86 protein-coding genes and 1 riboswitch (1 of these 87 running past the window's edge) are annotated in these 107778 nt (G+C 46.4%); of the genes, 63 read left to right on the forward strand and 23 right to left on the reverse strand.

The genetic code is table 11. The features are described 5' to 3' along the window. On the reverse strand, positions 1 to 610 hold the 5' end (the start) of the coding sequence (locus AC58PV_RS18075) for an MFS transporter (RefSeq protein ID WP_497433631.1). Its footprint begins 806 nt before the window's first position; only the first 610 of its 1416 coding nucleotides appear in the window; its start codon is at positions 608 to 610; its stop codon lies off the left edge, out of view. A 114-nt stretch (positions 611 to 724) separates the two neighbouring features. On the opposite strand from AC58PV_RS18075, the gene AC58PV_RS18080 reads away from it, so the two are divergent. From AC58PV_RS18080 to AC58PV_RS18115, 8 genes are all read left to right on the forward strand, one after another. Continuing rightward, positions 725 to 1969 carry a helix-turn-helix domain-containing protein gene (locus AC58PV_RS18080; RefSeq protein ID WP_497433632.1) on the forward strand — a complete coding sequence of 415 codons (1245 nt, stop codon included), beginning with the start codon at positions 725 to 727 and terminating at the stop codon, positions 1967 to 1969. 134 nt (positions 1970 to 2103) lie between these two features. Then, positions 2104 to 3942 carry a sensor histidine kinase gene (locus AC58PV_RS18085; RefSeq protein ID WP_497433633.1) on the forward strand — a complete coding sequence of 613 codons (1839 nt, stop codon included), beginning with the start codon at positions 2104 to 2106 and terminating at the stop codon, positions 3940 to 3942. Next, a complete protein-coding gene (locus AC58PV_RS18090) occupies positions 3920 to 5488 on the forward strand; it encodes a response regulator transcription factor (protein WP_497433635.1) in 1569 nt (522 codons plus the stop codon). Before AC58PV_RS18085 ends, AC58PV_RS18090 begins: the two co-directional genes overlap by 23 nt. A 671-nt stretch (positions 5489 to 6159) precedes the next feature. Further along, entirely contained in the window at positions 6160 to 7854 is a 1695-nt protein-coding gene (locus AC58PV_RS18095; protein WP_497433636.1) for an extracellular solute-binding protein, read from the forward strand. 40 nt (positions 7855 to 7894) lie between these two features. Then, on the forward strand, positions 7895 to 8827 hold the full coding sequence (locus AC58PV_RS18100; RefSeq protein WP_497433637.1) for an ABC transporter permease: 933 nt from the start codon (positions 7895 to 7897) through the stop codon (positions 8825 to 8827). 15 nt (positions 8828 to 8842) lie between these two features. Further along, a complete protein-coding gene (locus AC58PV_RS18105; protein ID WP_068666295.1) occupies positions 8843 to 9715 on the forward strand; it encodes a carbohydrate ABC transporter permease in 873 nt (290 codons plus the stop codon). 84 nt (positions 9716 to 9799) lie between these two features. Beyond that, on the forward strand, positions 9800 to 11395 hold the full coding sequence (locus tag AC58PV_RS18110; RefSeq protein ID WP_497433639.1) for an extracellular solute-binding protein: 1596 nt from the start codon (positions 9800 to 9802) through the stop codon (positions 11393 to 11395). Positions 11396 to 11495: 100 nt separating this feature from the next. Beyond that, positions 11496 to 12032 (forward strand): DinB family protein, encoded by a 537-nt coding sequence (locus tag AC58PV_RS18115; RefSeq protein WP_497433640.1) that lies wholly within the window; start codon positions 11496 to 11498, stop codon positions 12030 to 12032. A gap of 298 nt (positions 12033 to 12330) precedes the next feature. Here AC58PV_RS18115 and AC58PV_RS18120 read toward each other — a convergent pair whose 3' ends face one another. Next, complete coding sequence (locus AC58PV_RS18120) at positions 12331 to 12762, reverse strand: VOC family protein (protein ID WP_497433641.1); 432 nt, start codon at positions 12760 to 12762, stop codon at positions 12331 to 12333. A 229-nt stretch (positions 12763 to 12991) separates the two neighbouring features. Here AC58PV_RS18120 and AC58PV_RS18125 point away from each other — a divergent pair, with 229 nt between their 5' ends. From AC58PV_RS18125 to AC58PV_RS18160, 8 genes are all read left to right on the forward strand, one after another. Then, complete coding sequence (locus tag AC58PV_RS18125) at positions 12992 to 14815, forward strand: cache domain-containing sensor histidine kinase (protein WP_497433643.1); 1824 nt, start codon at positions 12992 to 12994, stop codon at positions 14813 to 14815. Then, positions 14799 to 16421 carry a response regulator gene (locus AC58PV_RS18130; RefSeq protein ID WP_497433644.1) on the forward strand — a complete coding sequence of 541 codons (1623 nt, stop codon included), beginning with the start codon at positions 14799 to 14801 and terminating at the stop codon, positions 16419 to 16421. Before AC58PV_RS18125 ends, AC58PV_RS18130 begins: the two co-directional genes overlap by 17 nt. Before the next feature lie 139 nt (positions 16422 to 16560). After that, positions 16561 to 17955: an ABC transporter substrate-binding protein gene (locus AC58PV_RS18135; RefSeq protein WP_497433645.1), complete on the forward strand. Its 1395-nt coding sequence runs from the start codon at positions 16561 to 16563 to the stop codon at positions 17953 to 17955. Positions 17956 to 18039: 84 nt separating this feature from the next. Next, the gene (locus AC58PV_RS18140; RefSeq protein ID WP_497433646.1) at positions 18040 to 18936 is read left to right on the forward strand and encodes a carbohydrate ABC transporter permease; all 897 of its coding nucleotides are present in this window, start codon (positions 18040 to 18042) and stop codon (positions 18934 to 18936) included. A gap of 18 nt (positions 18937 to 18954) precedes the next feature. Further along, entirely contained in the window at positions 18955 to 19845 is an 891-nt protein-coding gene (locus tag AC58PV_RS18145) for a carbohydrate ABC transporter permease (protein ID WP_497433648.1), read from the forward strand. Between the two features lie 14 nt (positions 19846 to 19859). Then, positions 19860 to 21959, forward strand: a complete 2100-nt coding sequence (locus AC58PV_RS18150) for a heparinase II/III domain-containing protein (RefSeq protein ID WP_497433649.1) — start codon at positions 19860 to 19862, stop codon at positions 21957 to 21959. A gap of 66 nt (positions 21960 to 22025) precedes the next feature. Then, entirely contained in the window at positions 22026 to 24431 is a 2406-nt protein-coding gene (locus AC58PV_RS18155; protein WP_497433650.1) for a hypothetical protein, read from the forward strand. Between the two features lie 143 nt (positions 24432 to 24574). After that, entirely contained in the window at positions 24575 to 27025 is a 2451-nt protein-coding gene (locus AC58PV_RS18160; RefSeq protein ID WP_497433743.1) for a discoidin domain-containing protein, read from the forward strand. Between the two features lie 89 nt (positions 27026 to 27114). On the opposite strand, the gene AC58PV_RS18165 is transcribed toward AC58PV_RS18160, so the two are convergent. Beyond that, positions 27115 to 27945, reverse strand: a complete 831-nt coding sequence (locus AC58PV_RS18165; protein ID WP_497433651.1) for an AraC family transcriptional regulator — start codon at positions 27943 to 27945, stop codon at positions 27115 to 27117. 143 nt (positions 27946 to 28088) lie between these two features. Between AC58PV_RS18165 and AC58PV_RS18170 the strand changes: the two genes are divergently transcribed. The 6 genes from AC58PV_RS18170 (at position 28089) to sdaAA (ending at position 33956) form a co-directional block, all read left to right on the forward strand. Next, a complete protein-coding gene (locus tag AC58PV_RS18170) occupies positions 28089 to 29072 on the forward strand; it encodes a hypothetical protein (protein ID WP_497433653.1) in 984 nt (327 codons plus the stop codon). A 34-nt stretch (positions 29073 to 29106) separates the two neighbouring features. Continuing rightward, on the forward strand, positions 29107 to 30090 hold the full coding sequence (locus AC58PV_RS18175; protein ID WP_497433654.1) for an aldo/keto reductase: 984 nt from the start codon (positions 29107 to 29109) through the stop codon (positions 30088 to 30090). A 34-nt stretch (positions 30091 to 30124) separates the two neighbouring features. Further along, complete coding sequence (locus tag AC58PV_RS18180; RefSeq protein ID WP_497433655.1) at positions 30125 to 30856, forward strand: SDR family NAD(P)-dependent oxidoreductase; 732 nt, start codon at positions 30125 to 30127, stop codon at positions 30854 to 30856. Positions 30857 to 30892: 36 nt separating this feature from the next. Next, positions 30893 to 31534 (forward strand): ThuA domain-containing protein, encoded by a 642-nt coding sequence (locus tag AC58PV_RS18185; protein ID WP_497433657.1) that lies wholly within the window; start codon positions 30893 to 30895, stop codon positions 31532 to 31534. Positions 31535 to 32394: 860 nt separating this feature from the next. Beyond that, a complete protein-coding gene (sdaAB, locus tag AC58PV_RS18190; RefSeq protein ID WP_497433658.1) occupies positions 32395 to 33075 on the forward strand; it encodes an L-serine ammonia-lyase, iron-sulfur-dependent subunit beta in 681 nt (226 codons plus the stop codon). Further along, the gene (sdaAA, locus tag AC58PV_RS18195; RefSeq protein ID WP_497433659.1) at positions 33072 to 33956 is read left to right on the forward strand and encodes an L-serine ammonia-lyase, iron-sulfur-dependent, subunit alpha; all 885 of its coding nucleotides are present in this window, start codon (positions 33072 to 33074) and stop codon (positions 33954 to 33956) included. The genes sdaAB and sdaAA overlap by 4 nt, the downstream gene beginning before the upstream one ends. Before the next feature lie 65 nt (positions 33957 to 34021). Here the strand turns inward: sdaAA and AC58PV_RS18200 are convergent, their stop codons facing one another. Genes AC58PV_RS18200 through AC58PV_RS18220 form a run of 5 tightly spaced genes read right to left on the reverse strand, consistent with a single transcriptional unit; the run spans position 34022 to position 39129 of the window. Next, on the reverse strand, positions 34022 to 34936 hold the full coding sequence (locus AC58PV_RS18200) for a TauD/TfdA dioxygenase family protein (RefSeq protein ID WP_497433660.1): 915 nt from the start codon (positions 34934 to 34936) through the stop codon (positions 34022 to 34024). 27 nt (positions 34937 to 34963) lie between these two features. After that, positions 34964 to 36307, reverse strand: coding sequence for an LLM class flavin-dependent oxidoreductase (locus tag AC58PV_RS18205; RefSeq protein WP_497433744.1), 1344 nt, complete (start codon positions 36305 to 36307; stop codon positions 34964 to 34966). A 23-nt stretch (positions 36308 to 36330) separates the two neighbouring features. Beyond that, positions 36331 to 37167 (reverse strand): ABC transporter permease, encoded by an 837-nt coding sequence (locus AC58PV_RS18210; protein ID WP_497433662.1) that lies wholly within the window; start codon positions 37165 to 37167, stop codon positions 36331 to 36333. Continuing rightward, entirely contained in the window at positions 37160 to 38038 is an 879-nt protein-coding gene (locus tag AC58PV_RS18215; RefSeq protein WP_497433663.1) for an ABC transporter ATP-binding protein, read from the reverse strand. Before AC58PV_RS18215 ends, AC58PV_RS18210 begins: the two co-directional genes overlap by 8 nt. Before the next feature lie 50 nt (positions 38039 to 38088). After that, positions 38089 to 39129: an ABC transporter substrate-binding protein gene (locus AC58PV_RS18220; protein WP_497433664.1), complete on the reverse strand. Its 1041-nt coding sequence runs from the start codon at positions 39127 to 39129 to the stop codon at positions 38089 to 38091. 145 nt (positions 39130 to 39274) lie between these two features. Here AC58PV_RS18220 and AC58PV_RS18225 point away from each other — a divergent pair, with 145 nt between their 5' ends. The 4 genes from AC58PV_RS18225 (at position 39275) to AC58PV_RS18240 (ending at position 47145) form a co-directional block, all read left to right on the forward strand. Next, positions 39275 to 40525: a helix-turn-helix domain-containing protein gene (locus AC58PV_RS18225; protein ID WP_497433665.1), complete on the forward strand. Its 1251-nt coding sequence runs from the start codon at positions 39275 to 39277 to the stop codon at positions 40523 to 40525. A gap of 80 nt (positions 40526 to 40605) precedes the next feature. Beyond that, positions 40606 to 42663 carry a molybdopterin oxidoreductase family protein gene (locus tag AC58PV_RS18230; protein ID WP_497433666.1) on the forward strand — a complete coding sequence of 686 codons (2058 nt, stop codon included), beginning with the start codon at positions 40606 to 40608 and terminating at the stop codon, positions 42661 to 42663. A gap of 53 nt (positions 42664 to 42716) precedes the next feature. Then, the gene (locus tag AC58PV_RS18235; protein ID WP_497433668.1) at positions 42717 to 42953 is read left to right on the forward strand and encodes a hypothetical protein; all 237 of its coding nucleotides are present in this window, start codon (positions 42717 to 42719) and stop codon (positions 42951 to 42953) included. A 190-nt stretch (positions 42954 to 43143) separates the two neighbouring features. Beyond that, entirely contained in the window at positions 43144 to 47145 is a 4002-nt protein-coding gene (locus AC58PV_RS18240; protein ID WP_497433669.1) for an S-layer homology domain-containing protein, read from the forward strand. 72 nt (positions 47146 to 47217) lie between these two features. Here AC58PV_RS18240 and queF read toward each other — a convergent pair whose 3' ends face one another. The 3 genes from queF to AC58PV_RS18255 all read right to left on the reverse strand — a co-directional run bounded on the left by queF (position 47218) and on the right by AC58PV_RS18255 (position 49847). Beyond that, positions 47218 to 47715, reverse strand: coding sequence for a preQ(1) synthase (gene queF, locus AC58PV_RS18245; protein ID WP_497433670.1), 498 nt, complete (start codon positions 47713 to 47715; stop codon positions 47218 to 47220). A gap of 10 nt (positions 47716 to 47725) precedes the next feature. Then, a riboswitch (PreQ1 riboswitch) is annotated at positions 47726 to 47769 on the reverse strand. 84 nt (positions 47770 to 47853) lie between these two features. Further along, positions 47854 to 48840 carry a Gfo/Idh/MocA family protein gene (locus tag AC58PV_RS18250; protein ID WP_497433671.1) on the reverse strand — a complete coding sequence of 329 codons (987 nt, stop codon included), beginning with the start codon at positions 48838 to 48840 and terminating at the stop codon, positions 47854 to 47856. Further along, a complete protein-coding gene (locus tag AC58PV_RS18255) occupies positions 48837 to 49847 on the reverse strand; it encodes a Gfo/Idh/MocA family protein (RefSeq protein WP_497433673.1) in 1011 nt (336 codons plus the stop codon). The genes AC58PV_RS18250 and AC58PV_RS18255 overlap by 4 nt, the downstream gene beginning before the upstream one ends. A 141-nt stretch (positions 49848 to 49988) precedes the next feature. On the opposite strand from AC58PV_RS18255, the gene AC58PV_RS18260 reads away from it, so the two are divergent. The 14 genes from AC58PV_RS18260 (at position 49989) to AC58PV_RS18325 (ending at position 68320) form a co-directional block, all read left to right on the forward strand. Further along, a complete protein-coding gene (locus AC58PV_RS18260; protein WP_497433674.1) occupies positions 49989 to 50906 on the forward strand; it encodes a helix-turn-helix domain-containing protein in 918 nt (305 codons plus the stop codon). Between the two features lie 162 nt (positions 50907 to 51068). Continuing rightward, a complete protein-coding gene (locus AC58PV_RS18265) occupies positions 51069 to 53189 on the forward strand; it encodes a putative phage tail protein (RefSeq protein WP_497433675.1) in 2121 nt (706 codons plus the stop codon). Between the two features lie 238 nt (positions 53190 to 53427). Further along, positions 53428 to 54453, forward strand: a complete 1026-nt coding sequence (locus tag AC58PV_RS18270) for a zinc-dependent alcohol dehydrogenase (RefSeq protein WP_497433676.1) — start codon at positions 53428 to 53430, stop codon at positions 54451 to 54453. Between the two features lie 18 nt (positions 54454 to 54471). Then, positions 54472 to 55431: an ABC transporter permease gene (locus tag AC58PV_RS18275; protein ID WP_497433678.1), complete on the forward strand. Its 960-nt coding sequence runs from the start codon at positions 54472 to 54474 to the stop codon at positions 55429 to 55431. Positions 55432 to 55444: 13 nt separating this feature from the next. Beyond that, positions 55445 to 56332 (forward strand): carbohydrate ABC transporter permease, encoded by an 888-nt coding sequence (locus tag AC58PV_RS18280; protein ID WP_497433679.1) that lies wholly within the window; start codon positions 55445 to 55447, stop codon positions 56330 to 56332. 195 nt (positions 56333 to 56527) lie between these two features. Further along, the gene (locus AC58PV_RS18285; protein WP_497433680.1) at positions 56528 to 58129 is read left to right on the forward strand and encodes a type 2 periplasmic-binding domain-containing protein; all 1602 of its coding nucleotides are present in this window, start codon (positions 56528 to 56530) and stop codon (positions 58127 to 58129) included. Positions 58130 to 58239: 110 nt separating this feature from the next. Then, positions 58240 to 59022, forward strand: coding sequence for an SDR family NAD(P)-dependent oxidoreductase (locus AC58PV_RS18290; RefSeq protein ID WP_497433681.1), 783 nt, complete (start codon positions 58240 to 58242; stop codon positions 59020 to 59022). A gap of 48 nt (positions 59023 to 59070) precedes the next feature. Continuing rightward, on the forward strand, positions 59071 to 60798 hold the full coding sequence (locus AC58PV_RS18295) for an IlvD/Edd family dehydratase (RefSeq protein WP_497433683.1): 1728 nt from the start codon (positions 59071 to 59073) through the stop codon (positions 60796 to 60798). 53 nt (positions 60799 to 60851) lie between these two features. Beyond that, a complete protein-coding gene (locus tag AC58PV_RS18300; RefSeq protein WP_497433684.1) occupies positions 60852 to 63287 on the forward strand; it encodes a putative phage tail protein in 2436 nt (811 codons plus the stop codon). Between the two features lie 139 nt (positions 63288 to 63426). Beyond that, positions 63427 to 64806, forward strand: a complete 1380-nt coding sequence (locus AC58PV_RS18305) for an ABC transporter substrate-binding protein (RefSeq protein WP_497433685.1) — start codon at positions 63427 to 63429, stop codon at positions 64804 to 64806. A gap of 68 nt (positions 64807 to 64874) precedes the next feature. Next, positions 64875 to 65087: a twin-arginine translocase TatA/TatE family subunit gene (locus tag AC58PV_RS18310; protein ID WP_275667914.1), complete on the forward strand. Its 213-nt coding sequence runs from the start codon at positions 64875 to 64877 to the stop codon at positions 65085 to 65087. A 143-nt stretch (positions 65088 to 65230) separates the two neighbouring features. Further along, on the forward strand, positions 65231 to 66079 hold the full coding sequence (locus AC58PV_RS18315) for an amidohydrolase family protein (protein WP_497433687.1): 849 nt from the start codon (positions 65231 to 65233) through the stop codon (positions 66077 to 66079). 24 nt (positions 66080 to 66103) lie between these two features. After that, a complete protein-coding gene (locus tag AC58PV_RS18320) occupies positions 66104 to 67393 on the forward strand; it encodes an aspartate aminotransferase family protein (RefSeq protein WP_497433688.1) in 1290 nt (429 codons plus the stop codon). A gap of 24 nt (positions 67394 to 67417) precedes the next feature. Then, positions 67418 to 68320 (forward strand): fumarylacetoacetate hydrolase family protein, encoded by a 903-nt coding sequence (locus tag AC58PV_RS18325; RefSeq protein WP_497433689.1) that lies wholly within the window; start codon positions 67418 to 67420, stop codon positions 68318 to 68320. 42 nt (positions 68321 to 68362) lie between these two features. Here AC58PV_RS18325 and AC58PV_RS18330 read toward each other — a convergent pair whose 3' ends face one another. Next, entirely contained in the window at positions 68363 to 69961 is a 1599-nt protein-coding gene (locus AC58PV_RS18330) for an AraC family transcriptional regulator (RefSeq protein WP_497433690.1), read from the reverse strand. A gap of 178 nt (positions 69962 to 70139) precedes the next feature. On the opposite strand from AC58PV_RS18330, the gene AC58PV_RS18335 reads away from it, so the two are divergent. The 4 genes from AC58PV_RS18335 to AC58PV_RS18350 all read left to right on the forward strand — a co-directional run bounded on the left by AC58PV_RS18335 (position 70140) and on the right by AC58PV_RS18350 (position 73844). Continuing rightward, on the forward strand, positions 70140 to 71150 hold the full coding sequence (locus AC58PV_RS18335) for an ABC transporter substrate-binding protein (protein WP_497433691.1): 1011 nt from the start codon (positions 70140 to 70142) through the stop codon (positions 71148 to 71150). 4 nt (positions 71151 to 71154) lie between these two features. Next, positions 71155 to 72159 carry a FecCD family ABC transporter permease gene (locus tag AC58PV_RS18340; protein WP_497433693.1) on the forward strand — a complete coding sequence of 335 codons (1005 nt, stop codon included), beginning with the start codon at positions 71155 to 71157 and terminating at the stop codon, positions 72157 to 72159. Then, entirely contained in the window at positions 72146 to 73189 is a 1044-nt protein-coding gene (locus AC58PV_RS18345; RefSeq protein WP_497433694.1) for a FecCD family ABC transporter permease, read from the forward strand. The genes AC58PV_RS18340 and AC58PV_RS18345 overlap by 14 nt, the downstream gene beginning before the upstream one ends. Before the next feature lie 91 nt (positions 73190 to 73280). Next, entirely contained in the window at positions 73281 to 73844 is a 564-nt protein-coding gene (locus AC58PV_RS18350; protein ID WP_497433695.1) for a nitroreductase family protein, read from the forward strand. 128 nt (positions 73845 to 73972) lie between these two features. Here AC58PV_RS18350 and AC58PV_RS18355 read toward each other — a convergent pair whose 3' ends face one another. Further along, a complete protein-coding gene (locus AC58PV_RS18355; protein ID WP_497433696.1) occupies positions 73973 to 74530 on the reverse strand; it encodes a DJ-1/PfpI family protein in 558 nt (185 codons plus the stop codon). Between the two features lie 309 nt (positions 74531 to 74839). On the opposite strand from AC58PV_RS18355, the gene AC58PV_RS18360 reads away from it, so the two are divergent. Then, a complete protein-coding gene (locus AC58PV_RS18360) occupies positions 74840 to 79474 on the forward strand; it encodes a glycoside hydrolase family 9 protein (protein ID WP_497433697.1) in 4635 nt (1544 codons plus the stop codon). Positions 79475 to 79596: 122 nt separating this feature from the next. On the opposite strand, the gene AC58PV_RS18365 is transcribed toward AC58PV_RS18360, so the two are convergent. Continuing rightward, positions 79597 to 81204, reverse strand: a complete 1608-nt coding sequence (locus tag AC58PV_RS18365) for a response regulator (protein ID WP_497433699.1) — start codon at positions 81202 to 81204, stop codon at positions 79597 to 79599. Then, complete coding sequence (locus AC58PV_RS18370) at positions 81179 to 83023, reverse strand: cache domain-containing sensor histidine kinase (RefSeq protein WP_497433700.1); 1845 nt, start codon at positions 83021 to 83023, stop codon at positions 81179 to 81181. Before AC58PV_RS18370 ends, AC58PV_RS18365 begins: the two co-directional genes overlap by 26 nt. Between AC58PV_RS18370 and AC58PV_RS18375 the strand changes: the two genes are divergently transcribed. The 9 genes from AC58PV_RS18375 to AC58PV_RS18415 all read left to right on the forward strand — a co-directional run bounded on the left by AC58PV_RS18375 (position 83008) and on the right by AC58PV_RS18415 (position 92753). Next, entirely contained in the window at positions 83008 to 84552 is a 1545-nt protein-coding gene (locus AC58PV_RS18375; RefSeq protein WP_497433701.1) for an ABC transporter substrate-binding protein, read from the forward strand. The two genes, AC58PV_RS18370 and AC58PV_RS18375, sit on opposite strands and share 16 nt — an antisense overlap. Before the next feature lie 219 nt (positions 84553 to 84771). Then, positions 84772 to 85656: an ABC transporter permease gene (locus tag AC58PV_RS18380; protein ID WP_497433746.1), complete on the forward strand. Its 885-nt coding sequence runs from the start codon at positions 84772 to 84774 to the stop codon at positions 85654 to 85656. Between the two features lie 12 nt (positions 85657 to 85668). Then, positions 85669 to 86583 (forward strand): carbohydrate ABC transporter permease, encoded by a 915-nt coding sequence (locus AC58PV_RS18385; RefSeq protein ID WP_497433702.1) that lies wholly within the window; start codon positions 85669 to 85671, stop codon positions 86581 to 86583. 72 nt (positions 86584 to 86655) lie between these two features. After that, on the forward strand, positions 86656 to 88206 hold the full coding sequence (locus AC58PV_RS18390; RefSeq protein WP_497433703.1) for an ABC transporter substrate-binding protein: 1551 nt from the start codon (positions 86656 to 86658) through the stop codon (positions 88204 to 88206). Positions 88207 to 88307: 101 nt separating this feature from the next. Beyond that, positions 88308 to 89042, forward strand: a complete 735-nt coding sequence (locus tag AC58PV_RS18395) for a ThuA domain-containing protein (protein WP_497433705.1) — start codon at positions 88308 to 88310, stop codon at positions 89040 to 89042. A 20-nt stretch (positions 89043 to 89062) separates the two neighbouring features. Continuing rightward, the gene (locus tag AC58PV_RS18400) at positions 89063 to 90121 is read left to right on the forward strand and encodes a Gfo/Idh/MocA family protein (RefSeq protein WP_497433706.1); all 1059 of its coding nucleotides are present in this window, start codon (positions 89063 to 89065) and stop codon (positions 90119 to 90121) included. 249 nt (positions 90122 to 90370) lie between these two features. Next, a complete protein-coding gene (gene thyA / locus AC58PV_RS18405; RefSeq protein WP_497433707.1) occupies positions 90371 to 91165 on the forward strand; it encodes a thymidylate synthase in 795 nt (264 codons plus the stop codon). A 33-nt stretch (positions 91166 to 91198) separates the two neighbouring features. Further along, entirely contained in the window at positions 91199 to 91678 is a 480-nt protein-coding gene (locus tag AC58PV_RS18410; RefSeq protein WP_497433709.1) for a dihydrofolate reductase, read from the forward strand. A gap of 511 nt (positions 91679 to 92189) precedes the next feature. Beyond that, positions 92190 to 92753, forward strand: coding sequence for a guanylate kinase (locus tag AC58PV_RS18415; RefSeq protein ID WP_497433710.1), 564 nt, complete (start codon positions 92190 to 92192; stop codon positions 92751 to 92753). A gap of 164 nt (positions 92754 to 92917) precedes the next feature. Here the strand turns inward: AC58PV_RS18415 and AC58PV_RS18420 are convergent, their stop codons facing one another. The 3 genes from AC58PV_RS18420 to AC58PV_RS18430 all read right to left on the reverse strand — a co-directional run bounded on the left by AC58PV_RS18420 (position 92918) and on the right by AC58PV_RS18430 (position 95606). Next, complete coding sequence (locus AC58PV_RS18420; protein WP_497433712.1) at positions 92918 to 93547, reverse strand: YcnI family copper-binding membrane protein; 630 nt, start codon at positions 93545 to 93547, stop codon at positions 92918 to 92920. A gap of 584 nt (positions 93548 to 94131) precedes the next feature. After that, on the reverse strand, positions 94132 to 94794 hold the full coding sequence (locus tag AC58PV_RS18425) for a response regulator (protein WP_497433713.1): 663 nt from the start codon (positions 94792 to 94794) through the stop codon (positions 94132 to 94134). Then, on the reverse strand, positions 94794 to 95606 hold the full coding sequence (locus tag AC58PV_RS18430) for a sensor histidine kinase (protein WP_497433714.1): 813 nt from the start codon (positions 95604 to 95606) through the stop codon (positions 94794 to 94796). Before AC58PV_RS18430 ends, AC58PV_RS18425 begins: the two co-directional genes overlap by 1 nt. 205 nt (positions 95607 to 95811) lie before the next feature. On the opposite strand from AC58PV_RS18430, the gene AC58PV_RS18435 reads away from it, so the two are divergent. The 3 genes from AC58PV_RS18435 to phnE all read left to right on the forward strand — a co-directional run bounded on the left by AC58PV_RS18435 (position 95812) and on the right by phnE (position 99351). Then, complete coding sequence (locus AC58PV_RS18435; RefSeq protein ID WP_497433715.1) at positions 95812 to 96843, forward strand: HoxN/HupN/NixA family nickel/cobalt transporter; 1032 nt, start codon at positions 95812 to 95814, stop codon at positions 96841 to 96843. Between the two features lie 163 nt (positions 96844 to 97006). Continuing rightward, positions 97007 to 97780: a phosphonate ABC transporter ATP-binding protein gene (gene phnC / locus AC58PV_RS18440; RefSeq protein WP_057315479.1), complete on the forward strand. Its 774-nt coding sequence runs from the start codon at positions 97007 to 97009 to the stop codon at positions 97778 to 97780. Beyond that, positions 97777 to 99351 (forward strand): phosphonate ABC transporter, permease protein PhnE, encoded by a 1575-nt coding sequence (gene phnE / locus AC58PV_RS18445; RefSeq protein WP_497433716.1) that lies wholly within the window; start codon positions 97777 to 97779, stop codon positions 99349 to 99351. Before phnC ends, phnE begins: the two co-directional genes overlap by 4 nt. A gap of 75 nt (positions 99352 to 99426) precedes the next feature. Here the strand turns inward: phnE and AC58PV_RS18450 are convergent, their stop codons facing one another. Beyond that, complete coding sequence (locus AC58PV_RS18450; RefSeq protein ID WP_497433717.1) at positions 99427 to 99678, reverse strand: hypothetical protein; 252 nt, start codon at positions 99676 to 99678, stop codon at positions 99427 to 99429. 227 nt (positions 99679 to 99905) lie between these two features. Beyond that, positions 99906 to 100877 (reverse strand): phosphate/phosphite/phosphonate ABC transporter substrate-binding protein, encoded by a 972-nt coding sequence (locus AC58PV_RS18455; RefSeq protein WP_497433719.1) that lies wholly within the window; start codon positions 100875 to 100877, stop codon positions 99906 to 99908. A 130-nt stretch (positions 100878 to 101007) separates the two neighbouring features. Here AC58PV_RS18455 and AC58PV_RS18460 point away from each other — a divergent pair, with 130 nt between their 5' ends. After that, complete coding sequence (locus AC58PV_RS18460; protein ID WP_497433720.1) at positions 101008 to 102621, forward strand: bifunctional metallophosphatase/5'-nucleotidase; 1614 nt, start codon at positions 101008 to 101010, stop codon at positions 102619 to 102621. Between the two features lie 73 nt (positions 102622 to 102694). On the opposite strand, the gene AC58PV_RS18465 is transcribed toward AC58PV_RS18460, so the two are convergent. Continuing rightward, a complete protein-coding gene (locus AC58PV_RS18465; protein WP_497433721.1) occupies positions 102695 to 102940 on the reverse strand; it encodes an HD family phosphohydrolase in 246 nt (81 codons plus the stop codon). After that, positions 102937 to 103257: a heavy metal-binding domain-containing protein gene (locus AC58PV_RS18470; RefSeq protein WP_497433722.1), complete on the reverse strand. Its 321-nt coding sequence runs from the start codon at positions 103255 to 103257 to the stop codon at positions 102937 to 102939. Before AC58PV_RS18470 ends, AC58PV_RS18465 begins: the two co-directional genes overlap by 4 nt. A gap of 98 nt (positions 103258 to 103355) precedes the next feature. On the opposite strand from AC58PV_RS18470, the gene AC58PV_RS18475 reads away from it, so the two are divergent. The 5 genes from AC58PV_RS18475 to AC58PV_RS18495 all read left to right on the forward strand — a co-directional run bounded on the left by AC58PV_RS18475 (position 103356) and on the right by AC58PV_RS18495 (position 107497). Then, positions 103356 to 104159 carry an alpha/beta hydrolase gene (locus tag AC58PV_RS18475; RefSeq protein ID WP_497433723.1) on the forward strand — a complete coding sequence of 268 codons (804 nt, stop codon included), beginning with the start codon at positions 103356 to 103358 and terminating at the stop codon, positions 104157 to 104159. Next, positions 104156 to 104941, forward strand: a complete 786-nt coding sequence (gene pxpB / locus AC58PV_RS18480; protein WP_497433725.1) for a 5-oxoprolinase subunit PxpB — start codon at positions 104156 to 104158, stop codon at positions 104939 to 104941. Before AC58PV_RS18475 ends, pxpB begins: the two co-directional genes overlap by 4 nt. Next, positions 104931 to 105953 (forward strand): 5-oxoprolinase subunit C family protein, encoded by a 1023-nt coding sequence (locus tag AC58PV_RS18485; RefSeq protein ID WP_497433726.1) that lies wholly within the window; start codon positions 104931 to 104933, stop codon positions 105951 to 105953. The genes pxpB and AC58PV_RS18485 overlap by 11 nt, the downstream gene beginning before the upstream one ends. 325 nt (positions 105954 to 106278) lie before the next feature. Then, entirely contained in the window at positions 106279 to 107046 is a 768-nt protein-coding gene (locus AC58PV_RS18490) for a LamB/YcsF family protein (protein WP_497433727.1), read from the forward strand. Positions 107047 to 107332: 286 nt separating this feature from the next. Beyond that, positions 107333 to 107497: a hypothetical protein gene (locus tag AC58PV_RS18495; RefSeq protein WP_497433728.1), complete on the forward strand. Its 165-nt coding sequence runs from the start codon at positions 107333 to 107335 to the stop codon at positions 107495 to 107497. A 79-nt stretch (positions 107498 to 107576) separates the two neighbouring features. Here the strand turns inward: AC58PV_RS18495 and AC58PV_RS18500 are convergent. Continuing rightward, positions 107577 to 107778: hypothetical protein (locus AC58PV_RS18500; protein WP_497433730.1), on the reverse strand; the 202-nt coding region annotated here is incomplete at its 5' end.

A 107778-nucleotide genomic window follows, 5' to 3' on the forward strand; every position in this document is an offset into this window, starting at 1 on the left:
CAGCAGCTGCCATAAACAGCGAGAAACCTCTAGCATCATTCCCGCCACCTAAAGCTTTGTAGATAGGCACTGTGCCTATTTGAACGATCAAAGCTCCTATGAGAATAAATAGGAAACTTAACTGTCCTATGGATATTCTTTCGTCCATTCGTTTGGTAACAGCGGGTACCGCTGCATTGCCTGGAATCGTGATAATCGAGGAGAAAATACTGTAAAACGTATAAGTGACAACGGCATAAACTAACTTACCTGTAGAGCTTAAATCAGGAACTGTGAAGGTTAGCCAGCCGAGTATGCCAAATGGGACGCCTAAGATGACGAACCAGGGTGTGTATTTCCCCCAAGGTGTCTTAACCTTATCCATCAAAGCTCCGAAGAATGGCGCAGCGAAAGCATCAATAATACGGACAACTAAAAATAATCCTGCGATGAACCCCGGACTTATCTTCATAAAGTCTGTGTAGAAAAACAACAGATAGACTTGAATGATTTGATAATGAAGCGTATTAGGCGCGTTTCCGATGACTAGGGCTAGCTTTTCACTTAATTTAAGCTTAGGATGTTCATTCTCTGTGGCGACCATCTGTGGGACCGCTGTTTTAGTTGCCATAATATCGCTCCAGCCAATCAAATTTTGTAAGCACTTACAAATGCATTATGACATACACTTAAAACTAATTATGGTATGATATTTAGAAAAATTGTATAGAATCGAGTTGTATGCATGTTTACCACGAGTGAATATCCTAATTTATCTTATTTATGTAAATTAGTTCATGAAAGTCTGCAGTTGCCGGTTTTCTGCAAAACGGGAGGGGATTCCCAAGAAGAATGGATCTGGAAAACAGGGCTGCCTGTGCACCCCAACATGTCCGATGCCTATGAGCTATTCCGTTCTGTGGTTAGTCAAGAAAAGGAAATAATGGGTCCTATTCTACAGGAGTCCAATTTCATGGAACAGTTTATCGTTGTGCCAGTGAGTCGAAATGGCCAGCGTCAAGCTGTCATTGTCATCGGTCCTGTTACTCGACAAAAGCTGAACGAGCAGTTGTGCACGGAACTCTTGAACGATTATAGAATCCAAGGCGAGGAACGGTTGAAATGGAAAGCGTACTGGGACAATTTACCTTATATCAACCATCTTCGGTTACTCCATATCTGTGTCTCGGCAAATTGGATGATTAATCAAGAGATTCTCGAGATAACAGAGGTGTTCGAATCTAGCTTGAAGTATGGACTGGCTAATCAACAAAAGGACAACGACCTTGCGCTTACTGAACGGCGAGAGTACGCCATCTTTCATGAAGGCATGGAGGATGCCAATCACATGCTTCTTTTAATCCGCAATGGAGATAAAACCGAGTTGATGAAAATGCTAACGAACGTTAGAGAACATAGCCAGGCTGAGGGGCAAACAAGAAAGAGTTACTTACGCGGCGTGAAAAATTTAGTTATCGGCGGAATTGCTTTAAGTAGTCATGTGGCCATAGAAGGTGGCTTAAATGAGGAAATAGCTACTACGTTGAGTGAGTTGCACATTCGACATATTGAAGAGTTGAACGAACTTACGATGATACAAGCTGCTGCATTTGGAGCTTTTGTGGATTTTGCCGATCGTGTCGACCAAGCCCGCAAGAACAGATCTTCCAAACCGATTCAAACGTGTAAGGAATTTATTTACCTTCATCTGTTTGAAGAAATTAAGCTGGAGCAGCTATCGGTGGTGGCTGGACTGAACACTAACTATCTATCCCAGTTGTTCAAAAAAGAGACAGGATTGGCTTTGGTGAACTATATCCAACGGGAACGTATTGAAGAGGCTAAGAAGCTGCTCGATCAATCCAATGACACCATATCTATGATCGGTGCGAGACTCACCTTCTACGACCAAGCTCATTTCGTTAAAGTATTCAAGAAACACGCAGGGGTAACGCCCAAGCAATATAGAAATCGTAGTCGATGGATATGATTTTGGTGACATACACCTAAAGATCGTATCCTTTTTTCGATAATAAATAGATGTCAGGGGGTAAGGGGATGTATTACACTAGTAGGTATTATTACAGAGAGAAGATATGGCACAATTCGGGAGGCCATCTGTAGATGAAGCATCGGCAAGTGCTGCAGTACATTAATCAGCATTTTAAAGTGAAGTTAATCATAACATTGTCGATTATCATTATTCTGTGTTCCCTCATTACAGGGTACATTTCGTATCGTATTTATTTGAATCTGTTCGAGAGCGAGATCAGTAAGCAATATCTTACAACCAGTGAGCAGACGATCGAGCAGATTGGTTTTAAAATCCAAGACATGTATCGGATTACCGATTTTATTATTTTTCACCCCCGTGTTGAGCAAATTGTACAAGGGATCCGTTCGGAGCCGCCAGCGGGTGAGACGAAGGCCTATCGCCGATTTATTCTGGAACGTGAATTATCGGAAATTTTGCTGCCATTGAAGAATGAAACGCCGCAAATTCGCGCCTTATACATTGTTGATCTGGAAGGAAATAATTACTACTACAGTCATACGAACCCGTCGATGCAGATTACGTTTCCGGATTTTTATTATAAGGTGAAAACGGGTGTGGACCAGACGTCAGCGGAAATCGTGTGGCGGCGAATGAACATTCCAGATGCATCCGATCCTTCCGGCCAGAAGAGCAATCTTGTCGCCACCCGCCTGCTCAAATCGACGAAGCAGCAAGCTGTCTACGGGACGCTGGTCATGATTATTGATGAGTCTTTTCTAACAAGTCCCCTAGACAAACTAATGGCTGGCAGGACGACCGGCGCGTATATCTTCGATCAATACAATCAATTGCTGTATAGTCGAGTGCCGCAAGACAGGATGGGGATTATCCCAGCATGGGAACATCAGGAACGGTCATTTACCGAGCGGAATGAAAATGAAGATTATTTGTTTGTGAAAAGCACCTACGAAGCTCGCTCTTTCAAGCTGGTTAGCGGTATTTCGTTAGCGGATATCGAGGAAAAGGGCAGGATGGTGTATCAGGTTGCCGTCATTTCAGGTCTCGTCAGTGTGTTGCTGATGGCGGTCTGTGTCTCGATTTTCAGCGGTAGGATGTTGAAGCCCCTACACGGATTAGTGTCCGCCATGCATCAATTGCGTAGAGGTAATTTGCAGGTTGAAATTCCTAGGACGTCCAATGATGAGTTTGCTTTTCTTGCGGAGAGTTTCAATCGAATGGTCGAGAACATCCAATCCTTGATTAAGGAAGTGTACGTCAGCAAGCTGAGCGAACAGGAAGCAGAGCTTAAAGCGCTGCAGGCGCAGCTTAATCCACATTTTCTATACAACTCACTCAATTCGATTTATTGGAAAATCATGCTCTTGTACGACGATGTGGAGACAGCTTCCTTGGTGACAAGTTTATCTGATCTCTTGCGATATTCCTTGGAATCAGTCTCTACGCCAAGTACGTTGCAAGATGAGCTTACGCAGATTCGTAATTATATGACGATTCAAGAGGCACGACACGGCGAAGGGCTGCATGTTTCCATTGAAGCAGAAGAAGCGTTGTTGGCCTGCGGCATGCAGAGGTTGATCCTGCAACCGTTAGTTGAGAATGTCTTCGTTCACGCGTTTCGCGATCAGCCAGACAACAAGCGGTTATGGATTCGAGCTTTTCGCAAAGAGGGAGATTTACAGATTGAGATCGAGGATAATGGAAGCGGCATTGATGGAGCAACGTTGGTACGTCTGACGGAAGAACAGTCGGTGTATGATCATCAGAGAGAACGGGAAAGTATAGGTGTTCGGAATGTTGTACGTCGTATTTACTTGGTCTATGGCGATCCCTATCGCTTAGAAATTGAACGATTGCCGCAAGGCACGTTAATGCGCTTGATTCTTCCATGTGATGGGATGATGTCTTTCGAAGGGGGAAAGGTGGATGCACCACATCTTATTAGTTGAGGATGAACCGTTATTTCGCAAAGGGCTTGCCAAAATGATTACGGGTTCTGAGACTAACTGGCATGTCTGTGGTGAGGCTGAGAACGGGCAAGAGGCAGAAATGCTCATTGCCGAGAGGCTGCCGGACCTTGTCATGACAGATATTCGCATGCCATTAATGGATGGCTTAGAGCTGCTGAAACGGAGTAAACTCAAGTTCCCTCATATCGAGTTCATCGTCATAACGGGATTCCAAGATTTCCAATATGCGCAAGCCGCATTGCGGTATGGAGCCATGGATTTGCTCATTAAACCTTGTGGGAAACAGGATATTTATGATGCGTTGGCTAAAGCTGAGATTCGGGTATTAGAGAAGCAAGCGAATTTGCGCAAAGCGGAAACCGAACATGCCTTGTTGCTGGAGAACACGCTGAGAGGACTCTTGATGCGCTTTCCCTACCGGGCGGAATTAGCAGCGGAGTTAGCGAAAAGCTTAGCTCCTTGCAAATTGATTCTATTCCAGATCACTGACTTCATGCCTTCACACAAACAGTATATGAAGCGGGACATGCCATTACTGCAGTTTGCCGTGTTGAATATGATTAGTGAATTGCTCGATATGTATGACATGGATGGCAGGTTAATCTTAATCGAAAATGGGCAGTTTGCTTTATTATGTCAGGATTCATGCGAGGAGAAGCTTGTTTGCGAAGCGGCGTGTGAAACGGTGGAACGGTTACTCGGCTTACAGATGTCCTCTTATTGTGCAGGGGTAGCAGCTAGTTTACAGGATCTTGCTGAACTATATGAGGCGGGGCGCAGCATGTTGGGGGCAACAGTAGTTACGGTACAGGACAAAACCGCTGCACAGGTCGATAAACCGTTATCGACGAATCGTGCGCAGCAGCAGCTCATTAGTACGCAGACGATTGCCTTTATTTTAGCAGGACAAATCGAGTCGATGAAGCTGTACCTAGCCCAATTGATGAAAGAGATCTATGGATTGTACCTGGAAGATGGGAAAGTGGAGGCATTGTCGTTCAGCTTTGCCTTGCAAGATACAGCGCGCAAGCAGTTCGAGATAGCGTATGACCCGCAGGTAAGGACAGAGCGCATCACGCGACTGAACGCCTGTTGCACGAATGACGAGATATCCCATTGGACAGGTGTGGAATTGGACTGTTTCATGAGCAGCTTTACGGCATGGCAAGAGAAATATAGCGAGAATGTCGTGTGGAAGGCAGCGCGATACATGGAGGAGCATTATGCGGAACAATTGCCGTTGCAATTGGTGGCTTCGCAGGTGCATTTGAATGCAACGTACTTCAGTCATTTGTTTAAAAAAGAGACAGGACGCAGCTTCGTTGATTATTTAATAGAACTGCGGATGGAGAAAGCGAAGGGCCTGCTGGCTAACACGGATATGAAAATCACCGAGGTATCGGGCGTTGTCGGATACGATTTGCCGAACTATTTTGCCAAACTATTCAAGCAAACAACGGGTCTATCCCCGAAGGATTACCGCAAGATGGTTCGCCCAGAGCCGGGCAGCGGCATGAGGAATTGATTATTATTTGACAGCGTTCGCAGTAATTTCCTTCGTGTACGAAGTGATGTTCCCACCAGCGTCCCCCATTGCCTAATTTAGGCGATGCGGGATTTTTCTTTGCGCGGAGGAGGATGATGGGATGGGGGAGCGGAGTAAGAGTTGAGTGAGAGGTGAGAGTGGAAAGTGGAAATTTAAAAAGTGATGGTGAATGGAGAAGTAGTTGGAGTAGGGTAGCTAGTATATATCTCGAACACCTATTGGAGTTTGGGTGAACAACTGCTTGTTTGGGATATAACTGGAAAATGTACAGTTATTTACAATGATAACTGAGGAAAAATGAGAATAACTGTATTTCCTGTAGCTAATTCAGTGAATTCTCTGCTGGGAGTAAGAGAATGGGTGATTTTAACTGTATATTTTCCAGTTACATGTGGATTTCATTTGATTTGTGAAAAAATAGATGGAGTTTTTCCAGTTAAAGTTGGGAGGGTGCCTACGATTTCCACCGGGAAGTCCTTATGTACTCCTACGCTTATCACGGACGATCTACTCCTCGCGGTATCTAGCGACACGTAACGACTCCAATTCTCAGCAACAATCTAAAAATCGTATCCGTTTTCCCATAAATCGTAGATGTTGCACCGACTTCATTTTCTTACAATTAACTACATAATGGTATGATAAACACAATGACAACGAGAGGGGGAAGTACGCTGCGTAATCCAATCCAACGAGCTGGCCTTCCAAAACTGATGACCACTGTGGTGATCATATCCATTATATCTGGCTGCTCTACCCATTCTGAGGACGCACAAGAAACCGATGCGCAGAAGTCTGCGAAACGGAGCAACATTACCGTCACCATCTATGATCGTGGGAACATCCCTTCCGGCCAGGGAACGATTGAAAACAATGTGATGACGAAGTGGATTAATCAAGCGGGTCCTGTCAACGTGACCTTCGTACCTGTGCCTCGGACACAGTCCGAGCAGAAGCTAAACACCTTATTTGCAGGTGGAGGCGCACCTGATCTCATTCTGGAGTATGCGCCGCAAATTAAGAATCCCTTGATCAATCAGGGGCAGCTTCGCCCCATCGACGATATGATTGAGAAGTACAGCACGACGTACAAGTCACTCTTGGCGAAATTTCCAGCATTGCGCAAAGCAGGAATGGGTACGGATGGCAAGCTGTATCAGTTTGGCCGCATTAACGAAACCATTCCGCAACGCGGTATTTTTATTCGTAAGGATTGGCTCGATAAGCTGCATCTGAACATTCCACAAACGACCGAGGAGATGTATCAGGTTGCCAAAGCATTTACCGAGCAGGATCCCGATGGAAACGGGATGAAAGATACCTACGGCCTCGCACTAGCCTATAACTCAGTCGCTATACTGAACGAAATGTTCGGTGTTACTTATCCGAATTTCGTAGTTCAAGGCAATGAGCTTATTCATGGTTGGGACAATATCCAAGCCGTAACAGCGTTCAAGAAAAGACTGTACAATGAGGGATTGGTTGACAAGGAGTTCTATATCGATAAGTACGGCGCTAAGGCTAAGCGAGACTTCTTGAGTGGGAAAATCGGCATATATATGGACCAGTTTAATGTCCCGATCACCTTCTATAATGACTTCTATTTGGGTCTCAAAAAAAGTGTACCCGAGGCGGAACTGGCTATAATGCCATACCCAACAACCCCAGTGGGACGCTTTAATCCGATTCTCGTTAACCCGGTCCAAATGACAGGTCTCGTCAATGCCGAAACGAAGGATCCTGAAGCGGTCATGAAATACGTGGATTTCGCAGCGTCAGAGACGTTCATGAAAACGATGTACTATGGGTTCGAGGGTGTCCACAGCAAGACACCGCCAGGTCAATGCCCACAGGTAACGGTCTTGAGTAAATGGCAAAAGGAATTCAACTATGCATCAGGCGATTTCGGGATGTTATCCTCACCAACGCTTGCCGGGAAATGTTACTTCGGTGTGGAGAAAATGGATACGAAAGACCCTTTGCAACAGGAAGTTAAGAAGATGTTCGAAGCGAACGCTTCCTTCATTGATTTTGATTTGCAGATGGCAGGACCTACCCATTCTGAGCAAATGCCGCAGCTGCCCAAAGATCTTCAGCAGATTCTCACAGACACGATGAAGCAAGTGGATGTAGGCGAGGGCGACATTTGGATGAAGGCCATTCTGACCCCGAATTATTCGTCAGAGCAGGCCAAGCAGGATGCCATTGCGGTTTGGGAGAAGGCGGGAGGCGCACAAGTGGACGCTTGGTATAAAGCCTTTTATGAGAAGGACAAGGATAAGATTATTTTGAGCAAAGATATTTATGATATTTTCAAGCAACAACGTGCGCTTCAGAACAAATGAGGAGCGTACGGGACACTCAGTTAGGTGGTGACGAATCGGTATGGCATCTGAGACGGTTAGGAGTAGGACGCAGCTTGCCCTGCGCTACATCAATAAGAAGAAATATTTGTACATCCTTTTGATTCCAGCTGTTGTCTACTTTCTTATTTTTAACTATGTGCCGATGTACGGCATTATCATTGCATTTAAGGATTTCAATTTCTCCAAGGGGATTGTCGGAAGTCCCTGGATTGGTTTCGAGAATTTCCAATACATGTTCGGGCTGAGTGATTTCTATACGGTGTTCTGGAACTCGTTGTACTTAAGTTTTCTGCGGCTTGTCTTTGGGTTTCCATTCCCGATCCTACTTGCGTTGCTGCTCAATGAGATGCGTAACCGTACGTATCAACGCATTACACAGACGATCATCTATCTGCCGCATTTTATATCTTGGGTTGTCATTGGGGGGATACTGGTCAACTTCCTGTCTCCGTCATGGGGCGTCGTGAATATTTTCCTGAAGCAGTTTGGCTTCGAGCCTGTGTTCTTCCTAGCCGATACGGATTACTTCCGACCTTTGGTGATTCTAAGCAGCATGTGGAAAGAATCGGGTTGGGAAAGCATTTTGTACCTAGCCGCGATGGTTGGCATTAATACGGAACTGTATGAGGCCGCCAGCATAGATGGGGCGAATCGCTTCCAAAGGATTCTATACGTCACGCTGCCAGGGATCAAATCGACGATTATTATTCTGCTGATCCTAAGGTTGGGGCATATTATGGGCAATGGCTTTGAACAGATTTTTGTCCTGCAAAATCCGTTGAATCTCAGTGTTTCTGAAGTGTTTGAGACCTATGTGTACCGCGTCGGTTTAATTGGCGGAAGATTTTCATTCGGTACAACCGTCGGGCTGTTCACCTCTGTGATCGGGTTAATATTCCTGCTAGCGAGCAATCAGATCGCCAAGTGGATGAAAGAAGATGGGATTTGGTAAGAGGAGGTTACAGTTGTGGGGATTCGATCGTTTGGTGATAAAGTTTTTGATGGTGTGAATTATGGGATTGTGACGCTGTTTGCAATTGCTTGCTTATTTCCATTCTTCTATGTGGCTGCGTTCTCAATTACACCTTACTCGGAGTATTTGGCAAATCCCTTGAAGCTCATCCCGTATCACATAGAGTTAGCGGCGTATAAACAGATTCTGCAGATGCCGCTCATGTGGACTGGGTATAAGAATACGCTGATTATCACGATTGTCGGGGTAGTACTGAATATATCCCTACTTCTCATATCGGCTTACCCGCTTTCGAAAACAGACTTGAAGGGTAGAAACACGATCATGGTTCTGATTACCTTCACGATGTTCTTCAATGGCGGCTTGATTCCTAACTTTTACTTAATCAAATCGTTGCATTTATACAACACTCTATGGGCAATGATTTTACCTGGCGTCTTAGGCGCCTACAATTTGATCTTAATGAAGAACTTTGTAAGCGCAATACCGGCGAGCTTGGAAGAATCGGCTTTTATCGATGGGGCCAATGAAATCAAGGTTTTATATAAAATTATCGTGCCACTTTCTAAGCCGGCCATTGCGACCTTCGTTATTTTCCATGCCGTAACCCAGTGGAACACGTTCTTCTCTGCGATTATTTACACCTCCAAGCGAGGTCTGTGGCCATTGATGTTGATCTTGCGAGAGATGGTTGTCGATGATGGAGGCGTTGCCAAAGATGCCATGGATATGAACAACAGTGGGATTACGGTATTTACGATTAAAATGGCGATCATCATCTTTGCGACACTGCCAATCCTGCTTGTGTACCCTTTTATGCAAAAGTATTTCATGAAGGGTGTACTGGTCGGCTCGATTAAAGGGTAATTCCGTAGTGCTTGTAGTGCCATACCTCGATTAAATCTGCCTTCTCGCAGTTTAATAATAGCGATCATAAAGGAGTTGTTGGTATTGAAAGGGTCAGTCAAAAGCATTGCAAGCAGTCTAATTTGCATCGGGTTATTGTCTTCCATCGTTATGGCTTGTAGTACTAACACAGATAAAGCAGCTAGCACAACTGCTGTATCGGCAGCACCGAGCACTAGTGCAGCGTCAGCCGCACCAGCCAAAGCATCGCCTGTCAGCATCAAAATGTTTAACCGGGTCAATGCGAACGTAGTCATTGAGAACAATCCCGTCATTGCTGAAGCTGAGAAGTTGGCGAATGTGAAGTTGTCTGTCGAAGCGCCGCCCATTAACAACTATGTCGAGAAACTCCAGGTGCTGATGGCATCTGGCGATTTGCCAGATCTCGTCTATAACTGGGGCGGAGCTGACGCGAATCTGGAGAAATGGTCCAAAGATGGTCTACTGACACCGCTTGATGACAAGATTGCGAAATATCCGAATCTAACGAAAAACATTACGAAAGAAATGTGGGATGCTGTTAAATCCATTAACGACGGCAAAACTTATCTTATCCCGAGAACGAACGTTGTGAATCATTGGGGATATATGGTCAACCAGCAATGGCTCAACAAGCTGAATTTGAAAGCGCCAACAACATTGGATGAGTTTACGAATGTGTGTAAAGCTTTTACGAATAATGATCCAGATGGCAACGGCAAGGCCGATACGTACTGTCTAAGCTTGTCCAATCCTAGCCTTGGCAGCAACACGGTGTGGAATTCAACATTCTTCCTAGCGTCTGCTTTTAACCTTCCGATTATCAATGGGGTTAAGGATACCGATGGTGCGTATAAAATTAGAGAGAAAATGTCTGGTTATATTCCTTTCTTAACGTATTTGAAAGAGCTGAATGATCAGAAGCTGATCGATCCTGAGTACCTGATTAACAAGATTTATGTGGATCAAGAGAAAATGAATCAGAATCGCGTCGGCATCATTTATTCCCACCAATATGCGGTGATGGCTAACTTGTCCAAGGATAAAGAGTCAGACAAGAAGTATTCCTATCAACCTGTGCTAAAAGATAGTAAGGGCGTGGCTACTGATCTTGTATTACCAGCAACATGGGGCGGCTGGATGATTCCGAAATCGTCCAAAAATGTGGATGGCGTACTAAAATTCCTAGATTGGGGGAATACAACGGAAGCAAACACCTTGTTCCAGTTAGGTATGAAAGGGTTAACCTTTGATAGCTATGACCCTGCGACGAAAAATATTTCCCGTACAGCCGATCAAGCAACTAAACTTGCGGCAACAACGAGCACGTACATGACGCTTGCGAATGCGATTGATGGCAACCCCGCTATAATCGAGGGAGCAGACACGATCGAGCGATTGAATACGTACAAAGCTCAATTGGATGCAGCGATGAAACAAGTGAAGGTCGTCAACGTGCCTGCTGTTCGCTCACCTAAAATTTTGAACTTGAATACAGCACTTCCTGATCTCGTGAAGAAAAAAGACGATCAAGAATTGAAATACTTGATGGGTACATTGTCGCTTCAACAGTTTAAGGACTTCTTAGAGAGGGAATGGTATCCAGCTACAGCAGATGCAGAGAAAGAATATGTGGACTACATGAACAAACTAGGAAAATAAAAAAAAATGTGAAGCACCCTGACAATATGTTGTCAGGGTTCTTCTTTTAAAATAAGGGCATAACTAAAAATAACGAATTGAATTGAAGGAGTGTATGGGAATGACACACACAGCAGTAGGCATGTATGATTATCACGCATGGGCGAATCAAACACTGATAAATCGGTTAAAGGAGCTTCCGCAAGAGGTGTTCAGACAAGAGATTACGAGTGTGTTTCCGACGGTTGCCAAAGTGATTGCGCATATTTACCTTGTGGATCGCACGTGGTTTGAGATACTTGGCGGCATGAGTATGAACGCGGCTATGGCGATCTTTAGAGACATTACTGAAGCAACGGAGAGCAAAAGCTTGGATGAGCTTGAGGCCATGTATACCGAGTTGTCGCAGCAGTTTAAGGCATTTCTGCGGGAACAGCCGGATCTGGAAAAGGTAATTAACCTCGACAATCCCTATGCAGGAATCCGAGATACAAGTATGGCGGAAATGGTGTTACAAGTCGTTAATCATGCTACGTATCACCGCGGAAATATAACGGCTATGCTGCGCCAAATGGGCCATCCCTCCGTCATGACAGAATACGCGTTGTTCTGGTATGCGGGTGAAGCGTCTGCAGACTTAACACCTGCGCAAACGTAATTAGATGGATTTTCTGATGTTAATTTGAACGAAATCAGCTGATAAAATGAATTAGATGGATTTTCTGTAGCTAATTTGGAGGATATGCCTCGAGTTGGCGAAAAGCGGAATGATTACCTGTAGAATTTCCATCTAATTGGTTTAATGACGATAAATGGGCTCGAATAGATGGATAATTTCCACTTAATTGCTTCGGCAGCGGTTGGTCAATCGGTCAATCGGTCGGTTGAGCAACAATCGCCCTCAAAAATTCAAACAAAGGCCCCGTCGTCTTATGCGACAGGGCCTTTACTATGTATTAATTCATCGACTCGCCTTCGGTGAATAGATGGAAGGTCACGCCATATTTATCCCTTACTTGTCCGTAGGCTGGGCTGAAAAATGCTTCGTGCAGGTCCATGATGACGGTACCGCCCTCTTTGAGCCCCTCGAAATACTTCTTCGATAGACTAGCATCCTTCGTTGTGATACAAATTGTCACCTGATTTCCCTGTGGAATGGGTTTTCCTTCGTCGGAGTCCGAGAACATCAGCTGGCTTTCGCCGACTTGCACCATAGCATGGGAAATAAGCCCTTTTTGTTCATCGACAAGCGGGTAATCAGGGTTGGCCGGCATCTCACCATAGGACTGTTTAAAAAGGACTTGAGCATCGAGCGCTTTCTCATAAAAGGCAATCGCTTCACCAGCAGTACCAGGGAATACTAAATACGGAGTTAGACGAACAGACATCAATGAACAGCTCCTTAGATTAAAGTAGTTAAAGAGGGAAAAAGTCTACCTCTTATTATTACCACATTTATCCGGAAAAATAAAGAACATACGTTCTAATTGTTTAATCGAATAAAGAAATACCTGCCCTCTATCTTGAATTTCCCCCATGCCTTCGGAAAGTGACCTATATTATAATAGAATAGATAAAGACTATCTTCATGCAGACAGGAAGGGTGCCAAGTCGCCTATGAATAAACATGCAATCTGGTCGTGGATGCCGCGCCTGTTCCATTCCTTTTCACTCAAACAACGCATTTGGTTTACCTTTGTCATACTCATCACAGCAGGTCTAGTAGCTACCGGGAGCATCGCCTACCTGATTGCATCCAAGGAAATCCAGCGCAATACGATGCAATCGAGCCAAGATACCGTGAATCAATCCGCGCAAATCGTGAATGAACGATTGAAAAATATCGGCACGGCGGTCCGTGCCTTAATGTTCAGCGATGCCTTCAAGCAGCTGATGAAGGATGTCCAGAATAAGGACAGCTCCAGCTACTTTAAGTCATTAACCTCTTTGCAATACGTGTTTTCGCAAGTGAAATTCAATGATTCTATGATTGAAAGTATCCTGATCGCAACCCCCATCGGGGATTTCTACCCGACCTCCAGTGTGCGGAATAACGTCAACTCCTTCTATCAATCCGATATGTTTAAGCAATTTCAGCTGTTGAAGCGGGGATTCTGGAGCAAGGGGCATGTGGATCCTTTCTTTACAGGGAATCAGCGGGTCATCTCGCTAGTTGCCGAAGGGGTGAGCGAAGATTCGTACATACGCAATGAGTCGACGAATGTGTATGTGGTCATCAATGTGAAGGAAGATGATATTCGCGATCTTTTTATGGAGAACTTAACGGATCCCAACAAGCACTATTATTTTGTTGATTCGCAAGGTGAAGATATTAATTATGCGGATCGTACCCAAGATAGAGCGTTCATGCAGCGTCCTGATTTCGTGGAACAATTAACTGACGATAGCAAGGGTTCCTTTTTCTACAGGGATTCCGATCGCAAGGACTATCTTGTGAACTATGCTCGACTAGATGTGAAAGATGACTGGATGATTGTCGGCGTTCAAGCCAAGGATAAACTATTAGCCAAACTGAATGGCATTAAGCAAGCCACGACGTATGTCACGATCGGCTTTATCCTCGTTTCCCTTTTTATCACGAATAATTTGACGTTATTGCTGCTTAAACCGTTGTTTCGACTGCAGAAACTGATGAAGCGTGTAGAGGAGAATGATCTGGAAGTACGTTTTGAAAGTGTGTATAAGGATGAAGTTTCACAGGTTGGATTTCGCTTCAATCGGATGCTGGACGAGATTAAACAGCTTATTGCGGATGTCACCAATCGGGAACGGGATAAACGAAAGGCAGAGATTAAGGCGTTGACAGCGCAGATGGATCCGCATTTTTTCTATAACACGCTCAATACGATTTATTGCAAATCGGTTCTTGGTGAGAACGATGATGTGAACGAAATGATTTTGGCGTTATCGAATATGTTCCAATTGAGCTTAAGCGGAGGCAGAGATGTGATTCCACTGGCAGATGAGCTCGATCATGTTCGTCAATATTTGGCGATTCAGCAAAGGTCCTATGAGAATTTATTCGTCTTTCAAATGGATGTTGAGCCTGATCTGCTAGCTTGCCTTGTACCTAAAATAATCATACAGCCTCTCATTGAAAATAGTATCCTGCATGGCTTCAAGGACATGAAGACCGGTGGTGAGATCGGGCTTACAGCACGGGCAGACGGAGATTGGCTGCATATCACAGTGGAGGATAATGGTCACGGACTCGTTCCTGAGCTGCTGCGCCAAAGCATGCTGCAGCAGGCGGCCTCGAAGCATGGCTACGCACTGCGCAATATTTATACGCGTCTTCAACTGTACTATGGGGCTGAGCAACGGATGGAGATTACGACGAACGAGTGGGACGGAGCCCGCATCGAATTGTGGTTACCACGGTATGAAAAAGAGGAGGATTTCCATGGATCAACGAGTTAAGCTATGTGTCGTGGACGACATTCGAAGTGTTGTGGATATGATTACGAAGAAAATACCATGGGAAGAACATGGCATCGAAATCGTGGGCAGCGCGACAGATGGCGAGGAGGGTTTTGCCGTAATTCGTGAGTCGAAGCCCGATCTGATTCTAACTGACATTCGTATGCCCAAAATGGATGGCTTGGAAATGACTCGCAATATTATGGAGATTCTGCCGACGAGTAAAGTCATTATTTTAAGTGCCTATACGGACTTTGATTATGCGCAGAAGGCGATCCAATATGGCGCACTCGATTATGTGAAGAAGCCTTTTTCCATTGATCAAATCGTAAAAGCAGTCGTCAAGGCGAAGGAAGTCTGGGAACAAGAGAACCTGAGCCGCAAGCAGCTGATCGGTCTTCAGCAGAAGATCAAGGAAAGCATGCCAGCGCTGCGGCAGGAGTACTTATCTCTGCTTGTTAATCATCAAACGAATGAATCCGAATTAGCGCGCCTATCGGACTTTCTGGATATTAATGAGCTGAAGCCGCCTTTTGCCGTGATGACGATTCAAATTGATCAATTTACTGATAAATATGGCGAAGTGCCTGTGAAAGAGCTGGAGCTAGTCCGTTTTTCCTTGCAAAATATCGTCGAAGAGACGATTGCCTTTCATGGGGCGGCCGTCGTGTTTCGCGAGGGGCTCAATCGTTATATTTGTATTCTCAACGTTGCGAATCCGGACATGCCGATGAATATCGCCGACCAATGCTGTGCGAACATTGCACGCCATACCAAATTCACCATATCCATTGGGATTGGCAATCGTGTAGAAACCGTGCAAGAGCTGCCGAAGAGCTATCAGCAGTCGCTTAGTGCGTTGTCTTATCATTTTTATACAGGTGGAAATGGCGCTTTCAGCTTCAATACGGATGGAGCGGCGCTCCCTGTGGAGTGGATTTATACGGAGGATAGCGAGAATGAGTTTCTATTCGCGTTCCGCTCTGGCAACAAGGAAGCTTGTGTAGAGTGGGCAATGAACATTTTCACCGAGATGGGAAAAGTAGAAGTTCTCCCGGAACCGGGTGTCGTGGACCGATTGCTGCAAGGTCTAGCCCTGCGCATGTTGCGCGTGCTGCTGGAGAAATTCCCTCGTCCCAGCCTCACAGAGTTTGAAGCCAAGACGATTGAAATTCGAGACAGCGGTGCCGCCATTCTGGAATATCGCGCATGGTTTATAGAGCTGTGCGAAATAGGCTGCCGCCTCATTCATCAGGAGCGAGCTAGCGAGTCACAGAAGATTATTCACCGCTCAGCCGATTACATTAAAGCGAATTTGAATCTCGATTTGACACTGGAGCACTGTGCGAAGCAGGTGAATTTGAGCTGGGGTTATTACTCGAACCTGTTCAAAAAAGTGACAGGGTCGACCTTTCAGCAATTTGTGACGCAAGCGAAAATGGAGCGGGCCAAGTCGATGTTGATCGAGGACTATCAAGTACAGGAAATCGCGCAGGAGCTAGGCTATGAGCATCGGCGTTATTTCAGCGAGGTATTCAAAAAGCAGACGGGACTCACACCGACCGAATTTAAAGAAATGTCCCTGGGCAAGCCCTCCAAGCCGTGAGGGCTTGCCTGTTTTATTACCATGGGCAGGGGAACATATAGAAATATCTGCCCTCATTCAAGAGTTGACCTCATTATCAGGGCATCGGAATTCTTTTAGTATTAGAAGTGTAAACAACAGATTTAAGGGAGGCTTATCGATGATAAAAAAATTAGGGACGGTCACATTAGCAGTAGCACTCGCGGGTAGCTTAGCAGCTTGCAGCTCCACCAAAACCGATACAGGGGCAAGCCCAGCGGCGTCCGCGAAAGCATCCGATCAACCGGCAAGTGCGGCTCCTGCCAAGGGAAAAACGAAGCTCGCTTATTGGACGAATGATCGTCACGATATGGACTACATTAAAAGTGTTGTGCAGAAATTCAATGAAACGAATGGCGAAAATATTGAAGTCGAAATTGTTGTCAAAACCGAGGATTTCAATCAAGCGATTGATCTGGCTTTCGCATCAGGGCAAGCACCGGACATTATCCGCGTGAAGGAGAATACCATCCAGCCTTTTGTAGCCAAAGGATACCTCAAACCGATCGATACCTATGTCGATGATACGATGAAGAAAAAATTCCCGATTATTGATGATTTCAACCGCATCGGCGGCAAATTGTACAGTCTTCCGAACTACGGCTCGACCCTGCGTCTTGTTTATAACAAAGACCTGTTCGCCAAAGCGGGTATTGCAGCGCCTCCGAAAACATTGAAAGAAATGGTCGAGGATGCGAAGAAAATTACTGCCGTTGGTAAGGCGAGTGGCTCCTATGGCTTTGCGCTGAACTTCAAGAGCCCAGACAGTGCACTTGGTCGTTCGGCAAGGGTAATCGCGGAAGCGAACGGTGTTGGTGGGTTTGGATTTGATTTCAAAACAGCGAAATACGATTTTACAGGGTTTAAAGATGTTATTCAATCCTTCAAGCAAATGGTAGATGATGGAAGCACATTGCCAGGAATGGAATCGCTTGATATTGATCCGCTTCGCGCTCAATTCGCAGAAGGCAAAATCGGGATGTACCTCTCGTATTCCTCGGAGCCAGGGGTATACGCTAATCAGTTCCCAGCTAAGATTGAATGGGCAGCAGCGCCTGTTCCAACCACGGACGGTACGATTAAAGGGGCAACTTCATTCGTCGGCGGCCAATGGTTAGCAATAAGCAACACAACCAAGAACGCGGATCAAGCTTGGAAATTTATGAAGTTCATGTATGCTGATGATGTGTTGAAAACGTATCATGAGAAAGGTTTCGGCCTATCCATGGTGCCAGCGATTTCTTCCACAGCGAAGAAGCCTGAGATTAAAGGCATTGATGGCTTCTTGCCAAGCGGCAATGATGGTACGTGGCCGTTACAACCAACCGTTACGGTTGAAGGTATGAAATACAATGACGCCTTCTTCAAATATATGATTAGCGGCGGCAACTTGGATCAAATTATTCAAGAATTGAACAAACGCTATAACGATGCGTTGGATAAAGCGGTTGCGAAAGGCGATGTCAAAGTAGCGCCAAATGCAAGCTTTGATCCAATGAAACTGATGATGAAATAGAATCTTCGTTAAGAAGTGAACAGTGAGAGTGGAGTCGAGGCTCCACTCTCGCTCTCTTCTTAGCGCTAAGGAGGAGGGAATGGGATGAACAGAACTCGCCAGATCGGGTTTTCCTACTTATTTTTATTTCCAAGCTATCTGCTGACCATCGTGCTCGGCGTCTATCCGATTGCTTGGGCGATTCGCTACATGTTCTATGAGTACAAGGGCTTCGGGGCACCGACATTTATTGGGATTGATAATTTCAGACGACTTTTCCGGGATACGGAGTATTGGCATTCTGTTATCAATACTTTTGTTTATGCAGGTGGCAAGCTCATCATAACACTTCCGTTATGCTTACTTCTTGCCGTGATCTTAAATTCAAAGCTGCGTGGACGCAACTTCTTAAGAGCTATCTATTTCATGCCAACGATTATTAGCTCGGCTGTTATGGCCGTCGTATTTTTTGTCATTTTCAACTCATACAACGGCATTCTGAATCAATATTTATTAAAGTTTCATATCATCTCTGAAAGAATTGATTGGCTTGGACCTAAGCATGCGATGTTGACAACGATTATCATTGCAGTCTGGGGAGCGGTAGGGAACTACATGCTGTTATTTCTAGCTGGTCTTCAAAATATCCCGAATGATGTGTACGAAAGCTCCTCCTTGGACGGCGCGAATAAATGGCAGCAGTTCTGGTATTTAACGATTCCAATGCTAGGCCCAGTACTTCAGATCGTCATCATGCTTGCGATTATTAATTCCCTCAAAGGGTATGAGAGCATCATGGTTCTCACCGAAGGTGGACCTGTAGGGAAGACGGAAGTTATGTATCTCTATGTGTATAAGCTCTTCTTCCCAACGCCATCGCACGCTTTAACTGAGCAGCAATTCGGCTACGGTAGTGCCGTAGGCTTCATGACCGCTGTCATTGTCGGCATCATCACGCTTGTCTATCATGGGATGTCGAAGCGCCTAAACAAACTTCAATAGGAAGGAGACTCGGGAATTATGGCAGTGACCAATTCAATACCTGCTGCTCAAATACAGAAACCAACACAGTCATTTTCAGTAGGGAGATGGGGTGGGAGAGCGCTTCTCTGGCTATTTTTACTGATAACCGCTTTGCTCATCGTTTTCCCTGTCATTGTGACGTTTTTAGGCTCCTTCATGTCCAATTTGGAGATTACCAAGGGGGGCAAGATATTCCCTTCATCCTGGCATTTTGAAAATTATAAGGAAGCCTGGGTGCAGGCTAACTTCGCGAGATTTACTTGGAACAGCTTGTTCTTGAGTGGAGCAACGACGATCGGCGTATTGACCGTAGCCTCTATGGCAGCTTATGTGGTTGACCGCATCAACTTTCCTGGGAAAGCGATCTATGTGGCAATTCAAGCGTCTACGATGTTTATTTCGATTGGGGCGGTTGTGATTAGACCGCAATTCGAATTGATGGTCAAGCTGCATCTGAATACGAATTTATGGGGCGTAGTCCTTATTCTTGTCAGCGGTCATGCATATATCTTCTTTATTTTACTTAGCTTCCTGAAAGGTATTTCCCGGGAATTAGATGAAGCGGCACGAATCGATGGCTGCTCTAACGCTGGTATTTTCTGGCGAATTATTTTGCCGCTGATGCGCCCAGGACTTGGCGTAGGCGCACTGTTTACCTTTTGCGGAGCGTGGAATGAATATCTACGGCCGTTAGTATTTACAATGACCAATCCGGATCTGCAAACGTTGACGGTTGGCTTATCTTACTTGCGGTACGGGGCATCCGCTGCGGTACAAACGCATTATATGATGGCTGGAGCTTGTCTATCGATTCTGCCGCTGTTACTTGTCTATATGATTGCCAATCGTCAGTTCATGCAAATGACGGCGGGTTCATTGAAAGGCTAGGAGGAACTACAACCATGGATATCAAGCGTTTAGAGCGACTGCGTGGAAACGCAGTTCACACAGAATTTCAATCAGCAATGGCGCTGTTACGACGGGATGCGGATGAAGCGGCGAAGATTACCTTCGCCGTCCGCGCCTATGAGCATGGCGAATGGACACACGATTATCATTGTGATGAAGATGGGACTCGGCTCACTTTCCAATGGGACGAGCCCTTTCTTCATCTCTGCTCGACCTGTGGCAAGGAACGGCGCAGTCAATTGCTTGATGGATGCTGGACATCGATCGCTCATAGCCGTATCGGTCAAGCCGTGTATCATGTAGCGTTACTCTATGCCCTAGAGCCAGATGAGAAACGGCTGCAATTCGTCAAATCATATCTCATGGCCTATGCCGATAACTACGAAACATACGCCATTCACGGCAACATTCCCTATAATGGGCCTGGCAAACTATTTGCCCAAACGCTGGATGAAGCGCATTGGATTACGGATTTGGCGCTTGCTCTCGATATGATTCAGGAGCATCTAAGCCCCGATGAGCTCGCTCATATTCGGGCAGGGCTGCTTGCGCCTTGTGCCCAGTTTCTCATTGCGCATAAAGAAAAGCAAATCCACAATCACTCGGTATTGATTACATCAGCTATTGCCGCGCTTGGGCTGCTATTACGTGATAGGACTGTGCTTGCTGCTGCTTTAGATGGTGAGTACGGTCTGCATGACCAGTTGGATCGAGGAATTATGGAGGACGGCTTATGGTACGAAGGGAATGTTCAGTATCATTTCTACGCGTTGAAATCGCTGCTGCACTACGCCCTTATTGCTGAAGGAACGACTTGGGATATATGGAAAAAGAAAGCGCTGAAGGCGATGTTCGATTATCCCTTGCAGTTGGTTATGCCTAACGGGATGATGCCTACGCTCAATGACGCAGGGCTTGGCCATCATATCGGCACCTATGTGCCGTATTATGAGATCGCCTATGATAGGTATTGGGATGACAAATATCGTTCGCTTTTGAATACGGCTTATGGCACGGCAGAAGCCGATCCACGCATCAAGATCGTGAAACCGGCGCAGCGAGATTCGATCTATGCGCTGATGTTTGGTCAGGACTTGGGCGGGGATATAGCGGAGCTGGACTCACTCGGAGCTGAGGTACAGCGGACACGCTCGTTGCCCGCCAGCGGCTTGACCAAGCTAGTGAACGAAGCAGGCTGGCATGTAATCGTGAAGCACAGCAGATTCGGAGGCGAGCACGATCACATGGATCGCCTGGGGTTATCCGTTATGCACAGCAGTATTCCGATGCTCGTGGATCCCGGCACGACGGCATACGGAGTTCCGGCTCATTACGGTTGGTTTAAGCATACGTACTCGCATAATACCGTGAATATCGACGGGGCAGACCAGCCGCCACGGGACGGGCGATTGATTCAAATGCACGAAGAGCCATGGGGCGCATGGCTGGAAACAGCCGTGGACTGGCTGGCTGAGGACTATGCGATGAAAGATCGCATCATCTTGCCTGCGGAGCTGAATCCATGGGATGTAGACGCCTACCAAGGTGTTCAAATGCGACGAATTAACCTTCTAGCAGAAGACCATCTGTTGGATATCATTCAAGTGAACGTCGCGGTGCCACGATTGGTTCATTGGACTAATCATTTTAGCGGGGAGCTGCTAGGCCGAGATGATACTGTCCAATGGTCTAACTCGGACGCTCCACTTGGCCGATTAGATCAGCGATGGTTGGAAGAGAAGCGGAAGCTGATAGCTGACGTATCCGCCTTCGGCTATCAGATGCGTGAAGGTACGTTGGAGCAGCATGTTTGGTGCTCGCTGCCAAAAATGAGATACACCGCGTTGACGCCGGATAATCCGCTGAGCGGGCAGCGAACATCCTTCATCACAACTGTTCCCGTGGAACAACAGGTGATATTCGTGCAGGCTCTGCATTTTGATCTCAATCAGAAGGAGAAGCCTCAAGGCCGCTTGGAAGTAGCTGCGCAATCTAGTGATACCCTTCATGTGTCGTGGAATCAGGCGGATTCCAAGAGCACTTATGTTGTGAAGCTATACGGCGAAAAAGTGTATATTGAGAAGTTGATCTGATGCCCCTATGATAACTAAGTAAACCAATATGAAATTTTTCAACATCTAGGGAGAAGGGTGTCATCCATGCAAAATAAATTGTCATTCCTCAGTTTTTGGTCAATCAACGACGAATTGATTCTGGAACAGCTGCAAGATCAGTTAGACGAACTCCGTTTAGCGGGGATGGATGGGGTCATTTTTCATCCACGTTTCTATCCAAACAAACCTGTCTATATGAGTGAAGCGTATCTGGCCGTTCTTTCAGATTTGATTTTATATGCCAAATCCACGGGAATGATCTTCTGGATTTACGATGAGAATGGCTGGCCCTCTGGCACAGCCGGCGGTGAAGTGTTCCGAAGGTTGCCCGAATCCACATGTAAGCATGTCAATTGGCTCTCGGATGAGGACGGTCGCAGTGGCAGGCTCGTATTCGGAGAAACGGCAGCCGTCTCCTCCCTAGACCCTGAGGCTACGCAACTATTTATCGAATTCACGCATGAGGGTTATCGCAATGGCTTGCACCCCGAAGCGTTCGATTATGTGACTGGTTTTTTCTCTGACGAAGTCGCGTTCCTGGATGGGCATGGGATTACGGTCAAAACAGGCGCGATCCCTTGGGATGATCGATTCCCAGCGCTGTATGAGAAGAAATATGGTGAAGATTTGCTTCCGCAATTGCCGCTGATGTTCACAACGGGGGACGGCGACGAGGACTTTCGTGTGCGTTACTGGGAAATGCTAACCGATGCCATCATTACGAGTTTCTATCAACCGGTCGCTGACTGGTGTGAAAAGCATGGCAAAAAATTCACAGCCCACGTGAAAGCAGAGGAAAGTCCGTTTTTCCAATTGTCGTATAGCGGTTCAGCCTTTCAAGTGTTAAAAACAGTTGAAACACCAGCGATTGATGCCTTGGAACGTTACCCGGGGAATAATTTTTACCCGCGTATTGCCCATTCCGTTGCGATGCAGCAGGGACGAGATGGGGCGCTGGTTGAAGCCATGGGGGGAAGCGGTTGGGGCGTCTCGCCGGAGTCCTTCACCAATTACGTGATGTGGCTGGCAAGTCATGGCGTGGAACATTTCGTGTTTCACTTGAACCAGCTCAAGCTCACCACCCAAGCGGTGCAAGATTGGCCGCCTTCCATGCCGAGTCATCTTACTTGGAAGGATGCTTTTCCTGCGCTGTTGGCATCACTGCAGGAGCAAGCTGTACAACTGCCTGATTTAAGGGTGAAGCCAGATGTGCTTATTGTAGTGCCAACCCGTGGAATCATGGCGCATTTCAATACGCATGATGCGATGCAAATGAATGAGCATGACGGGTTGAACATTCCTGCCAGTACGGCAGGCATTCTCAATGCGAAGCTGCTTGCGCTCGTAGAAGCTTGCTTCGAGGCCGGGGTTCATTATGAATTGACCGAGGAGCGGGAGATTGAGCAATCGGGTGCGATTAGGGATGGCAAGCTGTGGATTGGCCAGCGTGACTACACGCATGTACTTCTGGCAGATGGTTGCCGTTGGCAGGACCCAGCGATTGTAGAGCGAATGCGTGCAGTGGGGGTTATGCTTTGTGATTCGGAGGACTGGCAGCGTGTACTGCCGGTGAAGCGTGCTGCTCTACTAGCGACTCGGGAGATTTCAAACATTGAGCAGACTTCGTGGACCGCTGAAGTGCCGCAAGAGAATCAAATCTATGTAGAGCTGCAGCCTCAAGACAATGGCAAACTGACAGCACAAATCAACATGAATCAGGCGGAGTGCTATGGCGGAATGACACTCTTTTTACATGATGAGGTGCATGGAGTTCGGTTGAATGATGTGAAATTAGAAGTGCTGCCTACGGCAAGCGGTTTTGAGGCGGTTATTCCTGCATCGTTAACTGTGATGGTGTCGAAGCTGCATTTCGAGGTCACGCCGCTGCCAGGGGGAGAAGCATGCCCGATTGCTTTCCTGCGTGGTTCGTTCATTGTCACGAGTGAAGCTCCATGGATCGAAAAGGACGAGCATCAATGGCTGCTCGAAGGGTCACTAGAGCTAGCTCCTTTGCCTTCCATGATCCAGAGTGAAAACTTGATCTCAGCGGGCTTTCCTTTTGCAGGTTTGCCGATTGCTATGAGTAAAACCATCCAACTAGGAGCAGTAGATCAGGCTGCCCTTGGGCTTACCGATCTATGGGCAGATGCCGCCTTAGTGAAACTGAAGGGGCACGAGCTGGGCTGGTGCTGGGGACCGAATTGGTCTGTACCTCTTCCGCAAGTGATCGAGAAAGGCGCGTATGAGCTGGAGGTCCTGTTATATCCGAGTACTTTCAATGTGTACGGGCCTCATCGGCATATCGACGGCGACCGTTATTTAACGAGTCCAGATCAATATAAAGGTGTTAAAAACTTTGCCGACCGTCCAGATGCTCCTGAACAAACGAAGATGGATGGTGTCCATTTCGTCAAATGGGGTATTGCTGGGGAGGTACGGTTGATTCAATAACTAAAAACCAATAGAAATCTGCCCTTGATATGGAAGTTCCCGCATTCCTGGAACGAGGGCAGATTTTTTATACTTATTCATGTAAGCGCTTTACCAACTCGTCTTAGCGAGAACATCTGAAGGAGGGAATTTATTTGCGCAAAATGAAGGCTTGGCTGATCGGATTATTTTCATTTGTTTTTATCCTTGGGGGTTTAGGGGCTGTGCCTGTTCAGGTTCATGCGGCGACCATCTCTTCCTATGGATTGCCTTCGATCTACACCGCATCCACGGTGTATGGCCTTAAGGTAGATGCTACAACGATTCCAGTCGTTAGTTACACAGGCGATTATGATTATGCCCATTTCTCCATGTCAGGGGCCGCAACCATTGAGATTACGGCTATTGGGCAAGCGAGCATTACGTCCTACTCCATCTCTCCGAAGAAGCTGAATCTGACGGGAACAACGAGTGGCAACAAGCTGACGTTTACAGTCAGTGGCGACGAATATTTGATTGTCAAAATCAACGGACAACGCGCGCTCGTCATCGCAGCTGACCCAGCGGAGACCAACAAACCCGCATCATCGGGGACGGGGATTTATAATGTAAAGAACGCCCCGTACAACGCGGATAGTACAGGTTCGGGTATGGCGACAACCGCCATCCAGAATGCCATTAACGATGCAGCCAACTATACGGGTGGTCAAGGGATTGTCTATGTCCCTGCGGGGATCTACAAGGCGGGGAACCTGCAACTGAAAAGCGACGTCGCCTTATACTTGGAAGGCGGAGCTGTGCTTCGTTTTACAGGAGTGGCGAGTGATTACACGGTGAATTGGCACAAGGATTCACAGAATCGCGACGTCACTTGGTGGCTGTACACCCCGACTGGCGCAGACAATGTCAAAATCTACGGTCGAGGCACGATCGACGGCAACGGCAAATACGCGACCACGACGAACAATTTTGCCAGTAATATTATTGTGCCAATCGGGACGACCAACTTTACCTTCGATGGACCGTTAATTCGCGATTCGGGGTCGTGGGCTGTAACGCCAGCAAGATCGAATGATTTGACTTTCAAAAATCTGAAAATCCTTAACCGCTTCGATATGGGAGAGAACGACGGCATTGATGTGAATGAATCGCAGAACGTACTCGTTCAGCATGGCATCGGCATTGGTTTGGACGATCCTTACACCACGAAATCATGGGATCAGACGACAGATATTAGTCTAAACTGGCCTGGAAGTCCTGAGCCTGTCAGCAATGTTGTATTTGATGATCTGATTTCCTGGACCGTTTGCTTCGGGTATAAAGTTGGTCAAGGCATGAGACAGAATCAAAGCGATGTGACATTTAAAAATAGTGTAGTGTACGACGCATCTGTCGGTATCGGTGTCGATCATAAATATGGTGTTGGTGCGCTCACAAATGTTACCTTCGAAAATATCGATATTGAGCGAATAACTTACACAAATGATAGCATGCGGACATGGGCGTTCTTTATTATTCGTAATGCGGATAGTTTTGGCGGGGGTACGATTAATACGCTGACCGTTAAGGATATTCTAGTTCGCGATGCTGGAACGACGTTGGGTACCCTGAAGGGCTATAGCAGCACCAAAAATATCAGCAATATTACGTTTAACAACGTGGTGATGCCAGGAAGTGCAACGCCAGCTCAAAATTTAGCGCAAATGAACATCCTCAACCGTGCGAATCACACTCCTGTGACGATTCTGCCAACACAGATTGCTGAACCTGTGCAACGACCGAATCTTGCTCTGAATAAGCCAGCAACCGCCTCATCTTCCGCTGCAGCGCCGAGTCTTTCTTTTGACGGCAACTTGGGTACGAGGTGGGGGTCCAGCTATACGAATGCGGAATGGATCTATGTGGATCTAGGGTCATCTGTGTATGTCGATGGTGTGAAGCTTTATTGGGAAGCGGCTTATGGCAAGAACTATCAAATTCAGATTTCTAATGACGGCAGCACATGGACAAATGTATTTAGTACAACTACGGGCGATGGTGGTACTGATGATATTAGCTTCACGTCAACCCTGGCTAGATATGTGAAAATGAATGGAACTCTGCGAGGTTCGGTGTACGGCTACTCTTTATGGGAGTTTGAGGTATATGGATCTGTGAGGAACTTCGCAATGGGGGCAGGTGTGTCTGCGACCAGCTCGGTGGAGAATACGAATTTTGGGGCGGCCAAAATAAATGACGGACAACGCAACAGCGTGACGGGGTCCATGGGTTGGAGCTCTAACAACAGCTTAACCTCGAATCATACCGAATCGGTGACGCTGGATATGGGGGCAAGCAAGACGATCTCGAAGGTCGATCTGTATCCGCGTAATGACACAGGAAATGTTGGTCAAAACTTTCCGATCGATTTCACCATTAAGACCTCTGCCGATAATGTGAATTGGTCGACCGTTGTGACGCGTACGGGGTATGCGCAGCCGGGGAATGCCGTTCAGAGTTTTACGTTTTCTGCGGTATCTGCAAGATATGTAAAAATCGAAGGGACGAATCTGCGCCCGAACCCTACCGATGCGAATCGGTATCGGATGGCGTTTCCTGAGGTGGAAATTTACTAGCACCTAGACCTTCTATTCATGCTCCTGCCCAATCAGTTAACGTCCACAAATCGGATGTTAACTGATTTTTTTCATTGTTAGCTTGTTGGTCATCGGATGCCTTCGCGGTATTGGCTTGGTGAGATGCCATACAACTTCTTGAACATCCGACTAAGATGTAATTGATCCGTATATCCGACTGAGTAGGCGATCTCCTTTATGGAAAGTGACGTGCTCGTCAATAGTTCACATGCTTTGCTCAGCCGGATTTCGCCTAAATAATACTGCGGCGGTGTGCCGACGGCTGCTTTGAAAAGGCTCGTGATATATTTCCGACTTAGTCCCAATGTTTGTGCCATCTCCTCGATCGTAATCGGTTGGGCATAATTGTTTTTTATAAAAGAAATTGCTTGCGCCACATACAAGTCTTTTATGGTCTTCTGCTGCAAGACCGGGGACTCCTGTTGTGAGGATTCCAGTAGCAAGGCTAAGAAGGCATACAGCGCCGAGGTCAACTGCAAAGGCTTGCTGTAAAACTGCTGGTTCGCGTCAAACAGTTTATTGAAGCACTGCCGAATTTCCAACTCCCGATCGCAGGAAATGACAGGATTGTCGGGTGTAAAACCAGCTTGCCGCAAATAATCTTGGACGATGCCACCACCGAAAGCGACCCACGAGAAGTTCCACGGATCCACTTCGTCCGCAGCAAAATATGAAACAACATAGGGAGATATCAGAAAGACATGTCCCTGAGATAAGTGATACGTTTCATTGCCGACACGATAGATCCCCTTGCCACTGTGGATATAGAAAATTTTATAATTCTGTTTAATGGCAGGTCCCCAAGAATGGCCAGGCACGCATTGTTCTGTGCCCGTGTAATAGAATTGGATATCCTGCTGAGCTTCAATCGAGTACTGAGCAATTGTATGGTTAACCATTGGCAGCTGCCTCCTATAAGGTTTGAAAGCGGAATAGGTCATTATGCTATATAGTGCTTCCATTTTATTATAGCAGTGACTTCCAATATGGACTAGAATGAACTCAATTCACATTTACTTATTGCAAAGCGAGGCAAATTAACGTGACGAATATCGAACCTTTTCTGAAAAAAGTACGTCGTTCTCTTGATGCTCATCGAACAAGTTCTGGGGGAGGATACCGTCAAAAGAACTCGGAATCTCTCGAGGCAGATTTGTATGGAACTGCAGATGCCGTCATTTTGCTATACACAATTGGTGAACTACCGCCTGAAGGGAGCATCGAGCGTGCAAGCTTGGTGACAACTTTGCAAGGCTTTCAACAGCAGAAGGACGGGCTTTTTATGGCAGATAGTCACCACCCTGTTCATCGGACGGCGTATGCCGTGGCTGCTTTGGAATTGCTCGACAGTCAACCTTCCCACCCTTTGACTAGCTTGCATCACGTGCGAAGCCGCGAAGGCCTTCACAATTGGATGGAAAGTCTTGACTGGGCTCAACTACCTTGGAGAGAATCACATAAAGGCGCAGGTATTTATGCGGCGATGGTGCTGGCTGGGGAGGTTGACCAAGAGTGGGAGGAGTGGTACTTTGCATGGCTCGATCAAGAGGCAGATCCGGAAACTGGATTTTGGCGAAAGGGAGCTATTCACAACGGTGCTCCGCTGTTCCATCATTTGGCCAGCTCTTTTCATTACCTGTTTAATCTGAACTACCGTAAGCGTCCGATGCAATACCCAAATCAGTGGATTGATACATGCTTGGCTATGTACGATGATGGACAGATTCCACTGAAGCCAGACGTTTTAGGTTTTGTGGAGCTGGATGTCATGTACACATTGATCAGTGCTGCTGAACAAAGTCAACATCGGGCAAATGAACTCCATGCCATGATCAGAGCAATTGGCAGCCATCTTTTAGCCAGTATTACAGCACTTGAAGACGGGTCCGAAGATGACTTATTCGAAGATATGCATTCGTTATGCGGAACGGTTTGCGCATTAGCGCTCGTTCAGTCCGCGATGCCTGAACAGGTTGAGGCGAACCGTGTGCTGCAGAAGATTTTAGACCGACGTCCATTTATCTAATGGTGTAATCAATTGACCGAAAGAGGCGATCTATATGGAATACAATTATTTAGGCAGATCGGGGCTGCGAGTTAGTAAACTCTGTTTGGGCACGATGAATTTCGGTGTGGATACGGAGCAGGCAGAAGCTTTCCGCATTATGGATGCCGCGCTGGATGCGGGTATTCAGTTCTTTGATACCGCTGACATTTATGGCTGGGGAGAAAATTCTGGCGCCACGGAGACGATTATCGGCAACTGGTTCGCACAAGGCGGCAACCGCCGGGAACGTGTTGTGTTAGCGACCAAAGTGTATGAGAAACTTCATAAGCCGCTTTACGGCCCTAATGATGAGAGAGGCTTGTCCCTATACAAAATCCGTCGCCATTTCGAAGATTCGCTACGTCGTCTGCGAACGGATCATGTGGAGCTTTACCAGATGCATCACATTGACCGTCGTACGCCTTGGGAAGAGATCTGGGGAGCATTTGAAGGACTGGTTCAACAGGGGAAAATCGATTATATCGGCTCCAGCAATTTTGCAGGCTGGCATCTGGTGAAAGCGCAGGCGGCGGCCAAAGAACGCCATTTCCTGGGGCTTGTGAGCGAGCAGCATAAATATCATTTGCTGAACCGCCTGCCAGAGCTGGAAGTGTTGCCGGCTGCTCAGGATTTGGGCTTAGGGGTTGTCGTGTGGAGCCCGCTGGCAGGTGGACTGCTTGGCGGCAATGCGCTTTCAGCTGACCAAGGTACGCGCAGAAGCAGACAGAGCGAAGCGCTCGTAGCTAAGCACCGCAATCAGCTGGAAGCTTTCGCGAATTTGTGCAACGAGCTAGGCGAGAAACCCGCGCATGTCGCTTTAGCTTGGCTGCTCGCGAATCCAACCGTGACAGCGCCAATCATCGGGCCGCGTACCGTGGACCAACTGATAGATACGCTCCGAGCGGTGGAGCTTAAGCTGGATGAAGCGACGCTGAGGGAGCTGGATCGCATTTTCCCAGGTCCAGGCGGAGCAGCACCAGAGGCTTATGCTTGGTAAATGTTCATCCATTACATAGAGGGGAGCTGCAGCTATGAAAAACAATCGTTCGGCCTTGGTCACCGGAGCTGATCGTGGGCTTGGCCTCGCTTTGGCCAAAGGACTGTTGGCGCGAGGTTATAATGTATGGGCAGGGCAGTATGCAGAGGAATGTCAGGCATTGCAGGAGTTGGAGGCAGCTTACGGTAAGCGGCTGCGTCCTATTCGTCTGGACATCAGCGATGCGACGAGTGTAGCGGAAGCGCTGCGTATAGTGGCTGCCCAAACGGAGCAGCTTGATCTGCTCATCAATAATGGAGCCATCCTGGGGAATACGACCTCGACGATTCAGGATGAGTTGGATTTTGAAGACATCGAGCAGGTATTCCGGGTGAATACACTTGGTGCATTGCGTATGACGAATGGGCTGATTGATCTTATTTTAAAAAGCACCGACAAAATCATTGTGAATATTTCATCCGAAGCGGGCAGCGTTGGGGCATGTAAGCGAACCGCTTGGTATGCCTACTGCATGTCCAAGTCTGCGCTCAATATGCAATCACAACTCGTTCATAACCAAATTTCGCCGCAAGGCGGCAAAGTGTTGGTCGTGCATCCCGGTCATGTGCAGTCTTATATGAAAGGTGAGCTAGATGCGACCGCCAAGCTGTCGCCTGAGCAATCTGCTCAGCACATTCTCGGTCTTCTTGAGCAGCGACTCGGATCCGATTGGCCGGATCAGTCACTGGCACTGATTGACTATCAAGGCGGACAATGGCCGTGGTAAGTCATGGCGATATGAAGTACAAGGAGATGAATCCGAATGGCAAGTATTCCTACTTTGCTTCTAGGCAATAACGACGATGCACCGTACCATAAACTGCGGGCAGTGCAGCAGCTTATCATCGATAACTTAGGGGCTTCTTTTCAAGTCACATCCGTTGAAGGCGTTGCACATCTGAAGGTGGACGTCCTCCAGCCCTATCCAGTAGTCATTTCCTACTTAGATATATGGCGGAAAGTACCTGAGGCCGAAGAAACAGCCGGCCTCCTCCAATATGTCGCTGGCGGCGGGGGACTGCTCGTTATTCATAACGGCATCTCCATCCAAGGCAGTCCGGAGCTTAGCCAGCTGATCGGAGCAAGATTCACAGGTCATCCGGCTTACACGACACTCGCTTTCGAGAAGACGGAGAGCGATCATCCGTTAACGAACGGACTGGAGCCTTTCGAGATGGACGAAGAGCCGTATCGCTTCGATCTAGATCCCTTCGCGCCGATCGATCTCCTCTTGACGTACACACATGAAGGCAAACAATGGCCTGCAGCATGGACACGCACATATGGGTTGGGCAGAGTCATTTACTTAATGCCAGGCCATCATCCGCCATCCTTTCAGTCTGAGACATATGGAAAGTGGATCCGTTCTGCCGGTTTCTGGGCAGCAGGCTTGCCAGTCACATGAGCTGACAGGGGGCTCCAACCAGTAGGAGGATACAACCAGTTGACACGAACCAGTGCCTAGAGGCGCTGGTTTTTAATTGTTTTATTATTTGGGGGCGTTGGGTTTGAAGCAGGAGCAGCGGTAGAGCTATTGCTGGCGTGGACGAGAGTAGAGGGACGCTTTCACTTTCACCCATCACTTCATCTACTTTAATTCTTAAAACACCTCATCACTCCCAACACTTATCTACGCCAACTCACCTTTACCTTATTTACTCCAATTCACCGAACACTTAACTACTCTAATTCACTCAACACTTATCTAATCCAATTCACCGAACACTACATCTACTCAAACTCCACCCAGCACCTCATCTACTCCAATTCTCGCATCCCTCCCGTCTACTTAAGCTCTCCCATCACTCCATCTACCTCAACTCGTCCCTCACCCTTCCTCAAAAATGCAAAAATACAACCTTTTAGACTAATTTAGGGTCGAAATTAACAAATACGTGCAAAAAGGCATCAATTTTAATCTATTTCGAGAGAATGACCTGAAAATACCTGGAATTGATGCCTTTTTGCATCAATTTCCAAGAAACGGTGGGGAACCCCCTGTCAAAAGTGCCTTTTTGCACTTTTGACAGGTGTAGCGGATTGAAGACTGGAAGACTTGACGATTGAAGGACTGAAGGACTGAGGACTTGAGGAGTTAAGAGTTCTCAAAAAACCTTATTTACCGCCTACACTCCATTGAATAAGACCTCAAGTCGACCTAAAAAATATTTTATATAGTCAATTTAAAGACTTGTCTTTTATATGTCCCCTTTCATACAATAGGAGAAGATAGTAAGTAACACCTTAGGATAGGAGCGCTGTGTGATGCGTTTTAAAGATGTTTTTTCCATCATCGGCCCCTCGATGATCGGTCCCTCCTCCTCGCATACCGCGGGTGCGATTCGATTGGGACGCGTTGCCAGACAATTGCTAGGCGAGCAGCCGCTCCAAGCAGAGATCACGCTATACGGATCCTTCGCAGATACGTACCGAGGGCATGGCACGGATCTCGCGCTGATCGGTGGAATTATGGATTGGGAGACGGATGATCCACGTATTCCGGGGGCGGCAGATGAAGCGGAAGCGTTAGGCGTCGCTGTGGCTTTTCATATTAGTAAAGATAAGGCCGATCACCCGAACACAGTGGGTATTGTACTTACCTCAGAATCGCGGAAAGTCAGCATGAGAGGGGCCTCGATCGGCGGCGGCAACGTAGAGATTATCAATGTTGATCAATTTGATGTGAAATTCACAGCGAATTACCCTACATTGGTTATTTCCCATCATGATCGGCCAGGTATGATTGCAGATATTACAACGCTGCTAGGGGGCAACCAGATCAATATTGGATTTATGGATTTGGACCGAAAAGGGCGTAACCGCGAAGCGATGACGGTCATTGAGACGGACGCATCTATTTCAGCTACTTTAATCGAACAAATTCTGCATCTAAACATGATCACTGACGTTCGAAAAGTGGATCTGGCAGAAAGAGGCAACGAATGAGATTCCGGACATTAAAACAACTAGCCGATCTATGTGCGGCGGAAGGCTTGACGATAGCAGAAGTGATGCTGGCTGATCAAAGTCACGAATCTGGCAAATCGCCCGAGTATGTATTTGATAAAATGCGTGCCTATTATCAAATCATGAAAGAAGCGGTAACCAAGGGGCTTACCGAGGATACGACCTCGCGAAGCGGGTTAACGGGGAAGGATGCGCAGCGTGTGGCTACCTACCTCACGACAACGGAGGCTTCGCTGGGCGAAGAGGCTTGCAAAGCGATGGCCTACGCCTTAGCGGTATCCGAAGTTAATGCATCCATGGGCCGAATTATTGCGACACCAACGGCGGGCTCATGCGGAATTATTCCAGGGGTATTTATAAGTTCTCAGCAGCGTTTTGGCTGGGAAGATGATCACTTGGTCAAAGGGTTGCTATGTGCAGGTGCGATCGGCTATGTGATCGCCAATAATTCGTTCGTTTCTGGCGCAGAAGGCGGATGTCAGGCTGAAGTTGGTTCGGCAATCGGGATGGCAGCTGGCGCACTCGTTGAGCTGCGCGGCGGTACGCCAGAGCAAGCGATGCATGCGGTCGGTCTTGCGCTGAAGAATACGCTGGGACTAATTTGTGATCCCGTTGGTGGATTAGTAGAAATCCCTTGTATTGTTCGTAACGGTTTCGGTGCAGTTAACGCCATGGCGGCAGCCGACATGGCACTCGCCGGAGTCCGTTCGGTGATCCCTTCCGATGAAGTCGTCCAAGTGATGTATGAGGTAGGCACGGCCATGCCGGAGAAACATCGGGAAACGGCCAAAGGCGGTTTAGCACAGACACCGACAGGGCGCAAAATTATGAAGGAATTGAACCTTAGAAAGAAAGAATAGCAGGCGCACAAATAACCGCCTCTTCATGGTTTTCTTTACCATGAGGAGGCGGTTATTCTCATATGCTAAGAAGCATTTGGCTGCTTTTTGCGTGTAACGCTTTGTCGACCATCAATACTAACCGGAATGTCCCCGTCAACAGTAACGCGGCGAACAATGCGATGTTGTTCTCCATAATCGTTAATCGCATAATGCTGCGTTGCTCGATTATCCCAAATCACGACATCGCCTGGGGACCAGCGCCAACGCACGGTATTTTCCAGCTTCGTGATATGCGATTGAAGAAGTGCGATCAATTGGGCGGAGTCGGCAGAGGATAGACCGAGTATTTTCTTGGCAAAATGCCCAAGCACCAAGCTGCGCTCACCCGTTTCTGGATGCACACGAACGAGAGGATGTTCCGTTTCATATACGGTGGAGGCAAACACGTCCCGATGATGCTGCTTCGCAGAGTCGGATACTTGTGGACGATGGGCAGCATAGTCGTAATCGTTACTATGCAGCGCCCAGAGCTGATCGACCAGATTACGGAGCTCAGTTGGTAAGTGCTCATAAGCAGCAGCCGTATTAGCCCACACCGTATCGCCACCAGAATTAGGAACTACGACTGCTCGCAACACGGAGGCTTGCGGATACGCATCAACGAAAGTCACATCTGTATGCCAGGAGTCAGCTCTCCCCCCATGATTGGAGTCCAGCTCTAGCACATAATCGGTACCCTGTTTGATAGGAACCGTAGGATGAGCGACGGGAGCACCTAACAAGCGTGCGAAAGCTTCTTGTCCAGCGTCATCCAGTTGGTGCTGCCCACGAAAGAACAGCACTTTATGCTGCAATAGGGCTTCTCGAATCGCGGCAACTGACTGTGTATCCAGCCCAGCATGCAAGTCTACGCCCTTAACTTCTGCGCCAACTCTTCCAGCTACCGGCAATACTTCAATATCCCCAACTATTTGCTTAACTTGTTCATGAGTACTCATCGTCATAACCTCCATGGAATATAGTTTTTATGCGCCTTCTACGGCAACAGTCGCATACTGGTTAAGGGGTCTTGCAAGTCCCAAATGCCCGCGAAGTGTAGACCCGGCATATTCGGTGCGGAACAAGCCTCTGCGCTGCAGTTCTGGAATGACAAGCTCGGCGAATTCTTCGATGCCTGCGGGCAAATACGGCGGCATTACATTAAAGCCGTCACTGCCCCCATGCAGGAACCATTCTTCAAGTTGATCGGCGATTTGGATCGGAGTGCCAGCGAATGTGCGATGGCCACGACCGCCAGCAAGTCGGTGAAGCAGCGCGCGAATCGTTAAATTCTCGCGCCCAGCGAGGTCGACGACAAGCTGAAAGCGGCTTTTATTGCCGTTGATGTCGGACAAACTAGGAAGCTCCGGTAACGGTCCGTCCAACGGATACGAATGCAAATCGACGTTCAACATATTCGACAACTGATTGAGCCCATATTCAGGAATAGTTAATTCATTTAATTGTTGCTCTTTCTCTTTCGCCTCTGACTCGGTTCTACCAATAATGGGGCAGATGCCAGGCAATATTTTTAACTGCTCGGGAGAGCGGCCATACTTCACTAATCTAGCTTTGACATCCGAGTAGAATTGCTGGGCTTCAACCAGGGTTTGTTGTGCGGTAAATATCGCCTCGGCATACTGTGCTGCGAATTCTTTGCCATCCTCGGAAGAGCCGGCTTGAACGAGCACGGGATAGCCCTGTGGAGATCGAGGAATGTTCAAGGGACCGCGAACTTTGAATGTGTCGCCAACATGATTGATCTCTCGGACTTTACTCCGATCTGCGAAAGTACCAGACGCCCGATCGATGATGAGCGCTTCATCTTCCCAGCTATCCCATAAGCTGGTGGTGACTTCCAAGAATTCTTTGGCCCGCTCATAACGCTTGCTGTGCTCTAGATGGGAATCCCTGCTGAAGTTGCTAGCTTCAAAAGAACTGCCAGACGTTACAATATTCCAGCCGGCACGCCCTTTGCTAATATGATCCAGCGAAGCGAATTTACGCGCCACGTGAAAAGGTTCATTATACGTCGTTGAGACGGTGCCAATTAGTCCAATATGCTCCGTAACAGCGGCTAGAGCAGACAGCAGTGTGAACGGCTCGAGGCCGACGAACGCGCCATGCTTAATATTTTGACTAACGGCCAACCCATCTGCGAGAAAGAGCGAGTCGAACTTGGCCTTCTCCGCGATTTGCGCGATTCGTTGAAAATACCGAATATCGGTGATGTTCTCAGGCTCCGTATTCTGATGCCGCCATGAAGCTTCGTGATGTCCCGTGTTCATTAGGAAAACATTTAAATGCAGTTGTCTTTTGGATTGACTCATGGTCATTCACGCCACCCCTTCAATTATTCGCTGTATGTTTGCTTCCAACCGGTCAATCTTTTCTCAAGCGTAACCAAAAGGAAATTAATAATGACACCTATTACGGAAATCGAAATAATCCCTGCGTACATGTTCGTAATTTGAAAGCTGAATTGTGTGTATTGAATTAAGTAACCCAAGCCAGATTTGGCTCCAACCATTTCAGCGGCGACCAGTACGAGAATCGAGCTTGCACCTGCCTGTCGAATCCCTACGAAAATAGTGGGAATTGCAGCTGAAATAATGACCTTGCGAAATAGCTGGATGGAAGACAAGCCCATGGAACGAGCTGATTTGATTAAAAGAGGCTCCACATTTTTCACACCACTAATGGTGTTCAGTAGAAGCGGGAAAGCGCAGGCATAGAGCACGATAGCGACTTTGGAGGTTTCACCTAGACCCAATAAAAGAATGAATACGGGCAGAATGGCCAGCGCTGCTGTGTTCCGAAGCAATTCAAGCAAAGGATTGAGATATTCGGATACGGGTTTCCACCAGCCAATCGCAAGACCGAGGGGAATACTGAGAAGGATGGCTAACACGAATCCGCCAAGAGAGCGTGATAAGCTTGCAGTTGTATGCTCAGCTAGATCACCGGAGAGCAGCAGCTGCCACCAGGCGGTAGCGATTTCGGAGATCGGAGGGAAGAACGTGGCGTCGACGAGTCCGAGGCGCGGGGCAAATTCCCATAGTAGCAGCAAGGCGAGGATAACGATGGTATTTTTAAATGTTTTTCGCAGCTTAGTCGTGATCCAACTTATGGCATCAAAGCTTTCCTTTCTACCCAAAATCAGGGCTTTCCCTGCATTTACACTAGCCATTGATAACGCCTCCTTTAGTCACTGATTTACTAGGTTCAAAGCTATCCAAGGTCTTACTTTTCTCTTGTTCTTGGGCTCTGCTTACTTCATCTTTGAGTAAATCCCATACCTCATGCCGCAGCTTGACGAAATCGGGGTTAGATCTCAAATCTTCTTCACTTCTCCTCGATTCAAAAGGAATATCCAGCACGGTTTTGATTCGCCCAGGACGCGAAGTCATGACAGCGACGCGTTGGCCCAAATACACCGCTTCTTCGATACCATGTGTGATGAAAATAATCGTTTTCTTCGTGGCTTCCCAGATGCGCAGTAGTTCGCTTTGCAAGGTTTCCCTTGTTTGGGCATCCAGTGCCGCGAAAGGCTCATCCATCAGCAGCACTTCAGGGTCATAAGCTAAGCTTCTTGCGATCGCAACACGCTGTTTCATGCCACCGGAAATTTCGTGGGGATACCTGTTTTCAAAACCGGATAGCCCCACTAATTGAATGAACTCTAGGGCAATTTTACGTCGTTCCTTACGAGGCACGCCCTTGGCCTCCAAGCCAAACTCCACATTGGCTAGCGTTGTTTTCCATGGAAATAGCGCATACTGCTGGAATACGATACCACGATCAAGATTAGGTCCCGTGATGGGCTTTCCATCTAAAAGAATTTGTCCGCTGCTAGGCTTCGTTAACCCTGCGAGGAGGTCCAGCAGTGTGGACTTACCGCAGCCACTGGGCCCAACAATGACCATGAATTCTCCTTGTTTGACTTCCAAATTAATATCCTGTAAGGCGGAGATCGGCTGTGAATCTTCTTTCAGGTGTCCCAAATTCCGCTGAATGCGGAAAGATTTCTGCACATGCTGAATGCTAATTTTGGCTGTCATTGATTTGCCTCCTTCACTTTATATGCACAATGATAATCAGGACGTTGAAGTTAACTTTTCTCATTGAGGAAAGGGTTAAATTCATTCGTATATAAACCTTTGACCTTCAACTGCCCCTCTTTGATCACACCTTCGTTAACAAGCCATTGGATCCAAGTGTCGAATTCTTTGTCAGAAATGAGCCCGCCTTTTCCTGCAATCCCTGTACTTTTCCAGAACTTAACGGTAGAGGTATCCTCTTTGCGATCGCGTGCGTTGATGATTTTCTCATATCGCGCCACGACTTCAGCTTGGGGTGTTGTACGAGCCCATTCAATGGCTTTGGATGTCGCTTCAACAAATTTGCGAGAGGCGTTCGGATTGTTCTTAATGAATTTGTCCGTCAACACATAGCTTCCAGCACTAAATGTGCCAAACAAATCTTTATCTTTGAATAGTGGGCGAATGCCGCCGCGTTCTTCAGCTTTATCCCGCAGCACTCCGCCTAATGCAGCTACATCAATCTGTGCAGCACGCAGTGTCTGCTCGGTCGTAACAGGAGGCACGACAACTAGTGTGACTTGTTTGATTTCATCTGCCGTAAGTCCGGCTCTGTGTAGATATTCCTTAATGACGAACTCGTGATGTGCGCCTAAGGTATTCACGGCAATTTTCTTGCCGATGAGATCTCTGGCATTTTGAATGGAACTGCCCTCCAAAACGTAATATCCCGTCCACGTATTATCATCGACGCCATAGTAAGAAATAACGGGCTTAATCGGTGCCTTCGCAGCGATTAATTTGACGATGGCGCCATTGAAGGCTCCGCCAAAGTCCGTATCTCCGGTGACAACTGCTTGAATATCTTGCGGGCCGGAGATGGTATTGCCGATAAACTTCAGCTTCAGGGGAGCGAGGTAGCCTAAATCCTCGGCTAATTCGGGATACGTAACGGATCCAACACCGCCTTGATAGCGAAGCTCAGTAACTTCGGGAGTTTGGCCTTTCGCAGAAACGGTTTGATCTTTGTTGCCGCAAGCGGATACGACGAGAGATGAGGCAAGAACGAGAGATAAGGCTGTCACATAACTTCTTGTTAACGGTATGGTCATTTGCGAATTCCCCCTTACGATAATTACTATCCTCTAAACTTATAATTCCTATAGACTTACTGTGTATTAGTTTCTATAATGAAATATACGATTACACCCATTTTCTGTCAATAAACTGGCGACACATGAAGGGCAATGACGATGAATGACCATTATGATTCCAATCGAGGTGACTTTGATGTCCGTACAGCGATTCAATCTGATAACCTTGCAGGAAGCGATTGACATACTCGGTGTAAGCCGTTCGACCTTTGACCGGTGGCGTAAATTAAAGCAACTGCCTTTTGTGAAAATTGGTAAGGAGATCTTAATCGATAAGAAAGAATTAGAGCAGTGGGTGCGTCTCCACACGGTTAGTCTGCAGAATCCTGTGTTTACAGCAGGAGCATCGTCCACGGTTTCCAAACAAGAAATTCCCACTTTAACGATCGGGTATCAGAGCGGAACCGCTCATATGTGGACATCTCTCCTCATGAAAGAGTTGGGTTGGTTGGAAGAAGAGCTTGCCGCCGTTAATCCAAGTCGTGTGGTTCAAGTGAAATGGTTCGATGGTGCTAACGGAGCAGTGCTTCTGCAAGGGATGATAGGCGGCAGCATTCAGATTGCGTCGTTGGGCGACTATCCGATTGTCGTAGGTGCTTCCCTGCGTCAGACATTCCCCGCGTTCCATCCTGTTCTTATCGCCTTTGATGGTAAAACGTCCGGTGGACAGGGAATATCGCTCATTGTGCGTAAAGGGTTAGAGCCCAGTGATATGTCGGAGATTTGCAGTTGGTCCCTTGCGTCGGCAGCACAATCGAGTGCGGGTAGGCGGTTATCGAAGCTGCTTCAATCATTGGGAGGCAATGATAAGCAAGTCATTCACAAAGAGATGGATGAGAGTATGGCGGGGATTGTGAAACGGAAAATTGCGGGATGCGCGATGTGGGAGCCCTATATCTCGTTGGTTCACTACCACGGAGTCGGCAACGTGCTTTTTCAAGAAGGAATGGGGGAAGATTACCTGACGGGCGTCGTCGCAGACGAGAAGTGGGTTCATCATCATGAGGGAGATACCATCGCTTATTTGAAAGCACACCTCCGCGTGCACGCCTTTATTCGAAATGAGCCCGAAGCAGCGGCAGAGCTGATCTCGCGAATCAAAGGAATCCCGACGGAGATTGCCTTAGCCATTATGACTAAAGTCAGATGGGACGCCTCCCTATATACCAAGGATATGAATTCGCTGGCGCAGCTCCACCAAGAGAATGATGCTGCTCGCGCGGCTACATGGTCCCAATTACAGGACATTCGCTGGAACGGTAATTATTTACAACAAGCGATTAAGGCGTTGAAGCTGCCTCATTTAAGCAGTCATCCGTTAGAGGGAGATTGGTCAGCCGAACAGTTGTACTGAAATCCTGCGGTTTCACTTCCATTCCTTTTCGGTATATAGTAAAGAAATGATGTATGTGGAAGGGAGCTAGGAAGAAGACCATGCGCACAACAATGACCACGACCATGACGGAAGAACAACAAGGTATTTTTCCAGCTGTCTGCCCTCTGGATTGCCCAGATCAGTGCGGACTGCTGCTTCATAAAGAAGACGGGAAGATTGTCAAAATCGAAGGAGACCCTGAACACCCCGTGACACAGGGAGCTATCTGCAACAAAGTTCGCAACATGACGGCACGTATTTATGATGATAAAAGATTGCAGTATCCCATGAAACGCGTCGGCCCCAAGGGGGATGAGGCCTCGTTCGAGCAGATTTCCTGGGATGAGGCATTGGACACGATCACGAGTCGCTGGAAGGAACTAATTGCCTCGGAAGGCCCAAAATCCATATTGCCCTATAGTTTCTATGGCAATATGGGTCGAATCGGAACGGAAGGCATGGATCGCCGCTTCTTCCATCGGATGGGCGCGAGCCGTCTGATGTATTCGATTTGCGAATCAGCCGGCACGGAAGGCTACAAATACACGATGGGCGGCAGCTTCGGAACCGATCCGGAGGATACGGTGAATGCGAAGCTGATCATCATGTGGGGCATCAATGCGGTCAGCACGAATATGCATCAGGTGATGCTGGCGGAGAAAGCCCGCAAGAATGGTGCGCAAATCATCGTAATTGATGCGCATAAGAATCAAACAGGCCGCTGGGCGGACTGGTTCATTCCGATTTTGCCGGGAACGGACGCGGCTCTGGCCCTTGGCATCATGCACATCCTGTTCGATGAGGGGATGACGGATGAGGCTTTCCTGCACGAATACACGCTGGGGTACGAAGAGCTTAGGGAGCATGTGAAGCAATACGATCCTGCAGAAGTATCCGCGATTACAGGCGTGCCTGTGGCCGACATCTATCGCCTTGCTCGCTTATATGGCGAGACTTCACCAGCTTTCATTCGTATTGGGAATGGAATCCAACATCACGATAATGGCGGTATGTGCGTGCGGACGATAGCTTGCTTACCGGCGTTAACAGGACAATGGCTGCACCCAGGCGGCGGTGCGATCAAAGGAAATGGCGCTTATTTGGAGCATAATTTGCCGGCTTTGCAACGACCGGATTTGCGCACGAAGGATGCGCGTCTGATCAATATGAACTTGCTGGGCAGCGCTTTGCTCGAGCTCGACCCGCCTATTCGTGCGTTGTACGTATATAATTCGAATCCGGCTTTGGTCGCTCCCCATGCGAATAAAGTGAAAGCGGGGCTGGAGCGAGAGGATCTGTTCACCGTCGTGCATGATCTGTTCCTTACGGAGACAGCCAAGTATGCGGATATTGTGCTGCCAGCGACGTCTTCTTTTGAAAACACAGATTTCTATCGCTCTTATTGGCATCACTATGTGCATCTTCAGCTGCCGGTGATTGCGCCATATGGGGAGAGCAAAGCGAATGTGGATGTGTTCCGATTGCTCGCAGCGAAGATGGGCTACGAAGATGAAGCGCTGCGGGACAGCGATGAAGACATGGTGCGTCAGGCATTGGATCATCCTGGCAACTCGGCATTAGCTGACATTTCGTTCGATGCTTTGTTGGAGAGGGGATTCATGAAGGCTGCGACTCTGCCCTTATTTCCCGGGAAACTACGAACGCCTAGCGGCAAAATTGAGCTGTACTCCGCCGAAATGGCGAGCAAAGGGTATCCGGCGCTGCCTACTTATGTGCCGCTTGCCGAGGACAGTCAGTTGCCATTCATGTTCATCCCAGCGCCGAATCATAACTTCTTGAATTCAACCTTTGCGCATAACGAGAAGCATGTTCGCATGGAGAAAATGCCAAAGCTGCATATGCATGAAGACGATGCATCAGCATTAGGCTTGGCTAACGGCGATACCGCACGGGTGTGGAACGAGCGCGGCGAGTGCGAACTGGTCGTTATGGCTGGCCGCGATGTGGGGCGCGGGGTGGTCGTCAGTCAAGGGTTATGGGCCGATACCCCCGGGGGTAAAACTCGCGTTAATGTCTTGACGCCAGATCGCGTGGCCGATATGGGCGGTGGGGCTACCTTTTTCTCGGGACGGGTAGGCGTGGAAAAGTTGAACTGAGCTTGAACCTTTGGGCGCTTGGCGGCATAGGGTACATCAGGAGATGATGATATATGCCCATACAGCAAAAAGCTTACGCTTTAATCGGAAGACCCGTTGGTATTTCCTTGATGGATGGTACTGGCGTATCCGGTATTCTGTGCAGTGTACAAGATGGATCGATCTACGTCATTGAGTATTTATACCATACACAATTTGCTACGAAGCACTACACGTTCGATCAAGTGAGAGATATTATGCCGTATCCGCAATGCCCACAGCCTGTATATACGCCACAGCCGTTGTACTAAATGGCAGAGCATATAACTGGAGTTGCGTATCTAACCGATCCTTATGGATCGGTTTTTTTGTGGCCATTTCCTAAATTTATCCACTCCCCAACCTAAATAAATGACAATTCAATTTGCGAGAAAGCGAGTATGATCATTTTTGTATACGCTTACAATGGACGAAATCTAAACGATAAGGAGTTTTGTCGGAATGAAATATCATCTTGTCAAAAGTAAGATAAGCATCATGCTGATTTTCTCACTGCTAGTCTCGCTTTTACTGCTTCCTGTAACTAGTATGGCGGCAGATGTTGAGGTAGATGTGGGTACTCCGCTACTCGCTAGTGAGGACGCAGCTCTCCTAAAGGACACGGGAAATGCTAGTGTTGAAACAACGAATTATAACACTAAAACGGATACTGCTGAAGGTGTATTTAGTATCTCAACGAGCAGCACGAAGAAAAAATTAGCCTATTTTAAGTTTAATGTGACCTCTGTGGCTGATGCTACCTACAAATTCTATTTGGAGGTTTCAGCAAAGCGAGGCAGTAGTGAAATTAATACTGATCTGCAAGTTTATGCCCTAGACAACTTTGCCTGGGAAGAAAACACGATTACTTGGCAGACATCACCTTATACGGATTTGACGCAACTTACGAAGCTTGGCCAATTCACGGTAACACAGCCTAATAAGATCAATGGCAGCAGCCAATATCCAGCGCTGTATAAAGTTGACGTGACCGAATATGTTAGACAACATATGGTTGATGGGGTTGTATCTTTTGTTGTTGCCAACAGTTCAAGCAACTCGGTCAACGTCTATTCCAAAGAAGCTACAGGGTTGAATGCGAAGTCACAGCTTCGTGTGACACGTGTCGTACAAAGTGACACCGCACCACCCACTTGGCCAACCGACGCAGCATTAAGGTCATCTAATCTCGGAACCGACTTTGTTGAATTAATGTGGCCAACAGCAACAGACGATAGTTCTGTATCTAATTATAAGATTTATCAAGGGGACACCCTCGTCAAAACAATGACTGGCAATACCTTTACAGCTCAAGGATTATCACCTAACACAAGTGTTACTTATCACGTTTATGCGAGTGATCCTGTTGGGAATACCTCCACGCCATTGACGTACCATGTAACGACATTATCGGCACCCGTTACGCCGTTACAAGTCGTAGAAGTTAATGCTAGCAGCAGCGATGGGAATGTAGAGAGTAACACATTGGATAACAATTTATTCAGCCGTTGGTCAGCATCTGGCGATGGTCAATATATCATGTTTGATCTAGGTGAAACGAAACGGATCGGATATGTCGGGATTTCTTTTTACAAAGGAGATCAACGTTATGCGCCAATTGATATTCAGACGTCCAACGATGCGCTAACCTGGACGAATGTATTCAGTGGCAACAGCCGCTCGGATACCGTCAATATGCAGGCATTTGATATTGCGGATACGGATGCCCGTTTTGTCAAAATTATTGGTCATGGTACATCCGATGGCAAAACGTTCATCAGCCTAACCGAAGTTATGATTTATGCGCCATTCCTGAACGGAGATACACCGGTTGCAGTTGTTCCGAATACGACACCGGAACCGCCGCCAGGAACACTTCCTTTTACGAAAGCTGGCTTGACTAAGCAAGATGGTTCAGCACATCCTTTGCACACGCCTAATCCTGTAACGGGTACAACACATAATGTTGTCGATTATGGCGCTGATCCTGCAGACAATGGGCATGATGACAGGATTGCCATTCAAAGTGCGATTGATGCCTCCTCACCTGGGGACGAAGTGTATATACCGAACGGTGTCTACAATTTAATCTCTTCACCGGATGGTTTCGTGAACATCAAACTCAAATCAGGTGTGAACTTGCGAGGAGAAAGCCAGTCCGACACGATTTTGAAATCAAGCATTGATAACATTAAGAATAGTTCTGTGGTTAAGGCATCGAATCAACATAATATTGTCGTCTCCAATTTGACAATAACTTCAACATGGAACCGTAACTTTTCGCTAGAGCACGCTACCAATAATCCAGATGCCGGGGGACCTGACAGCTCTATTGCCATTGCGAATTATGGGGAATCTCCTTCCTATAACGTGACCATTGATCATGTAACTGTGGAACGATTCAGCCGTATGGCCATTCGGATCGAGAATAGTCATGATGTCGTTGTTCGCCGCAGTACTTTCCGGAATGCAACAGATCTAGGCGGAGGCGGCGCTGGATACGGGACATCCATTCAAGGTATGCCGAAGGTAGATCGACTTGGTTTTGACAATGATACATATTGGAATGTGGTTGAGGACTCCACCTTTCAAGGACCGTATTTGCGACATGGATCGCTCATTCAGAATGTTGCACACAACAACACGTTGCGAAACAATCATTACATCAACACCAAACTGGATGCAATCGACCTTCACGGTGAGTTGGAGTACTTGAACGAAGTATATGGGAATACGATCGAGAATATTTGGACTGGCGGAGGGGTAGGCCTTGGGAATACCGGGGGAACAGCGCCGACGAATCACAGTAAATCTGGTCCTAAGAACTATATCCATGACAACATCATTCGCAATTCACGGGAAGGCATTGTTGTCACCATGGGCACACCAGAAACGTTGATTGAGAACAATGTGATTGAGAATACCACAACGGTAAGTAATGCGGTGGGCATTAATATTTTAAATGGACCCGGAACGCGCGTTATCAATAATATCATTCGTAATAACACGGCGACGAACTACTGGGGAATTATGCTAGAACACGATAATGGTGATAAGAATGCAAACTTTGTAGGAGCGGGCGACCCTCAGGAGGTACAAATTATTGGCAATACCATTACCGGCAATACGTATGGGATTCAATTGCAGGCTGGGACTAACATAGTATTGACGAACAATTATCTGGGCAACTTGGGAACGAATTATGAAAAGGCAGACGGAGTAACGACAACGGAAATTTGGCCGACGCCTCCATTGGATAACAGTTCATCAACTTCATCGTCAACTGGCGGTAGTCCGGTAAGTGACAATTCGGGCATTCTGAACGTCAAAGTAACCGAAGAGAATGGAGTAGCGGTAGCAACAGCAACATTAGATGAGAAGACATTGGATACGCTTATAAAAGCACAAGGAAACGGTCCGATTACTCTCGTGGTGGATGCGCCAAGCGTTGTAGGAAAGGTACAGCTTACTTTGAACCAGTCCTCTCTTCAGAAGCTGAAAGACATCCCGTTCGCAACGATTGAAACCGGCATAGGAAGCGTGAAGCTCCCTCTACATCAATTGGATATGTCTCAATTAGCTCAGATCCAAGTCCATATTGGTAGGAACGAGAATGCTTCAGCACAAGCAAATGCGGCGGGAATCAATGTCGTGAACGCAATCGATTTCACTATTCAGGCAATAACGGGGGATGGGAAATCCGCAACGATATCCAGTTTCAGCTCTTATGTACCGTATGCCGTACAGGTAGATCGGGCGATTAATGAACGCCATCTTGCAGCCGTTAGAGTCGTCAAGGATGCGCAAGGAAATACGACCTATGAACCTGTGCCGCTTACGGTGAAATCAGGAGAGGTGACGCTGTATAGTCATTCCAATGAAACGTTTCTGCTAATTGAAAATGATATTTCTTTTACCGATACGAATGGGCATTGGGCACAAGATGGCATTGAGCGAATGGCCAATAAATGGCTCGTTCAAGGTGTATCCAAAGAAGAGTTCCGTCCGGATCAACCGATCACCCGTGCGGAGCTGGCAACGCTTCTCACTCGCGCGCTGGGCATCAAGCCATCGAATGGCTCTACGGCTTTTAAAGATTTGAGTTCTACGGATTGGTTTAACGATGCTGTACATGCTGCGGTTGAAGGTGGCATTATCAAGGGCTACGAAGACGGTACGTTCCGACCTAATCAGACGATTACGCGTGAGGAAATGGCAGTCATGATTGATCGAGCGCTTCAGTCCGCTGGATATGAGGATCAACAAGCAACGGGTGACACATCAACATTTGCGGATCAAAAGCAAATTCAATCTTGGTCGACGGACGCGGTTCGACGTTTAGTTCAGCTCCAGTTGATGGAGGGGATGACTCCGACATCCTTCGATCCAGAGAAGGAAGCAACGCGTGCACAGAGCGCTGTACTTCTACAGCGCTTACTTCAAATCTTAACGTTTACGAAGTAGGCACAAAAAAGCTTGATCTACCCCCGTTTACTGGGGATTGATCAAGCTTTTTTTCATTCCTCCGCTTGTTTCCTAGCGGTTATCGATTTTCTCTGGATACAGGTCATGATTCATCAAGCGATGTTCAGCCATCGTTTCGTATTTCGTGCCTGGTTGACCCCAGTTGCAGTAAGGATCAATAGAGATGCCGCCGCGTGGCGTGAACTTGCCCCAGACCTCGATATAACGTGGATTCATCAATTCGATGAGATCATTCATAATGATATTGACGCAATCCTCGTGGAAATCACCGTGATTGCGGAAACTGAATAGGTAAAGTTTCAGGGACTTGCTCTCCACCATTTTAATCGTAGGAATATACGAAATGTAGAGGGTTGCGAAATCCGGTTGTCCAGTTACAGGACATAAACTTGTGAACTCAGGGAAGTTGAATTTAACGAAATAGGCCCGATCCGGGTGTTTATTGTCAAATGCTTCTAAGAGTGTTGGGTCATAATTGAACACATACTTCGTGCCTTGATTGCCCAAGAGGGTAATCTCTTTTAAGTCTTCATTACTTCTGCCTGCCATGGGTAATCCTCATTTCATAGTTTTTTAGAGAGGGAGTTTGCGAACCTCTTCTGTTTCTGTACAAAATGTATCATACTCCGCAGGAAAAAGCATCTTGCCGGGAGGTGGCAATTATTACAGTCTTGTGTAGATCTACACTTACAGTGTAACGGGTTGTCCTAGTGCCACGGATTTGTAACCTGCGAGGGCCACAATGGTTGATCGTAGACCATCTTCACCCGTAATCGGCACTTGTTCGCCATTCAGCAACGCTTGAACAAATGCCTTCACTAAGTAAGCATCCATAGAGTCGCCCCAGAAATTCCATTGGCCTTTCCCGTTATCTAAGCTATATAATTCGTTATTTTGAGCAAAAGCATCAATAGATAGTGTTCCTTGCGTTCCCACAATCGTCATCGTCACATCGCCCCATGTGGGGAAAGCGGCATTCCGCGACCAGCTTGTGTCCAAGACACCGACGACGCCATTCTCAAATTTAACATGGATCATACCTGCATCATCAATCGCCAAGTCTTCATTGAATAATGTAGCGGCATAAGCATAGACTTCTTTCACTTCGGCTTGGGTCATCCAATTCATCAAGTCCATGACGTGTACAGTATGATCCAATAAGGCGCCGCCGCCGGATAATTCGGATTGAAGGAACCAGCCAGAAGGCAGTGAGCCGCGATTGGTTCCCTTAATAGCTATGATCTCGCCGATTTCGCCCTGTTCGATAGCTTCTTTCGCTTTAACCACCGAAGCCAAATAGCGGCATGGGAAGGCCGTCATCAACTGAACGCCATGTTCTTTACATGCGGCAATCATGGCCTCCATTTCAGGGACAGAAACACCGAGAGGCTTTTCACAAAGCACATGTTTGCCAGCCTTCGCCGCGGCTATCGTAATGTCTGCATGATGCACGTTCTCTGAACAAATAACGACAGCATCTACGTCCGTCGCGAGTAAATCCTGATAACGTGCGTAATACGGCAGATTGTGCGCAGTGATTACGCTTTCCACGCGGCTATAGTTCTCGTCTGCAATACCGGTCACTTCTACCTGCGAGATCGCTCGTAGTGAATCCAAATAAGAGTATGCATGGCCGTGCGCGAAACTGATCATACCTACTTTTAATTTCTTCATACTGTTTCCTCCTCGAAGGCCCAGCTCGTCTTCAGTTGTACAGATTTCCCCGTGCGAACGGATTCCAACGCAGCCATCGTAATTTCTAAGGCTTTATAAGCATCTTGTGCAGTAACGATGGGCTCGCTTCCGTCTCGAATACACTGAATGAAATGGGCAATTTCTTGATCATAAGGACTCCTGTATCCAGGACTTTGCGGAACTTCTGCGAAACGTCTGCCTTCTGAATCGGAAGGGGCTTTGCAGATGTGAAGGGAACTGCTTTTTTGGCTGTCGCTGCGAATGATGCCTTTGCTGCCTGCAATTTCCACAGTGGTTTGGAAGGGGCCTTGATACCCCCAAAAGGCCTCCACATTGGCAACGGCACCGTTGTCAAAAAGCAGCGTAACTAGCGCATAATCCAAATTATTGACGCGTTGGTTCAAGCCATAGACGGACTTTACTTCGCCGACGGCCCAACGTAGAAAGTCAATATCGTGGATCATGAGATCGGCAATGACGCCTCCGCTCTTGTCGAAATCGTTGAACCATGGTCTGACATCGCCAGGATGTGAACCGATCCGTTTGGCATGAATGACGCCGACGCGTCCTAACTTGCCCTCATCGATGGCTTGCTTCATTTGTACATATTCGGGGAAGAAACGAACGACGTGTCCGACGAACAAGCGGACGCCGTAGTGTTCGCAAGCTTGGATCATGGCTGCTGCATCTTCTAAGTTAAGAGCAAGTGGTTTCTCGCAGATCACATGTTTGCCGGCTTGTGCCGCTTTTAACGTATATTCCTTATGTAAATAGCTGGGCAGTGTCACACTGAGCACATCGAAATCTGCTTCCTTCAGCATGGTTTCGAAAGATGTATAGGCAGGTGCTCCTGTCTTCAGAGAGAGAGCTTCTGCTAGCTCGATATCCAGATCGCATACGCCTGTTAACGCCACATCAGGCATTTGGACATAGCTGAGGGCATGCACATTCCCCATTCCACCGCAACCAACGATCGCTATTTTCATGCCAAATTCACTCCTCATATTATCGTATGAAAATAAGTAACTACGTAATATGATATAGCTATTGGTAGATAGCGTATATGCGGGCATTTATTCAGTTTATATCCAAATTTGTCATCTGTGAAAGTGCGGTGGTTAAAAATCATGGACATTTATAAAGAACCGATCCCTTATCAGAATCCCTCTTTATGCATGAAGGTATGGCGTTTCGCCCAATCAGGGGCAGAAAGAGAATACGGCAATACTTGGCACTATCATAAAGAAGTTGAATTCATTTTAGTTGAGGAAGGCACGCACGAAATACAGACGCAGAATCATGTCTACTCGCTCGAGGCTGGGGATATCTTGCTGATCGGTTCTTCACAACTGCATAGAGGACGCAAGGTGGGCGATAAGGATCTGATATACATCGTACTTCACATAGATCTTCAACCATATTTCGATCCAGCGATGATGAGGTATTACCGCGATTTTTTGGAGATATTTCATCCGTTGGAAGCGCTTAATTATATTTTTCAAGAGAATGAACACGTGAGGAAAGAAATTGCGAGGATTATTACGGATACCCATGATGAAGTGATGGAAGCTAAGAAGGGGTACGAGATTGCCGTTAGCATGCACATAAAGCATCTGCTCTTAATGCTGCTTCGTCATGATCATCGAGACCTGTTAACGACACAGGGCAATGTGGATGGGGATGCGGATATGATTCGGTCGCTTGTTGTCTATGTGGACGAGCATTTGACGGAGAAGATCGATATGGGGGCAGTCAGTCGGATTGCTGGCATGAGTTACTCGTATTTTTCAAAATATTTCAAGAAGAAGATGGGGACTTCTTTTATCGACTATGTCAACCAGAAACGTATTGCCAAAGCAGAACGCTTGCTCGTCACGGAGAAACGCAGTGTGAATGATATTGCAGAGTCGGTCGGCATAGGGAATATGGCCCATTTCTATGAGCTGTTCAAACGATTCAACGGCTGTACGCCTAAACAATATTTGCACAAAATGAATGTAAGTGAACCCCAATCTAAATCGGATGGTGATACAGAAAAAGATTGACAACGTAGTTGAATTATTGAATTATGAACTTGAAAACAAATCTGAAACAAACCAGTTGTGTTTTGAATGGAAAGGAATAGCGCGGGAAAGTGAACTAGATGTGAATCAGAATGGGGTTTGACAAATTCGTTTTGCAGCAAAAGTCAAATAAACGGAGGCCATATGATGATCCAACTTTCAAATCTGGCAGAGTTATTAGCGCTTCAAGTTCATACGATTAAGGATGGGCAGCTTGTTTATGTAGATGGCTATGATCAACAAGGGGATGGCGGTTCCAAGCTTGTTCGTTGGATGAGCGACAGCACCGAAACTGACAATGGCGGCACGATTCATGATCCTAGGCATGGCGGGAGCGGCAGATGGAAGACCGTACATAATGGGGTAGGCGATTATCGGTGGTTCGGTATTCTGGACGCTGCTAAGGATGCCGACGACGCAATGGATGCCATGGTGAACGATGTATCGATTCATCGGATTGAGTCGCATACTGATCTTAACTTTGCTCGACGCCATACGTACGACCGAAGCGGTATCGAACTCGATTTTGGAGGTCATCGTGTCACAACGACGGGGATCGAACTAAATACGCCAAGCAATCCATTCGGCGCCGTTATTTTTTTTCAAGGGAAGGCGACAGGCGAAACACAGAGCCTTACTCTCTCTGCTGAACTTCTAGAGCAATCCGATGTGTTGGAAGTCCTGGATTCGAGGTCTTTTGAAGTAGAAGACTGGTGGGTCGTTAGGATTCAGAACCATCCTGAAGGCTATGCGCAGCGTGAACTGGATTATATGTTGCAGGTTACAGAAATCATAGATAATAGACATATTCGTGTGAATTATAAGCTCGGGTGGACACTTGCAGCGGGAAGGGAAATCACATTTAAGAAAATGCAGCCTGTCCTGCGTAGTCACATTAGGAATATGCATTTTATCGGTGTTTCTGTGCCTGACAATGGATCGACGAGCGTAAAACCGTCAGAAGATTGGGATCAAATAGGCTCACATCCTATTGCATATGAATTCGCCGTTTCTTGCGATGTTAGTGACGTGACAGCCACGAAGGTTTTCTGGCCAGTCATCGAGCGGCGGTACTGCACCCATTTTGTGACGGAGCGTTGTAGGCTAATGAACCCAGAGGAAGTGATTTGGGGAGGAACTGGCTACCTGACGCAGCAACTCAATGTGTTGTACGGTCATGTTCGCGATTGCCATACAAGTAATGCTCGGCACTTGAATGATTTCACATGCGGTGCGTACTGTATGGTTGAAAATTGCCATGGTGACGGGGATGAACATGGTTCTTATGTCACACATGGCCAATACGAGCATGATCTCACGTTTATCGGGAATTCGGGTTTGTTGTCCTTTGCCAACAGCGGTACGACTTGGGGGGATAGTGCCAAACGAATCACCGTGAAGAAACATGTGGCCTCGCGTGTAGTAGCGCACAAACGAATTACGGATTTGACGTTGGAGGATGTTCACGCTGTCTGGAAAGAGGGATTGGTGGATTCCGGTACGATATGGGCCAATGCAGATGGGTTGCAAATGCGAGGCTGCACGGCAGACACGATGCTTACACTATCTCAGAGTTCATCACGTTCAAAGCGAAGCAATCTTGCGGATGGTTGTTCTTTTGGAATGTCGAAAGGGGCTGAAATCGCCCGTAATACTGCGAATACCCAAGTAGGTTTTCGCCCAGTTACGACGAATTTCACGATGCAGCATTGCCAATTTCATAATGTTGATGATAATTCCTTCGGCAGTATTAGCAAGTTGGTTTTGATCAATACCTGGTTTAGAGGTGCTTCTCCAGGAGCTAAGCCCCTTCAGGTTTGGTGTCCCGAAGTGGTGATGCAAGGCGGTGGTTGTGAGAATAGCGGGATGGTCATGATGGGGGCATTTCAGTCTGATGAGAACGGTGCGACTGAGCAATCCATTACGGTTGATGGCGGCACGGAGTTCAGTGGAATGAATGCAGACAAAGCGTATTTCATACGTAAAGATGTGTCAGGAATGATGACGTGGATATTCGGAGATCACAAAAGCTTAGCTAAGGATGTGGAGACAGCCCATTTCAGCCTATCTAGCGGTCCGAATAGAATGAGAGTGATAGGTTCTCGATTCTATGGAGGTAAGTATGAGATCGCGGAAAATGCCTTCAACCATGGCTCGTACTTACTTATGACGGCATGTATAGAAGAGGGCGTTGAACGGTGCTCTATCCCCATGGAATCGGATCGGGTGAAGCATACAGAGGGCAATATAATCATGCCAAAATAATAGAAGGGGCCTGTCTTTTACAGATAGGCTCTTTATTTATGTTAACTTCATGTCATATATTTAAAGTTTAATGTAATATTATATAACATTGAAAGCGATTCCAATTTCAAAAAGTTATTGACAACGCATGTGTTGGCTATTTATAATAAAAAACATCAGAAACAAACCACAAATAATAAAAAATGTTATCGTGGTGTACTTTACAAATTAGAAATAAACCAGGAAAGAGGTAGGGGTTATGAAAGCAGTAAAGGGCATCAATGGGTCAGCACAAGTGTTGGAGCTTCCGAACCCGGAAATGATTCCTCAATTTGTCAAAGTGAAAACGGAATATTCCGTCGTTAGCGTAGGCACCGAGCTGATGATGATAACGAATAATGGGGATGCCAATTTGGGCTACAGTGCCAGTGGCATCGTAATGGAAGTAGGGGAAGGTGTTACTCACGTCGTCCCTGGACAACGAGTCGCATGTTACGGGGTACCAGCTCATAGGGAGCTCTTGCTAGTACCCAAGCATTTGGTCGTGCCTGTACCAGAAGGGGTGACTCTGGAAGAAGCGGCATTTGTCGGTATTGGTGCGATTGCCATACATGCTTTGCGTCAGGCACAACTAAGCTTCGGCGAAACGATTGTCATCGCAGGTCTTGGCATACTTGGGCAAGTCATCGCCCGTATTGCATATGCCGCATCTTATAGAGTGATCGGTTTGGAGTTGATCGAGGAGCGCTGCCGCACGCTTGAGGCGATTGGAGCGGTAGCTTGCCGCACCAAGGAAGAGCTTCAGAGGGCTGTGGAATTCGATCCTGCTTGCAAAGGTGCAGATGCGGTCATGCTTTGTGCGAGCAATAGGAAGTTTAGTATGATAGATGATGCGCTAGGTTGGCTGCGAGACCGCGGTCGTGTCGTGATCGTCGGAGATACAGGAACGGAATTTGATCGGGATCTGCTTTTTATGAAAGAAGCGAGTGTTCATATTTCTCGTGCGGGTGGTCCTGGTCGCTATGAGGAAACCTATGAAAAGCAAGGGGTCGATTACCCAATTGGCTACGTTCGTTGGACGGAAGGCAGGAATATGGGGGAATTCTTACGATTAATTGCACAGAAAAGGATCGACATTCAATCATTGATTACCAATGAGTGCTCACTCGAAGAATTGCCTACCATGTATCGAAGCTGCTTTGAAAAGCCTCAGCAATCCATGGGTATTGTCGTGCGATATGAACAACCTAACCCCGCCGGAGTTGCAGATTCCTTTAACAACTAATAAAGGAGGTGATGGGGTATGCGAGCCAGTGTGAAGTCGATTTCCGGTGAACGCATAGGAAAGAGACGATTAACCACCCATGTGTGGAAAACGTTTCTCCGATACAAATGGTTGTATTTACTTATGGTTCCGGGAATTGTGTATTACCTCATTTATCACTATGTACCGATGTTCGGACTGGTGATTGCGTTTAAGAAGTATAACCTCATGAAGGGGTTATGGGGGAGTGAGTGGGTGGGCTTCGATAATTTTCGAACGATATTCGCCTCGCCAGAATTTCCTAGTCTAGTACGCAATACATTGCTGATCAGTGTGTATCGAATTTTGTTCAACATGCTCCCAGACGTGATGCTGGCACTTATTTTAAATGAAATTCGTGCGCCTTGGTTCAAAAAAATTGTACAGACAATCACTTACGGACCTCATTTCTTATCGTGGATTATTGTGTATGGTCTTGTGTTTTCCTTCTTTGCACCTGGTGCGGGGTTAGTTACAACGTTCTTCCGAGACATGGGATGGGGAGAACTTGATGTCCTAACCAACTCAGACTATTTCCGTTCGCTGTTAGTGACCTCCGATATTTGGAAGAGCACTGGCTTCGGAGCCATCATCTACTTGGCAGCATTGGCTTCAATCAACCATGAATTATATGAAGCGGCTGTTGTTGATGGTGCAGGCCGTTGGCGGCAATTGTGGCATATTACGCTCCCAGGTATTCGCGAAGTGTTCATTTTACTGTTAATCTTGCGAATCGGACATATTATGGATGCTGGTTTCGAACAGGTTTACATATTCCTGAATGCCCGCGTTTATGATGTGGGAGATATTCTTGACACCTGGATCTTCCGCCGAGGCATTGAACAGATGGAATTCAGTGTTCCAGCGGCAATGGGGGTATTCAAATCAGTCATCGGTCTGGTACTTGTAATTGGAGCGAATAAACTGGCCAAAAAAGTCGGCGGGTCCGGCATCTGGTAAAGGAGGCATCGTTATGCCATTCATGCTTAAGAAAACCAAATCAGACCGCATTGTAGATGCCGTTCTTTACACCGTACTCGGACTTTTCTGCTTAGCAACGCTGTTTCCCATCTACTTTGTCTTCATTATGTCGATTACACCCTATACGGAAGTGCTTAAGAATGGTGGATTTGTCATCGTACCGCATGCCATCACCTTCGAGGCATTCAAAACAATTTTCTCCAGCAACACCGTACCCAAAGCTCTGCAAGTCTCAATCTTCGTTACGGTCGTTGGTACAGCGTGCAATCTAGCTATTACGACGATGCTGGCGTATCCGTTATCGAAGAAATTCTTGCCGGGGCGCAATATCGTCCTGATGGGCATCGTGTTTACGATGTTATTCTCAGGGGGGATCATCCCCATGTACCTGACTGTCAAAGCCACTGGCTTGATGGATTCACTGTGGGCGCTTATCATTCCAGGTCTTGTATCTTCCTTTAATATTCTGATTATGAAGACCTTCTTCGAAGGCCTCCCCTATGAAATTGAAGAAGCTGCAAAAGTGGATGGCTGCAGTGACATTGGTACGCTCATGCGAATTGTTCTGCCGCTATCAATGCCGATCATGGCAACGCTGGGATTGTTCTATGGTGTTAATCACTGGAATGCGTACTTCGGCGGGGTCATGTATTTGAATGATCGCAGTCTATATCCGATACAGGTTGTACTGCGGAACATGATTGTATCACCGGCCATTAGTCAGGAGCTAGCTATTTCGCAATCTGCCTTAAATACAATGCCGCCAGAAACCATCAAGATGGCAACCGTTGTGGTGGCGATCGTCCCTGTACTCGTCGTGTATCCGTTTCTACAAAAATATTTTGTCAAAGGCATGTTGTTAGGCGCTGTCAAAGGATAAGTTTAACGGCGGCTTTGCCCCAAATGGCTGTATGCGAAGTTGCGTATTAAGTACGAGGAGGTGGCGAGGGGGAAGAGGTTGCAAGGATGTGCTAGTAACGAAATGATTCGTATCCATGATTTAACGGAAGTAAAGGCTTAATAGTAGTTTCATACGCGTTCTCATTCTTCTATAACGAACAGGGGGGTCTTTCAATTGAAAACGTTATCAAAAGTAACTACGATTTTATTAGCTTCTTCACTGGCTCTTGTCGCATGTACGAGTTCCAAAGAGGAAGCTACTACTTCCCCGGCGAGCACGTCGACAACGACGACAAGCCCAGATGCCAAGAAGGAAAAACTGGACCTAAGTTGGATGGTTATCGCAGATGCAAGCGCCCAACTTCCTTCGGCGGATAAAGACTTCGTGAAGAAAGCGATTGAAGAGAAATTCAATGTCTCACTGAAACTGACTTACTTGCCATTTGGCCAAGACTATACCAATAAATTAAATACGATGATCGCTTCTGGCGACATTCCCGATGTTTTCTACGCAGACGGTGTACCTTCTAATAACTACATCCGAGATGGCGTTGCCAGAGATTTGACGGGAATCGTTACACCAGCCAAAATGCCGAACTATTTCAAAAATTGGGTGTCGGAAGCAACGTTGAAGTCGTATCAGGTGCAAGGTGCGTTCAAGCGTGCACCCGTTCCGTATGAAACAAGTTACTACCGTACCTTCTATATTCGGAAAGACTGGCTCGACAAGCTTAATCTGAAAATGCCGACGAACTACGATGAGCTTGTAAATGTTATGAAAGCTTTTACGTTCAATGATCCAGACGGCAATGGCAAGAACGACACGTATGGTTTTACAGCGGCAGGCGGCGGTGCAAGCATATCCATGGACTTCCCGGAATTCCTCAAAAACGGCTTTGCTGGTGATACGTATGTTGAAAATGATCAGTTCATCGACGTTCGTACCGATATCCGCATGCAAAATGTGCTTACCGATATCAAAGCGCTATTGGACATGAAAGTCGTCGATCCGGACTGGTTCCTGAACAAATACGGTCAACATTTTGATAAAGCCGCACAAGGTAAAGCAGGCATCGTGATCGGCCAAGGCAGAGACCTTGCTTTCGATAACAATCCAGCTGGTTTGCAAATGAAGGCGAAGGCTGCGGGTCAAACGACAGCAGACTGGGAGCCGTTCCATCCGTGGGAGAAAACCGGTACGTGGGTCGAAACCATTCCACAAAATCCGTTCTTGATCAGCTCCAAAAGCTCTGATGCCAAAGTGCAGCGTTCGATTGAAATTCTCGATTGGCTTGCTGGAGAAGAAGGCTTCTTGTTGACACGTTATGGGAAAGAAAACGTCGATTACAAACGCAATGGCAAAGACATCGAAGTGAATCAAGATGCCTATAAGAAAGACGTTATCGACAATAACAACTTCATTGAAGTCTATGGTTGGTTTACGCCACGCAAACCGGAAGTGTTCGGCTTGAATATCATTGACCCTAAAGTAACGGAGCGCGATAAGAAAATCGTTGAAAAAATTAACTCTTACAAGATTCTTCCGTCTGTTGGTACGGCCCTTACGGTCAAAGAAGGCATGGATATCGGAGCGATGCGCAAACGTATGAATGAGCTTCATGTACAAATCTTGTACAAAGAGAAGGACGCTGCTAACTGGCCCCAATATCGCCAAGAAGTGATGACGAAGTTCGGCGGCAAAGCGATTTTTGATAACTATGCCGAACTTACATCCACGGCCAAAGGTAAACCGATCAAGTTTAAATCGGATAACTAAATCGTAGACGTTCTTTCAATCAATCAACTCAGACTGGCGAATGCGTAAGTGTGTCTGTCAGTCTGAGTTACTATGTAATTATACGACCTATGGAATGGAGTGCTTCTCGCGTGCGATTGCAAGGGAAACGTGCATTGATTACAGGGAGTGCCAGAGGCATCGGTCAAGGGATTGCAGCTAAATTCGTGCAAGAAGGAGCAAGTGTCGTATTGCTTGATTACAGGGAGGATCAGCTTGAATCATCGGCTGAGACAATCCTTAAGCAGGCCATAGATAGGGGGCAGAGCGCTCACGTTGCAACTGTCGTCTGTGACTTGAGTGTGCCGGAGCAAGTGGACGAGTCGGCTCACAAAGCTTGGGCTTACTGGGGCGGCATCGACATACTGGTCAATAACGCTGGCATTGCAACGCGCGAATCGTTCATCGACATCCCGCTCTCTCGTTGGCAGCAGGTAATCAACATTAATCTCAATGCGACATTCCAACTGAGCCAATGGGTAGCAAAGTGGATGATTGCTGGTGGGATTCACGGCTCGATCGTCAATATGGCATCCAAGAATGGCTTAGCGGGAAGTGCCCTATTGGCGCATTACAATGCATCCAAAGGTGGTGTTGTTCTGCTAACGCAGTCGATGGCTGTTGACTTGGCTCAGCATCATATCCGTGTCAATAGCGTTGCGCCTGGCTTCATCGATACACCGCTTGATCGCGAGCTGAAGGAGAAATCAGACGTAACGCTTTCTTTGACGGAACGAACACCTATGCGCAGGCTCGGTACCATTGAGGAAGTGGCGAATGCATTTCTATTCTTGGCATCAGATGAAGCGTCTTACATAACAGGTACGACACTTGTTGTGGATGGCGGACATCTTGCCAATGCTTGCGATTTGTAAACATGTGGAACCATACATCAGGATTGCGTGCAAGGAGGACAGACGATCATGGCAGATGAGCACAACAAGCGTGGGGTAAATGAGGAAGATCAACTTCGTGGTGAAAAGTATTTTAACGATACAGGGCTATGGGGATTTATCCACCGTTCATTTACCAAATCCATGGGCTACACAGACGATGATTTGAAAAAGCCGGTCATCGGCATTTGCAACACATTCAGCGAGTTGAATAAATGCCACTCTCATTTTAGGGAATTGACAGACTATGTGAAGCGTGGTGTATGGCAAGCCGGGGGCATGCCGATGGAATTCCCGACTATTTCAATCGGTGAACCATACGTAAAGCCAACGACGATGCTGCTACGGAATCTAATGGCGATGGACACGGAAGAAATGGTCAAAGCCCATCCGATCGATGGCGTAGTTCTCCTTGGCGGATGTGATAAAACAGTTCCTGCCCAGCTCATGGCTGCGGTGAGCGCTAACATTCCAGCGATTGTCCTCACCGGCGGACCGATGCTGAACGGCAAATTAAATGGACAGACGCTTGGCGCCTGTACCGACTGCTATCAGTTTACGCTGGAGCACAAAGCGGGCAACATCACCGACGAGCAGCTCACCGTTGCTGAGAATGCCATTTGCCGCAGTGATGGTCACTGCATGGTGATGGGGACGGCCAGCACGATGGCGGCGATCGCTGAAGGGCTTGGTATGGCACTTCCAGGCTGTGCGGCAATTCCTGCCCCGGATTCCAGGCGGCGCCATATGTCCGAACAGACGGGCAAACAGATCGTGGAGCTCGTCCGACGCAATATTCGTCCACGTGACATTATTACGCCGGAATCACTGGATAACGCGATTCGCGTTACGATGGCTTGCGCTGGGTCTACGAACGCCATTATCCATTTGGTCGCTATCGCTGGGCGACTTGGCTACAGATTGCCGCTTGAGCGATTCGACGAAATTAGCGCAACGACGCCGTTTATCCTGAACGTTCGCCCATCTGGCAAATATCAGATGGAAGAGTTCTTCGAAGCAGGCGGCGTGCCGTCCCTGATGAAGGAAATTGAACCGCTGCTGAACGGCCATTGTTTGACCGTTACAGGTCAAACCGTTACCGAGAACCTGCGTGGTGTGCAGGTCACCGACCGCGAGCTGATCTATCCGCTTGAGCAGCCGATTGCTCCGCAAGGCGGGATTGCGGTGCTGCGCGGGAATCTCTCTCCCAACGGTGCGCTGATTAAGCAAACGGCGGTTTCACCGCATCTCAAAAAGCACCGTGGACGCGCCGTCGTCTTCGAATCGCCGGCTGATCTGAATGCACGGATTGACGACCCGGATTTGGACGTCGATGAGAACAGTGTCCTCGTGTTGAAAAACGCTGGACCCAAAGGCGCACCAGCGATGCCGGAAATCGGTCAAATCCCGATTCCGAAGAAGCTGCTCATCCAAGGGGTACGGGACATGGTACGAATTTCGGATGCCCGCATCAGCGGTACGTCATACGGTACATTGATTGTACACGTCGCACCTGAAGCGGCCATCGGAGGACCTCTGGGGCTCGTGGAGAACGGCGATGAGATTGAGCTGGATATCGACATGCGCAAGCTGGAATTACATGTCGATGAAGACACGCTTCGCGAACGCAAAGCGAAGTGGGAGGCGCCTCCCCCTGCCTATGATCGCGGATATGGCCTTTTGTTCCTAGAACGTGTGCTGCAAGCGGATGAGGGTTGCGATTTTGACTTCTTACTGCCGCCTGAACTTCGCAAGTAGCGATTGACGCAGTTGTCTTACCTATCCCCCTTACGAAGAGGAGTTGTTCAACGTTGTTCTTCCTAAATGATAAAAAGGGAAAATCGCAAGCGACGAACGTAAGCAACGAGGAGAATCACACAAACGATAAGTCGAATGAGGCCATTAGTAGACGTAAAGTTTTGGCAACAATAGGTCTAGGCAGTGTTATGCTAGCTGGCAGTGTCTTGGGCCCACGACTCGCCTCGGCGGATAATGGAGCATCCACTGGCAAGGATGGTAAAGACGGTAAGGATAGTGAGAATCGCGTCCAGCAAGTTAACAATGTGGCTGAATTAAAGTCGCTTCCGCCCGGTCAGTTGAAGGATGGCCTTCTTGTGTTCGTTGGGGGGTACAACAAGAACGGTGACGGAGGCGGTAAGTTGGTTCGCTTTGTAGCGGACAGTACCAAAGCTGACAATGGGGGGACGGTGCACAGGTCAACGATCGGCGGCAATGGACGTGAGCAGAACGATGCAGTTAAGGGGGGCAAGCCACCCAAAGGAGAAGGTTGTTTTGAAGTCGTACATCATGGCGTGGGCGATTTCCGGTGGTTTGGCATTTTTGACAAGAGTCAAAATGCGGATAATGCGCTGGATGCATTGATCAACGATCCCTCGATCCATCGTGTTGAAGCGCACTCAGACCTTAATTTCATCAAGCGTCATGTGTATCACCGCAGTGATATCGAAATTGATTTCCACGGCCACACCGTCACGACAGAGGGGATCGAACTGAACACGTTGGATAACCCGTTCGGAGCAGTTATGTTTTTCCAAGGTGTCGTAACTGGTGTGACGCAAACGGTTACGTTAACGGACGATATATCTGAATATTCAGATATATTTGAAGTGGCTGATTCATCGATCTTTGAAGTGGATAGCTGGTGGCATGCCCAGATTAAGAACAACGCGGCTGGGGGTGCCCAGCGAGAGCTCGATTACTTGATTAAAGTGACGGAAGTATTCGATGCCACTCACGTCAGATTCAACTATAAGCTCGGTTGGCTGCTGGCCAAGGGGCGTCCGATTACATACAAAAGAGTGAATCCAGCCTTCCGGTGCCATGTGCGCAACATGAGTTTTATCGGCATCCCTGTGCCGCCTAACGGCACTAGTCTCAGGCCATTTCCGACTTGGGATCAGATCGGCTCGAATCCAGTCGCCTATGAATTCGCAGTAGAATGCGATGCATCGGGCATCAAGGCTAGCAAAGTGTTCTGGCCTGTCGTGATGCGGAGATACAATACGCATTATGTGACGGAACGCTGTCAATTGATGAACCCAGAGGAGCGGGATTGGGGCGGCACAGGCTATTTGACACAGCAAATCAATGTGTTATATGGGCATATTAGAGATTGCAATACGAGCAATGCGCGTCACTTGAATGATTTTACCTGCGCAGCTTATTGTATGGTTGAGAACTGTCACGGCGATGGCGATGAGTATGGTCCATTCGTCACGCACGGTCAATATGAACATGATCTAACTTATATCAACAACTCAGGTCTATTATCCTTTGCCAATAGTGGTACGACCTGGGGGGATAGCGCCAAACGCGTGACCGTCAAGAAGCATATCGCATCACGGATTGTCGCAAGCAAGCGATTAACTGACTTGACACTGGAAGATTGTCATGCGGTTGTTACGTACACCAAACCAGGTGTGAAAATGGCCAATTCAGGCTCATTCTGGGTGAATATGGATGGTTTGCAGATGAGAGGATGTACCGCGCAAGAGATGGTGACGATATCCAAAGGCTCCTCGCGTGCCAAGAGGAAAAACATCATCGATAGCTGCTCCTTCGGCATGCTGAAGGGCTACGAAATTGCCCGCCCGATTCGCAGCGGTACGACGCAAGTAGGGTACACACCGAGCAACGGAGAACTGACGATCCTCAATAGCGAATTCTACAATATTGAAGAGGTCACGCTCGGAAGCATTAATAAACTTACACTCATTAATACATGGTTCAAAGGGCTCCCTCAGGTTGGAGGTACCGTGAAGATTGGTACGCGCGAAATCATTATGCAAGGTGGCGGTCTCGTGGATTGCTGCTTCTTGCTCACCGGTGCGTGGGATAAAGTGGGGGATGTCAACAACCCGAAGAATAAACCTGACCAATGGATTACCATGGATGGCAGCGCGAGGCTTAGCGGCGTGAACAGCGAGAAGGCGTTTCTGAAGAGCGTGGATCCAACGAATGTGATTACTTGGAATTTGGGGAATTATACGAGTATGGCCTCGGATGCTAGTACTGCCCATTTTTCCATTCAAGGGGGTTCCAATAAATTGAAAGTTGTCGGTTCCCAATTTATTGGAGGGAAATATGATGTTTCTGCTGATGCAGTTGGTAACGGTACCTACTTCTTCATGACATCTTGTGTGGAAGAAGACGTGAATCGGTCGGCACTTCCAGCAGAGAGTAATACGATCAAACATAGCGCAGGCAATTTTACGATAACTTACTGATTGGCATTCGTCATGAAACCTTATGTACATTGACATGTGATGGTGGGTCGTTGCTATAATATGACTAACAATGCGGATACAGGAAGTGACCAAGTCTCCTGATCTTGTCAGTGTATCGGATGGAAATGAGGTTTATAGGATGGAAAAACGGACAACTCGCAGCTCCTCTCGCACTCGCTTAAGCGAACTCGTGAACACATTGAGAGAAGACATTTTGACAGGAAAGCGGTCGGTCGGGGAATATTTGCCTTCTGAGAAAACGTTCGCCGCGGAATTCAATTTAAGCAATCAATCGGTTCGTAAAGGACTGGATGTTCTTGTAGGTGAAGGCCTAATTGAGAAAATTCCGCGCGTTGGAACCAAAGTTGTCGGGGCACCTGAAGGCGCTTTCGTAACCGTGAAGCTTGGCTTCCATAGTTCCGTTACGGATGAGGCGGATATTCATCGGCTGCTATCCAGCTTTCAGAAGGAAAACCCGCATATCCGCGTACAAGCGGTGCCTACCTCCAGCAATAACTATAGTTATATGAGCGAGTACTTATCCAGCGGTCTTCTTGACGTGGTCATGATGAACTTTAAGGATTTCCAGGAGTGTATAGAGACTGGTGAAGAAGACATGCTGGAGCCGACGGAACGGAATCCGGAGCTGTATTCCTTTTTATCAGATGCCTTTGTGGCAGAGGGTCGTCAACTCGTGCAGCCTTTTATTTATTCGCCACTTATTCTGTGCTACAACCGGGAACATTTCCGCGAGGCGAACTTGCCTGAACCCGATAGCTCCTGGCAGTGGAAAGATTTGATTGAATACTCATCCAGACTGGCCATTCCGAATGAACGCCTAGGCTTTCATTGCGACTTGTATTCGTCCAATCGTTGGCCGTTGCTCCTGTTGCAAAAAGGTGGAAAGTTCGAGCGGCATGAAGATGGCAGGCTTAAACTAGCTGGCACAGCCATGATGGATGCGCTTCGCTATTGCGGCGAAATGAAGCACAGTATTCCTTCTTTATCAGAAGGGATTACAACGGGCGAATCAGAGTTGCTCCTGGCCAAAGGCAAAGCGTCCATCATCATGACTAGTTACTTCTATTTAAATTACTTGCTCGGCGAGCGATTATCCTTTGATATTGCGCCTGTACCGCATTTTGGTACACCGATGACGATGCTGCTGAATACGGGACTTGCCGTGAATCGGAAATCACTAGTGAAGGACGCAGCGGTCAAGTTAGTCGACTATCTAACAAGTTATAAGGCTCAACTTTTCGTTCGTCAGCACACCTATAGTCTTCCCGCTAGAAAGTCTGCTGCAGAATGGGTAGGAGAAGAGAAACGCTATCTGCCATCTAGATTTTCCCTATTTCGCGAGACGATCCCTGGTTTTCGATACTTCACGGATTTAGCTATTAGCGCTAGAGAGCTATCCGAAATCAATCAGGAACTCAAAATGTATTGGGCTGGCTTGGAAACGGAAGAAGTCTTGTGCGCTCATATCGAAGAACGGCTAACCGTCAGTTCTGTATGAGATCGGCTTCCAACCACGAACGTTATCTTTCTTAAGTTGTCTAACCAGAACTAGAGGGAGTGAGTGCTGTGCCGCATTTTAGTGCTTCAACGTTGATGTTGCTAATCATAACTGCACTGGTATTGTTCGGTCCCAAGAAACTGCCTGAATTAGGTCGTGCGTTTGGCAAGACCTTGCGGGAGTTTAAGAAAGGAACCAAGGGCTTCATGGAAGAAGAGGAGTCACCACCTTCCCTGCAGTCACGTAAGGATTCCCGTATGGATGAGGCCAATAAACCTTAAATCAGCTCCTTTAAAATATAACCATGAAACAGATCGACTCTATAGGGCAATTGCCGGATGGAGTACGGTCTCTTTCCAATGCCTTAAAATCCCAATAATTTATCATAATGCTAGATAATTCCATATAAAAGAAGGTGCACAAGATGATTTTTGATTGTCATACGCATTTATTTCTTCCCGGCCAAACCGACGGCCCCTTCCTAGCTGCGGTAAAGCGCAGTTGGGGGGAGCATATGGATATCCTTGCAACGCCAGAGATGCATGAGGAGAATATCCGTTCTTTTGATGGGGCGATCGTACTTGCTTTCGACGCTCCTGCTACTGGGATTGGGGTGCCTAATCAGGTCGTGGCTGAGTATGTCGCGAAGCATCGTGGACGATTATTCGGCTTTGCAAGCATTGATCCGAACAGGCCAGCTGCGGCCCGGCTGCTAGAGGAGGCTATCAAAGAATATGGCCTCAGGGGACTTAAGCTAGGCCCTATTTATCAGAATTTTTACCCTGGTGAGCAGCGTCATTTCGACTTGTATGCCAAAGCGGATGAGTTGGGATTGCCCATCATGTGGCATCAAGGCACGTCTTTCGTACCTGAAGGGTACCTCGATGCGTCTAGGCCAGCAGCATTAGATCCAATCGCCCGTGCATTTCCTTCTCTGAAAATGGTTATAGCTCATATGGGTCATCCTTGGGTGGATGAGTGTATTGCCGTCGTTCGCAAAAATGCCAATATGTATATGGATTTGTCGGCATTAGGTTCACGACCATGGCAGTTCTATAACGCACTCGTTTCAGCCATGGAGTATGGGGTTACACATAAGATTTTATTCGGTTCTGATTATCCTTTCTTCTCCACACAACAAACCATTGATCTCTTTCGGAATATTAATCACTTGGTTGAAGGCACGAAGATGCCGCACATTCCAGAGGAGATTATCGAAGATATCATTCATCGCAACACGCCAGAGATACTCGGTCTAACCGCGTCCAATTAAATCAATACTCAGGAGGTAAGAGGAATGTCCAACAATGCAGAACTATATGAGCAATCGAAATTATACGCGCCAGGCGGCGTACATACGTCCATTCGTAACGTGAATCCGATGAAGGTGTTTACCAAAGGAGAGGGCGCTTATATTTATGATGCTGATGGCAAAAAGTACATCGATTATCAAGGCGCATTCGGCCCGATTATTCTAGGGCACAGTCATCCTTACGTCAATCGCAAGGTGATTGAAGCCATTGAGCGAACAGATTTGTATGGCGTCGGCTGTACAGATCTAGAAGTGGAATTGGCTCGCAAAATTTGTACGCACGTCCCTTCGTCAGAACAAGTGCTTTTTTGTAATTCAGGCTCGGAGGCTACCTATCATGCGATTCGTTTGACTCGTGCGATTACCGGTCGCAATAAGCTCATCAAATTTCAAGGCTGTTATCACGGTTGGCACGATTATGTCGCGCGTAACATGCTTAGTTCTTGGGATATGATTGGCAAAAGGGATCCGGGATCTGCCGGAATGCTAGATGAAGCCATCGACAATACCTTGGTCTGTACCTTTAATGATCTGGATGATGTTGAGAGAACATTCCGTGAAAATAAAGGGCAAATTGCCTCGCTGATCGTCGAGCCGATTCCCCATAATATCGGCTGCGTGATGCCGCAGCCTGGCTTCTTGGAAGGACTCCGTGAACTTTGCACCGCACATGGTGCACTGCTTATTTTTGATGAAGTGATTACAGGCTTTCGTCATGATATCGGCGGTTATCAGAAGGTTGCCGGGGTTACCCCGGATTTGACAACGATGGGTAAAGCGATGGCGAACGGCTATCCAATCGCTGCTGTCGCGGGTAAGCGTGAATATATGCAGCGTTTCAATACATACCCAGGTGGAGACGTGTGGTTTGCAGGCACCTATAACGGGCATGCCGTAGGCACGGCTGCTTCGATTGCAACACTCGAATTGATGGAGAACGAACCGGTTCATGAGCATATTTTCCGATTAGGTGAAAAGATGCGTTCTGGCATTCGGGGCATTCATGAACGACTGGGGATCGAGGCGTATGTGGCAGGATTCGGTTCTGTATGGACGACTTATTTCATGAAGAGCGAGCCGAAGAATTACTCGGATTTGCAGCAGAATGATGCTGAGCTATATGTAGACTATCGTAAGAAGTTGATCGAGAAGGGCATTTTCAAGATGCCAATGAATATTAAACGCAATCATATTAGTTATTCCCATACGGATCAGGACGTCGATACAACCCTTACGATTATCGAGTCCGTGTTGCAGGAACTTGTTCGTCCATAATTTAAAGTTAGGAGTTAACGACACATGAAATTAGTTACGTTTCTTCATAATGAGACTTATCGATTAGGTGTTAAAAGGGAGCAAGGAGTGGTTGATGTTCTGGCGGCACTCTCCGCAGTAACGGAAGAGAAGGCAATTCCGACAACCATTCATGAGGTCATTGATGGCGGTGCGGAAGCTTTGAACGACCTGCATTCATTTATAGATCGCGTTCTAGGATCTGACTTGGATACAACGGGTTATGTATTAGACGAAGCTGCATTAACGCTTGGACCCTGCGTCACGCATCCGAACAAAATCATTTGCGTGGGACTTAATTACCGCCGACATGCAGAGGAAACGAATGCACAGATCCCGCAATATCCTATATTGTTCAACAAGTTCAATAATGCCCTAGCGGGTCATGGCGAAGAGATTTCGTTGCCCAACGTTTCAGTCAAAGTTGATTATGAAGCGGAGTTAGCCATTGTCATTGGGAAAAGGGCGAAATCTATTTCGAAGGAAGAAGCGCTTTCTCACGTTTTTGGATACTGCAATGCCAATGATTTGTCTGCCCGTGATTTACAACTGAGGACCGCGCAATGGCTATTAGGTAAAACGTGTGATCAATTTGCGCCGATTGGTCCCTATGTTGTGACCGCTGATGAAGTAGGCAACCCAAATGATCTCACGATTACAACGGTGGTAAATGGTGATGTGAGACAGCATTCGAATACGTCGGATATGATATTCCATTGCGATGAAATCATCAGTTACATTTCACAGCATATGACGCTGATGCCGGGAGATCTCATTTTGACAGGGACACCTGAGGGTGTTGTACTAGGATATCCGCCAGAGAAACAAGTGTATTTAAAAGATGGGGATGTCGTCACGATTGAGATTGAAAAGCTCGGAGCACTGACCAATCGGATGGTAGCGGAGTAAGAGAAGTTATGAAGAAACGGGACCGTCACACAAGTAGTTGAACTACTTGTGTGACGGTCCTGTTTCGTTTTCTATAGCGTGGGTATTTCCCTCTTTGTCTTGCAAATACTGGATAATTTCATTCATAATTTGCATCCTGCCATCCGTTGACCAGCTTAATCTCACCCAGTTATGAGTCAACAGAAAGGTGTTGTTGCGTATTGCTTCAAACGCTTGCCACTTAGGCGTCTGCTGCAAATCATGAATCAACTCCTCATCTTCCGGATAGGAGGAATGATGCTGTAGAAAGAGGTGATCGACAGCGATGGCTGGATATTTTTCCGGGGAGAAATCAACCCTCATGACACCTTTGGGTACACAGGAGCCTGCTTTGAATCCAAGTTCCGAATAGAGCAGATGATTGAGTGGGTGGTGATCATTCCCATAAATTCGGATCAGCTTGTTATGTATGGACACAAACGCTGTCGTCTGCTGAATAATACGGTGCTCCCAGGCTTGCAGTATGTCGTTTTTGTGGTAGTCCATTTTCTTGAAATTTTGCTCCGCTTCTCGTTCCCGTCCTACTAGGAAGGCAAGCTGCTTGTTAATCTGACGCCAATCCTTGCTGGGATCCAACATAATTGCAGGAGCAATTTCTTTTAACTGCTGGAGGTAAGCGCCATGATAAGAATCTCCGATAATTATGTCGGGCTTGAGTTTGCTGATGCTCTCCAGATGATGCTCTAACTGCTGCATAGCTGCCTCTTCGGGTACAATTTTGCTTAATCGGAGATTGGCTGCATAGACGGGCTCCATACCCAGTGACCGGAGAATATCCTGAAGTGGGATGCCAGAGGTGACTGCGACTCTCATATCTCTGCGTTTCATATAGAGTGTAGGAGGGATACCGACCTCGCGTTTGAACACTCTGCTGAAATAAAATTCGCTCTCAAATCCAACGGTGGAAGAGATCTCCTTGACCGAAAGTGTTTTTTCGAGGAGCAGTTGCTTGGCTTGCGAGATCCGGTATGCGTTTAAATAATCGATGGGAGATAATCCTTTTATTTTTTTGAATTCACGTGAATAGGCATTCAATGTATACCCAGCAATTGTGGACAGCGTCTCAACTTTGATTTTCTCATGGGAGTGGGCATGGAGGTAATGAAGGCTGTTTGTGATGCCGTGGTCGGGTTCTTGCAATTCCTCCGGCTCTCCTAGATGTTCAAGTATATAATGCAGCAGCTCCTGAAATTGCAGATTGAGGGCGAATTTGCTTTTGGATTTATGACGGTAAGCAGAATGAAGCTGTTCATAACGTTCGAGCGACATTTCGGTCTGCTTGAGTGGAACATGTCCTTGTGAGAGTGGTTGATGCGTGCTACCGGTAGAACAAAAGGCAGTAATTAGATAATAGTCAAGATTCCCTGATAACGAGCTTACCTGAATGCTTGCTTCTGAAGGGATGATATATATTTGGCGGGGCTTAATGGCAAGCTGCGATGAGCCGATATGCAGTATCCCGTTCCCCTTAATGACATAGCAGAGAAATATGGCCGGGAGAGGGCCCAGCTCAATAGACAGATGGCTTTTGAGCCTGCGTAGATGTATGGATGAAAACAATAAATAAGGAGTTTGTTTAAACAATGCTGCACCTTGTCTCATCCGAACAACGCCTCCTCTATTGTGATAATCATTCTCAATTATATAATGCGCTTGTGGCGAATTCAAGAAAGTAGATCAAAAACGGGTAGAATTGTGCATGTACAAGCCTTGCTTAAGCTTTTATTATTGATAAAGATTCTCAATATCAATAAACAAAGCAGATGGGGAGGAAAAAAAGATGAAATTCGTTCACACGGCGCTGGTCTTCGTGATGATGCTGATCGCGGCAGGCTGCGGTTCAGCAAATTCCGGCCAGATGAATAATGCTTCAGACACTGCTGCGCCTCAGCAATCAGCTGGGCCAACGAAGTCTGTAGAAAGCAGTTCGGCGCAGGCGGTAGAGAAAACAATCAAGCACGCGATGGGGACTGCAACGTTGAAGAGTGTTCCTAAACGAGTTGTTTATTTATTTCAAGGAATGAATGATGTGGGTGCGGCTCTTGGTGTGAAGCCTGTAGGCGCGGTTGAATCTACGGATCAAAAGCCATGGTTCAAATATCTCGGCGATATGAGCGGGGTGAAGAATCTGGGGGATGAGGGACAGCCGAATTTGGAGGCGATTATTGCGCTGAAGCCTGATCTGATTGTTGCAACTAAGGTGCGTCATGAGAAAATTTACCCGCAGCTTCAGGCGATTGCACCGACGATTGTAACGGACGATTTGGCCGATTGGAAGGGCAATTTGCAAATGGCTGCGGTGGCTCTGGGCAAAGAAGATGAAGGAACTAAGTTCATGGAAGCATGGAATAAGCGTGCGGCAGACTTCAAGAATAAGATGGGCAGCAAGTTGAGTACAACGGAAATATCACTAATTCGTATCCAGCGTGACAACAGTGTGAAGGTATATCTCAAGGGTTTCCCTGGACTCATGCTGAGAGACCTTGGTTTCCCTGTTCCTAAGGCCCAACAGGTTGAATTCTCCGGCTCAGGGTTGGATATTCTGTCCAAAGAGCATATTCCGCAATTCGATGGTGATTACATATTTGATATTACAACCATACTTCCAGGTCAGGAAAATATTCCGAAACTGCAAGAGGAGTGGACCTCTCACCCGCTTTGGAAGGAATTGAAGGGTGTTAAAAACGGCAAGTTCATTAAAGTTGATCCGATAACCTGGAACTTCGGTGCGGGACCGCTTGCCGCCAAAGCGATGCTCGATGACCTGTTCAAGTATTTCGGACTGGAATAGGGAGATGAATCGAATTCGGGCTGCTGGACTTGTTGTATGCTTCCTCCTGCTGCTAGTATGTATGGCAGCCAGTATGATGCTCGGAGCGAAGAATTACAGCTGGATACAAGCGTGGACTAGCATTTTCCATTATGACGCAAGTGTTAGCGAGCAGATGGTGATTCGCACCACACGCTTGCCAAGAGCTCTGATTGCTGCGGCAATCGGGGCTAGTCTTGCGATTGCGGGAGCGCTGATGCAAGCATTAACGCGTAATCCACTTGCCTCGCCAAGTGTGCTGGGGGTCAATGCGGGGGCGACTTTCTTTGTTGTAACAGGTGCGCTGATGCTTTCCATAGGTTCGATGTCGGGGCTGATGTGGATTTCCTTTTTGGGCGCTGCTGTAGGCGCATTGAGTGTTTACGTGCTGGGTTCGGTAGGCAGGGGAGGACTGACACCGATTAAAATGATATTGGCGGGTACCGCTATGACAACGCTATTCGCTTCGTTCACACAGGTACTGTTGGTCATGAACCGTCAAGGATTGAATACGGTGCTGTTTTGGCTAGTCGGATCGATAGCTGGCCGTTCATTGGAACTGCTTATCGAGGTTTTGCCTTATATGGTCGTATGCTGGGCGGCGGCCTTTTTCCTTGCTCGCGATATGAATCTGCTTTCGATGGGAGAAGAGACGGCCAAAGGACTAGGACAGCGGACAGTGGTTGTTCAAACTGTGACGATGATCGTCATTGTCATATTAGCCGGAGGATCAGTAGCGGTATCCGGGCCAATCGGTTTAGTAGGGATTATCATTCCACATATTGCCCGTTTTATAGTTGGAACAGACTACCGTTGGTTGCTTCCTTATTGTGCAGTGTTGGGGGCAATACTCTTAAACTTGGCGGATTTGGTCGCGAGATTCCTCATCATACCAGAGGAAATTCCGGTTGGTGTCATGACTGCGGTGATCGGCGCTCCGTTCTTTATTTATATTGCGCGAAGGGGGAGGCAAAGTCATGAAAGTGCATAACCCCCAGCGTGCTGCCAGCGTACGAGATTTGAAGCTGCTACCAACCAAAAACAGGAATGTACTGCTTCTTTTTTGTGCCAGCTGCTTGGTGGCCATGATTTTCAGTATCGGCAGTGGGAGCACGTTCATATCGCCTCCTGCTGTGATTGCCAGTTTGCTCGGTGTGGGAAGCCAGGAGCATGCGATGGTTATCCAAAACCTTCGTCTTCCGCGCATGTTAGTTGCTCTAATGGCCGGAGCGTCACTTGCCGCTTCCGGAGCTATCTTCCAAAGTATGATCCGTAACCCGCTTGCTTCCCCTGATGTACTTGGCGTTACGGGGGGCGCATCCGTAGCGGCGGTTGTATTCCTTCATTATTTACTTGGCACGGTCAGTATCCGTCTGCTGCCTGTCGCAGCTTTGCTTGGAGCTGTTCTTGTAGCCGGATTGTTATATACGCTGGCCTGGAAGAGAGGCGTGACGGCTATACGGCTCGTTCTGGTCGGTGTCGGCGTTTCTGGACTCATGTCTGCAATGACGACATTGCTGTTGATATTTAATCCGCGGAACGAAGCGAATCAGGCTTATTTCTGGCTGACAGGCTCTGTCTATGGATCCAATTGGGAAAGTGTACTGACGATTCTGCCGTGGACGGTCGTGCTGCTACCGCTCGCTTGGATGCGCAAGCGTCAGGTCAATGTTGCTCTGCTCGGCGATGATCTGGCGACTGGCGTAGGCAGCGCGGTTGAGCGTAATCGTCTGCTAATGCTGCTGCTTGGCGTTGGATTGGCAGGCTCGGCTGTAGCCGTTGCCGGAGGAATTGGATTTGTCGGGTTGGTTGCTCCACATATGGCGCGCAAATTGGTGGGCGTGAGTTTCGGAAGTCTACTTCCGACATCAGCCCTGTTGGGAGGAATCATTGTCGTACTGGCTGATCTGGCTGGGCGAACGCTGTTGCTTCCATTGGACATTCCGGCAGGCGTATTTACTTCCGCTGTAGGGGCGCCATTTTTTATTTATTTGCTCTATACAAGAAGGAATACAAGTTAGCCGACGGAGCGGCGTATAGGATTTGAAGCTGGATTGCGACATTAAGGCAGTTCGCGGTGGTGGAATACAGAGGAATGGTGGGAAGATGGCAATGAGCAGTGAAAACTTATTAACAATGGCTAGGTTGATCAGGGAGCGGAGAACGATCCGTGAATTTTCAGATGAGCCTGTTTCGATGGATTTGTTTATGGAATTGTTGAACACGGCCAATTGGGCGCCAAATCATGGAGTTAGAGAGCCTTGGCGGTTTATTTTGTACAAGGGAGAGGCTCGTTCGGACTTCACCGAAGCGGTGATCAGAGCTTTTAGTGCAGAAGAGAAAGCTAAATATCAAGAACAGCGAACCGCCTATTATGCTGAAATTCCGATGCATCTGGTCGTCGTGATGAAGGAGGATTCCCGACAGAAGCAGTGGGATGAGGATTACGGAGCTGTCTGCTGTTGGATTCAAACATTCCAGCTTGCGGCATGGGAACGAGGGATAGGCGTAGTTTGGAAAACGAACAACTTTGTCTATGCGCCAGCTTTTCGAGAAGCCGTCGGCGTTCAACCTGGTGAGAAGGTCGTTGGTGTTCTACATATCGGTTATCCGTCCGTTGTCCCTGCTCCCCGGCCTCGTACCTCAGCTGATCACAAGCTGATCGTTCATGGATAAATGTATATGAATGAGTGCTCTCCAATAAAAGTGTAAACAAGCCTCCTATCTAAACGGGACCGTCTCACAAGTAGTTAAACTACTTGCGAGGCGGTCCCGTTTCGTTGTTAGCATCTATGTAGTTTAAATTAGGCCAATAATTTCAAAAACTCACGCATAAAGCCTGGTAAATCAGGCCAAGCATGACCACTCACGAGCTTCCCATCGACATGAAGCGTGTCGGTTGTATAGGTAGCGCCAAGTGCTTCAACGTCCAACCGGCATGCGTTATACGCCGTCAATGTACGCCCCTCGAAGAGGGATCTGTCTTTCAGCGCGGCGAATACTTGTGCACCATGGCAGATAGCGCCAATAGGCTTATCCGCTTCAAGGAAATGACGAAGAATGCGTGGTACATCTTCACTCGAACGAATATATTCGGGCGCTCTGCCACCAGGAATGATGAGTCCATCGAATTGGCTAGGGTCAACATCGGCGAAAGCGACATGGGAAGGGAGCAGATGTCCCGGTTTCTCGGTATACGTTTCCCAATCCTCTACGAAATCGTGAACGACCGTTCGAAGAACTTTCTTCGCAGGCGAAGCGATAACGGCGTCATAGCCTTCCTCTAACACGCGGTAATAGGGATAGTACACTTCTAATACTTCGACAGCATCACCAGTTAGAAATAAAATCCTTTTGGACACGAGATCACTCCTTGGAAATGGATGGTAACTCATGTTTAATTATGAACAAACCTGGTTTTCTTGTATACGGGTGTAATTTGGGAGGAATTGTCGAATTGCGGATAGCAACGGAGTGAAACAATATATTATAAAAAGTGTAGAGAATTTTAGACTTTATTATAGTTCTGTTTATTTTGCTTTCCTGTTATATCCCTTATAGTCAGGTTGTAAACTTCAGGGTTATTGTTACCTTCGAAGGGAGGCGATTAAAGTTTAAGTTAGACCATGGTTAAGTTAAACGCACAGCTGAAAAAAATGGAGGTTTTATTCATGCATGAAGTACAAGGTAGAAGATTTAGTGTTAAGCGAATAAGTAGGGTAGGTTTAGTTTTTGTATTTGCTTTAAATACGTTCTTGTTATCTTTTATGACAGCTTTTGCTGCAGTACCGGCTTTGCCAGGTCCAGGGAACCCGCAATCCATTGATGATTTTATTGGAGGAGGCAGCTTTGGAGGTACAGGAGCAGGCTGGGCTAACTGGTATAACCAAGCTGGCGGCACGGGTACTTATGCAAGAGCAACGGTGGATAGCCTGACTGTCGGCAAGTTTACCCAGACCCCGGCTTCGAGTAGTTCATTAGCTAAATTCGAGCCCCAACATTTCAATGCAGATATTTCTGGCTACAGATATGTAAGCCTTTCCATGAAAAATCCAGGCTATTCTAATAGCCGAATCAATATTCAAATTGAGGATGGTGTGACAGCATACAGCTTAACCTCAGGCTATGTTGCTGTTCCAACAAGCTGGACGGCTTACAACTTTGATTTAAATTTGTTCCCTACCCTGGATAAGAAAAAAGCTCATCTGGTAGTTTGGCTGCAGCAAACAACCGGTGTCTATGGTGAGATGCTGCTAGACAATATTAAAGCAACCTCAACCTATAACGGAACTGCGCCAACGATTACGGCGACAAGCTTATCATCAGATTCAGGAGCAATCAATAATGAGCAAACGCTGTATACATTTAAAGCGACGTATACAGATGTGGATAATCAAAAGCCTTTTGCCATGCAGCTCGTGCTTGATGATACTACATTTTATGATATGAAAGATACGAATATGGCGGATAAGACTTATACGGATGGCAAGGATTATACCTATGCCTTAAAATTGCCTGTCGGTAGTCATACGTATTATTATCGCACCGCAGACACTACCTCTGATCCTGTTGTTACTTCAACGGCTTCAACACCTACAATTGTAAGCTCGACCACAATACTAGACGTCAACGATAATACATTAGGCACTGGTGGCAATCAATTTGACTATGTGGGTACAGGCTGGTCTTACGCCGCAGCGCCGGCAGGGAACTACTTAACAGATAACCATGTATCAGCTGTGACGAATGATGCTGTGAATTTTCGCTTTGTAGGAACTAAGCTAAGTTTATATGGAGCCAAAGCACCCGATTATGGCATCGCCAGTATTTCTATTGACGGAGGTGTAGAGCTTCCTATTGATGCTTATGCTTCAAGCAGGCAGGAGTCGGCATTGTTGTATACGAGCCCAGATCTCAGTAACAAGCTGCACACTTTGAAAATAAGTGTAACGGGACAAAAAAATGCAAGCTCAACTGGGTATGCAGTCGCGATTGATAAAGTGAATGCAACTACGTATACCGGCAGTTTAGTCAATGATGTGGTGGTCAGTCAGGCAGGATATAGTGCGGCGGCATTCAAGAATGCTAAGGTAACTGCCATCGACACTTTAAGTGATGTAACGTATCAGGTTTTAAGTGGATCGACGGTTGTTTCCTCAGGTAATATGACTTATGAGGGAGTGACCTGGGATAAACATGTGTATTCGATTGATTTCTCGGCAATAACGGCTACGGGAACAAATTATACGATCAGAACGAACAGTATATCTTCTTATCCTTTCCAAATACAAACCAACATTTGGGATAAGTACAAGGATGAAATGACTGCATTCTATCGATTGCAGCGTTCCGGTGTAGACACAAGAATTGCTTATCCAATAGGCTATAGCGATGATACAGCACCTTCAGATAAAGTGTTCCATCCTGCTTCACATTTAGATGATGGAGCTTCGGCAGATGGGACGATTCATTATGATCTCACTGGCGGCTGGTATGATGCTGGCGATTATGGCAAGTACGGAGCGCAGCAGTGGGTTACAGGTGAAATGGCACTAGCCTATCTTCGCCACGCTACATCCCCCAATGTTAGGTATGACAATGATAACAATGGTGTGCCGGATTTACTCGACGAAGCGCGATTCGGCAGCGAATATATCTTGAAATACGCCAATGCGTTTGATGGCCAGATCTATAGTTTAGCGACGTATTCAGGATTCATTCATCCTGAGAAGGCAACTGATAATATCAGCAATACAGCAGATGATCGCCGCATTTATGGCGATAGCCCGGCAGGTTCAGCTAAAGTCGCAGGTGCTCTTGCTGCAACGGCACGCGCAATTAACAGTGCGCTTGCTGGTGGCTATATCACTGCGGGTAAAGTAGCAGATTTCACCAATTTCTCAGCAGCTTGCCAAGCAGGTGCTGTTAAATTTTACAACTATGCTGTGGCGCATGCATCTGATCTAGATCCAATCAATCCTACCATTGGCGGTATTTCTAATCCGTTACTGTGGGCGGAAGTCGAGCTATATTTGCTAACGAATACAACGTCTTACCAAACATCAGCAACGGCAAGAATTAGCGGGTTGACATTCAATGACATCATTGCGACCAACTACTGGGATATGAGACCACTGGCTTTGGCCGAGTTTTATCCTGTTGCAGATGCTGGGACGAAGACAATCATCCAGTCAATCTTGAAACAACAAGCAGATTTCTTTTTGTCCTTGACAGATGACACACCGTATGGGGTATTAAATCAGTTTAGCAATTTTGGTGTGAATGAGCCCCATGCTAGCTATTTAGGTGATATGGTGCGGTATTATGAGCTATTTGGAGATCCTTCGGTACTTCGCGGTATATTAAAAGGAATGTATTGGATCCTGGGGGAGAATCCTTGGAATATGAGTTGGGTGTCTGGAATCGGAACAGACTATGTAGATTTCTTGCATACCCGTTTGGATGAAGAGGCTTATAGTACAGCCAATAAAGGCATCGTTATTCCTGGTGCCATGGTTAGTGGACCTAACATGAAAAATACCAAAGATAAAGCAAGCATAAGTCCTTGGTATGAAGATAGAGGGGTGGCTGCTGATGATGGTAATCAATGGCGCTACAACGAATTCAGCCAAAGTATTCAGGTTGGGTTTCTCTACACCATAATGGGGTTAACGAATCTTAATGGCTCCAGCTCAATGGGGGGAACCACTCCTGCAGCAATCCCAATTACATCCCCTGTCATCGGAGATTGGGTTCGTGGCAACGTAACTATTTTCGCTCAGCCTGCTTCTGTCATGAGTACGGTTTATTCAAATGCGTCGGGAGCCTATAGTGCTATGACGGTTGCTGGAGGGGTATATACGGCGACGGTTAATACGAGTGGCTTGGCACCTTATACGAATGTAAGAACGAGTGTTAAAGGAACAGACGCTTCCGGAATTAATAGCTCTAGCTCAACACATTTCACGGTAGCAGCTCCGCTGCCAGATCCGACTCATCCGATACTCTTTGATAATTTTAGTCTCGGGGGAACGTGGGGGAGTCAAAAGCTGAAGTGGGTCAATTGGTGGAATCAAGATGGAGGTACAGGAGTTTATACAACGGATGTAGTTGATACCTTTAATGTGGGGAAATTTGCACAAACCCCGGCATCCAGTGCATCACAGGCTAAATTTGAGCCGTGGCACGATACGCTGGACTTGTCAGGTTATCGCTATCTAACTTACAAAATGAAAAATCCTGGCTATGCGAACAGTCGTGTTAATTTGACGATCGAAGACGGCGTATCGAGCTTTAGCTTAACAGGTGGATACGTTGCGGTACCGACAACTTGGACAACTACGAATTATGATTTGAATGCGTTCCCTGCCTTGAATAAGAAGAACGCACATTTAGTAGTTTGGCTGAAACAAACGACAGGTGTTTATGGCGAAATACTGATTGACGATATCCAAGGAACTAACCTAGCTACCGGTACGGCACCTACATTGACGGCATCAAGTGTAAGCGCCGCAACGGGTGATACGAAGACGGACTTTACCTTTAAAACGACATATGCCGATGCGGATAACCAAAAACCTTTTGTTGTTGAAGCCGTGATTGATGGTGTGATACACAAAATGGTTGAGACAGATGTGAGTGATACAACTTACACGGATGGTAAAACCTACAGCTACACAACCAAGTTGCCAGTAGGCGTGCATTCTTATTATTTCAATACAACAGATACCACTTCAAATGCGGTAAGCACAACAAGTCAATCAGGGCCTGTGGTGAGCACCACGCTTTTCTTCGACGATTTTAACGATGGTAATGCGAATGGGTGGGTTTCCGATAGTGGAACATGGTCAGTTGTAAATTCAGCTTACAATGGAACTGCCGGACAAGGAAATAGCTTGTCAACAGCAGGTTCAAATGCTTGGACGGATTACACTTTGCAGGCTCAGGTTAACGTGAATAGTAATGCTGGTGGCAATAATGATGCTGGGTTGTTATTCAGGTTTACCGATGCAAACAACTACTATATCTTAGCCATTCGCAACAACAACAATACGACAGTCCCCAAGATGCAGATTTTGAAAAAGGTAGGCGGCGTTCAAACGGCATTGGGTTCAGCAAGTCCAAGCGTTGCTGCGAACACGGCCTACACGTATAAAATTGTAGTCAATGGCAGTTCGATACAAGCGTACAAAGATGGTGTGTTGCAAATTAGTGTGACAGATACCTCTCTAACCAATGGTAAAATAGGTGCCCGTGTGTATGCGACTACCAAAGCCGTCTTTGAGGATGTTAGTGTAAGTCAATAGTTGGATTTGCAGGAATCAAAGGCATACATGATAAAGAAAGGACAGCGCGAATGCAACATTCGTCTGTCCTTTTTGAAGTTGAATGAATGAATTTAGCGCATAGGATGGCTAATTCGTAACGATCAGGATCGATACTTTTGCGGATGAATGCCCGTATATTTTTTGAAAACAGTACTGAAATAATGAGGGTTTTCATACCCCACCTTTTCAGCAATTTCCAGTATTTTTAAACTGGTAGATTTCAAAAGGCTCTTAGCCTCTTCCATACGAAGTTTGGTAATATATTCGGTGATCGTTACTCCTGTTTCTTGTTTGAAGATCAAGCTGATGTAGTTAGGCGTTAGATAGATTTCCTCAGAAATCTTCATGACACTGATGTCCTCTTTATACTTTAGCTTGATGATATCCATCATTTTTTGGATCACTTTGGTGTTCTTTTGATTATACTTATTGGAAAAATATTTCGCCATAAGATTGAACAGGTTTGAGATATAGTTGTTTAAATCGTGGGCATTTTCCTTCTTATAAATGGATTCAAAGATAAGGGAGCGTTTACCAACAATGCTATCGATATCCTCGCTTAGATCCTGTGCAGTTCTGGATGCGATGCAAACCATTTCTAAGCATATGCTTTGTATGTAATCTACAGGCATGTTTTTGAGTTGATCGAACATGCTGCTAAGGATTTTTGAGACGCCGTCGCTGTCTCCAAGCTTAATAGCGTTCATTAGCAGATTCTCTGATTCGTAGAAATTAGACCTATCGACCGTATTAGCGGAGATATCATTGATGCTATTAATATCGCTGATATGGAGGATTGAATTTTTTCCGGTATGAAATTTGTACTTTAATGCCATACAGGCATCCTTATAGGAGGAGTGAATGGCTAGAATATTATTCACGGGGCGTCCGATTCCAACGGAAATGGAAATCTTCAAAAACTTCCTTAAGCACGCGAGTATTTCCTCGCATATTTCGGTATGTCTGTTCGTTCCCTCCATGTTCGAATTGAAAATGAGCACGAATTCATTTTCGTCTGCACAGAAGCTTACACCTGAATGAGCACTGCTAATAATTTCCTCAACAATATTAGAGATGCTAAAGCTAAGAATTTGCTTATCCTCTTCGGACTTCGTTTCCGTAATTGTATCGTAGTCATCCATTTGTATAACCGACACAAGAAAACTGTCCTCCGCATGTAGCGGTAGTTGATAAAAGTTCAATTTAGCCTGTATTTCTTTCTCATTGGCAGATACTCCCCAAATTAAGTTTCGGAGAAATTTCTCGCGAATTAATGGGAAATGCTCATGCAACTGCTGCTTTAAATGTGTCATTTCCGAGTGCAGATTGCGTTCGAGCTTGATGCGATGCACCACTTTTGTAACCATTTCGACGAGCTCATGGATTCTAACCGGCTTTAGAATATAGCCTTCGACATGGATGTCGAGCGCTGTTTTGGCATAGTTGAAATCCTGGATGCCACTGATAATAATGACTCTGATGTCACTTTCCCATTGCTTCAGTTTCATGGCAACCTCGAGTCCATCCACAAGCGGCATGCGAATATCGGTAAGCAAGATATCTGGTTTAAGCTCTTGACACAGCTCCAAGGCTTCCTGCCCATCGACAGCTTCAGCAATGACTTTAATCCCAAGCTTCTCCCAGTTCACACTATTGCTCAGCCCATCCCTGACAATAAACTCATCATCTGCTATGATCATCGTTAACATCGTAACCCTCCATTGTTGTAACAGCTGGGAATCTCAAGCGGACGGTAACGCCGGATTCTTCATTGTCATAAAATCGAATGCCATATTCATTTCCGAAAAAATGCTTGATTCTTTCATTTACATTTTGAATGGCAAAGAACTTTGAGCTGTTTGGATCAGTTAAGATGGCATTTAATTCCTCTACATCTGTCCCAACACCATTGTCACTAATGCTTATTTCAATTACGGAATCCAAGCGTTCACCTTTGATAACAATGGTGCCTATACCCCTTCTTTTCTCGATCCCATGGATAATTGAATTCTCTACAATCGGCTGTAAAATCAATTTAACCGTTAAATATCCAAGGATTTCCTGTGGAAAATCAATCGAAAAATCCAATTTATCTTTAAAGCGGATTTTCTGGATTATCAAATAGCTCTCTACTTGTTTTTTCTCATCTAGCAGCGGGATGACATTATTGCCCTTACTCAAGCTATACCTGAACGTATCCGAAAGCGAAGTCACCATAGTACTGATATCCGGTACATCATGTTTAATGGCCATCCAGTTCACAGAGTCTAGGGTGTTATATAAAAAGTGAGGATTGATCTGCGCCTGCAAGGCTTTTAGTTCAGCTTCGCGTTTGATCTTCTCGCTTATAAATAGTTTATCGATCAAGCTTTTTAGCTCAATCAGCATTTTATTATAGGTTTTGAAAAGGTATGAAAACTCATCGTTTCGTGTGTATTCCAGTGAAATTTCGAAGTTGCCATTTTGGACAATCTTCATGGATTTAACCAGCTTGCGAATGGGAAATGAAATATTATCTGCAAGCAATAAGGCCATTAGCAAGGCAACAATAGAGCATAGGATAATGACGATATAGATGAACTTATTAAAGGCGTTCAGCTCACCGTTTAATTCGCTCATAGGCGTTATTGAAACGATCGTCCAGTTTAAGTCGGGCATGTGCTCATAAGAAACAAACATATTCCCATTGCTGCGTTTCTCAATGAAAGATCCAGAACCCGCCAGGTTGTTTGTCATATTACCGCTCATATCAATTTCTTGACTCGCCGCTTTACCAAGCAAGGCAGTATTCGGGCTAATGATAATCGAGCTATGTTTATCTATGATGAAGGTTGAAGTACCAGCAGTAGGCTTTGACTTATTAAGAATATTATTAAAGTAATCAATGTCTACATCGATGGTGAGCAGTCCATTATAAGGAATCAGCATATCATCCAATCCGAATAATCTTTTGGCAATTTTAATGGTTGGGATGGTTGTAGAGGAAATGACGACTTTATCGAGTCCCACAACGGTATACTCTGCTTTGGGAGGAAGATCCAAATACCAGGGCGCTTGCTCGATCAGGCTGATATCGGAAACTTTATCTGAGAAGCTGTACATCAAATACTCAGGTCTGTTGATTAGATAGAGTCTTGGGATGAGCAAAGTTTGTGTCACATTGGGAACTGAATAATTCTCCAGAAGTTTATCCAACATGGACATTTCACTCACCAACGCTGTTTTATCGAAGGGATGCTGGGAGGATAATACACGAATCAGATCACGATTCAGGTATATTTCAGCTGAAATATCGTTAACTGCTTCTAATTTTTGATTAATATTAATTGCGATCATGGCCAGTTTTTCTTCTAAGGAGGTATTGATTTTATTGGTAATGATGCTAGTAGACTTAGCATATATCGTGTACGAAATAATAGAGGTTGGTAAGAGAATCAAGCCAATAAAATACAAAAGCAATCTACTGCGAATGCTGGTTGTAAAAAGAAACCGATTTAGAAAATTGCGTTTAAATGTTCTCAAAAGCATTGTATTTCTCCTTTGCCAATAAGAGTACTTTGCTAAAAACTTATCACAATATTCCAAAAAATTATATAATAATTATTACTGGGGGAATAAATATGCGAGTCAAATATCCGAAAATAATAGGTTCTCTAAGCCTTATAAGCGTGATAGCGTGCTTCTATTTGACTGTTAATGGCTGTACCGACAGTTTTACGAATATACAAGATAGGACGGAGCAGGAGAATGAAACAGTAACTGTATCAGATCAGGGGAAGTCGGCAAAGATCCATATTCAATACGCTCAAATGTCAGTCGCTTCTACCAAATTTGTTGAAGACGCTATCAAACGATTCAATGAGACCAATCAAGATAATATCTATATCGATTTATTAAAAATACCGCGTGATCGCTACTCCGAAACCTTGAATATGTTGAATGCTTCGGGCAAGGGTCCGGATGTCTATGAAGTAAGCAAGGAGTGGCTGACAAGCTATATTTATAAAGGATGGTTAGAGGATCTTTCCCCTTATATTGATGAGCCCTTTTTTAAGCCTTTTCCGAAATGGGCTATTGAATTTGCTAAGAATCCGTTAAACAAAGATAAATTCTATACAATACCCTCTAATCAAATTACGTACAGACTCATTTACAATAAGGAGTTGTTTCGTAAAGCAGGGTTAAATCCCGAATCTCCGCCAACCACATTAGATCAGCTTAAGAAATATGCCACTACTATCAGTGAGGCTGAGAAGGGAGCAAGAAAGTATGGTATCGCTCTGCCGATTGGAGAGGAATGGGGAGGATTGGTCCAGCCGATGGAGGCCACCAGCGCCTATAGTGGGGTTTACTTTTATAATTTTCAAAAGGGGACTTATGATTTAACCGGATTTAAGCCATGGTTAACGACATTTAAAGAGTTGGAAGAAAACGGTGGGCTGTTTCCAGGGATGGGCGCAATGAAGGATGATCTGGCGACTGCACAATTTGCAGAAGGGAATATTGGCATGATGTATGCCGCAAGTTGGAAGCCCACGATGTTGGCAGAGCAATATCCTCCGAAAAATGAATGGGGGGTAGCTATGCCTCCTGCAACAAGTGAAGCCACGATTGGTAAGGGGGCATTAGATATTCATGCAGCGGGGTTGAATGTAGTGAAGTCAGGTACGACCCACGTACAGGAAGCGGTGAAGGTATGGAAATATCTTTATTCGATAGATTATATAGGTAAGTTATATCAGAGTGGCAGTTTAATTCCGGTGATGGATGGGGTGTTAGCTAACCCGCTTTACACACCGACAATAGCTCACTTTAGCGAATTTTTACCAGGAAGCCAGGATTCAATTTATCCCAAAACTCCGTTGAACATGGAAGAGTGGGCTCGTTCGAAAGCGTATGTTTCCGCTATCCTCGATGGACAATCTATAGACGAGGTCTTACAGGCTGAAAATATGAGGCTTAATACCCTATTAAATGCTTTCTTCACAACCTTTGGCGTAAATAAAAACGATTATTATAATTCGAACTTTGATTCGCAGAATCCATTAAGAAAGTAGCCAAGTAACTATTTTAAAAAGTGTAGAGATTTTTAGACTTTATTATAGGTTTGTTTATTTTGCTTCTTTTTTGTTTCGTTTATAGTGAATTTGTAAGCGAAGACAAGAAAAGGAGGAAACGCAATTAACAGCCAATCTTACGCAACAAGCAAGACTAACAGACCGAATAGAATCAAGCGCATTATCAAGGAACTTAAGAAAAATAAAGTATTATTGTCCATGCTCATCCCTGGTCTAATCATTCTGCTAATCAACAATTATTTACCGATGTTTGGCATATTGCTGGCGTTTAAAGATTTTAAGTTTACATCAGACAATTTTTTTTCAAGCCTTCTCGCAAGCGATTGGGTAGGATTTAAGAATTTCGAGTTTTTCACAAAATCTATCTATGCTTACACGATCACCCGCAATACATTGCTTTACAATGGTGCTTTTATCATTCTTACACTCGTTACGGCTATTCCTGCCGCTATCCTAATGAATGAATTAAGAAATCGTACGCTTGCTAAGTTCTATCAGTCGGCTATGCTGTTGCCGCAATTTTTATCTTGGGTCGTTGTCGGTATTCTCGCATTTTCATTTTTGAGCATGGATATGGGGTTCATTAACAAGAATGTGTTGGCTCCATTGGGCTTCAATCCTATTCTTTGGTATAACGAGCCGCATTATTGGCCGTATATACTCCCGCTAGTTCATATTTGGAAGACATTGGGATATTACAGTATTATTTTCTTAGCGGGGATTACGGGCATTGATTCGGAAATCTACGAGGCAGCTGTTATTGATGGCGCTAGTAAAGCAAAGCAGATCTTCTATATCACGATTCCATTGCTTTTTCCGCTGATGATTATTATCACCCTGCTGCAGATTGGAAGAGTCTTTTATGCAGATTTCGGTCTTTTCTACCAGACGACACAAAACTCAGGCATCTTGTATTCGGCGACTAATGTAATTGATGTTTATGTGTATAACGCATTAAGAGTGACTGGGGATGCCAGCATGGCAGCTGCTGTGGGATTATATCAAGCTACTGCAGGCTTTATTTTGGTCATTACCAGTAACTGGATTGTCAAACGAATAAATAAAGATTCTGCTTTGTTTTAGGAGACGAATGCAATGAAGTTTACATCGCACAAAAAAAGGGAACTAAATACAGTTTCGAAGACGACGAATATTGTCTTAAATCTCATTTTTATGGTTTACGTTATCCTATGTATAAGTCCTTTAGTGCTTGTGTTTATGATATCCATTACGGATGAACAATCAATCGTCTCTAATGGTTTCAGCTTCTTCCCTGAGAAATTTAGTTGGATGGCTTATACCTATATTTTTCATGATTCAAGTCAAATCATTCGCTCGTATGGGATCTCGATCTTCGTTACAGTTGTAGGCACACTAGTCAGCGTGTTAGTGACAGCGCTTTATGCCTATCCCATATCAAGACCTGATCTAAAGTCGAGAAATATTTTCGCATTCCTCATCTTTTTCACATTGCTCTTTAGCGGAGGGCTTGTACCTTATTATATGGTTTATAGTAATGTCTTGCATTTGAAGGATACCTTGATTGTCTTAATCCTGCCCTTGCTGCTTACACCCTTTTATGTCCTGATTATGCGAACTTTTTTTGCGACCAATGTACCAGATGCGATTTTGGAATCAGCTAAAATAGATGGAGCAGGCGAGTATCGTATATTTTTCAGCATTGTGCTTAATCTTTCCAAACCTGTACTTGCCACAATTGGTTTATTTAACACAATTACCTACTGGAATGAGTGGTTTACGGCATTATTGTTCATTACGAATCCCAAGCTTATGCCGCTGCAGTTGCTTCTGCATAATATTCAAAGCTCGATTCAAATCATTCTCGAACTAGCAGATAAGAGCCCAGGCAGCATTTCCGTGGAAACTTTACCTAGTCAAAGCGCTCGAATGGGAATGGTCGTTATTGCAATTGGGCCTATTATTTTAGCCTATCCGTTTTTACAAAAATATTTTATTAAAGGATTAACGGTAGGTGCTATAAAAGGCTAGTTTCAACCAATTTATATATGGATTATTTTGGTTGATTTAGTATATAATCGGTAAAACCGAAAGGGGAAAACTATGTTTAAAACAAAAAGATACGTCGGATTTACGCTTGTACCAGCTATCATGCTAACGGCTGCACTAACCGGTTGCTCCAAAGAATCAACAAGCGATAAAGCATCCACTGCTCCAGCTACGGCAGCCGCAACACAAGTGGCTAAAGAATCACTCCCTCCTGTTGAACTTAATTGGGCTATGCCCGTTGCTGGAACAGGTGCCCCTAAGGATGTTGCACTCGTGGAAGCGGAAATTAATAAATACCTGAAAGATAAAATTAACGCAACAGTCAAGTTGAATATGATACCTTTTGGAACTTGGGCAGATAAATCAAATGTTATTATCTCTTCAGGTGAAAGCGTAGACATTATGTTTACAGCTGGCTGGTCCAACTATAGACAAAACGTAATCAAAGGTTCCTTCATTGATATGACAGATTTAATTACGAAATATGCACCTAAAACAAAAGCAGCTTTAGACCCTGCATTTTTAGCCGGCTCCAAAGTAAATGGCAAGAACTATGCTTTACCTACGCAGAAAGAATTGGCTCATCAATACGGTTTCTTATACCGTGCGGATATTGCTGAGAAATACAACATGGACCTTTCAAAGGTTAAAACGTTAGATGATTTGGAACCATTCCTGAAAATTATTAAGGAGAAAGAACCGAACATGTATCCGATTCTGGCCGGTCAGGTTCAGAACAACAGCTTAACATTGAATTTGGATTATGATCCAATTGGAGACGCTACCATTCCTGGCAAGCTCGTTCCAGGCGGTAATACGACAGTCATTAATGATCTGGCTACACCAGAAACGAAAGCCCTCTTCACACTATGGCATAAGTATTATACGGCGGGATACATTCGTAAAGACGCTGCAACTGTAACCGATATTACATCTGACAGAAAGAGTGGGAAATTCTTCTTGACGATCGGTACCTTAAAGCCATTAGCGAATGAAGAAATAGCCGCAGCTAATGGAGGATTCCCTTACAAACAAATCTATTTACGCCCAGCTTCAATTAATGGCAATGATACGCAAGGCTCCATGCAGGCCATCTCCCGTACATCGAAAAATCCAGAAAGAGCAATGATGTTCCTGGAATTGCTGAATACGGATAAATATCTTAACAACTTAATCAACAATGGGATTGAAGGTAAACACTTTGTAAAAGTATCGGACAATGTTATTGACTTCGCTCCAGGTGTTGATGCTCAAACTTCTGGTTATTACCCTGGCGTTTACTGGGTATTCGCTAATCAGTATTTGAACTACTTCTATAAAGGACAGAACACAACGAAATGGGATCAGTTCAAATCGTTTAATGCTTCTGCAGTTTCAAGTAAGTTAATGGGCTTTAATTTCGACCAAGAGCCTGTTAAAACGGAAATAGCTGCAATTGCTAACGTAAATGCAGAATTTAATGCAGGATTAAGCACGGGAACATTAGATCCAGAGGTCTATCTGCCTAAGTACCTTGACAAGCTTAAGCAAGCAGGTGTGGATAAAGTTATTGCAGAGAAGCAAAAGCAGGTTGATGCATGGTTGGCTGCTGGTGGAAATAAATAACTGATTTCTAACAGAGTTGGCGTAGATCCTTATTACGCCAACTCGATTTATATCTACTTCATAAAATGAAATAAGTAGTTGCATGTGGAGGGGTTTGGGGCATGAAAGTAACGATTTGGAATGAAGGCAGACATGAGCAAACGAATGAAATTGTCGCGAATATATATCCGCAAGGAATCCATGGAGCGATTGCGGAGGGACTGAGCGAGCATGGCATAGATGCGCGAACCGCTACACTAGATGAGCCTGAGCATGGGTTAACACAAGCTATTCTGGATGACACCGATGTATTGATCTGGTGGGGACACATGGCTCATAACGAAGTTCAGGACGAAATTGTGAACCGTATTCAGCAGCGAGTACTAGCTGGCATGGGACTTATCGTTCTGCATTCAGCTCATTTTTCCAAAATATTTAAAAGGTTGATGGGGACCACTTGTGACTTGTTGTGGAGAGTGGCAAACGAGAAGGAACGGCTTTGGGTAATTAACCCGGGACATCCGATCGCACAAGGGCTTCCTCGGTATTTAGAATTAGAAAAAGAAGAGATGTACGGCGAGTTCTTTGATATACCAGAGCCGGATGAGCTCATATTTCTTAGCTGGTTTCAAGGTGGTGAAGTATTTAGAAGCGGGTGCACATTCCGACGCGGTCTTGGGAAAATCTTTTATTTCCGTCCGGGACATGAAACGTTTCCGACGTATTATCAACGAGACATACGTCAAGTAATTGCTAATAGTGTACGCTGGGCTGCCCCAGAGTCAGGGCTTACACCTTTTAAAGCTCAAAATGGACAATTTCCAGCTATCGAAGCGGTACCTGGCAAAGACGCATAAAGAAAGGAGTTATCGCTAGCATGACAAAGTTGAATATAGCCGTAATCGGTACCGGAGGCATATTTAGAGCATTCTATTGGCCGTTAATTCAGGAAAATAAAGAGATTGAGCTAATAGCTCTATGTGATATTCTTCCTTCCAAAGCGCAAGTTTACGCAGATGAAGCCGAGGTCCCTGTATATGGTGATTTTTACGAACTTCTTGCGCAGGAGACGGAAGTTGATGCTATCTTCATCTGTACACCAAATCTGTATCACTCTGAGTATGCCATAGCAGCGCTAAATGCAGGTATACATGTCTTCTGCGAAAAGCCGGATGCCGTTAGCGTGGCGGAAGCGGTAAAGATGAAGGAAGCAGCAGAGCATAATAACCGACATTTAATGGTCATGAGAAATAATCGCTATCGGCCTGAGGCTAGGTGGTTAAAGCAGGTCACTCAAAGCGGGTATTTCGGAGAGCTGTATGCAGGACGCTGCGGATGGATCCGAAGAAGGGGGATACCAGGCAAGGGAGGTTGGTTTACCACGAAGGAATTATCAGGCGGTGGGCCGCTCATTGATCTTGGAGTCCATATGATTGACTTGGCAGTCTGGATCATGGGCAATCCGAAACCCGTTACTGTAAGCGGATCTACCTACTGCAAGTTTGCTAATTCCGAGTTGGCGGACTCGGCGCATAGCAGTTTTGGCGAGAGTCAATCCGGAGGCCATTTTGACGTAGAGGATCTGGCAAATGGCTATATTCGGTTCGATAACGGTGCAACTCTACAGATCGAATTCAGCTGGGCGTCTAATATTGAGCAGGAACGCAGTTTCGTGGAGCTCCGTGGAACACAGGCGGGTTTCAGTTTGGATGGAAATGAATTAAAGATATTTTCGGAGCTGCATGGCGCACTTTGTAATATTCATCCGCTGGTTCCCCCTGGAAAAGGTGGGCATCCAGTGAATATTGAACATTTTATTGATGTAGTGCTCCGTGAAACAGACCCTGATTTTACCCCCTCTCAGGGAGTAGACATGATTAAAATTCTGGAAGCAATTTATGAGTCGGCGCGTCTCGGACGTGAGGTTGCATTATAATTTATCGGCAGGGTGTAGTGCAAAGATTTAATTGATGATAAGGTAACTCAAGGTATTAAGGAGATCTTTTGTAGTGGAGCGTGCCTGACGGCTGCTCTTCTTTTTGTTTTACTGAAGTAAGGGATAGGAGGGGAGACTAAATCACATTCGTCTATGGCGAAAACGAAAGCATAGTGAAAAATCTGGACTCGTTATATAATGATATTATTTAAAGGAATAAGTCGTGGCAAAAAACTTATGAGGTGGACAATGAAATCATATTTAAATCTTCTCCGTGATGTGATGGATCATGGAGTTCGTAAAGAGGATCGGACTGGTACAGGTACCATATCCGTTTTTGGAAGACAATTGAGGGTTAATTTAGCAGAGGGATTTCCGTTACTGACAACCAAGAAACTGCACATCAAATCCATTGTTCATGAACTGCTGTGGTTTATAAGCGGCAGCACGAATGTCCAATATTTGCGCGAAAATGGTGTTTCGATTTGGGATGAGTGGGCGGATGAAGATGGAAATCTTGGCCGCGTATACGGTGCACAGTGGCGTACATGGCTGGCGCCAAATGGGCAAATTATCGATCAAATTGAGAAACTGATTCATCAAATCAAGACGAATCCGGATTCTCGCAGACACTTAGTCAGCGCTTGGAACCCTGCGGAAGTGGATAACATGGCGCTGCCGCCTTGCCACTATGCGTTTCAATTTTATGTAGCGAATGGTCGTTTATCGTGCATGTTCCAAATGCGATCCGTGGACACGTTCTTGGGTCTGCCTTTTAATCTGGCGTCATATGCGCTGTTAACCCATATGATTGCTCAGCAATGTGATCTCGAAGTAGGGGATCTGATCTGGAACGGCGGCGATGTACACATCTATCAGAATCATGTTGAACAAGTGAATAAACAGCTAACGAGAGAACCACAAGAGCTGCCAACGTTGCATATCAAAAGGAAGCCAGCTTCCATTTTCGACTATCAATTCGATGATTTTGAATTTTTGAATTATACACCGCTGCCGGGCATTAAGGCGCCGATTGCGATCTAAGGAAGTTGTTGTAACGAAAGGAGTGTTCGCCGTATGAGTATTTCATTTATTTTTGCGATGGATCGTAACCGAGCCATTGGCGTCAATAATAAGCTGCCTTGGCATCTGCCAGGCGATTTGAAGTTCTTCAAGAACGTGACAATGGGGCATCCCATCTTGATGGGGCGCAAGACGTACGAGTCCATCGGCAAGCCGCTTCCCGGAAGACGGAACGTTATTCTCACCCAGAATACGGCGTATCAAGCCGAGGGTTGCGAAGTGATTCACTCGGTGGACGAAGCGATCAGCGCGTTCGAGGATCAGGAACTGTTCGTCATCGGCGGAGCAGAGATTTTCAAACTCTTTGCCTCCCATGTGAATCGGATGTACATCACTTACATCGAGGATGAGTTCGAAGCGGACACGTATATGTCGGACCTCGATTTGGCCAATTGGACCCTCGTATCGTCTGAGCAAGGTGAGCGAAACGAGAAAAATCCGTATGAGTATTATTTCCGGATTTACGAGCGATGAACTTCTGGGGACTAGTCCCCAAGGGCAGTTGGACGATGAATAGCTGAACGAGCTGAATGAGCTGTTAGATGGAAAAAGTACAGTTATTTTCAGCCGTTTCCTCGGATGGAGCCTATTAACTGGAAAACATACAGCTAATTCTAGGGAAATCAGCCTTCTAGGCGGATTTGATCGGAATTAACATCATATTTTCCATCTATTTGGAATAATTTGTGGGAATGTGCCAGATTAGATGTACTTTTTACAGCTAAATTCGATAAGGTGCTGCGGCGCACGCGCAGTAGGAGCCGTGTGCATCATTTGCTGCCCCCAATAAAAGGGGTTCTTCAATAAGTCCCCATAACAAAAAGGATGGGCGAGAAACCGTAAGGTTTTCCGTCCATCCTTTTTGAGTACCAATGAGTCTGGTATTCTACCAGGCCCATGCCTTTTCATTAACTTTAATGGCGTTTTCCTCACATTTCCACTATTTTTAGTCGATATATACAATAGGACAAAGGAGGCGATGAACATGACAAAACCGGATATTTTCGTATTTACAGGGACGGCTGGTTCTGGCAGGAAAACGATGGCTCATCGATTAGGCATTGAGATCAATCTAATGCACGTTGTGTCTTGTACAACTCGTCTGCCTCGTGGTAAAGAAAGGCTAGATTTGGACTATCACTATGTATCCAAAGATGAATTTGAAGAAATGCTGTGGAATGGTCACTTTGTCGAGTCAGTGGAAATTGACAACGAAAAGTATGGAATACGTACTCGGGACTTAGAGAATGCTTTACTAAGCGGCAAGGCTGTATATTTGATTTTGAACCGTGAAGGTGCTTCGGTCATTAAACAATTATACGGAGACCGGGTTATCCGTCTATTCCTTTATGTAGATAAACCAACTGTCAGGGAACGGCTTGAAAGTAAGGGCACCGAACCAGAACTGATTGATCATATTTTGAATCATTACACTGAAGAAGTAGGTTACCGTAAATTATGTGAGCACATCTTTCAGAATCTGGACATTACCGAGACACGTAATCAAATTAAAGAAGTTATCCGTACGTATCGACCTGAAATATGCTAAATGCAGCGCCGAGTATAGATTTCGGATTTCTCGTCATCCTCAAGGGCTTTTTTGGCCCTTGCTTTTAGTTCTTCCCAGATTTCATTCAACAAAAAAGGGGCTGTCCAGAAAGTCAGTTTTCACTGACTTTCTGGACAGCCCCTTTGAAACCATGGAAATTGTACTTATTTACGTTTTCTAACTAACGCTAGGATTAACGCTAACGCGCCAAGTACCACAGCAGCGATGGACAGGTACAGCGATGTGTTCGATTCCGAACTATCCCCCGCAGATGCTGTTCCAGCTGTTACATTCCCGTGACTGTCTGTCGTTGCGCCAGCGGCAGATTTCGCTTTAACAGTCGTAACAGAAGCGGGTTTGTCGGAGCCATTCGCCCCAACCCATTCAACGACAGAACCGTCTTTGTAAGTTTGGTAAGCTTTCCAAACGATTTGCGTAGCGGTATCAGCGACTTTACCCTGCATGTTGAAATCACCGAATTCAGTTGCACCTAGTCCATCACCCGTTGCTGTCCAAGTAACGCCAGTAATTTTGCCAGCAGCGTCTTTGGCGATGTCATACTTCCAACCTGCTTTAGGTTCAAAACGAGAAACAGCTACAGAATCAAGCGGGAATTTGACTTCGACTTTTGTAGTCGCAATGTCCTTCTCAGAAGGTACACGAACGGTAAAAACTTCATAGCTGCCTTGCGTAGCTTCTTTCGGATATACAGTGACGTGAGCGCTTGCGATCCCTACTAGGAGCATGGATGCGATCATCATCGAGCTTGCGGTTAACATAAACTTTTTAAACATGGCATGTATTTCCCCTTTCGATTTCAACTCTTACCATGTTGTCCATATTACCTGATGGGCAAGCAGATGAGTATGACTCGACTGGGCTATTTTTTCGACTAGTTTTGTCCAAATCGTAGCATTTATGTGTTTCGCGTCAGAAGTTGTCTCTATTCTTTTGGATAGGGGTGTAACTAGAATTTCAAATAAATGTAAAATATACAGGTAATTCAACCGTTTTTCGCAATATTTAGTAAATAGATGGAAAAAGTCCATCTATTTGTTGTGAAATTGGCAGTATGGTGGATTATAGCAGAAATTAGCTGTACAAAATCCATCTATCTCTCCTCAAGAGCGAAAATCAGTCGAAATAACAACATAAAATCCATTTAATTTGTTTTCAGGTGGCGGAGGAAGGGTGGACGGCAGGAGTAGTGGTTGAGGTTGAAGTTGAAGTTGTGAAGTTGAAGTTGAAGTTGAAGTTGAAGTTGAAGTTGAAGTTGAAGTTGAAGTTGTAGTAGCAGTAGCAGTTGCAGTAAGTGGCGATGACATACAGCAGAAAAAGACCAGTTAACATTCGCAGGAGCAATGTTAACTGGTCTATGCTATTTCCGTGTCAAACCATGCTTAATGGCGAAAGCTGTGAGCTGCACACGATTTTCAAGGGATAGCTTTACGAGGATGTTTTTCATATGATTTTTCACCGTATGCTCGGAGATAAGCAGCTTCTCGGCGATCACCCGGTTATTATCTCCTTGAGCAACATAGGCGGTGATTTCTTGTTCACGCGACGTAAGCATATGAGGGCTCGGGCCTTCACTGTGTGCGCTAACTGGTGAGCGGAAACGTCCGAATAGCTTGTCCGCCATGCCGCGCGCCACCTCTGAATTATCGTCAAGCAGGGCACGCAGATAGCTGAGCCATTCATCGGGATCCATGTTTTTGAGCAGATACCCTTGCGCACCGAATTGTAAAGCTGTGAAGAGATCGGCAACATCATCGGACACGGTGAGCATAATGATGCGCATCCCGCCATAGGCTTGTTTAATGTGTCGGGTAGCTTGTAAACCGTCCATCGGCGACATATGAATGTCCATTAAGATGACTTCTGGCGCTAGCTCGCCACAAAGTCGAATCGCTTCTTCGCCGCTGCTAGCTTCGCCGACGATGAAGAAATCCGGGCATGGCGCCAGCATGCTTTGTATCGCTTTGCGCGCTAAGGGATGATCATCAACAATAAGAACGCGAAAGGGCATCTGTTCCGTCATTAACTGTTCACCGTTCTTTCGGCTTGAACAGTCAGTTCTGTGCCAGCGTCCTTCTCACTCCGCAACTCAAGAGTAGCACCGAGCTCGGAAGCTCGTTTTTGCATGAGCTCAATGCCATAAGTCGTGTTCTTACGATTAACCTTCGGATCAGGCTGCATGCCGCATCCGTTGTCTGTGATGTGCATCCGCCAGTGATGGTGGTCATCTTCCAAATGGAAGGTAGCATCGGTTGCCATCGAATGCTTGCGAATGTTGGTGAAAGCCTCCTGCATAATGCCGAAGAGGAGGATTTCTTCATTAGGTGAGAAGCTATTTTCGGTGATGTTCACTGTCTCTTTAAGCTCAATGCCCGTGACCAATCGCCAATTGTCTAAATAGGTATGAATGCGTTGCCCGAACGAAGTACCCTCTTCTGGTGGCGTTCGCAGATTGAAAATAGCCTGACGCAAGGAATTGTCGATCTCAGAAACAGCCGCTTTCGCTTCTTCGATGTCGCCTTGACGCAGCTTCACATTCAAGAAGAAGAGGGTCTGTGCCAAATCGTCATGCAGCTCGCGAGCCAGGCGTTCTCGTTCCTCGAAGACCGCTCTGCGGGCTTCACTGAGCAGGATTTTCTCATTGCTGCGTTCCATGCTAGTGAACATCCAAGAAGCGAAGAGATAAGATAGAAGCAATGTAATCACGGTTATCGTGAAATTGCCAGCTTCCATCGTCAAATAGCGCAAAAGAAATTCATGACGAATATATTCAAATCCGCCAATAATGAAGACGGGCACTAGTACCGTAAAAAGCTTGTATTTACGCATAGACATGCAGGGGATCGACTCCTTTTTATAATAAAGCATAGCATGTATTCCCTAAGATAGGTTAGCCGTAGAATTGGAACGGTTTCCATTATAACAGATCTTATTCAGAATTCTTCACAAAAAATAGAGGAGGTACTTCTCAATTCCCGCATGATTGTGCTACATTATCAGTGAATCGTAACACGGATAGGAAAGGTGTGGTTGAATTACTATGTGGAAATCTTTGCTGCAGGAGAGGAAGAATTGGGCTGGATACGTTGTCTTTATTATCCTCCTTCATGTAGTTGGGCTGATCGGTTTATACACCGTTGCTCAATCATCTCCTGCATTCTGGGGAATTGGACTCCTGGCATACACGTTAGGGATGCGTCATGCGTTCGATGTTGATCATATTGCGGCTATCGACAATACAGTGCGGAAGCTCGTGCAACAGAAGAAGAATCCACTGGGTGTCGGTTTTTACTTTTCGTTAGGGCACTCGTCCGTCGTGTTCGTTATGGCGATCATAACGGCTTTCTCTGTACAATGGGCAGCGCGTGAACTCCCGTGGATGCAGCGTTTTGGCGGTGTGATCGGCGCGTCAGTGTCGGGATTATTCCTTGTAATTATCGGGATCATCAATCTGTTAATTCTGATTAGTCTGTACAAAATGTTTCTAAAGTTTCGCGGCGGCCAACACGACGATAACGAGTTTGAAGAGTTGTTAGAATCACGTGGGTTCATCGCGCGGCTCATTAAACCGCTATTCTCGTTCATCACCAAAAGCTGGCATGTGTATCCCCTGGGCTTCCTTTTTGGTTTAGGCTTTGATACCGCAAGCGAAATCGCCTTGCTGGCCATATCCGCACATGCGGCGAAAGATGCAATTCCGTTCATCGGTGTCATTTCACTGCCGCTCTTGTTCGCAGCTGGGATGAGCCTATTCGATACGGCAGACGGTATGTTCATGACCAAAGCGTACAAATGGGCTTTTCATACGCCGGTGCGCAAGCTTTATTACAATTTGACCGTTACCGCACTTGCGGTTGTGGCCGCGTTAATTATTGGTGTGATTGAACTCGGACAGGTGCTTTCCGAAGAATTCAGTATGGAAGGTGCGTTCTGGACGTGGTTGCAAGATATTGATTTCGGTACGTTAGGCTTTATTCTGGTTGGGATGTTCGTCATCGCATGGATCGTTTCGATTGCCGTCTGGAAAGGTATGAAGATTGAGGAACGCTGGGGTGCAAAGTACAATCCATAGAGTAAATGGCCTCTGCGGTGTGCATGGGGTCATTTTTTGTGCATGGAGAACAATGGAATATGAATTTTTTCTAAAGGTAATGCTAGAAAAAAGGATTTTTCAATTATTCGTTGAAAGTAGTCTGTCTAGCACTTGAAATTGTGTAAAGAAAGTAGGACGAATCATGATTGAGTTTAAACATCTTTCAAAAGTATATCCAAATGGTACTGTTGGCCTAAATGACATTAACCTTACCATACACCCTGGGGAGTTCGTTGTTATCGTAGGATTATCCGGCGCTGGTAAATCTACGCTGCTTCGTTCGATTAATCGTCTGCATGAGACGACAAGCGGTGAGATTCTAATCGATGGGAAATCCATTACCAAAGCGAATGGCGCAGGCTTGCGTCGGATGCGTAGAGATATCGGGATGATTTTTCAAACCTTTAATCTAGTCAAAAGATCCACAGTTATCCGTAACGTGCTCTCCGGTCGCGTAGGCTACCATTCCACACTTCGCACGATGTTTGGTTTGTTCCCTAAAGCGGATATTGAGCTATCACTCAAGGCGCTGGAGCGGGTTAATATCCGGGAAAAAGCGTATTCGCGCGCCGATGAATTGTCCGGCGGTCAACAGCAGCGTGTTTCCATTGCTAGAGCGCTCGCGCAGGAAGCGAAGATCATCTTAGCGGACGAGCCGGTTGCATCGTTGGATCCACTCACGACACGTCAGGTTATGGATGACCTGAAACGGATTAACAAAGACCTCGGGATTACAACCGTCGTCAACCTTCACTTTATCGATTTGGCACGCGAGTACGCGACACGCATTATCGGACTTCGTGCAGGGAAAGTCGTCTACGATGGACCTGTTGCGGATGCGACGGATGATGTGTTCTCCGAGATTTACGGCCGCGCCATCAAGAAAGATGAGCTGCTGGGGGTGCAGGAGGGATGAGTGTAGCAACCGTCAAAAAGCCTCCGCGCACTAAGTTCTATTTAATCATCGTGATTATGGTGCTTTTCTTGATCGGCAGCATTTATCAGACAGATGCGACGCTAACTAGATTAGCTACAGGTACGCCGGAGATCATGAAATTCATCGCCGAAATGTTTCCACCGGATTGGCTGTTCTTCACTGATATCTGGAAGCCGATGGCACAGACGATACAAATGTCCATTTTGGGCACGATTGTTGGTGCGATATTCGCATTCCCAATGGCGCTGCTCGCTGCTCGCAACGTAACGTCGTCACCATGGCTAACCTATCCGGCTCGATTTATTATGAACTTTATGCGTACCATTCCTGATTTGCTCTATGCCGCCCTTTTTGCCGTATTAGTAGGCTTTGGGCCAACCGCAGGTACGTTAGCACTAATTTTCTTTACATTTGGCATTATTTCCAAGCTTTCTTATGAGTCAACGGAAGCCATCGATCCGGGACCGCTTGAAGCGATGACGGCCGTTGGTGCGAATAAGTTGAAGCTGATCCGTTTCGGCGTACTGCCACAGGTTGCGCCTACGTACTTAGCGCATTTCCTGTACACATTCGAAGTAAGTATCCGTGCTTCTGCCATTCTTGGTCTCGTTGGTGCGGGTGGGATCGGCTTATTGCTCAAAAACACTCTGGATCTGTTCCGCTATGATCAGTCTTGTGCCATTGTTATTTATACGTTGCTGATCGTTGTCATCATTGATTTGGTGAGCACACGATTCCGTACGTTTTTATTAAAAGGCAGTGCCAAGCCGATGTCTGAGAAACAAGCTAACACGTATAAAATTATTGGTGTCGTAGCTGTAATCGCACTTCTGATTTGGGCGCTGACTGGCTTGGAGTTAACAGGATTCCAACCAACGACTTGGATTCTGACAAAAGCGATGATCAGCGGGTTATTCCATCCGGATTGGGCTTACGTCTACATCCCTGAAGGGGAAGATTTGCTGCGTTCCTTACTTGAAACATTGTCGATTTCTTATTTAGGAAACTTCGTATCCGCGATCGTTTGTCTTCCTTTTGCTTTCTGGGCGGCGGCGAATATGAGCAAATACCGTGCTGTTTCTGGTACAGGGAAACTATTCCTAAGCGTCGTTCGTACGATTCCAGAAATCATTATGGCTTTGATCTTCATTAAAGCTGTTGGACCGAATGCCTACGCGGGTGTAATGGCCCTTGGCTTGCATTCTGTGGGGATGCTTGGCAAATTGTATGCCGAGGCCATTGAGAACATGGATATGGGCCCTACAGAGGCTATGACAGCCGTTGGAGCGAATTTCTGGCAGAAGATGTCATTCGCCGTCATTCCACAGGTCATACCGGATTTCATTTCGTATACGTTGTACCGTTTTGAAATTAATGTGCGCTCCGCGACCTTACTTGGGGTCATCGGTGCTGGAGGGATCGGGACACCGCTGATCTTCGCATTGAATGCCCGTCAGTGGCCGCGTGTAGGTATTATTCTGATCGGGATTATCGTCACGGTATCCATCATCGATTATATCTCGGGTACATTACGGAAACGTATCGTATAAAGGTTGAACCCCAAAAAAGGCAGTTCCTGAAGGTTGTATCCTTCAAGAACTGCCTTTTTGGAGTTAAGATCTATGTTACGTGCGGATGGCCCCACCTTGTGCAACCAAGTAAAGGATACGAGGCTCACGAAGCCGATGAGAAACGTGGGAGAGGGGTTCATCTGGCCCTATAATTTCAATTTGATCAATTAAGGTGATCGGGATCATAATGTTGTTTATTTTTAAAAGCTGAAATTCTGGGTAATACTGCGAAATAGCGCCTCGAACTTCATCGGTGCCGCACCGAATAATCACTTCTGTTTTACGCATGATCAGCATTTCGTACATCCCGTTTTTCACCCCACAATGAGTTATGACACGACCGACTTAGTAAACGTTAGATAGCTATAAGTAAACGATGAGCTTGGACGGGCGTGCCACATTCATAATATGCAAGGAAAGTCTGGTATAGAATGTAAATTTTAGAAGGGAAAAACCACCGCGTCATGGATGTCAGACACATGCTGCGGTGGTTTGTTCTGTCGTGTGTAATTTAATTTACAATTTTTTCGAAATTATTTCAAGCCCATTGCTTTATTTGCTTCACGAACAATGTTGAATTTATCATCTGTTGTAGCTACATAACCTTGGTGTGTGTATACATCGATGATCACTTTTTTACCTTCTGGATCGTTACCGATCGCGATGAAAGCATCTTGAATTTTCTTCTTCCAAGCTGCATCCATATCGGAACGAACAGCGATTGTATCATTTGGAATTTTATCGGAGAAAGCAAGAACTTTCGTTTGTTTGAAAATATCTGGGTAATCTTTAATCATGTTCGTACGGATATCTTGAAACACGCCTACTGCATCAACTTGGCCGTTAAGAAGTGCGATAATCGCTTTATCGTGTCCTTGGAATTGAACGCCTGTTACATCTTTAACTGGATCTACACCAGCGGTTTTCAAAACAAGACCAGGGTAAATGTAACCAGCTGCGGAAGTAACACCCTGCCAACCCATCTTCTTACCTTTCAAATCAGCTACGGATTTAATTGGGGAATCGGCTTTGACAACAATCATCGATTTGTAGAAATCAACAAGCTCTTTCGTTGGTTGACCTGTTGTATCATCAACGCCAAAACGTTGTGCTTGCACAAGAAGATCAGCAGCTTTACGGTTATCGTGAGCAACAACATAGTTACTTGGTGGCAAGAAACCAACATCAACTTGTTTGGAAGACATCGCTTCGATAACTACGTTGTAATCTGTAGATACAGAAACCTTAACTGGGATGCCTAATTTATCTCCAAGCAATTTTTCAAGCGGCTTAGCTTTTGCTTCAAGTGTCTCTGCATTTTGGGAAGGTACGAATTGTACTTTCAATTCTTTCGGGACGAATCCTGCAGCTGCTGGAGTAGCTGTTGCTGCCGTTGTTGCTGCTGCTGTTGAGGAAGCAGCTGGAGTTTCGTCTTTTTTCGCGCAGCCAACAAGTGCGCCTGCAGCTACAATCATGGACAAACTAAGTACGACTAATTTTTTCATTTCTTTTTGACCTCCGTTTAAATATTTACTTTTAATCTATTTCGTACTATAACATTATCATAAGAGATATGGAAGATAGTGTGAAGTATTTGTTAAACTGACGAAAGATATGTAAAACTTTACAATAATTATGGATAGGGTGAATCGTTTGACGAAGATTGGACAAGCACGAACGAGCCGCATTACGATTTTAGAAACGAGCGACCTTCATGGGAATATGTTTCCCATTCATTATGCAAATAATCAACCCAATGATGTGGGTTTATCGAAAATCGCAGCCTTGATTGCTCAGGAACGTGCGAAAAATACTAATGTCATTGTGTTGGATAATGGAGACCTGATTCAAGGCACACCACTCGCTTATCATCATGCACGCTTGGATAATGAACCTATGAATCCGATGGTGCTTGGGCTCAACTATTTGGCATACGATGGGGCCGTGCTCGGGAATCATGAATTCAATTATGGCATGGACGTGCTCCAAAAGGCTGTTCGGGAATCTAATTTCCCTTGGTTATGCGCCAATATTGTTAGTGAGGAGACGGGAGAGCCGTTCTTTGGCAAACCGTATCTAGTCAAGGAATTTCCGGATGGCGTGCGTGTAGGGCTCCTTGGCCTAACAACGCCTTATATTCCGAATTGGGAAGACCCTAAGCATATTGCCGGTCTGCGTTTCGAAGATCCGATTGCTGCAGCTCGCTCATGGGTCCAATTTCTCAAAGAGAAGGAACACGTGGACGTCGTTGTTGTTTCCTACCATGGTGGTTTTGAAAGAGATATCGCATCGGGTGAGCCTACAGAACCGCTGACAGGTGAGAATCAAGGATACCAACTCTGTATGGAAGTCGAAGGGATCGACGTTCTGCTTACAGGTCATCAACATCGAAGTATTGCTGGCGCTCAAATTAATGGTGTAACCATCGTTCAACCAGGAACTGCCGGTGTGACGCTTGGGAAGGTAGATATCGTGCTGGAGCTGGTAGAAGGAAAGCGGCGGATTGCTTCTAAGCAATCGGAGCTTCTATCTGTTGCAGGTGTGGAGGCAGACGCAGAGTTGCTCGCGCAAATCAGTTCTTATGAGGCGAAGACACAGCAATGGCTGGACCAGCCAATTGGGAAGCTTACGGGGGACATGCTCGTGAGAGATCCTATGCGGATTCGTACGGAAGACAATGCCCTGATCGAGTTTATTAACAAAGTCCAGATGGAGCTGTCCGGTGCGCAAATTTCAAACACAGCGTTATTCGATAACGTTTCTCCAGGATTTCCATCGGACATTACGATGCGGGATATCGTTTCCAACTACATTTACCCGAACACGCTGAAAGTCATTCGAATCTCAGGTCAAGATATTAAGGATGCGCTTGAGCAGTCTGCGGAGTATTTTGAAATAACGGAGAATGGCGAGCTGCAAGTAAGCAAGTCCTTCATGGAACCGAAGCCTGCCCATTACAATTACGATATGTGGGAGGGGATTTCCTACACGATTAATGCTTCTCGCCCAGTTGGGGATCGAGTTGTTAAGCTGGATTTTGACGGGAAACCAATTGATTTCGGCGCCTCATTCGATGTGGTCATGAACAATTACCGCGCTGCGGGCGGGGGCAACTATGCGATGTTCCAGAATAAGCCAGTCGTGAAAGATATTCCAACCGATGTGGCAGAGCTTCTGGCAGGCTACATTATGGAACGAGGGACAATCGAAGCGAGCGTAAACCATAACTGGAAAGTGATTTGGAATTAGTTAAAAAGCCTAACAAGAGCATGAGCATCCTAAGATGCTTTACTTTTGTTAGGCTTTTCGTTGTCTACGAGGATTACTTCTCACGAATGTAAGCACGATCTCCTGTTCGAGGATTGTAGTAAACCCGATAGGTGAATCCGTCTTTGGGATCAATGAAAACTTCAGTGGTACTTAGGAAGCCGTTTGGTGGCGATTGGGGTGTCGCGGCACCGTTTGTTTTGTAGCGTTTGTCATAAACGAGATAACCTAGAAGAAGTAGAATAAGGAAGCCAACAATCCACAAGCCGTATATGAACAAAATAGGAAGATACCCGCTCATAGCCTTCGCGTCCGAACGGCAGTGCCATACGCGACGATTTCGCTCATATTTTGACCAATATCCCCGCTGTCGAAGCGCATCATGACAATCGCATCCCCGCCCATGGCAGCGGCATTCTTGACCAGTCGGTCCATGGCTTGTTTGCGTCCGTCTTCCACCATTTGCGTATACTGCGTGACTTCTCCGCCAATTAATCCTTTGAGAGAAGCCATGATATCGCCGCCAATGCCTCTGGCCCGAACAACGACGCCAAAGGTACTGCCGAGAACTTCCGTAATCTCATAACCAGCAATGTTTTCTGTTGTAACTACAATCATGTTGAATCGCTCCTTTAGAGTTGAAATATGTGCTTTTCTACTGGGTGAGGATTGGCTATTATTAACGTAGTACGTTAATCACATGAGGGGGTTTCACAATGAACACAGGGACAACGATTGAATTATGGCCAGGAGCTACTCGAGACAGTCAAGGTGAGGAGAACCAAGGCTGTCCGAGCTTAACCCTATATCCAGCAGAGGGAGATGGCTTGCGCGCAGCAGTTGTGGTATGTCCAGGCGGCGGTTACAGCAGACGTGCCCCTCATGAAGGAGAGCCTATTGCCAAGTGGCTGAATGGGTTAGGCATTTCTGCATATGTGTTGAACTATCGCGTAGCACCTTATAAACATCCTATTCCATTGCAAGATGCGCAACGAGCTATTCGCACGGTGAGACATCATGCCGAAGCGTGGGGAGTCGATGCGAACCGCGTTGGTATACTTGGATTTTCTGCTGGCGGACATTTGGCAGCAACAGCAGGTACGCACTACGATGCAGGAGATCAGGCTTCAGCAGATCCAATTGAGCATCAGAGCTCTCGGCCGAATCTTATGGTCCTATGTTATCCCGTTATTTCATTTGGCGTGAATGGGCACCAAGGATCACGCATGAATTTAATTGGCGAAGATGCGAGTGAAGAGTTAGTCGAACATTTAAGCAATGAACTTCAAGTAACGACAGATACCCCACCAACATTCCTATGGCATACAGCAGATGATGCAGCGGTTGCGGTTGAAAATAGCTTGCTTTTTGCAAGTAGCCTTAGCCGCAATAAAATTCCTTTCGACCTGCATGTCTTCGAATCAGGGAAACACGGCATTGGAATCGCGGCTGATCATCCAGAGGCTTACGTCTGGCCTGATGTTTGTGCGAATTGGTTGAAAAAGCAGCATTTCGCATGACCATGCTCCCCTACGAATGCTATCCGCTTGGAGACTCGGCGATTGTGATTCGGATAGGTGAGGATATATCGGTAACGAATCTCCATAAGATCAGGCAGGTCGTAAATTATCTGGAAAATAACTGGCACGATGGCTTCATTGAGCTAGTCGCCGCTTATACAACCATTACAATTTATTATGATGCATTCCGCATATATAACTATTCTTCTGGAGCTGTGTTAAAAAGTGGGCAAGTTTTTGGACATGCTGACCGGCTTCCTTATGACTACGTCTTGCTATACATCGAGGGGTTACTTGATGCGTATGTAGTTGATAATAGCGAGGGTCTAGCAGGGCAATTAGGGGCGATCACAGAAATTCCAGTCTGCTATGAAGAGGCATTTGGCCCCGATCTGGCAGAAGTAGCCAATTATCATCAAGTCAGCATGGATGAAATTGTATCTTGGCATAATGCTCGTGTGTATCCCGTTTACATGATTGGTTTCGCACCTGGTTTTCCTTATTTGGGCGGGATGGATGAACGGCTTGCTACACCGCGCAAATCCGTGCCGCGCACACAAATTCCAGCTGGCTCAGTGGGGGTAGGCGGGGCGCAGACGGGGATTTACCCTTTTGAAACGCCAGGCGGTTGGCAACTTATTGGTCGAACGCCACTGCGTTTGTTTCGTCCAGAAATCGTCCCCCCCTCCTTACTCCAAGTTGGCGATCAAGTGAGATTCGTTGCGATCACATCTGAGCAGTTCCATGCCATAGAGGAAGGGAATGCGAGTCATGAGCTTTGAGGTCATTAAACCTGGCCTATTGTCCACCATTCAGGATGAGGGGCGCTATGGTCATCGAAAACATGGTGTCATTGTCTCGGGACCCATGGATCGCTTTGCTCACAGGGCAGCCAATCTTATGGTAGGGAATGGTTCGGAAGCGGCTGCCTTGGAAATGACCCTTCAGGGACCCACGTTAGTTGCACAGAGTAATATGCTGGTAGCCATTTGCGGAGCTGATATGGGGGCAGAGGTGGATGGTAGGAAAGCGCCATTATGGCAGCCATTCGTGCTTCGAATGGGGAGCGAACTGCGCTTTCAATATGCAGTCCAAGGGTGCAGAGCCTACCTAGCTGTGCATGGCGGGTTCCAAGCCGATCACGTGTTGGGAAGCCATAGCACGTATCAGAGAGCTGCCATTGGTGGATATAAGGGAAGAGCATTACGTATCGGAGATATTTTGGGAATAGCGAAAGAAGGGTCAGGGTTGGCTGCTGAGATTGTTGAGGAGGTTGAATTACGAAGCAAAATCGTAAGTTCAATGATACGCCCTGATTATCGCGATGATCCAGTAATCAGGTTTGTTCGAGGCAAGGAAGCCTCACGATTTACACCAGAAAGCTGGTGGCGATTCGTATCGCATCGGTTTCAAGTTACCTCACAATCCGATCGCATGGGATATCGGTTATCGATTGAACCTCCTCTGGAGCTCGAAGCCGGCCTACCCTACGAAATGATTTCAGAAGCCGTCGTTGCAGGAACGATCCAAGTCCCCTCAAGTGGACAACCCATTCTCCTGTTGGCAGATTGCCAAACGACTGGCGGATACCCGCGTATCGGCCACGTGATCACGGCAGATTTGCCGCTGGTTGCGCAGGTCAAACCAGGAGGCATACTGCGGTTTCAGGAGGTTTCCCATAGCGAAGCACAGGAGCTGTTGCTGATGCAAGCAATGGATTTGAAGCTGCTGGAGGCGGGAGTTAAGGTTTGGTTAAGGGGGGTACCCCTACCCACGTCTGCCCGCAGGCCCTAGATCCGGCGCAGCGCTTAGCAGCTTGAATCTACGGCACGGTACCCGGAGCAACTTTAACTGGAAAAACGCCAGTTAATTTCGCTTAATTATCTCCATTCGAGGGAAATGACCACTTTTAACTGGAGAAACGCCCATGACGACTACCGACGTCACCCCCAAGAATGAAAATATGTTCTTATTTTCGTATAAAAATACAGTTATTTGCCAATGCGGGTGGTCTGAGGGGCGAGTTGGGAATTAATTGAGTAGCTATCAGTTGAGTGTTGGATGAAGCTAGAGTAAGAGTAAGAGTAAGAGTGAGAGTAAATTAGGGAGTGGGAAAGTCATGCTGCGCATTGATTTGAATTGTGATATGGGCGAAGGCTTCGGCGCATATCGCCTCGGCCGTGATGCGGAGCTGCTCGACTACGTCAGCTCCGCCAACATCGCCTGCGGGTTCCACGCAGGCGATCCCGCAACCATGCGCAGCACAGTTCAGCTGTGCCTGCGCAAGGGTGTTGCGATCGGGGCCCATCCGGGCCTACCCGATCTACAGGGCTTCGGCCGGCGCGAGATCGCGATCACGCCGGCAGAGGCTTACGAGCTGACGTTGTATCAGCTCGGGGCGCTGCAGGCGTTCGTCCACGCCGAAGGCGGACGCCTGCAGCACGTCAAGCCGCATGGCGCGCTCTACCACATGGCCGCGAAGCGCCATGAGATAGCCGCCGCGATTGCGGCTGCAACGGCCAGCGTCAGCTCCGCGCTGACGCTGTATGGCCCGCCCGGCAGCGAGCTGCTGCGGGCGGGCGCCGCCGCGGGGCTGCAGACCGCGAGCGAGGCTTTCGCGGACCGCAGCTACCAGCGGGACGGCTCTTTGACGCCCCGCGACCAGGCGGGGGCGCTGCTTGAGAGCGCCGACGCGGCTGCGGCGCAGGTGGAGCGCCTTGTCCGCGAGGGCAAGGTCCTCACCCTGACGGGAGAGGATCTGAGCATGCGTGCGGACACGATCTGTATCCACGGCGACGGGGTTCACGCCGTGGAGTTTGCGCGCGATATCCGTGCGCGGCTAGAGCGAGGCGGCATCACCGTGATGCCGCTGGGTGCAAGCACCTAGCGACCAAAAGTTAAAGAGACTTGACGATAACCGTCAGGTCTTTTTTGTGCGACGGGCAGTCGCAACTTTAGCGCAAAAGCGTTATAAGTAACGAATACAAACGACGATGACGTTACCTTGGTAAATACGAGTCGAGAGTTTGGAAAGTTATTTTCTCGAAGGTGAAAGTCCTTCCTCAAGCTTTCTGGTAAGACTTGAGAAGCTTAATCTAGGGCAATATCGCGAGGTACTTGTCTGAAGGAGATGCGGGAAATCGAGAGATCCGTAGGCGGATGAGCAGACCCAAATGCGAAAGCGTGAAGCACGCAGCGGCAGGGTAAGTCGGCGACTGTGCGAAAATAACGGGAAGCCTAGGAAAAAAAATTGCTATCCAATGAACCAGACGAATGGCAATGGCTTATCATGTGAAGGTGCTGGGTATGTTCAGAAGGAAGATGCGATGACCCCGTGAGATTCTCCACTCCCCTGAAAAAAAAAATCAGGATGGCTACATATAAGGCTTCGCCGAAGTTGTCGTCATGGTGGAGAATTCAGACATTCTCATAGTACGGAAGTAACCAGTTGACCAAACATCTGGCGAACGGAAGGGGAATGACCTCGTGGACAAACACTTGAATGTGATGCTGAACAACCGTCACGTTACTTCGGTAAGAACGAACGGAATGGGCATGATGAAAGGTGAGAGATAGACTTGAATCAAGAATTAAAACTAAAGTGGCATAGTATTTATGG

This window comes from Paenibacillus sp. J22FR83 (assembly GCF_059691955.1).

Coding starts and splice junctions, on each gene's coding strand:
- AC58PV_RS18080 (WP_497433632.1), top strand. CDS start 725: ATGTTTACCACGAGTGAATATCCTAATTTATCTTATTTATGTAAATTA.
- AC58PV_RS18085 (WP_497433633.1), top strand. CDS start 2,104: ATGAAGCATCGGCAAGTGCTGCAGTACATTAATCAGCATTTTAAAGTG.
- AC58PV_RS18090 (WP_497433635.1), top strand. CDS start 3,920: ATGCACCACATCTTATTAGTTGAGGATGAACCGTTATTTCGCAAAGGG.
- AC58PV_RS18095 (WP_497433636.1), top strand. CDS start 6,160: ATGACAACGAGAGGGGGAAGTACGCTGCGTAATCCAATCCAACGAGCT.
- AC58PV_RS18100 (WP_497433637.1), top strand. CDS start 7,895: ATGGCATCTGAGACGGTTAGGAGTAGGACGCAGCTTGCCCTGCGCTAC.
- AC58PV_RS18115 (WP_497433640.1), top strand. CDS start 11,496: ATGACACACACAGCAGTAGGCATGTATGATTATCACGCATGGGCGAAT.
- AC58PV_RS18120 (WP_497433641.1), bottom strand. CDS start 12,762: ATGTCTGTTCGTCTAACTCCGTATTTAGTATTCCCTGGTACTGCTGGT.
- AC58PV_RS18125 (WP_497433643.1), top strand. CDS start 12,992: ATGAATAAACATGCAATCTGGTCGTGGATGCCGCGCCTGTTCCATTCC.
- AC58PV_RS18130 (WP_497433644.1), top strand. CDS start 14,799: ATGGATCAACGAGTTAAGCTATGTGTCGTGGACGACATTCGAAGTGTT.
- AC58PV_RS18135 (WP_497433645.1), top strand. CDS start 16,561: ATGATAAAAAAATTAGGGACGGTCACATTAGCAGTAGCACTCGCGGGT.
- AC58PV_RS18140 (WP_497433646.1), top strand. CDS start 18,040: ATGAACAGAACTCGCCAGATCGGGTTTTCCTACTTATTTTTATTTCCA.
- AC58PV_RS18145 (WP_497433648.1), top strand. CDS start 18,955: ATGGCAGTGACCAATTCAATACCTGCTGCTCAAATACAGAAACCAACA.
- AC58PV_RS18150 (WP_497433649.1), top strand. CDS start 19,860: ATGGATATCAAGCGTTTAGAGCGACTGCGTGGAAACGCAGTTCACACA.
- AC58PV_RS18155 (WP_497433650.1), top strand. CDS start 22,026: ATGCAAAATAAATTGTCATTCCTCAGTTTTTGGTCAATCAACGACGAA.
- AC58PV_RS18160 (WP_497433743.1), top strand. CDS start 24,575: ATGAAGGCTTGGCTGATCGGATTATTTTCATTTGTTTTTATCCTTGGG.
- AC58PV_RS18165 (WP_497433651.1), bottom strand. CDS start 27,945: ATGGTTAACCATACAATTGCTCAGTACTCGATTGAAGCTCAGCAGGAT.
- AC58PV_RS18175 (WP_497433654.1), top strand. CDS start 29,107: ATGGAATACAATTATTTAGGCAGATCGGGGCTGCGAGTTAGTAAACTC.
- AC58PV_RS18180 (WP_497433655.1), top strand. CDS start 30,125: ATGAAAAACAATCGTTCGGCCTTGGTCACCGGAGCTGATCGTGGGCTT.
- AC58PV_RS18185 (WP_497433657.1), top strand. CDS start 30,893: ATGGCAAGTATTCCTACTTTGCTTCTAGGCAATAACGACGATGCACCG.
- sdaAB (WP_497433658.1), top strand. CDS start 32,395: ATGCGTTTTAAAGATGTTTTTTCCATCATCGGCCCCTCGATGATCGGT.
- sdaAA (WP_497433659.1), top strand. CDS start 33,072: ATGAGATTCCGGACATTAAAACAACTAGCCGATCTATGTGCGGCGGAA.
- AC58PV_RS18200 (WP_497433660.1), bottom strand. CDS start 34,936: ATGAGTACTCATGAACAAGTTAAGCAAATAGTTGGGGATATTGAAGTA.
- AC58PV_RS18205 (WP_497433744.1), bottom strand. CDS start 36,307: ATGAGTCAATCCAAAAGACAACTGCATTTAAATGTTTTCCTAATGAAC.
- AC58PV_RS18210 (WP_497433662.1), bottom strand. CDS start 37,167: ATGGCTAGTGTAAATGCAGGGAAAGCCCTGATTTTGGGTAGAAAGGAA.
- AC58PV_RS18215 (WP_497433663.1), bottom strand. CDS start 38,038: ATGACAGCCAAAATTAGCATTCAGCATGTGCAGAAATCTTTCCGCATT.
- AC58PV_RS18220 (WP_497433664.1), bottom strand. CDS start 39,129: ATGACCATACCGTTAACAAGAAGTTATGTGACAGCCTTATCTCTCGTT.
- AC58PV_RS18225 (WP_497433665.1), top strand. CDS start 39,275: ATGACCATTATGATTCCAATCGAGGTGACTTTGATGTCCGTACAGCGA.
- AC58PV_RS18230 (WP_497433666.1), top strand. CDS start 40,606: ATGCGCACAACAATGACCACGACCATGACGGAAGAACAACAAGGTATT.
- AC58PV_RS18235 (WP_497433668.1), top strand. CDS start 42,717: ATGCCCATACAGCAAAAAGCTTACGCTTTAATCGGAAGACCCGTTGGT.
- AC58PV_RS18240 (WP_497433669.1), top strand. CDS start 43,144: ATGAAATATCATCTTGTCAAAAGTAAGATAAGCATCATGCTGATTTTC.
- queF (WP_497433670.1), bottom strand. CDS start 47,715: ATGGCAGGCAGAAGTAATGAAGACTTAAAAGAGATTACCCTCTTGGGC.
- AC58PV_RS18250 (WP_497433671.1), bottom strand. CDS start 48,840: ATGAAGAAATTAAAAGTAGGTATGATCAGTTTCGCGCACGGCCATGCA.
- AC58PV_RS18255 (WP_497433673.1), bottom strand. CDS start 49,847: ATGAAAATAGCGATCGTTGGTTGCGGTGGAATGGGGAATGTGCATGCC.
- AC58PV_RS18260 (WP_497433674.1), top strand. CDS start 49,989: ATGGACATTTATAAAGAACCGATCCCTTATCAGAATCCCTCTTTATGC.
- AC58PV_RS18265 (WP_497433675.1), top strand. CDS start 51,069: ATGATGATCCAACTTTCAAATCTGGCAGAGTTATTAGCGCTTCAAGTT.
- AC58PV_RS18270 (WP_497433676.1), top strand. CDS start 53,428: ATGAAAGCAGTAAAGGGCATCAATGGGTCAGCACAAGTGTTGGAGCTT.
- AC58PV_RS18275 (WP_497433678.1), top strand. CDS start 54,472: ATGCGAGCCAGTGTGAAGTCGATTTCCGGTGAACGCATAGGAAAGAGA.
- AC58PV_RS18280 (WP_497433679.1), top strand. CDS start 55,445: ATGCCATTCATGCTTAAGAAAACCAAATCAGACCGCATTGTAGATGCC.
- AC58PV_RS18295 (WP_497433683.1), top strand. CDS start 59,071: ATGGCAGATGAGCACAACAAGCGTGGGGTAAATGAGGAAGATCAACTT.
- AC58PV_RS18305 (WP_497433685.1), top strand. CDS start 63,427: ATGGAAAAACGGACAACTCGCAGCTCCTCTCGCACTCGCTTAAGCGAA.
- AC58PV_RS18315 (WP_497433687.1), top strand. CDS start 65,231: ATGATTTTTGATTGTCATACGCATTTATTTCTTCCCGGCCAAACCGAC.
- AC58PV_RS18320 (WP_497433688.1), top strand. CDS start 66,104: ATGTCCAACAATGCAGAACTATATGAGCAATCGAAATTATACGCGCCA.
- AC58PV_RS18325 (WP_497433689.1), top strand. CDS start 67,418: ATGAAATTAGTTACGTTTCTTCATAATGAGACTTATCGATTAGGTGTT.
- AC58PV_RS18330 (WP_497433690.1), bottom strand. CDS start 69,961: ATGAGACAAGGTGCAGCATTGTTTAAACAAACTCCTTATTTATTGTTT.
- AC58PV_RS18335 (WP_497433691.1), top strand. CDS start 70,140: ATGAAATTCGTTCACACGGCGCTGGTCTTCGTGATGATGCTGATCGCG.
- AC58PV_RS18340 (WP_497433693.1), top strand. CDS start 71,155: ATGAATCGAATTCGGGCTGCTGGACTTGTTGTATGCTTCCTCCTGCTG.
- AC58PV_RS18345 (WP_497433694.1), top strand. CDS start 72,146: ATGAAAGTGCATAACCCCCAGCGTGCTGCCAGCGTACGAGATTTGAAG.
- AC58PV_RS18350 (WP_497433695.1), top strand. CDS start 73,281: ATGAGCAGTGAAAACTTATTAACAATGGCTAGGTTGATCAGGGAGCGG.
- AC58PV_RS18360 (WP_497433697.1), top strand. CDS start 74,840: ATGCATGAAGTACAAGGTAGAAGATTTAGTGTTAAGCGAATAAGTAGG.
- AC58PV_RS18365 (WP_497433699.1), bottom strand. CDS start 81,204: ATGTTAACGATGATCATAGCAGATGATGAGTTTATTGTCAGGGATGGG.
- AC58PV_RS18375 (WP_497433701.1), top strand. CDS start 83,008: ATGTTCTCAAAAGCATTGTATTTCTCCTTTGCCAATAAGAGTACTTTG.
- AC58PV_RS18370 (WP_497433700.1), bottom strand. CDS start 83,023: ATGCTTTTGAGAACATTTAAACGCAATTTTCTAAATCGGTTTCTTTTT.
- AC58PV_RS18380 (WP_497433746.1), top strand. CDS start 84,772: ATGCTCATCCCTGGTCTAATCATTCTGCTAATCAACAATTATTTACCG.
- AC58PV_RS18385 (WP_497433702.1), top strand. CDS start 85,669: ATGAAGTTTACATCGCACAAAAAAAGGGAACTAAATACAGTTTCGAAG.
- AC58PV_RS18390 (WP_497433703.1), top strand. CDS start 86,656: ATGTTTAAAACAAAAAGATACGTCGGATTTACGCTTGTACCAGCTATC.
- AC58PV_RS18395 (WP_497433705.1), top strand. CDS start 88,308: ATGAAAGTAACGATTTGGAATGAAGGCAGACATGAGCAAACGAATGAA.
- AC58PV_RS18400 (WP_497433706.1), top strand. CDS start 89,063: ATGACAAAGTTGAATATAGCCGTAATCGGTACCGGAGGCATATTTAGA.
- thyA (WP_497433707.1), top strand. CDS start 90,371: ATGAAATCATATTTAAATCTTCTCCGTGATGTGATGGATCATGGAGTT.
- AC58PV_RS18410 (WP_497433709.1), top strand. CDS start 91,199: ATGAGTATTTCATTTATTTTTGCGATGGATCGTAACCGAGCCATTGGC.
- AC58PV_RS18415 (WP_497433710.1), top strand. CDS start 92,190: ATGACAAAACCGGATATTTTCGTATTTACAGGGACGGCTGGTTCTGGC.
- AC58PV_RS18420 (WP_497433712.1), bottom strand. CDS start 93,547: ATGTTTAAAAAGTTTATGTTAACCGCAAGCTCGATGATGATCGCATCC.
- AC58PV_RS18425 (WP_497433713.1), bottom strand. CDS start 94,794: ATGACGGAACAGATGCCCTTTCGCGTTCTTATTGTTGATGATCATCCC.
- AC58PV_RS18430 (WP_497433714.1), bottom strand. CDS start 95,606: ATGTCTATGCGTAAATACAAGCTTTTTACGGTACTAGTGCCCGTCTTC.
- AC58PV_RS18435 (WP_497433715.1), top strand. CDS start 95,812: ATGTGGAAATCTTTGCTGCAGGAGAGGAAGAATTGGGCTGGATACGTT.
- phnC (WP_057315479.1), top strand. CDS start 97,007: ATGATTGAGTTTAAACATCTTTCAAAAGTATATCCAAATGGTACTGTT.
- phnE (WP_497433716.1), top strand. CDS start 97,777: ATGAGTGTAGCAACCGTCAAAAAGCCTCCGCGCACTAAGTTCTATTTA.
- AC58PV_RS18450 (WP_497433717.1), bottom strand. CDS start 99,678: ATGTACGAAATGCTGATCATGCGTAAAACAGAAGTGATTATTCGGTGC.
- AC58PV_RS18455 (WP_497433719.1), bottom strand. CDS start 100,877: ATGAAAAAATTAGTCGTACTTAGTTTGTCCATGATTGTAGCTGCAGGC.
- AC58PV_RS18460 (WP_497433720.1), top strand. CDS start 101,008: ATGGATAGGGTGAATCGTTTGACGAAGATTGGACAAGCACGAACGAGC.
- AC58PV_RS18465 (WP_497433721.1), bottom strand. CDS start 102,940: ATGAGCGGGTATCTTCCTATTTTGTTCATATACGGCTTGTGGATTGTT.
- AC58PV_RS18470 (WP_497433722.1), bottom strand. CDS start 103,257: ATGATTGTAGTTACAACAGAAAACATTGCTGGTTATGAGATTACGGAA.
- AC58PV_RS18475 (WP_497433723.1), top strand. CDS start 103,356: ATGAACACAGGGACAACGATTGAATTATGGCCAGGAGCTACTCGAGAC.
- pxpB (WP_497433725.1), top strand. CDS start 104,156: ATGACCATGCTCCCCTACGAATGCTATCCGCTTGGAGACTCGGCGATT.
- AC58PV_RS18485 (WP_497433726.1), top strand. CDS start 104,931: ATGAGCTTTGAGGTCATTAAACCTGGCCTATTGTCCACCATTCAGGAT.
- AC58PV_RS18490 (WP_497433727.1), top strand. CDS start 106,279: ATGCTGCGCATTGATTTGAATTGTGATATGGGCGAAGGCTTCGGCGCA.
- AC58PV_RS18495 (WP_497433728.1), top strand. CDS start 107,333: ATGCGAAAGCGTGAAGCACGCAGCGGCAGGGTAAGTCGGCGACTGTGC.